Source organism: Parapedobacter indicus, assembly GCF_900113765.1.
GTDB lineage: Bacteria > Bacteroidota > Bacteroidia > Sphingobacteriales > Sphingobacteriaceae > Parapedobacter > Parapedobacter indicus.
In genome coordinates this window covers 230685-346027 of sequence record NZ_FOQO01000004.1, presented here as the reverse complement: position 1 = coordinate 346027, position 115343 = coordinate 230685, and the positions used below count along the sequence as shown (strand labels likewise).

114 protein-coding genes (2 of these 114 cut by a window edge) are annotated in these 115343 nt (G+C 45.6%); 71 read left to right on the top strand and 43 right to left on the bottom strand.

All coding sequences use genetic code 11. The annotated features are described in order from the left end of the window. On the top strand, window positions 1-318 hold the 3' portion of the coding sequence (locus BMZ56_RS10660; protein ID WP_090626564.1) for a TlpA family protein disulfide reductase. 279 nt of this gene lie to the left of the window's left edge; the window shows 318 of its 597 coding nt (coding positions 280-597); its start codon lies beyond the left edge, outside the window; it ends in the stop codon at window positions 316-318. A 5-nt stretch (window positions 319-323) separates the two neighbouring features. On the opposite strand, the gene BMZ56_RS10655 is transcribed toward BMZ56_RS10660, so the two are convergent. After that, on the bottom strand, window positions 324-1307 hold the full coding sequence (locus tag BMZ56_RS10655) for a 2-hydroxyacid dehydrogenase (protein ID WP_090626563.1): 984 nt from the start codon (window positions 1305-1307) through the stop codon (window positions 324-326). Between the two features lie 89 nt (window positions 1308-1396). On the opposite strand from BMZ56_RS10655, the gene pyrF reads away from it, so the two are divergent. Then, window positions 1397-2230, top strand: coding sequence for an orotidine-5'-phosphate decarboxylase (gene pyrF, locus BMZ56_RS10650; RefSeq protein ID WP_090626562.1), 834 nt, complete (start codon window positions 1397-1399; stop codon window positions 2228-2230). A gap of 13 nt (window positions 2231-2243) precedes the next feature. On the opposite strand, the gene BMZ56_RS10645 is transcribed toward pyrF, so the two are convergent. Beyond that, window positions 2244-3539, bottom strand: coding sequence for a hemolysin family protein (locus BMZ56_RS10645; protein ID WP_090626561.1), 1296 nt, complete (start codon window positions 3537-3539; stop codon window positions 2244-2246). Between the two features lie 16 nt (window positions 3540-3555). After that, window positions 3556-6006, bottom strand: coding sequence for an endopeptidase La (gene lon, locus BMZ56_RS10640; protein WP_090626560.1), 2451 nt, complete (start codon window positions 6004-6006; stop codon window positions 3556-3558). A 380-nt stretch (window positions 6007-6386) separates the two neighbouring features. Here lon and BMZ56_RS10635 point away from each other — a divergent pair, with 380 nt between their 5' ends. After that, window positions 6387-7061, top strand: a complete 675-nt coding sequence (locus tag BMZ56_RS10635) for a tetratricopeptide repeat protein (RefSeq protein ID WP_090626658.1) — start codon at window positions 6387-6389, stop codon at window positions 7059-7061. A gap of 18 nt (window positions 7062-7079) precedes the next feature. Here BMZ56_RS10635 and BMZ56_RS10630 read toward each other — a convergent pair whose 3' ends face one another. Both BMZ56_RS10630 and gpmI read right to left on the bottom strand, forming a co-directional pair. Then, window positions 7080-7538, bottom strand: coding sequence for a hypothetical protein (locus tag BMZ56_RS10630; RefSeq protein WP_143072907.1), 459 nt, complete (start codon window positions 7536-7538; stop codon window positions 7080-7082). A gap of 105 nt (window positions 7539-7643) precedes the next feature. Then, window positions 7644-9173, bottom strand: a complete 1530-nt coding sequence (gene gpmI, locus BMZ56_RS10625; protein ID WP_245893164.1) for a 2,3-bisphosphoglycerate-independent phosphoglycerate mutase — start codon at window positions 9171-9173, stop codon at window positions 7644-7646. 299 nt (window positions 9174-9472) lie between these two features. Between gpmI and BMZ56_RS10620 the strand changes: the two genes are divergently transcribed. The 7 genes from BMZ56_RS10620 to BMZ56_RS10590 all read left to right on the top strand — a co-directional run bounded on the left by BMZ56_RS10620 (window position 9473) and on the right by BMZ56_RS10590 (window position 14808). Next, window positions 9473-9841, top strand: a complete 369-nt coding sequence (locus BMZ56_RS10620; protein ID WP_177195120.1) for a DUF4783 domain-containing protein — start codon at window positions 9473-9475, stop codon at window positions 9839-9841. Between the two features lie 131 nt (window positions 9842-9972). Beyond that, window positions 9973-10842, top strand: coding sequence for a carboxylating nicotinate-nucleotide diphosphorylase (nadC, locus tag BMZ56_RS10615; protein ID WP_090626556.1), 870 nt, complete (start codon window positions 9973-9975; stop codon window positions 10840-10842). Further along, complete coding sequence (plsY, locus tag BMZ56_RS10610) at window positions 10839-11489, top strand: glycerol-3-phosphate 1-O-acyltransferase PlsY (RefSeq protein ID WP_090626555.1); 651 nt, start codon at window positions 10839-10841, stop codon at window positions 11487-11489. Before nadC ends, plsY begins: the two co-directional genes overlap by 4 nt. A gap of 74 nt (window positions 11490-11563) precedes the next feature. Then, window positions 11564-12376, top strand: a complete 813-nt coding sequence (locus tag BMZ56_RS10605) for a M48 family metallopeptidase (protein WP_090626554.1) — start codon at window positions 11564-11566, stop codon at window positions 12374-12376. A 54-nt stretch (window positions 12377-12430) separates the two neighbouring features. Beyond that, window positions 12431-13081 (top strand): pyridoxamine 5'-phosphate oxidase, encoded by a 651-nt coding sequence (gene pdxH, locus BMZ56_RS10600; protein WP_090626553.1) that lies wholly within the window; start codon window positions 12431-12433, stop codon window positions 13079-13081. A 19-nt stretch (window positions 13082-13100) separates the two neighbouring features. Continuing rightward, window positions 13101-13601: an NADH-quinone oxidoreductase subunit C gene (locus BMZ56_RS10595; RefSeq protein WP_090626552.1), complete on the top strand. Its 501-nt coding sequence runs from the start codon at window positions 13101-13103 to the stop codon at window positions 13599-13601. A 7-nt stretch (window positions 13602-13608) separates the two neighbouring features. Next, window positions 13609-14808, top strand: a complete 1200-nt coding sequence (locus tag BMZ56_RS10590; protein ID WP_090626551.1) for an NADH-quinone oxidoreductase subunit D — start codon at window positions 13609-13611, stop codon at window positions 14806-14808. A gap of 199 nt (window positions 14809-15007) precedes the next feature. On the opposite strand, the gene BMZ56_RS10585 is transcribed toward BMZ56_RS10590, so the two are convergent. The 6 genes from BMZ56_RS10585 to BMZ56_RS10560 form a co-directional block, all read right to left on the bottom strand. After that, a complete protein-coding gene (locus BMZ56_RS10585; RefSeq protein WP_090626550.1) occupies window positions 15008-15592 on the bottom strand; it encodes an outer membrane beta-barrel protein in 585 nt (194 codons plus the stop codon). Window positions 15593-15985: 393 nt separating this feature from the next. Then, complete coding sequence (gene dnaJ / locus BMZ56_RS10580; protein WP_090626549.1) at window positions 15986-17134, bottom strand: molecular chaperone DnaJ; 1149 nt, start codon at window positions 17132-17134, stop codon at window positions 15986-15988. A gap of 12 nt (window positions 17135-17146) precedes the next feature. Then, complete coding sequence (locus BMZ56_RS10575) at window positions 17147-17689, bottom strand: nucleotide exchange factor GrpE (protein ID WP_245893163.1); 543 nt, start codon at window positions 17687-17689, stop codon at window positions 17147-17149. 183 nt (window positions 17690-17872) lie between these two features. Then, complete coding sequence (locus tag BMZ56_RS10570; protein WP_090626547.1) at window positions 17873-18553, bottom strand: cell division ATP-binding protein FtsE; 681 nt, start codon at window positions 18551-18553, stop codon at window positions 17873-17875. After that, a complete protein-coding gene (locus tag BMZ56_RS10565; protein ID WP_090626546.1) occupies window positions 18550-18762 on the bottom strand; it encodes a fructose-6-phosphate aldolase in 213 nt (70 codons plus the stop codon). The genes BMZ56_RS10570 and BMZ56_RS10565 overlap by 4 nt, the downstream gene beginning before the upstream one ends. Before the next feature lie 42 nt (window positions 18763-18804). After that, window positions 18805-19821, bottom strand: coding sequence for an aldehyde dehydrogenase family protein (locus BMZ56_RS10560; RefSeq protein ID WP_090626545.1), 1017 nt, complete (start codon window positions 19819-19821; stop codon window positions 18805-18807). A 157-nt stretch (window positions 19822-19978) separates the two neighbouring features. Here BMZ56_RS10560 and BMZ56_RS10555 point away from each other — a divergent pair, with 157 nt between their 5' ends. Next, complete coding sequence (locus BMZ56_RS10555) at window positions 19979-20329, top strand: 4Fe-4S dicluster domain-containing protein (protein WP_090626544.1); 351 nt, start codon at window positions 19979-19981, stop codon at window positions 20327-20329. A gap of 91 nt (window positions 20330-20420) precedes the next feature. Here BMZ56_RS10555 and BMZ56_RS10550 read toward each other — a convergent pair whose 3' ends face one another. Together BMZ56_RS10550 and BMZ56_RS10545 are read right to left on the bottom strand one after the other, a co-directional pair. Continuing rightward, window positions 20421-20891 (bottom strand): universal stress protein, encoded by a 471-nt coding sequence (locus BMZ56_RS10550; RefSeq protein ID WP_090626657.1) that lies wholly within the window; start codon window positions 20889-20891, stop codon window positions 20421-20423. A gap of 92 nt (window positions 20892-20983) precedes the next feature. After that, window positions 20984-21631: a YceH family protein gene (locus BMZ56_RS10545; protein WP_090626543.1), complete on the bottom strand. Its 648-nt coding sequence runs from the start codon at window positions 21629-21631 to the stop codon at window positions 20984-20986. A gap of 37 nt (window positions 21632-21668) precedes the next feature. On the opposite strand from BMZ56_RS10545, the gene BMZ56_RS10540 reads away from it, so the two are divergent. The 4 genes from BMZ56_RS10540 to BMZ56_RS10525 all read left to right on the top strand — a co-directional run bounded on the left by BMZ56_RS10540 (window position 21669) and on the right by BMZ56_RS10525 (window position 25255). Then, a complete protein-coding gene (locus BMZ56_RS10540) occupies window positions 21669-22628 on the top strand; it encodes a histone deacetylase family protein (RefSeq protein WP_245893162.1) in 960 nt (319 codons plus the stop codon). A 25-nt stretch (window positions 22629-22653) separates the two neighbouring features. After that, entirely contained in the window at window positions 22654-23709 is a 1056-nt protein-coding gene (locus BMZ56_RS10535) for a nucleoid-associated protein (protein ID WP_090626541.1), read from the top strand. A gap of 85 nt (window positions 23710-23794) precedes the next feature. Beyond that, window positions 23795-24529: a carboxy-S-adenosyl-L-methionine synthase CmoA gene (gene cmoA / locus BMZ56_RS10530; RefSeq protein ID WP_090626540.1), complete on the top strand. Its 735-nt coding sequence runs from the start codon at window positions 23795-23797 to the stop codon at window positions 24527-24529. 3 nt (window positions 24530-24532) lie between these two features. After that, the gene (locus tag BMZ56_RS10525; RefSeq protein ID WP_090626539.1) at window positions 24533-25255 is read left to right on the top strand and encodes a methyltransferase family protein; all 723 of its coding nucleotides are present in this window, start codon (window positions 24533-24535) and stop codon (window positions 25253-25255) included. Here the strand turns inward: BMZ56_RS10525 and BMZ56_RS10520 are convergent. The 7 genes from BMZ56_RS10520 to BMZ56_RS10490 form a co-directional block, all read right to left on the bottom strand. Next, window positions 25252-26829 carry a DHA2 family efflux MFS transporter permease subunit gene (locus tag BMZ56_RS10520; protein WP_090626538.1) on the bottom strand — a complete coding sequence of 526 codons (1578 nt, stop codon included), beginning with the start codon at window positions 26827-26829 and terminating at the stop codon, window positions 25252-25254. The genes BMZ56_RS10525 and BMZ56_RS10520 overlap by 4 nt on opposite strands. A 1-nt stretch (window position 26830) precedes the next feature. After that, window positions 26831-27940 (bottom strand): HlyD family secretion protein, encoded by a 1110-nt coding sequence (locus tag BMZ56_RS10515; protein WP_090626537.1) that lies wholly within the window; start codon window positions 27938-27940, stop codon window positions 26831-26833. A 29-nt stretch (window positions 27941-27969) separates the two neighbouring features. Next, complete coding sequence (locus BMZ56_RS10510; RefSeq protein ID WP_090626536.1) at window positions 27970-29334, bottom strand: TolC family protein; 1365 nt, start codon at window positions 29332-29334, stop codon at window positions 27970-27972. 32 nt (window positions 29335-29366) lie between these two features. Next, window positions 29367-30014: a TetR/AcrR family transcriptional regulator gene (locus tag BMZ56_RS10505; protein ID WP_090626535.1), complete on the bottom strand. Its 648-nt coding sequence runs from the start codon at window positions 30012-30014 to the stop codon at window positions 29367-29369. A 145-nt stretch (window positions 30015-30159) separates the two neighbouring features. Then, the gene (locus BMZ56_RS10500; protein ID WP_245893160.1) at window positions 30160-31281 is read right to left on the bottom strand and encodes a Gfo/Idh/MocA family protein; all 1122 of its coding nucleotides are present in this window, start codon (window positions 31279-31281) and stop codon (window positions 30160-30162) included. Between the two features lie 92 nt (window positions 31282-31373). After that, window positions 31374-32921 (bottom strand): sulfatase family protein, encoded by a 1548-nt coding sequence (locus tag BMZ56_RS10495; RefSeq protein WP_090626534.1) that lies wholly within the window; start codon window positions 32919-32921, stop codon window positions 31374-31376. A 147-nt stretch (window positions 32922-33068) separates the two neighbouring features. Further along, window positions 33069-33815 carry a DNA-formamidopyrimidine glycosylase family protein gene (locus BMZ56_RS10490; protein WP_090626533.1) on the bottom strand — a complete coding sequence of 249 codons (747 nt, stop codon included), beginning with the start codon at window positions 33813-33815 and terminating at the stop codon, window positions 33069-33071. Between the two features lie 510 nt (window positions 33816-34325). On the opposite strand from BMZ56_RS10490, the gene BMZ56_RS10480 reads away from it, so the two are divergent. From BMZ56_RS10480 to BMZ56_RS10470, 3 genes are all read left to right on the top strand, one after another. Then, on the top strand, window positions 34326-35093 hold the full coding sequence (locus BMZ56_RS10480; protein WP_090626531.1) for a methyltransferase domain-containing protein: 768 nt from the start codon (window positions 34326-34328) through the stop codon (window positions 35091-35093). A 165-nt stretch (window positions 35094-35258) separates the two neighbouring features. Next, window positions 35259-35579 (top strand): ArsR/SmtB family transcription factor, encoded by a 321-nt coding sequence (locus BMZ56_RS10475; RefSeq protein WP_090626655.1) that lies wholly within the window; start codon window positions 35259-35261, stop codon window positions 35577-35579. Between the two features lies 1 nt (window position 35580). Then, on the top strand, window positions 35581-36072 hold the full coding sequence (locus BMZ56_RS10470) for an SRPBCC family protein (protein ID WP_090626654.1): 492 nt from the start codon (window positions 35581-35583) through the stop codon (window positions 36070-36072). Between the two features lie 75 nt (window positions 36073-36147). Here BMZ56_RS10470 and BMZ56_RS10465 read toward each other — a convergent pair whose 3' ends face one another. After that, window positions 36148-36612 (bottom strand): chorismate mutase family protein, encoded by a 465-nt coding sequence (locus BMZ56_RS10465; protein ID WP_090626530.1) that lies wholly within the window; start codon window positions 36610-36612, stop codon window positions 36148-36150. Between the two features lie 303 nt (window positions 36613-36915). On the opposite strand from BMZ56_RS10465, the gene BMZ56_RS10460 reads away from it, so the two are divergent. From BMZ56_RS10460 to metA, 4 genes are all read left to right on the top strand, one after another. Further along, window positions 36916-38169 carry an exonuclease SbcCD subunit D gene (locus BMZ56_RS10460; protein ID WP_090626529.1) on the top strand — a complete coding sequence of 418 codons (1254 nt, stop codon included), beginning with the start codon at window positions 36916-36918 and terminating at the stop codon, window positions 38167-38169. Then, window positions 38166-41894 (top strand): AAA family ATPase, encoded by a 3729-nt coding sequence (locus BMZ56_RS10455; protein ID WP_090626528.1) that lies wholly within the window; start codon window positions 38166-38168, stop codon window positions 41892-41894. The genes BMZ56_RS10460 and BMZ56_RS10455 overlap by 4 nt, the downstream gene beginning before the upstream one ends. Window positions 41895-41928: 34 nt before the next feature. Then, window positions 41929-42162 (top strand): hypothetical protein, encoded by a 234-nt coding sequence (locus tag BMZ56_RS10450; protein WP_090626527.1) that lies wholly within the window; start codon window positions 41929-41931, stop codon window positions 42160-42162. Window positions 42163-42240: 78 nt separating this feature from the next. Beyond that, window positions 42241-43185, top strand: a complete 945-nt coding sequence (gene metA / locus BMZ56_RS10445; protein ID WP_090626526.1) for a homoserine O-acetyltransferase MetA — start codon at window positions 42241-42243, stop codon at window positions 43183-43185. A gap of 96 nt (window positions 43186-43281) precedes the next feature. On the opposite strand, the gene BMZ56_RS10440 is transcribed toward metA, so the two are convergent. Both BMZ56_RS10440 and BMZ56_RS10435 read right to left on the bottom strand, forming a co-directional pair. After that, window positions 43282-43977 (bottom strand): pseudouridine synthase, encoded by a 696-nt coding sequence (locus BMZ56_RS10440; RefSeq protein ID WP_090626653.1) that lies wholly within the window; start codon window positions 43975-43977, stop codon window positions 43282-43284. A gap of 53 nt (window positions 43978-44030) precedes the next feature. Next, window positions 44031-44954 carry an alpha/beta fold hydrolase gene (locus BMZ56_RS10435; protein ID WP_090626525.1) on the bottom strand — a complete coding sequence of 308 codons (924 nt, stop codon included), beginning with the start codon at window positions 44952-44954 and terminating at the stop codon, window positions 44031-44033. Between the two features lie 188 nt (window positions 44955-45142). On the opposite strand from BMZ56_RS10435, the gene BMZ56_RS10430 reads away from it, so the two are divergent. Continuing rightward, window positions 45143-45535, top strand: coding sequence for a hypothetical protein (locus BMZ56_RS10430; protein ID WP_104443707.1), 393 nt, complete (start codon window positions 45143-45145; stop codon window positions 45533-45535). Between the two features lie 36 nt (window positions 45536-45571). Here BMZ56_RS10430 and BMZ56_RS10425 read toward each other — a convergent pair whose 3' ends face one another. From BMZ56_RS10425 to BMZ56_RS10405, 5 genes are all read right to left on the bottom strand, one after another. Beyond that, window positions 45572-46405 (bottom strand): NYN domain-containing protein, encoded by an 834-nt coding sequence (locus tag BMZ56_RS10425; protein WP_090626523.1) that lies wholly within the window; start codon window positions 46403-46405, stop codon window positions 45572-45574. 260 nt (window positions 46406-46665) lie between these two features. Then, window positions 46666-47778, bottom strand: a complete 1113-nt coding sequence (locus BMZ56_RS10420; protein WP_143072905.1) for a hypothetical protein — start codon at window positions 47776-47778, stop codon at window positions 46666-46668. A gap of 121 nt (window positions 47779-47899) precedes the next feature. Continuing rightward, a complete protein-coding gene (locus BMZ56_RS10415; RefSeq protein WP_090626521.1) occupies window positions 47900-49204 on the bottom strand; it encodes a DUF2231 domain-containing protein in 1305 nt (434 codons plus the stop codon). A gap of 11 nt (window positions 49205-49215) precedes the next feature. Next, a complete protein-coding gene (locus BMZ56_RS10410; RefSeq protein ID WP_090626520.1) occupies window positions 49216-50733 on the bottom strand; it encodes a DUF1501 domain-containing protein in 1518 nt (505 codons plus the stop codon). 24 nt (window positions 50734-50757) lie between these two features. Further along, window positions 50758-53958, bottom strand: coding sequence for a DUF1553 domain-containing protein (locus BMZ56_RS10405; protein WP_090626519.1), 3201 nt, complete (start codon window positions 53956-53958; stop codon window positions 50758-50760). Window positions 53959-54264: 306 nt separating this feature from the next. On the opposite strand from BMZ56_RS10405, the gene BMZ56_RS10400 reads away from it, so the two are divergent. The 9 genes from BMZ56_RS10400 to BMZ56_RS10360 all read left to right on the top strand — a co-directional run bounded on the left by BMZ56_RS10400 (window position 54265) and on the right by BMZ56_RS10360 (window position 67018). Next, window positions 54265-54858 carry an RNA polymerase sigma factor gene (locus BMZ56_RS10400; RefSeq protein WP_177195119.1) on the top strand — a complete coding sequence of 198 codons (594 nt, stop codon included), beginning with the start codon at window positions 54265-54267 and terminating at the stop codon, window positions 54856-54858. A 78-nt stretch (window positions 54859-54936) separates the two neighbouring features. Then, window positions 54937-56061 (top strand): FecR family protein, encoded by a 1125-nt coding sequence (locus BMZ56_RS10395; RefSeq protein ID WP_090626517.1) that lies wholly within the window; start codon window positions 54937-54939, stop codon window positions 56059-56061. 225 nt (window positions 56062-56286) lie between these two features. Beyond that, complete coding sequence (locus BMZ56_RS10390; protein ID WP_218146539.1) at window positions 56287-59712, top strand: SusC/RagA family TonB-linked outer membrane protein; 3426 nt, start codon at window positions 56287-56289, stop codon at window positions 59710-59712. Between the two features lie 11 nt (window positions 59713-59723). Further along, window positions 59724-61457, top strand: a complete 1734-nt coding sequence (locus BMZ56_RS10385) for a RagB/SusD family nutrient uptake outer membrane protein (protein WP_090626516.1) — start codon at window positions 59724-59726, stop codon at window positions 61455-61457. Between the two features lie 391 nt (window positions 61458-61848). Beyond that, the gene (locus BMZ56_RS10380; protein WP_090626515.1) at window positions 61849-62319 is read left to right on the top strand and encodes an alpha/beta fold hydrolase; all 471 of its coding nucleotides are present in this window, start codon (window positions 61849-61851) and stop codon (window positions 62317-62319) included. A gap of 840 nt (window positions 62320-63159) precedes the next feature. Further along, complete coding sequence (locus BMZ56_RS10375) at window positions 63160-65544, top strand: ABC transporter permease (RefSeq protein WP_090626651.1); 2385 nt, start codon at window positions 63160-63162, stop codon at window positions 65542-65544. 145 nt (window positions 65545-65689) lie between these two features. Next, on the top strand, window positions 65690-66010 hold the full coding sequence (locus BMZ56_RS10370; RefSeq protein WP_090626514.1) for an ArsR/SmtB family transcription factor: 321 nt from the start codon (window positions 65690-65692) through the stop codon (window positions 66008-66010). Beyond that, window positions 66007-66513: an SRPBCC family protein gene (locus BMZ56_RS10365; protein ID WP_090626513.1), complete on the top strand. Its 507-nt coding sequence runs from the start codon at window positions 66007-66009 to the stop codon at window positions 66511-66513. The genes BMZ56_RS10370 and BMZ56_RS10365 overlap by 4 nt, the downstream gene beginning before the upstream one ends. Before the next feature lies 1 nt (window position 66514). Then, window positions 66515-67018 (top strand): SRPBCC family protein, encoded by a 504-nt coding sequence (locus BMZ56_RS10360; protein WP_090626512.1) that lies wholly within the window; start codon window positions 66515-66517, stop codon window positions 67016-67018. Between the two features lie 109 nt (window positions 67019-67127). Here the strand turns inward: BMZ56_RS10360 and BMZ56_RS10355 are convergent, their stop codons facing one another. After that, window positions 67128-67886 carry a 3-keto-disaccharide hydrolase gene (locus tag BMZ56_RS10355; RefSeq protein WP_090626650.1) on the bottom strand — a complete coding sequence of 253 codons (759 nt, stop codon included), beginning with the start codon at window positions 67884-67886 and terminating at the stop codon, window positions 67128-67130. Window positions 67887-68071: 185 nt separating this feature from the next. Between BMZ56_RS10355 and BMZ56_RS10350 the strand changes: the two genes are divergently transcribed. The 13 genes from BMZ56_RS10350 (at window position 68072) to BMZ56_RS10290 (ending at window position 77746) form a co-directional block, all read left to right on the top strand. After that, window positions 68072-69175, top strand: coding sequence for a PorP/SprF family type IX secretion system membrane protein (locus BMZ56_RS10350; RefSeq protein WP_090626511.1), 1104 nt, complete (start codon window positions 68072-68074; stop codon window positions 69173-69175). 10 nt (window positions 69176-69185) lie between these two features. Beyond that, a complete protein-coding gene (locus BMZ56_RS10345; protein ID WP_090626510.1) occupies window positions 69186-71261 on the top strand; it encodes a hypothetical protein in 2076 nt (691 codons plus the stop codon). A gap of 11 nt (window positions 71262-71272) precedes the next feature. Beyond that, window positions 71273-71824 carry a T9SS type B sorting domain-containing protein gene (locus BMZ56_RS10340; RefSeq protein ID WP_143072904.1) on the top strand — a complete coding sequence of 184 codons (552 nt, stop codon included), beginning with the start codon at window positions 71273-71275 and terminating at the stop codon, window positions 71822-71824. Window positions 71825-71920: 96 nt separating this feature from the next. Continuing rightward, window positions 71921-72526 (top strand): GNAT family N-acetyltransferase, encoded by a 606-nt coding sequence (locus BMZ56_RS10335; protein WP_090626508.1) that lies wholly within the window; start codon window positions 71921-71923, stop codon window positions 72524-72526. Between the two features lie 22 nt (window positions 72527-72548). Next, on the top strand, window positions 72549-73730 hold the full coding sequence (locus tag BMZ56_RS10330) for an MFS transporter (RefSeq protein ID WP_090626507.1): 1182 nt from the start codon (window positions 72549-72551) through the stop codon (window positions 73728-73730). 152 nt (window positions 73731-73882) lie between these two features. Beyond that, the gene (locus tag BMZ56_RS10325) at window positions 73883-74407 is read left to right on the top strand and encodes a DinB family protein (protein WP_218146538.1); all 525 of its coding nucleotides are present in this window, start codon (window positions 73883-73885) and stop codon (window positions 74405-74407) included. A 110-nt stretch (window positions 74408-74517) separates the two neighbouring features. Next, window positions 74518-74769, top strand: a complete 252-nt coding sequence (locus BMZ56_RS10320; protein WP_143072903.1) for a hypothetical protein — start codon at window positions 74518-74520, stop codon at window positions 74767-74769. Between the two features lie 212 nt (window positions 74770-74981). Continuing rightward, window positions 74982-75314 carry an ArsR/SmtB family transcription factor gene (locus BMZ56_RS10315; RefSeq protein ID WP_090626505.1) on the top strand — a complete coding sequence of 111 codons (333 nt, stop codon included), beginning with the start codon at window positions 74982-74984 and terminating at the stop codon, window positions 75312-75314. A gap of 69 nt (window positions 75315-75383) precedes the next feature. Next, entirely contained in the window at window positions 75384-75848 is a 465-nt protein-coding gene (locus tag BMZ56_RS10310; RefSeq protein ID WP_090626504.1) for a DUF6428 family protein, read from the top strand. A gap of 19 nt (window positions 75849-75867) precedes the next feature. Next, window positions 75868-76482 carry an arsenate-mycothiol transferase ArsC gene (locus BMZ56_RS10305; RefSeq protein WP_090626503.1) on the top strand — a complete coding sequence of 205 codons (615 nt, stop codon included), beginning with the start codon at window positions 75868-75870 and terminating at the stop codon, window positions 76480-76482. A gap of 232 nt (window positions 76483-76714) precedes the next feature. Further along, the gene (locus BMZ56_RS10300; RefSeq protein WP_090626502.1) at window positions 76715-77146 is read left to right on the top strand and encodes an SRPBCC family protein; all 432 of its coding nucleotides are present in this window, start codon (window positions 76715-76717) and stop codon (window positions 77144-77146) included. 1 nt (window position 77147) lies between these two features. After that, on the top strand, window positions 77148-77474 hold the full coding sequence (locus BMZ56_RS10295) for an ArsR/SmtB family transcription factor (protein WP_090626501.1): 327 nt from the start codon (window positions 77148-77150) through the stop codon (window positions 77472-77474). Beyond that, the gene (locus BMZ56_RS10290; protein ID WP_090626500.1) at window positions 77471-77746 is read left to right on the top strand and encodes a DUF6597 domain-containing transcriptional factor; all 276 of its coding nucleotides are present in this window, start codon (window positions 77471-77473) and stop codon (window positions 77744-77746) included. The genes BMZ56_RS10295 and BMZ56_RS10290 overlap by 4 nt, the downstream gene beginning before the upstream one ends. 110 nt (window positions 77747-77856) lie before the next feature. Here the strand turns inward: BMZ56_RS10290 and BMZ56_RS10285 are convergent, their stop codons facing one another. Both BMZ56_RS10285 and BMZ56_RS10280 read right to left on the bottom strand, forming a co-directional pair. Next, window positions 77857-78654 (bottom strand): DJ-1/PfpI family protein, encoded by a 798-nt coding sequence (locus BMZ56_RS10285; RefSeq protein WP_177195117.1) that lies wholly within the window; start codon window positions 78652-78654, stop codon window positions 77857-77859. A 240-nt stretch (window positions 78655-78894) separates the two neighbouring features. After that, the gene (locus BMZ56_RS10280; RefSeq protein ID WP_090626498.1) at window positions 78895-79461 is read right to left on the bottom strand and encodes a Crp/Fnr family transcriptional regulator; all 567 of its coding nucleotides are present in this window, start codon (window positions 79459-79461) and stop codon (window positions 78895-78897) included. Window positions 79462-79770: 309 nt separating this feature from the next. Here BMZ56_RS10280 and BMZ56_RS10275 point away from each other — a divergent pair, with 309 nt between their 5' ends. From BMZ56_RS10275 to BMZ56_RS10255, 5 genes are all read left to right on the top strand, one after another. Continuing rightward, complete coding sequence (locus BMZ56_RS10275) at window positions 79771-80532, top strand: SDR family NAD(P)-dependent oxidoreductase (RefSeq protein ID WP_090626497.1); 762 nt, start codon at window positions 79771-79773, stop codon at window positions 80530-80532. A gap of 352 nt (window positions 80533-80884) precedes the next feature. Beyond that, window positions 80885-81454 (top strand): dihydrofolate reductase family protein, encoded by a 570-nt coding sequence (locus BMZ56_RS10270; RefSeq protein WP_177195116.1) that lies wholly within the window; start codon window positions 80885-80887, stop codon window positions 81452-81454. 216 nt (window positions 81455-81670) lie between these two features. Continuing rightward, window positions 81671-83035 carry a Gfo/Idh/MocA family protein gene (locus BMZ56_RS10265; protein ID WP_090626495.1) on the top strand — a complete coding sequence of 455 codons (1365 nt, stop codon included), beginning with the start codon at window positions 81671-81673 and terminating at the stop codon, window positions 83033-83035. Between the two features lie 90 nt (window positions 83036-83125). Beyond that, window positions 83126-83704 (top strand): ATPase, encoded by a 579-nt coding sequence (locus tag BMZ56_RS10260; protein WP_090626494.1) that lies wholly within the window; start codon window positions 83126-83128, stop codon window positions 83702-83704. Further along, complete coding sequence (locus BMZ56_RS10255; RefSeq protein ID WP_090626493.1) at window positions 83691-83897, top strand: DUF8506 family protein; 207 nt, start codon at window positions 83691-83693, stop codon at window positions 83895-83897. Before BMZ56_RS10260 ends, BMZ56_RS10255 begins: the two co-directional genes overlap by 14 nt. A gap of 654 nt (window positions 83898-84551) precedes the next feature. On the opposite strand, the gene BMZ56_RS10250 is transcribed toward BMZ56_RS10255, so the two are convergent. From BMZ56_RS10250 to BMZ56_RS10240, 3 genes are all read right to left on the bottom strand, one after another. Next, a complete protein-coding gene (locus BMZ56_RS10250; RefSeq protein WP_090626492.1) occupies window positions 84552-85448 on the bottom strand; it encodes a flavin reductase family protein in 897 nt (298 codons plus the stop codon). 11 nt (window positions 85449-85459) lie between these two features. Continuing rightward, window positions 85460-85741 carry a helix-turn-helix domain-containing protein gene (locus BMZ56_RS10245; protein WP_090626491.1) on the bottom strand — a complete coding sequence of 94 codons (282 nt, stop codon included), beginning with the start codon at window positions 85739-85741 and terminating at the stop codon, window positions 85460-85462. A 262-nt stretch (window positions 85742-86003) separates the two neighbouring features. Continuing rightward, on the bottom strand, window positions 86004-86462 hold the full coding sequence (locus tag BMZ56_RS10240; protein WP_090626490.1) for an SRPBCC family protein: 459 nt from the start codon (window positions 86460-86462) through the stop codon (window positions 86004-86006). A gap of 176 nt (window positions 86463-86638) precedes the next feature. On the opposite strand from BMZ56_RS10240, the gene BMZ56_RS10235 reads away from it, so the two are divergent. From BMZ56_RS10235 to BMZ56_RS10215, 5 genes are all read left to right on the top strand, one after another. After that, window positions 86639-87121 (top strand): PD-(D/E)XK nuclease family transposase, encoded by a 483-nt coding sequence (locus tag BMZ56_RS10235; protein WP_090626489.1) that lies wholly within the window; start codon window positions 86639-86641, stop codon window positions 87119-87121. 199 nt (window positions 87122-87320) lie between these two features. After that, window positions 87321-87530 (top strand): DUF2683 family protein, encoded by a 210-nt coding sequence (locus BMZ56_RS10230; protein WP_090626488.1) that lies wholly within the window; start codon window positions 87321-87323, stop codon window positions 87528-87530. Between the two features lie 39 nt (window positions 87531-87569). After that, on the top strand, window positions 87570-87863 hold the full coding sequence (locus BMZ56_RS10225; RefSeq protein WP_090626487.1) for a type II toxin-antitoxin system RelE/ParE family toxin: 294 nt from the start codon (window positions 87570-87572) through the stop codon (window positions 87861-87863). A 4-nt stretch (window positions 87864-87867) separates the two neighbouring features. After that, entirely contained in the window at window positions 87868-88062 is a 195-nt protein-coding gene (locus tag BMZ56_RS10220; RefSeq protein WP_090626486.1) for a DUF8506 family protein, read from the top strand. A 377-nt stretch (window positions 88063-88439) separates the two neighbouring features. Then, window positions 88440-88646 (top strand): hypothetical protein, encoded by a 207-nt coding sequence (locus BMZ56_RS10215; protein WP_090626485.1) that lies wholly within the window; start codon window positions 88440-88442, stop codon window positions 88644-88646. Between the two features lie 72 nt (window positions 88647-88718). Here BMZ56_RS10215 and BMZ56_RS10210 read toward each other — a convergent pair whose 3' ends face one another. From BMZ56_RS10210 to BMZ56_RS10200, 3 genes are all read right to left on the bottom strand, one after another. Beyond that, window positions 88719-89288: a dihydrofolate reductase family protein gene (locus BMZ56_RS10210; RefSeq protein ID WP_090626484.1), complete on the bottom strand. Its 570-nt coding sequence runs from the start codon at window positions 89286-89288 to the stop codon at window positions 88719-88721. A 101-nt stretch (window positions 89289-89389) separates the two neighbouring features. Then, a complete protein-coding gene (locus tag BMZ56_RS10205; protein WP_090626483.1) occupies window positions 89390-89884 on the bottom strand; it encodes a hypothetical protein in 495 nt (164 codons plus the stop codon). An 18-nt stretch (window positions 89885-89902) separates the two neighbouring features. Continuing rightward, window positions 89903-90820: an RtcB family protein gene (locus BMZ56_RS10200; protein WP_218146537.1), complete on the bottom strand. Its 918-nt coding sequence runs from the start codon at window positions 90818-90820 to the stop codon at window positions 89903-89905. Window positions 90821-91366: 546 nt separating this feature from the next. On the opposite strand from BMZ56_RS10200, the gene BMZ56_RS10195 reads away from it, so the two are divergent. The 4 genes from BMZ56_RS10195 to BMZ56_RS26165 all read left to right on the top strand — a co-directional run bounded on the left by BMZ56_RS10195 (window position 91367) and on the right by BMZ56_RS26165 (window position 93659). Further along, window positions 91367-91603 carry a UPF0175 family protein gene (locus tag BMZ56_RS10195; protein ID WP_090626482.1) on the top strand — a complete coding sequence of 79 codons (237 nt, stop codon included), beginning with the start codon at window positions 91367-91369 and terminating at the stop codon, window positions 91601-91603. Next, complete coding sequence (locus BMZ56_RS10190) at window positions 91575-92054, top strand: PIN domain-containing protein (RefSeq protein WP_090626481.1); 480 nt, start codon at window positions 91575-91577, stop codon at window positions 92052-92054. Before BMZ56_RS10195 ends, BMZ56_RS10190 begins: the two co-directional genes overlap by 29 nt. Before the next feature lie 357 nt (window positions 92055-92411). Continuing rightward, entirely contained in the window at window positions 92412-93296 is an 885-nt protein-coding gene (mph, locus tag BMZ56_RS10185; RefSeq protein ID WP_090626480.1) for an Mph(E)/Mph(G) family macrolide 2'-phosphotransferase, read from the top strand. Window positions 93297-93500: 204 nt separating this feature from the next. Next, complete coding sequence (locus BMZ56_RS26165) at window positions 93501-93659, top strand: outer membrane beta-barrel protein (protein WP_218146536.1); 159 nt, start codon at window positions 93501-93503, stop codon at window positions 93657-93659. Between the two features lie 99 nt (window positions 93660-93758). On the opposite strand, the gene BMZ56_RS10180 is transcribed toward BMZ56_RS26165, so the two are convergent. Next, on the bottom strand, window positions 93759-94214 hold the full coding sequence (locus tag BMZ56_RS10180) for a pyridoxamine 5'-phosphate oxidase family protein (protein ID WP_090626647.1): 456 nt from the start codon (window positions 94212-94214) through the stop codon (window positions 93759-93761). 23 nt (window positions 94215-94237) lie between these two features. Continuing rightward, window positions 94238-95305 (bottom strand): GNAT family N-acetyltransferase, encoded by a 1068-nt coding sequence (locus BMZ56_RS25975; protein WP_245893158.1) that lies wholly within the window; start codon window positions 95303-95305, stop codon window positions 94238-94240. Window positions 95306-95502: 197 nt separating this feature from the next. Between BMZ56_RS25975 and BMZ56_RS25970 the strand changes: the two genes are divergently transcribed. From BMZ56_RS25970 to BMZ56_RS10160, 4 genes are all read left to right on the top strand, one after another. After that, window positions 95503-96075 carry an Rpn family recombination-promoting nuclease/putative transposase gene (locus tag BMZ56_RS25970; RefSeq protein WP_256213829.1) on the top strand — a complete coding sequence of 191 codons (573 nt, stop codon included), beginning with the start codon at window positions 95503-95505 and terminating at the stop codon, window positions 96073-96075. Window positions 96076-96101: 26 nt separating this feature from the next. Then, complete coding sequence (locus BMZ56_RS25965) at window positions 96102-96443, top strand: PD-(D/E)XK nuclease family transposase (RefSeq protein ID WP_256213828.1); 342 nt, start codon at window positions 96102-96104, stop codon at window positions 96441-96443. A gap of 249 nt (window positions 96444-96692) precedes the next feature. Then, complete coding sequence (locus BMZ56_RS10165; protein WP_090626479.1) at window positions 96693-97067, top strand: hypothetical protein; 375 nt, start codon at window positions 96693-96695, stop codon at window positions 97065-97067. 119 nt (window positions 97068-97186) lie between these two features. Continuing rightward, window positions 97187-97930: an SDR family oxidoreductase gene (locus BMZ56_RS10160; protein ID WP_090626478.1), complete on the top strand. Its 744-nt coding sequence runs from the start codon at window positions 97187-97189 to the stop codon at window positions 97928-97930. A gap of 6 nt (window positions 97931-97936) precedes the next feature. Here the strand turns inward: BMZ56_RS10160 and BMZ56_RS10155 are convergent, their stop codons facing one another. The 3 genes from BMZ56_RS10155 to BMZ56_RS10145 all read right to left on the bottom strand — a co-directional run bounded on the left by BMZ56_RS10155 (window position 97937) and on the right by BMZ56_RS10145 (window position 100120). Beyond that, window positions 97937-99412 (bottom strand): aminotransferase-like domain-containing protein, encoded by a 1476-nt coding sequence (locus BMZ56_RS10155; protein ID WP_090626477.1) that lies wholly within the window; start codon window positions 99410-99412, stop codon window positions 97937-97939. A 154-nt stretch (window positions 99413-99566) separates the two neighbouring features. Then, window positions 99567-99869, bottom strand: coding sequence for a type II toxin-antitoxin system RelE/ParE family toxin (locus BMZ56_RS26160; protein WP_090626476.1), 303 nt, complete (start codon window positions 99867-99869; stop codon window positions 99567-99569). Window positions 99870-99889: 20 nt separating this feature from the next. Next, window positions 99890-100120 carry a hypothetical protein gene (locus BMZ56_RS10145; protein ID WP_090626475.1) on the bottom strand — a complete coding sequence of 77 codons (231 nt, stop codon included), beginning with the start codon at window positions 100118-100120 and terminating at the stop codon, window positions 99890-99892. Between the two features lie 399 nt (window positions 100121-100519). Here BMZ56_RS10145 and BMZ56_RS10140 point away from each other — a divergent pair, with 399 nt between their 5' ends. Beyond that, complete coding sequence (locus BMZ56_RS10140) at window positions 100520-100744, top strand: helix-turn-helix transcriptional regulator (RefSeq protein ID WP_143072902.1); 225 nt, start codon at window positions 100520-100522, stop codon at window positions 100742-100744. A gap of 50 nt (window positions 100745-100794) precedes the next feature. Here BMZ56_RS10140 and BMZ56_RS10135 read toward each other — a convergent pair whose 3' ends face one another. After that, on the bottom strand, window positions 100795-101337 hold the full coding sequence (locus tag BMZ56_RS10135) for a DUF6933 domain-containing protein (RefSeq protein WP_090626473.1): 543 nt from the start codon (window positions 101335-101337) through the stop codon (window positions 100795-100797). An 814-nt stretch (window positions 101338-102151) separates the two neighbouring features. Between BMZ56_RS10135 and BMZ56_RS10125 the strand changes: the two genes are divergently transcribed. The 7 genes from BMZ56_RS10125 to BMZ56_RS10095 all read left to right on the top strand — a co-directional run. Next, window positions 102152-102397, top strand: coding sequence for a hypothetical protein (locus tag BMZ56_RS10125; RefSeq protein ID WP_090626471.1), 246 nt, complete (start codon window positions 102152-102154; stop codon window positions 102395-102397). Between the two features lie 106 nt (window positions 102398-102503). Then, a complete protein-coding gene (locus BMZ56_RS10120; protein WP_090626470.1) occupies window positions 102504-103757 on the top strand; it encodes an exonuclease SbcCD subunit D in 1254 nt (417 codons plus the stop codon). Further along, on the top strand, window positions 103754-107488 hold the full coding sequence (locus tag BMZ56_RS10115; RefSeq protein ID WP_090626469.1) for an AAA family ATPase: 3735 nt from the start codon (window positions 103754-103756) through the stop codon (window positions 107486-107488). Before BMZ56_RS10120 ends, BMZ56_RS10115 begins: the two co-directional genes overlap by 4 nt. Before the next feature lie 28 nt (window positions 107489-107516). Beyond that, window positions 107517-109685, top strand: a complete 2169-nt coding sequence (locus BMZ56_RS10110; protein WP_090626468.1) for an AAA family ATPase — start codon at window positions 107517-107519, stop codon at window positions 109683-109685. Between the two features lie 11 nt (window positions 109686-109696). Then, window positions 109697-111688, top strand: coding sequence for an ATP-dependent nuclease (locus BMZ56_RS10105; RefSeq protein ID WP_090626467.1), 1992 nt, complete (start codon window positions 109697-109699; stop codon window positions 111686-111688). 4 nt (window positions 111689-111692) lie between these two features. Then, a complete protein-coding gene (locus BMZ56_RS10100) occupies window positions 111693-113546 on the top strand; it encodes a UvrD-helicase domain-containing protein (protein WP_090626466.1) in 1854 nt (617 codons plus the stop codon). Between the two features lie 2 nt (window positions 113547-113548). Further along, window positions 113549-115343 carry the 5' portion of a KAP family P-loop NTPase fold protein gene (locus tag BMZ56_RS10095; protein WP_090626465.1) on the top strand. It continues 362 nt past the right edge of the window, so the window shows 1795 of its 2157 coding nt (coding positions 1-1795); its start codon is at window positions 113549-113551; its stop codon lies off the right edge, out of view.

The window sequence follows — 115343 nt, the reverse complement described above, 5'->3', positions numbered from 1 at the left end:
TGTCCTCCCTGTATTGCGGAATTGCCTTCCATTGATAAACTGTACCAACAGTTTAAGGACAATGAAGCTGTTGTTTTTGCAATCGTAGATGTGGATGGCCAATATGACAAATCCAAACAGTTTATGGACAGCAAGAAACTGGGGCTTCCGGTACATGTCGTTTCGGGAGAGATTCCAGCCGGTTGGTTGGGCAACGCGATTCCCACCACCCTGATTCTAGACAAAAAGGGGCAGATTGCAGCGAAGCACGAAGGAATGGCGGATTACAGTCGGCCGGAAGTGGCCGCATTTATCAATCAATTGATCGCCGCGGAATAACCGGATCAGTGCTCCACTCCGTATACCTTTGGATTGACGCAATAGGGTAAGCGTTGACCATTTAGGCCCGCAAGTATGTTTTCTACTGTTAGCTGCATCATTTTCATCCGCGTTTCGATGGTCGCTGATCCAATGTGCGGTAATATGGCCACAGTGGGCATCGCCAGCAATGGATTACCGGGCGCCATGGGTTCGGGATGCGTTACGTCCAGACCTGCACCCCAAATCTGACCTTCTTCGAGCGCCAACTGGAGATCGGTCTCGTTATGGATGGCACCTCTGGCAGTATTGATGAAGATGGAAGAAGCTTTCATTTTTGAAAAAGCATGACGGTCGAAGATACCTTCCGTCTCTTCACTGAGATTGGCATGTACACTAAGCACATCGCTTTGCTGCAACAGCTCATCGAAAGATACCCGGCGTGCATTTAATTCATGCTCCGCACGTTCGTTATGGCTGCGGTTATAATAGATGACGGGCATGTCAAAGGCATAGCGACAACTCCGAGCCAATTCAAAGCCAATGCGTCCCAATCCATAGATCCCCAAGGTTTTGCCGTGTAATTCGATGCCCAGATTGGCCATTGGATCGAAGAATCCCCAATTGCCCCGCAGAATTTCCTTATGATTATAAATGGCTTTTCGGGCCACATTCTGTATCAATAGAAAGGCTGTATCTGCTGTTGCCTTGCTGAGGACTCCAGGTGTGTTGCCGATGGGAATACCAAATTTGGTAGCTTCATCGACATCCACATGATCATAGCCTACGCTGCACAGGGCAATGACGCGGAGGTGAGAACATGCTGTTAAAAAATGTTTGTCGATTTGATTTTTGCCTATGCTGAATAGCGCATCATTAGCTAGGCTATAATCAGTCAACTCGGCGGGTGAAAGGTCCCGTTTTTCGGTCCATTCAGAAACGATATGGCCCTCGTTCGCCAACGACTGTTTAATGATCTCGGGTAATGCTCGGGTAACAAATATTTTCATCGTAATTGCAGCGTAAATATACGGTTTTTGTTTTTTAACCGTAATTTTTGTCTTACGTTTGCAGAAATCAAAAAAGCAGCCGGCAAGATATGACACGAAATGAGCTCATCCATCAAATCAAAGTCAAACGTTCTTTTCTCTGTGTGGGGCTAGATACAGATATCCAAAAAATACCTACCCATTTACTTGATTACGAGGATCCTGTTTTTGAATTCAATCGTCAGATTATCGAGGCTACTGCGGACCTGTGCGTAGCTTACAAACCCAATATTGCATTTTACGAGAGTATGGGGGGCGCTGGCTGGGAAAGTCTTCGGAAAACGTGGGGTATTTTACCCAAAGATTGCTTCAGCATAGCGGATGCCAAACGTGGTGATATCGGCAACACTTCAGAACGATATGCGAAAGCTTTTTTCGATCAGCAACATTCCGGACTTGGCTTCGACGCCATTACCGTAGCCCCATATATGGGGCACGATTCGGTTCAACCTTTTCTCCAGTTTCAGGGAAAGTGGACAATTATTCTAGCATTGACTTCAAACACGGGCGGGATGGATTTTCAGGCCATCACTGATGCGGGGGGGGTGCCGCTTTTTGAACGGGTTATTCAAAAAGCCAATACTTGGGGTAATACAGCAAATCTGATGTACGTTGTCGGTGCCACCCGGGGGCAGGCATTTGAATCGGTTAGGAAGCATGCGCCGGATCATTTTTTATTGGTGCCGGGTGTGGGGGCACAGGGTGGGGACCTTCAGGAAGTATGCAAGTATGGCATGACGGCCGACTGTGGTTTACTGGTAAATGCAACACGTTCTATCATCTACGCGTCCAATGGGACCGATTTTGCGGAGCGGGCGCGGCAGGAAGCGCATATTTTACAGCAACAGATGGAGCGAGAGCTTGTTGCAAGAGGGGTTGTCTAGTAAGTAAGCGGGATCAGGTGCCCAAGAATTTGACCAAAATCTTGTCGATCCGATTGCCATCCATATCCACGACTTCAAACTCATGATCTTTCCATTGCATGCGTTCGCCTGCTGTGGGCATATGACCCAACTTCAACAATACCAGTCCGGCAATGGTATTGATACTCGCTAACCCGACTTCTTCCTCTTCCGAAATATCGATATTCAGCGCGGTAAAAAGATCGTCAATTTGGTATTGCCCGTCAATCAGCAAGCTGCCGTCTTCCCGTCTGATGATTTCAGGTCGCTCGGCAGTATCACTGTCAGAAATATCACCAACCAAACTGCTCAGTATATCGTTGATGGTCACAATACCTTGTAGTGCGCCGTACTCATCGAGCACGATGGCTTGATGTATCTTAGATGTCTTAAACTTATTTAGTATACTATATGCCGAACTATTTTCATGTACATAGTTGAGCGGATGCGTCAATTGCTCAAGCTGGATGGGTTGAGCAATAAGGTATTGTTTGAGCAACGATTTGATATGAACAACCCCTATAACGTTGTCCAATCCGCCCTGACATACCGGATATACGGTATGTCCATTTTTCAGTATAATTTGCTTATGGATGTCATATCCATCGTTTATGTCTAACCAAACGATATTACTGCGATGGGTCATCAGGTTAACGGCACGCTTGTCGCCCAGACTGAAAACCCGGTCGACAATTTCGTGCTCAATATGCTCGATGGCACCTGTATCCGCCCCCTCGTCAACCAATGCTTTAATTTCCTCTTCCGTTACGGCATTTTGCGACGTTTTTATATTCAGCAATCTGACAATCCCTTCGGTAGTCACGCTAAGCAGCCAGACAAACGGCGCTACGATCCTGCTAAGGATATTCATTGGAAATGCGATAATCGTCGCATATTTTTCGGGCATGGCCAATCCGATTCGTTTGGGGACCAACTCCCCCAAGACGAGGGTAAGAAACGTAATAACGATTACGACAATGAGCACAGAAACCTGGGAGCTGTATCCGTCCATCCAGGTGATTTCTGAAAGGTAGACATCCAGCCGTTGAGCTAGGGTTGCACCACCGAAAATACCCGTCAGAATCCCGATCAACGTAATGCCGATCTGCACGGTAGAAAGGAATTGGTTGGGGGAGTCCTTGAGTTTAAGTACTTGTTTGGCGGCGGCGTTTTTCCGGTCAACCAGCACCTGTAATCGAGCTTTCCGACTGGATACAATCGCGATTTCGGAAGCTGAAAAAATGCCATTCAACAGGATCAACGCCAAGATTATCAGCGACTCAGTAAGCATGAAGCTAAGATAAAAATTAATTTAACAATTTCTTAGCGTTTTTCACCCGTTGTTTGAGTAAGGCGAGATTAACGACTTCATGCATTTCTGCGACATAATGGAACGTCAGGTCTTTAATGTAATCTTCCTTGATTTCCACAATGTCCTTTTTATTGGCCTTTGATAGGATCACCTCTTTGATATTGGCCCGTTTGGCGGCCAATATTTTTTCCTTGATACCGCCTACTGGAAGCACCTTTCCCCGCAACGTAATTTCTCCCGTCATGGCCAATTTTTCTTTTACTTTCCGCTGGGTGAAACTAGATGCCAATGCAGTAAGCATGGTTATGCCCGCTGACGGACCATCTTTGGGAGTCGCCCCGGCCGGCACATGGATATGTACGTCCCATTTATCGAATACGCTATAGTCGATACCAAATTGCGTAGCATTGGCGCGGAGATAGGCTAACGCAATGCTGGCAGATTCTTTCATCACATCTCCCAGATTGCCCGTCAGCGTCAGTTTTCCTTTGCCGGGACTGAGGCTCGATTCGATATACAGAATATCGCCGCCCACCTGTGTCCATGCCAGACCGGTAACTACGCCCGCAACTTCGTTTCCTTCATAAAATTCTTTATCAAATATGGGGGCACCCAGAATTTTTTCTGCGATCTCCCCATCAACAGGCTGAGGCAGCGGATCGTTCATCACCATATGTGTTGCGACGCCGCGAATGATGGATCCGATTTTCTTCTCCAAACCGCGTACACCAGACTCGCGGGTGTATTCATCGATAATTTTTTCGATGACCTTAGCCCGAAGGGAAAAATCTTTGGCCGCCAATCCGTGTGCCTCACGTTGTTTGGGAATCAAATGTTTTTTGGCGATTTCTATTTTTTCTTCGATGGTATATCCATTGACCTCAATGATTTCCATGCGGTCGAGCAGGGCAGGCTGGATATTATTCAAAGAATTGGCAGTTGCGATGAACATGACGTTTGATAAGTCGTAATCCAATTCCACATAGTGGTCGTAGAATGCATTATTCTGCTCGGGATCTAGTACTTCAAGCAATGCTGACGACGGATCGCCACGAAAATCGCTGCCTACTTTATCGATTTCGTCTAATACGAATACCGGATTTGAGGCGCCTGCCTTTTTGAGCGACTGGATGATGCGACCCGGCATGGCACCGATATATGTCTTACGATGACCCCGTATTTCGGCTTCGTCGCGTATTCCGCCCAGCGCCATACGCGTATATTTACGCCCCAAGGCTTTGGCTATGGATTTTCCAAGTGATGTTTTTCCTACTCCCGGCGGCCCTACTAAACAGAGAATAGGGGCTTTCATATCGCGCTTGAGTGTTAAGATGGCGAGGTATTCGATGATCCGTTGTTTTACTTTATCCAGGCCATAGTGATCCCGGTCCAGCACCCGTTTGGCTCGCTTGAGATCGAAATTGTCTTTGGTAAATTCATTCCAGGGAAGCTCTAATAACAATTCGAGGTAGTTGACTTGTACCGAATAGTCAGCAGCGGCGGGATTGATTCGGGCTAGTTTATCAAGCTCCTTGTCAAAATGCCCACGCACTTCGGTGGGCCATTTCTTTGCCTTTGCGCGCTTGCGCAGGTCTTCTATTTCGAGGTCGGGCGTATTACCGCCCAGCTCTTCTTGAATGGTTTTTAACTGCTGGTTGAGAAAATAATCCCGTTGTTGCTTATCGAGATCGCCCCGGACCTTATTTTGTATCTGGGTTTTTAACTCAAGCAGCTGTAGTTCCACGTCCAGTTGTTCCAACACCTTAGCAGCACGTTTGTCGAGATCGGCAATTTCCAACAGTTGCTGTTTGAAGGACAGATCTGCATTGAGGTTGGAGGAAATGAAATTGATAAGAAACCCCGGACTTTCGATGTTTTTGATGGCAATGCCGGCTTCGCTCGGAATGTGTGGGGAAAGCTGAATAATTTGAAGCGCCATTTCCTTAATGGAAGAAATCAATGCATTGAACTCCCGGCTGCCTTTGTGTTTTTTCTCCTCAAAGCGCTCGATGTATGCCTTAATATAGGGTTCGCTCTGAATGAGTTCACGTAATCTAAAACGCTGTTTTCCCTGAATAATAACCGTAGTATTCCCATCAGGCATCTGCAAGATTTTGATGATCATAGCTACGGTGCCGACCTTGTTAAGTTGCTCAAATGTCGGATCCTCTATGGCCATGTTCTGTTGGGACACGACACCGATGATCCGGTCGCCTTTGTACGCCTCCTTGACTAATTTAATAGACTTGTCTCTGCCCACGGTAATCGGTATGACAACACCTGGAAATAATACCGTATTGCGCAGCGGCAGAATGGAAAGTGATTCCGGAAGATCAGCGTTGCGCATTTCATCTTCATCTTGCTGACTTAATAACGGGAAAAACTCCGTGTCTTCATTTATAATGGGGATTGCTTGGTTAAAATCAAACGGATCGAAATTGCTCATGAATATCTTGTTTCTTCTATACCGGCGCCATATTGGCAGCCGTTAATCATTGCGTAACTTAAAAATCTGCTTTTTTAGACAAGTGCAATGCCTATGCCAATAGCAAGTTTTTCCTGAATTTCATTATAAAGTAATACCCTCATGGTACTCCAGCTGAAAAAAAGTCAGCTATCGGAACAGGACGGCTTGGTTGCTCCCTCGCAAACTATCAGCTAAAATAGAAAAATTATTGGAAAAGCAAGATCAGAAATAATAAAGGGAGCTTTTTGGAGTTTAACACAGAAGGACAAATTGTATTTGCGTGCAATTATGGTTATGTTTGTAGCACGGAAATTGCAGGGATGGTCAGTCAGGTAGGAATTTTGTTTAATATGAAAGTGATGAAAAGAAATGAATTGAGCTTTTTTTTAGGAAAATCGAAACGAGGGATTATCGGTGGAATGTTATGCTTAGCAATATTTACAGCGCAGGCACAGACCACCGAGACGGCGCCCAGCAACCCCAATGTACGGTTAGGACAGAAAGCGTTGATCGACGGTGATTTTAAAGCTGCGGCCAACCATTTACAAAAAGCATTGCCAGCCGAGAGCGGCGATCCGGATGTCATGTATATGCTCGGATATTCGCAATACCAAATCGGTGAATATAAGAAAGCGCTAGCGTCATTTGGTAAAGTTATCCAGTTACGCCCAGACCACGAATCGGCTTATTATTATCGCGGAAAAGCGAATAATATATTAGCGGTTCAAACCGATTTAAAAATCAGTTCCAGCAGCCGTGAAAAGATGTTGAATGAAGCGTTGGCAGATTATACGAAAGCGATCGAGTTGAACGCCGGTGATGTAAAATATTATCAGAATCGTGGCATTGCTTATCGCGATTTGGGAATTTTGCGGGGGACTTCAGGAACGGCAAATTACGATAAAGCATTGGCTACTGAAGCATATGATAAAAGCATAGCCGATTTCGAGCAGGTATTGACAATGACACCTGGTAAGAAGGATATTCAGACGGAAGTCAAAAAGGCAAAAGTATACCGGGATAACCTCAAATAACGTAACGATATTCTCCTTTTATTGTAGGATACCCCTTATCGAATACTGGCTGTCACCGATGACGCGGACTTGTTGTTGTTTGTTGATCTGATAAAGTGAATCGGGATAATAATCAAGGTGTTCGGTGGTTTTGTAAAGCATATTGCCGGTGCTATTACTAATGGCAATATGCTTTATGTTTCCGTTTCTGTGCTTATCTATAATGATTTTTTGGGTACGGAGTTCAGGATCAATGCTGGTGTAAATAAGTGAGCCTTCCGTGCTGTCTGCCCGGTAACTGTTCTGCCATGCCGGTTTATTTATATCTGAAGCGATAAATAACGCCAATTCGTTTTCCCAGTCATCAATTTGCACACGCTTATTCTCGGGCGCACCATTCCTAGATACGGTCTTATCCACAGTCGGTGCCAATTTTGCCAAACGGTTGGCTTCCTTTAGGAAAAAGTCTTCCAGACTGAAATAGGAACCTGTTGTCACCAATGTCGGTTTGGTGCTATCGGAACTTGTGCAAGATGATCCTCCTATCAACCAAAAGAAAAGCAAAGTGGTATGAAAAAGTCTGTTGCGCTGTACCATATGTCGTTAGACCAATACATTGCCGTTCATTTCATGTGGGATGGGTAATTCCATGAGCTTCAAAATGGTTGGCCCGATATCGCCCAATTTTCCATCCGATAACGTAGCATGTGTACGATCGATCAAGATACAAGGGACTAAATTGGTGGTGTGAGCGGTATTGACAGAACCGTCGTCGTTGACCATAAATTCCGCATTGCCGTGGTCGGCGATAATGATAAAGGTATATCCCAGATTCAGACCGCATTCAACGACTTGGCGAAGGCATCGGTCGACTGTTTCCACGGCTTTGACAACCGCATCGAACACGCCCGTGTGACCAACCATATCTGGATTGGCAAAATTCAGGCAGATGAAATCTGGCTGACGGGTGACAATATCCTCGCATATTGCGTCCGCTACACCTTGGGCACTCATTTCGGGCTGTAGATCGTAAGTAGCTACTTTGGGTGAGGGAATAAGTATCCGGTTTTCGCCAACAAATTCTTTTTCGCGCCCCCCGGAAAAAAAGAAGGTCACGTGCGGGTATTTTTCTGTTTCGGCAATACGAGTTTGTGTCTTGCCGTTGGCTTCCAGTACTTCACCGAGCGTATTTGTCAGATTTTCTTTAAGAAATAATACGTCAACTCCGTGGAAGGTTTCATCATAGGTGGTCATGGTGAGGTAACGCAATTTCAAGGGATGCATGTCATATTCAGGGAAGTCACGTTGTGTGAGTGCCATCGTAATTTCGCGCCCCCTATCTGTCCGGAAGTTAAAGCAAACCACTACATCGCCGCTTTTTATCGTTGCTATTGGCGTTCCGAAAGCATCCGTTTTAACAATCGGTTTGACGAATTCATCCGTAACCCCATCGCGATACGATTGCTCGATGGAATTGGTGAGCTGCTGACTTGGCGTCCCAATGCCGTGTACGAGCAAATCATAAGCCTGCTTTACGCGCTCCCAGCGATTGTCGCGGTCCATGGCATAATATCTCCCTATTACTGAAGCTAGTTGGCCACCATTTGCCCGCAGGAACTGCTCCAAATCGGTCACGTAGCCAATGCCTGAATTCGGATCTGTATCGCGACCATCTAAAAAAGCATGTACAAACACTTGATCACTTTGTATTCCGGCGTTTTTTGCAGCAACGCATAAGCCCCTGAGGTGTCGTGTATGTGCGTGGACGCCACCGTCGGATAACAAGCCAATGAAATGTACGGCCTTGCCGTTAGCTTTGGCGTACTGAAAGGCTGCTTGTAACGGTTCATTACGATCAAACTCGCCGTCCTTCACAGCTTTGTGTATCCTGCCTAACTCTTGGTAAACGACTCTTCCGGCGCCCAGGTTCATGTGGCCGACTTCCGAATTGCCCATTTGGCCTTCCGGCAATCCCACAGCTTCACCTGAAGCTTCTAATTTTGAATGAGGGTATCGAGCGAGCAGCTCGTCCAGGTAGGGGGTATTTGCCGCTAAGACGGCATTTGAGCGATCTTCCTTGCCATAACCCAATCCATCCAGGATTATGAGCGCAACTTTCTTCTTGGTATTCACGGATACAAACTTAGCTAAATTGCAGTAAAGTCGCAAAAGTGCGGAAGCGCAAAGTCGATGATGCTCAATTTTGCAGCTCTCGATTTCTGCAATTTTGCAATTTCGAAACGGCCATTTTAAATATGGCATGTTTTTAGCTATAAATTTTTTCGGAGGAAAAACTTTTTCTAAAGATGAAAAATTTGCTCCCCCGAAAGGCCCATATAGAATTGATAAAACTTAATACGGTAACATTTGAATAAACTAGTACTGTGAAAGCGAATCGAATCAGATTGATTAATAGAGTAAAGTTGATGGGGATGATGTGTTTATTTGCGGTGACGAGCGTTGCCAATGTGAATGATGTCATCGATGACATTTCATCCTGTATCAAAAGTGCTAATACGAAGGAGTTATCCAAATATTTTTCTTCGACCGTAAGCATGACTTTATTGAACGACGAGGGCATTTATTCGCGCGTACAGGCTGAAATTATTCTGCGTGATTTTTTCGGAAGAAATACACCCACGAACGTGAAAATATCGCACCGGCTGGATTCCAATCCGAATTTCAGGTATGTCGTACTTAATTTGGAGACGTCTAAAGACTCATTTCGCGTCTCTTACAAACTCACCAACAACGACAATACGTTTCAGGTTACGGAGTTCCGTATAGAGCCTATCTACTAACGTTTAACCAAATTTTATTTTTATTCGCTGTTTTTTGTTTTAAATAGGCATCTTAGCAGCGTTTTAATTACTTGAGACCATCGCTACATTCAGATGTAGTGCTGGCTACCTTAGTATATAATCCATAACCAATGACTGAGAAAGAAAAAGGAGAGCTGACCCACTTCATTAAAGCGGCACTGGCGGAAGACGTAGGGGATGGCGACCATACATCGCGATCTACCATTCCCGAAGGGAAGAAAGGAGTTGCTCAATTGATCATTAAGGAATCAGGAACCGTAGCTGGTATCGAAGAGGCGTTGGCTGTTCTTAATGAGGTCGACAAGGAATTGGAAGCGGAAGTGTTCTTATCAGACGGGGAGTCAGTACACGCAGGGGATATTGTGATGTGCGTAACCGGGCGTATTCACAGCATTTTGTTGGCCGAAAGACTTTTGCTTAATATCATGCAACGCATGAGTGGCATTGCTACGGCCACTCGAAGAATTGTCAATACCTTGGCAGGCACGAGAACTCAGGTATTGGACACACGAAAAACAACCCCATTGCTCCGGTTTCTTGAAAAGAAAGCGGTACGCGTAGGCGGTGGCATAAACCATCGCTTCGGCCTATATGATATGATACTGATCAAAGATAATCATGTGGACTATGCCGGAGGGATCAGGGAAGCGATTGAGCAGGCTAACCGTTACCGTAAAAAAATGGATAAACCTATTGACATTGAAATAGAAGTACGTAATCAGGGAGAGGTCGCCGATGTGTTGAATGTGGGAGGAATAGAACGGATCATGCTCGATAATTTTAGACCCGAAGAGATACGTGAGGCAGTGGCACTTATCAATGGGCGATTTGTGACGGAAGCTTCGGGGGGAATCACTGAGGAAAATGTACGTGAATATGCCGAGGCCGGCGTGGATTACATTTCCATGGGTGCGCTCACTCATTCGGTAAAAAGCTTGGATATGAGTTTAAAGGCAAAAACCGTATCTTGCGATTCATGATATCGGGTTATTTAGTCGGCGCAGTCATACTGGCTTATTTGTTTGGTTCCATACCCACAGCTGTATGGTTGGGGCAGTCTTTTTATGGGGTTGATGTCAGGGAATATGGGAGCGGAAATGCCGGAGCAACCAACACATTTCGGGTGTTGGGAACTAGGGCTGGCGTGGCAGTGATGCTGATTGATATTCTGAAAGGGTGGACGGCAACTAACTTGGCTTATTTTATTGGCCCATCGGTTACCGGCCCCCAGGCAGCGGCACAATTTGTTAATTTTCAATTGGCCTTAGGCGTAATCGCTGTGGTTGGCCATCTATTTCCTATTTTTGCCGGTTTCAGAGGAGGGAAAGGGGTTGCTACGCTTTTCGGGATGATATTGGCGGTGCATTTTCAGGCCGCATTGGTATGCGTTTCGGTATTTATTGTGGTATTACTGCTTACCCACTATGTATCTTTGAGTTCGATCAGTGCCGGGTTTGCATTTCCTTTTAGTATTGTCTTTATGTTCCATACATCCGTAAAATCTGTGCTGCTTTATGGGATGTGTATCTGTGTGTTGATATTGATCACACATCAAAAGAATATCGAACGATTGTTGAAGGGAAAAGAATCCAAGGTATATTTGTTTAGAAAACGGGCAAAGACCTGAAGTGAAATTCGGCATGTATATTGCTTTAATTTCCACCGAATAGTTGTCAATCCATGTAATTAATTTGTACTGTAATGAAAGCAATGGTAAAACGTACCTGCTGGCTGCTGATTTTTGGAATCGTTGTGTCTTGTGCAACGGTGCCACTCACCGGTCGGCGGCAACTGAGCTTGGTAAATGAAGCGGAAATCCAGCAGCAGGCAGCGCTTGTCTACCAGGATTTGCTTAGCGACTCCAAGACGAAAGTAATCAAAGGCAATTCCAATGCCCAACTGGTGCAGCGGGTTGGTAAAAACATTGCCGGGGCCGTAACCCGATTTTTGCAGGAAAATGGGTATGGCGATCAATATGATTTTAACTGGGAGTTTAACCTGATTCAAGAAGACCAAATCAATGCTTGGTGCATGCCGGGAGGTAAGGTTGCTGTGTATACAGGTATTTTGCCGATTACAAAAAATGAAGCAGGTCTGGCAACCGTAATGGGGCATGAAGTGGCACATGCGATAGCCAAGCATTCGGCCGAACGCATGTCACAATCGATTATTGCGCAGGCGGGAGGCGTGGCGGTTGATGTAGCTACAGCAGAGAAGTCAAATACCACGAGAGCGGTACTTAACACCGCCTACGGTTTGGGCGGACAGCTTGCCTTACTGAGCTATTCGCGCAATCAGGAGAGTGAGGCAGACAGGCTGGGGTTAGTCTTTATGGCAATGGCTGGATATAACCCGAATGAAGCGGTTGGATTTTGGGAGCGCATGGCGCAGGCAAAACAATCACAGGGAGGAGGTGCGCCGCCCGAATTCCTGAGCACGCACCCAAGCGATGCACGTCGCATCAGCAATATCCAAAAGCTGATTCCCGAAGCGATGGGTTATTATAAGAAGTAGCATATACTTCCAGTTTTTCGTATGTTTGTACATCGTTAAGAAACATACGAAAAGATGTTGAACAAGACCGATATCACGGACATCCGTACGGAATATAAAATGGGGCAACTGCACGAAGAAGAGGTAGTTGAGGACCCGATTAAGCAATTCCAGGCGTGGTTCGGTGATGCGATTGAAAAGCAGGTTATGGAACCCAATGCCATGACGTTGTCTACTGTATCCGCTTCAGGATGTCCGTCTTCAAGGATTGTACTGTTAAAACATGTGGGCGAATCTGGATTTGGTTTTTTCACGAATTACCAAAGCCGGAAAGGTCTTGAGCTGGCGGGAAATCCCCATGCAGCGATCTTATTTTTCTGGCCCGAACTTCAGCGGCAAGTCCGTGTGGTGGGGCGCGTAGTGAAAATGTCGCCGGAACTGTCTGATGCATATTTTGTATCCAGACCGAAAGGTAGCCAACTCGGTGCTATCGTTTCTCCACAAAGCCAAGAGATCGCCGATCGAAATGTACTTGATGTTGCTTTGAGCACCTTAGAAGAACAATATAAGAATTTGGATTCACTACCCAGACCCGCTCATTGGGGAGGATACTGGCTTGTTCCGCACGAAGTGGAGTTCTGGCAGGGTCGGAGTGGCAGGCTGCATGATCGGTTGCGCTACAAGAAGCAGGATAACGAGTGGGGAATAACCCGGTTGGCCCCTTAATCCTTAACCCTATACAAAGATGGAAGAACTGATCATACGTGTGAAAACACTTCTGGCGGCACAATTCGGGGACGAAGCAGCCACTATTGAATCGTCGGGCTTGCAACCTGCATTGGTAGTCGAATCATTGCTATTACGACAAGTGTGTTTGTTTCTCCGCGACCATGTGGATACCTATTTTGATTTTCTTTCCTGCATCAGTGCAGTCGATGATGGTGTGCCGGCAGGTACCTTCACTGTCGTTTATCATTTGGCGTCCATTCCGTATAATTATCAACTTACACTTAAGGTGATCGTGCCGAACGACCGGCGGCTGGACAATTTGCCTTCCGTGCCCAGTGTGAGCTCGGTGTGGCGGACAGCTGACTGGCATGAGCGGGAAGCATTTGATCTGATGGGGATCTATTTTGAAGGACACCCGGATTTGCGGCGGATCTTACTGCCAGAAGACTGGGAAGGATATCCGCTGCGAAAGGACTATGAAGATGCCGAAATGTACCATGGTATTCCGATTAAGTAGATAAGTAATGGTAATAGATAAAACCTATCAACAGGCACAGCGAGCCTATGAGGAGCGGTTAACTGCCATAAGCGCCGAGGAAATGGTTATTAATATGGGGCCTCAGCACCCATCCACCCATGGAGTGCTCAGGTTGCAATTAATTACCGATGGCGAATTGGTAAAAGAGGTGATTCCACATATCGGTTATCTGCACCGTTGCTTTGAAAAACATGCTGAATCCATGAACTATGGAAAAACCATTCCGTTTACCGATCGGATGGACTATCTGGCTTCGATGAACAACAGTCACGCGTTTGTAATGGGTGTTGAGCGCATGTTGGGCATCGATCATCAGATTCCCAAGCGGGTTGAATACATCCGCGTATTGGTGTGCGAGTTAAATCGTATTGCCTCTCATTTGATAGCCATAGGTACGTATGGTATCGATATCGGTGCATTTACACCTTTTATGTGGTGTTTCCGGGATCGGGAACATATTATGAATATGCTGGAGTGGGCATCCGGTTCACGGATGCTGTATAATTACATTTGGGTTGGGGGGCTGTTTTATGACCTGCCGGTAGATTTTGAATCCCGCTGTGCTGAATTTATAAATTATTTCAAACCGAAGCTGGTCGAATTGGATGAGCTTCTTACCGGGAATCAAATCTTTATTTCGCGTACGGCAAATATTGGAATATTGCCTGCTGATGTGGCGATTAATTATGGCTGTTCCGGTCCAATGCTCCGCGCATCGGGCATTAGGTGGGATTTAAGACGGACGGATAATTATTCCGTTTATCCGGAGATTGAGTTTGATATTCCCATAGGTAAAGGCGAGCAGGGGAGTCCTGGCGATTGCTGGGACCGCTTTAAGGTTCGCGTCGATGAAATTAGGGAGTCCGTAAGGATTATTGAACAATGTCTTGCACGGTTGACCAAGGAATTAAAACGAACGGTGGATTTCGATCCCCGTGCATTGGTGCCAAAAAAGGTGAATTTAAAATCGCAGGATTACTATGTAAGGGCCGAGAACCCTAAAGGTGAACTCGGATTTTATTTTGTGACGCAAGAGAAAAGTGATATTCCGAAGCGGGTGAAAGCGAGGGGGCCAAGTTTTAATAACCTATCCGTATTACCTGAATTGGTAAAAGGGATATTAATAGCAGACTTGGTTGCGATTTTGGGATCAATTGATATCGTATTAGGTGAGGTTGATCGTTAAGAAAATAAATTTTGATTTGTAATAAATGATGCATACCTTTGCGGCATCATAATTTAGGTTTATAATTGGTTAGTAAAGGTTTCCATTCTCCCCGTTTGGAAACCTTTCGTTTTTAGGAGAATTGTAGTGTGTAGTAAGTTAGGAAATAAAAAAAACCGCTTTGGTAAACACCAAAGCGGTTTTTTCAGATTAACTCTTTTTAGAAATAAAATTGAATACCTATGCGTGGTGCTAATGAATTAGCATTCAAACCGAATGAATTTGTAGAAACTTTCTCGCCTCCTTCTAGTTTCAATGAAGTGTTTTGGTAATACAAGCCTCTAACTGAAAATTCGATACCAATTTTGCTGGTCGGAAAGTAAGCAAAACCGGGTGACAATTCAGCACCATAACGTTCCGTATTTCCTAATTTGGTATCATTTTCTTTAGAAGTTCCCCAACCCATTGGTACAGAAAGCTGGCCAAAAAACTTGAAATTGCCGTCGCCTTTATAAAGCCTAGCATACGGCGCTGCTGAAAACTCACCAACCTTAGTTTTATCAGTTCCATCATCTTCTTGGTTCCAAGTGTAACCAAACCCTAAGCCGACGGCTAAATTGTCGCTAACAAAAACACCGACGCTAGGTAAAACAGAAAAACCTTGAAGGCTTCCGTCATCATCTTTCACTTTGGTATAATCGTAAGAAACATTTCCTCCAAGGATGGTCTTTCCTTTTTCCGTTTGTGCATTGGCAGCAAACGTAACGGCAATAGCAGCAGATAAGGTTAAAAATAATTTTTTCATTTTTTGTATTTATTTAATTAAACCATTTATCAGTTCGTCCGCTACAGTTGGACTATCTGACTTTAAAAGTCAATATGCAATACCAGTGCCAAAATTCAGCCCTTAGGTCTAGCGTGTGTCATGCTTATGTCTGTTTTAGAATAAATCGCCCTTGATTTACCTTTTTGTTTGATTAATGTAAATTTTGAAGCTTTTATTCGAGAAAAATTAAACACGCGATTCAGGTAATGCACGGATTCAAGTCAATATGACGGGGTAGATATTTATAGTTGACTTTTTAACATTAATTGTCAGTTGATGAATAGTGTCAAAAATGGCTATATTTAAAATGCAGAATCCGGAGGAAATAATTTCTCCGGATTCTGCTGATTATGTTTTCAACGGATAAGGGGACTATTCGAAATATTCTTTTATCCGCTCGAAGAAGGTTTTCTCGTTTTTGCCAGGTTGGGGTTTGAAGTTTGGCGAAGTGCGGAGACGTTCTAATAATTCCTTTTCTTCGGAAGATATAGCCTTAGGTGTCCATACATTTACATACACCAATTGGTCGCCTTTATGATATGAATTTACCTCAGGCACTCCCTTTCCTTTAAGCCGCAGAATTTTACCACCCTGAGTACCCGGTTCGATTTTGATTTTGGCTTTACCATCGATGGTCGGGATTTCTGCACTGGTGCCCAACGTCGCATCTACAAAATTAATATATAAGTCGTAGATGACATTTGTACCATCTCTTTTAAGTGTTTCATGGGGGATCTCTTCGATGAGAATGATCAAGTCGCCTGGTACCCCGCCACGTGGTGCGGCGTTTCCTTTTCCACTCATAGACAGCTGCATGCCTTCGCTCACACCAGCAGGAATGTTGATGCTGATGGTTTCTTCGCCGCGCACCAACCCGTCGCCATGGCAAACCGGGCATTTGGCGGATATTTCCACGCCTTCACCGTTGCAGGTAGGGCAGGTGCTGGTTGTCTGCATCTGACCCAGGATGGTGTTCGTTACCCTTCTGACCGTTCCGGTGCCACCGCATGTCCGGCAATTGTGAAACGATGATTTGTCCTTTGCACCACTTCCGTCGCAGGTTGTACAAACCACCTGTTTGTTTACTTTGATTTTTTTCTCAGATCCCTTGGCGATTTCCTGAAGGGTAAGCTTCACCTTGATGCGAAGGTTAGAGCCTTTAGTTACCCGCCGTCCACCGCGTTGGCCGCCGCCCCCGAAAAAACTTTCAAAAGGGCTGCCGCCCCCGCCGAATATATCGCCGAATTGGCTGAATATATCCTCCATATTCATGCCGCCGCCGCCGAAACCGCCCGCACCGCCCCCAGAATGGCCGAATCGATCGTAACGCTGCCGCTTTTCGGGGTTGCTAAGTATTTCATAAGCCTCAGCGGCCTCCTTGAATTTATCCTCCGCTTCAGTGTTGTTTGGATTTTTGTCGGGGTGGTACTTGATTGCCAGTTTCCGATAGGCAGATTTTATCTCTGCTTGATCTGCATTGCGCGAAACACCCAATACATCGTAATAATCTCTTTTTGACATGCGATTTATGGATTAACTGCCAACAACAACTTTCGCATGGCGCAATACCTTACCATGTAAAAAGTACCCTTTTTCAATTTCGTCAATTACTGTGCCTTTGAGGTCGTCGCTTTGGGCGGGTATACTGGTGATCGCTTCCTGCAATTCGGCATCGAAAGGTTTGCCTACCGATTCCATTTCCTTCAAGCCTTGATTTGTTAATATGCTCTTTAGTTTTTGTCCGACCAATGATACGCCTTCTTTCACCGGCTCAAGTTCCGTCGCTGTTTCGAAGGCCTTTAGTGCTCGATCGAAGTCATCAATTACAGGCAATAGGTTTGCAATTATTTCTTTTCCAGCTGTTTGCATCAGCTCAATCCGTTCTTTTGCTACCCGGCGTTTGTAATTGTCAAATTCTGCATATAAACGAAGGTACTTGTCATTGGCTGCAGCCAACTCTGCCGCCTGTTGCTGTTCGGGCGTTGGTCCTTCCGGGGTAGCCTCGGATTTTTTTTCGACTTTAGCCGTTGTGTTCGCCGCCTGTGTTTCCGGTGCAGTAGATTGATTCTCTTCCATTATATCGTTGTTATCCTGATTTTTTCTCTTCTTGTGTTTTGTCATAAGTTGTCTTATTGCCTAATCAACCATCCTGTTGCCGTCGCAATTTCATTGCCATTACCGAAAGACCGCCAGCCTGTCAGTTTTTTTAGCAGCCAAGCATACAAATTGGCGTGTTGTGTGGCAGATTCTGTCGGAGCGCTATATTGTAACGTTGTCCTGTAAGGCGCCGTCAATTGTTTTGACGATTCTTGAAGGCATGTTGCGGATGATTTGGTAATCGTGTGTTGCCATGAGAATGGCAGTGCCAGAGCGGCTGATTTCTTTTAATAGCAATACAATTTCCTCGGATGTTTCGGGATCTAGATTTCCCGTGGGCTCATCTGCGAGGATGACTTCGGGATTGTTCAATAACGCACGGGCAATGACTACCCGTTGTTGCTCACCTCCCGATAGTTCATGCGGCATTTTTTTTAGCTTCGAGCGAAGTCCCACTTTTTCGAGGACATCCAGCATCCGATTGTTGATTAGCGCTTTGTCTTTCCATCCGGTAGCCCGGAGGGCAAATTCCAGATTTTTTTCCACGGTACGGTCGGTAAGCAGGTGGAAGTCCTGAAAGACAATACCTAATTTCCGTCTCAAATAAGGAACTTCACGTTCACTGAGCTTTTTTAGGTCGAAATCCGCCACCATTCCTTCTCCGCTGGCGATGTGGAGGTCTCCATAGATGATTTTCAACAGACTGCTCTTGCCACTTCCGGTTTGGCCAATGAGAAACACAAATTCACCTTTGTCGATTTTGAGATTTACATTTGACAACACTAAATGCTTAGGTTGGTAGATGTCAACATTTTTGAGTGTAATTACCGTATCACCGATCATAAATTTGTGATTTCTAGTTTTTTAATTTGTCCGAAAGGCATTTTCCTGACAACCTCCATAATCTGTTCCGCGTGATCGCCCAGTCCTAACTTTTCAAGGGACTTGTCGGGACGGTCAACCCGGAAATAGGCAAGTAACGTAAACGCGTCGTCACGTAATTGGACATAGTCCGGTATTTTAGCCACGCCCTTGACCTTCATGACATACATCGTGTGGCAAAGTTAGCATTAATTGGGTGAAAGCGAAAGGCTTCATTGGTGTTCCGCCAAAAAATCAAGCGTATTCACACCATCAGCATAATCGTCTAATGCGGGTTCCTGGCTTTGGCCGGGCGCAACCACGGGCGTCGTAAGGGGGAGTAGCTCACTACTTACTATGCATTGCAGTTGAGGGGCCAACGCGGTCAATCGATCTGTCAATGTCTTTGGATTGCCGTATTCTTCGACAAACACGACAGCTAACGGAGAAGCCATGCGTTGATCGGACTTGACCAACAAAAAACCATTGTCATAATGTGTATCGCCGTTGACGAGATAAATAGACTTGTTATAATCGTAATTATTGGCATACTTATGATGATTGATTATCCCGGAAAATTGAGCTATCGCTTCGAAAAATGCGGAGATGTCATAACTTTGGGGTATAAACAATTTGGAAACGCTACGACATCCAAGGCCGAAATAATCGAAGATATCGTTGCCAAGCAGTTGAAGATCCTTTTGTGTTTCCCTGCCTGTTAGCACCGCAGCGCTGTTTCGGTTTTTCCGAATGATATGTGGCTTTTGACCAAAATAATAAGAAAAATACCGGGAACTATTATCGTTTCCGGTGGCGATTACCAAATCGAAGTTTTTAAGCCGCTCACTGACTGTTATTTTTCGGGAAAACCGGGGTTCAATTTCTGTTAATCGGTCCAGCAGGTGTGTGGTCAGAACCGGGTCATTAGCCGAAGCCTTTACCTCAATATTGAATCCGGCGCAAAGTGCGCACAAAATATCATGAAATCCTACCAAGGGAATGTTACCAGCTAAAATCAATCCGACGGTTTTGTCTGTTTCATGATCGAAAGAATAGGGGGTCAACCAGTTGGTTAAACTGGGTTCGGATAATGACCGCCCGATAGTGGTAAATGCTTTTGCTATATTGGATGGCGTAAACCAAGCATTGTGATGGTGTGCCTGTTTACCGGCCTGTTGCAGCTCTATGTGGTCGGAGAGCAAGTATTCTCCCAGTGAGACGAATGCGTCGATGCGTTGTTTCTTTGTCAAAATGTCAATCTTAGCGCCTGTATTTAGACAATATTGTTGTATATTTGCAGGGAATTGCAATAATTAGCAAAAAGACTACTAACTTTGTAGTGAAATTTTGCATGAATTAGGTCGCAAAAATAGGTTTTTTATTTTATCAATACACGGTAAGAGTTAGATGGCAATAAAGATAACAGATGAATGTATCAATTGCGGGGCCTGTGAACCGGAATGCCCAAACAACGCAATTTATGATGCGGGAGTGAGCTGGCGATTTTCGGAGGGTACTGAGCTCAAGGGAGTTATAGATTTCGGTGACGGAACAACGCTTGATGCTGAGGAAGAACAGGCCGCAATTTCAGACGAGGTTTACTATATTGTTTCGGACAAATGCACAGAGTGTGTGGGATTTCATGATGAGCCCCAATGCGCCGCTGTTTGCCCGGTAGACTGTTGTGTGGACGATGAGGATGTTCGCGAGACCGAGGATGAATTATTGGCCAAAAAAGCTTGGCTGCACGGGGAGTAAGGGCGGTTACTTTCTACGAGAATCAAATAAAAGGCCTTCCGTCCAAACGACGGAAGGCCTTTTATTTGGTGCAATGCATAACATGCAACGCTTAACATTTACTGGGAATAACCAACACTGGGCACGAAGCTCTTCTTATGACACTTTCGGATACACTGCCCGATATAAAATGGTCAAAACCGGTACGTCCGTGTGTGCCCATGATGATGAGATCTGCTGCCCATTCACTGGCTACGGTGAGTATTTCCTGCTTGGGTGTGCCGATGCGGCTAAATGTAAATACCTCTTTTACGTCGAGAAATTTCCTGCTGATCTCGTCCAACAATTTTTTCGAATTTTCTTCCTGTATCTCCGTCGTTTCCGGAATGATAATGGGTTGCTGTCCCATGAGTGGATCTGCACCGTAATTGGTCGGTGAAGCGGGTTCGATCACATGGATTAATGCTACCGAAGATTCCATGTTTTTAGCAAGGCTATAGCCATGCTGCAACGCTTTTTTTGAGCATTCACTGTCATCAGTGGCAATGAGTATGCGTTGATACTTTACGGGTTTTGTTTCCATAACCATGGGGTTGAGTCTTTACCACATGTAAAGATAACAACTATTTGTCAAATTTAGTTTTTTTGGCATGCGATAAATTAGCGATTTCTCCCTTACGTCAATTCCTGCATGAGCTTGTCAAATTCAGCCCGAAGCGCTGCTAATTCAGTTTCTACCTTCGCCAGACGGTTGGCCAGGTCAGCCGATGCCCCCGCGTCTGCAAAATCTACCTCATCATCTTCCGGGAGTTCCCCACCGCCCAAAAGGTGCATATAACGGGCTTCTTTTTGTCCCGGACGCTTGGCTAATTGCCTGACATAAGGTTGTTCTGTGTTGGCCAGGTTGTCCAATACCGACTGGACCTCTTCGAGCGATTCAAATTCATACATCCTGCCTGCATTGGTGTTTAACTCACCCGGGGTCTGCGGACCACGCAGAAGCAGCAGGCAGATGATTGTTACTTCTACTGGAATAACGGGATATACAACCGCGAAATTGTGTTTATACTTGGTCACGCGGCTTGAGCCGCCTGTTACAGTCGACACCAATCCCTTTTTGCGGAGTAAATCCAGGGTGGTGATGATGGTATTATCGTCATAATTTACCACGGGTTTCCTCGATGTTTTTTGATTGCATGCGGCAACCAGCGCGTTTAATGTAAGCGGATAATATTCGGGCGTTGCCTTTGCTTTCTCCATCAGTGCCCCTAAAATACGCTGCTCTTCGGCAGATAAAATAGGAAGTGGCGGTGTCGTATCCATGATTTTGGGTTTATATATTACTTGTCAGTTGCCAAAAATGATATTTTTATCAGAAATAAGCAAGCCGGTCTTTGTTGTTTGCTATCTTCGCCCTGTGTTGAAAATCGCCTATCATCCGAGCTATTCGCATCCGTTGCCGGACGGTCATCGTTTTCCCATGGAGAAGTATGAATTGATTCCTGCTCAGTTACTTTATGAGGGCACGGTACAGGCTGATAGTTTTTTTGAACCTGCAGTGGCCGATTTTGAGACCATTATATTGGCACATGAAGTCGATTATTGCCAACGGTTAGTTGATTTGACGCTTTCGGCGGCGATGGTCAGGCGTATCGGTTTTCCGATGTCGGCCGCATTGGTGACACGTGAGCTCCGCATCGTTCAGGGTACGATAGACGGATGTGCATTTGCAAATCAATACGGAATCGCTTTTAATATAGCAGGAGGGACTCACCATGCAGGGCGCGACTGGGGCGAAGGATTTTGCTTGCTAAACGATCAGGCGATCGCCGCAGCTTATCTGGTTCACCGCAGGGGTTTTCAACAAGTACTGATCATTGATTTAGATGTACACCAAGGGAATGGAACGGCGCAGATCTTTGCCAACGATCGCCGTGTATTCACGTTTTCCATGCATAGCGAACGTAATTTTCCCTTTCGTAAGGAGCGTTCTGACGTCGATGTTGGGTTACCTGAGGGGACTGGCGATGAAGCTTATCTTGCTGTGCTAAAACGTCAGTTGCAGTCTATTTTTCAACGCATACAGCCTGACTTTGCGTTCTATCAGGCCGGAGTTGATGTGCTGGCTACAGATAAACTGGGAAAGTTGGCATTGACCCGGGCAGGCTGCAGCCGACGGGATGAGTTGGTATTCGAATATTGCCGGGCATATCAGGTGCCCCTTCAGGTGAGTATGGGCGGGGGATATTCTTCTCGCGTCCGTGATATTGTGGATGCACACTGCCAGACGTTCCGAACCGCTGTACGCATATATGATTGAAAACGTTTATTAATTATAAAATACTATGTTTTACTATACCGATGCTATCATTGAGCAATTGGCCATCCACCGGGTAGGCAATAAATTGCAGGATGAGTTTTATGTGTTAAGTGAAAAGCCTGTGGATGTATCAGATGGCGTGCTCAGCCAATTACTGATGCACTATTTTCTGAGTCCATTTGCCAAATTAGATGAAGTTTATCGGCTATCCCATCCGAGTAATACACGTTCGCTGAATGAAGTTTTTCATTTTTCAAATTCCTTTTTTTCGGGTGAACTGGAATTCCTAGAGTTAAGCCAGCAACTATCCAAACACCTGTTTGAGGTATCCAACCATCCCAATATCAAAGGTGGGGAGCTGTATATTGTGCACCTGCGTGACGTTCAATTGGAAGGAGAGGTACATGAAGCCATCGGAATATTCAAGTCTGAAAACAAGGAAGCATATTTGAAGATTTCACCGGTTCAGGGTGCGTTTGGACTGGATTATGAGCAAGAGGCCATCAATATCAATAAACTGGATAAAGGATGCCTAATTATTAATTCAGAGTCCGACGAGGGTTACAAAGTATTGGTTATAGACCAGACGAACCGACAACAGGAGGCCGTATACTGGAAGGATGATTTTCTCGGTGTACGGGTACGCAACGATGCGTTCAACCAGACGGGAAATTTTCTGAAGGTGTACAAGAAATTTGTGAACGAAGAACTGGATGAAACCTTTGAATTGGAACGCGCCGATAAAATCGATCTTTTAAATCGTTCGATGGATTATTTCAAGAATAAGGAAACTTTCCAGCAAGATGAATTTGCAGAAGAGGTGCTTGGCAATCCGCAAGCAGCAGGGCTTTTCAATAGCTATCGCCAGCAGTTTGAAGAAGAATTTGAGTCTCCGTTTGGTGATCAGTTTGCGATTTCGGGCCAAGCCGTAAAAAAAGCCCAAGCCACTTACAAGAGTGTGTTGAAATTGGATAAAAACTTTCATATCTACGTGCATGGAAAACGGGAATTGATTGAGAAAGGGTATGACGAGGAAAAGGGTATGAATTACTATATTTTATATTTTACAGAAGAGCATTAATTTTAAGAATTGTTTCCAGATTCTTTCCAGATTTTGCCGCTACTTTGGCCATCCTTCAATCAAGGCAATAGACCTGGGAAACTTTATGGGTAAGAATAAGGATAATGTATTCAGCGAAGTGATTAAAAAACCTTCGGATTTTAAATTTGGTGCCACGGTAGCCAATGCATTTGATGACATGGTGGAGCGGTCTGTTCCGTTTTATACCGAAATACAACGGATGATCATTGAACAAGCGGCAGAATTTGCGATACCGGGCACCAATGTATATGACTTGGGTTGTTCAACGGGAACCACCTTTCTTAACCTGGATCCGTATGTGGATGAACAGGTCCGTTTTGTTGGTATCGACGATTCGAAAGACATGCTCGGAAAATGTGCAGCCAAACTTCAGGAAGCAAAGCTTTCCAGGGAATACGAATTAAAAAATGTTGATTTGCACGATGATTTTGAAATTGAAAATGCGTCGGTCGTTATTTTGTGCCTAACCATGCAATTTGTGCGTCCGATATACCGGGAGAAGCTGTTAAAGAAGATCTATAACGGCCTCGTTCCAGGAGGCGTCCTCATCATTTCAGAGAAAATATTGGCGGAAGACAGCTTGTTTAATCGTAATTTCATTACGTATTACTACGACTATAAACGACGGAATCACTACAGTGATCTGGAGATTTCCCAAAAGCGGGAGGCCCTTGAAAATGTGCTGATTCCCTACAAACTGAGTGAAAATCTCAAGCTACTAATGGAAGCAGGTTTCAGCCATACCGAGGTGTTTTTCAAATGGTATAATTTTTCGGGATTCACAGCGGTCAAATACTGATATATGGTCCAGATTGGTAATTTTTTCTTTAGGTACCGCAACTACCTATTTATCTTCCTTTATTTAGCATTATTTATTCCTTCACCACCCATTTTCAGTGAAGGCAACGCAGGCCCGAAATTTTATCTTTATCCGTTGATTATTGGTCTTTGTATCACGATTGCAGGTCAACTCATCCGGGGCGCTACGATTTCGTTGGCTTATATTGTAAGGGGCGGGAAAGATAAGAAAGTATATGCGGAACAGCTGGTCACGAACGGTATTTTCGCACATTGCCGCAATCCGCTATATGTGGGTAATATTTTAATGCTGGTGGGGGTAGGTATTCTTGTTAATTCGTTGCTTTATCTGTTGGTTTTCATTCCGCTGTTTCTATTTATCTATCAGGCCATTGTGTTGGCGGAGGAAAATTTTCTGCGGAATAAATTCGGTGATCAATTTGATGCGTATGCAACCCGTGTACATCGTTGGCTGATCAATCCTTCCGGATTGGGGAAGACACTGTCGGAAATGCATTTTCTTTGGAAAAGGTGGTTGATTAAAGAGTATAATACGCAGGTAATCTGGCTAACAGGTATTGCTGTGATTTTGTTTTTCAAGTATTCGCATTGGCAATGGGACGCCGACACCCGGAATGGGTGGTTTGTTTTGGTGCTGCTGGTATTGGCTGTATACTACCTCACCGTCCGATATCTCAAAAAATCGGGCAGGTGGACGGCTGCTTAATGCGCTGCCGATACATCTATTTTCTCTTGACCGGTTTTGTTTTTCAGCATCAGGATAAAAGGTACGCAGATCAGGAACATGATGCCGATGTACAAAAACACATCCATATAAGACAATACCGCGACTTGCCCCATGATGGAACCATCCAGGGCTTTTAGCGCCGCCGCCTGTGCCTGATTAGGTGCCATGCCATGATGCATGAAATTGGCAACCATTCCTTGGTAGTTCTGTTGGAAAGCAGGGTTGTCCGGTGTGATGTTGGTAATGAGATCGTTTCGGTGCAGCGCATTGCGGCGTGTCATAAATGTGGTGATCAGCGCAATACCAAACGATCCGCCCAACTGCCGCATCATGCCGGTAAACGCGGCTCCTTGTCCGATTTGTTTTCCCTGCAGCGTAGAAAGTGACAAGGTGGAAACCGGAATGAACAGCATACTCATGCCAAACCCGCGGAGCATTAGCATCCAGAAAAATGCATCACTTCCTGTATCCGGTGTGAGAACCTTATATCCCCATATGCAGAAAATAAAAAACAGGAACATGCCCGTAGCGGCGAGGTATTTTTGTTTTACGCCCCGCTGTATAGCTTGTCCGATGATGGGCATCATAAAGGCCGTCATCAGCGAAGAAGGCACCATGAGCAATCCGGCCTGATAGGCCGTCCAACCCAATGAGTTCTGGGTATAGAGTGGAATGATAAACGTAGAACCGTATAAACCAAAACCAAGGATAAAGGAAAGGATGGTTCCTACTCGTAGGTTGGCATTTTTGAGTACGCGCAGTTCCACAATCGGGTTTTTGCACACCATCTCCCGCCAGATAAATAGGTATAAGCAAACAGCACATAAAACGACGAAAAACACAATCATTGAGCTGCTGAACCAATCTTCTTCCTGGCCGCGTTCAAGAATTAGTTGCAATGCCCCCACGGCACCGGCGAGAAAGACGATCCCCCACCAGTCAATTTGGTTGGCCGCTCGACGTTCGCCGTATTTGGGACTTTTGATAAACCGAAGGGTCAACATGGTCGCAATGACGCCCACCGGAATATTGATGTAAAAAATATACGGCCAACTGAAGTTGTCGACAATATATCCTCCCAATGGAGGGCCGAGGGTAGGGCCGACGATGACGCCCAGCCCGTAGATGGCTTGGGCCATCCCTCTTTTTTCGATGGGGTAAACTTCGGTAATGATGGTCTGTGATGTAACCAGCAACGCGCCGCCGCCTAGGCCCTGCAGAAAACGGAATAAGATGAGTTCCCACATGGTGGTGGCATTACCACATAGGAATGAACAAATGGTGAAGAGGATAATAGATCCGGCAAAGTAGTGGGTACGACCAAATTGTTGCGATAGGAAACTGGTAAGTGGGACGATAATAACGTTGCCAATGGCATACGCGGTAATCACCCATCCGATTTCGCTTAGCGTGGCGCCCATACTGCCTCGCATATCGTTAAGGGCCACGTTGATGATGGTGGTGTCTACGATTTCCAGCAACGCGCAACACACTGCTGTGATGGTCACGATTGCGCGACGAAATCCGTATTCTACCAGAGAGTCTGGTTCCATATTAGTTTAAATGGACGTCTACCAACACATTCATTCCGGTTCGCATCTTTTCGATGAATGCAGGGTGATCACCCTCCTGGAAATCGATTCGCACCGGCACCCGCTGCACCACTTTCACAAAATTGCCGGAAGCATTGTCGGGAGGTAGCAACGACTGAGCGGCTCCGGTGGCGGGGGAGAACGAACTGACTGTTCCTTCAAGTGTAGAATCGGGAAAGGCATCCACTTTAATCGAAACCTTTTGTCCCACGTGCATCTTGGTAAGTTGGGTCTCTTTGAAGTTAGCCACTACCCATTTATCGGTGGTAGGGACAATGCTAAACAGTGCCTGCCCGGCATTTAGAAACTGACCTGCTTGCAGATTTACCTTGCCAATCTGTCCATCGATGGCGGCGGTAATGACAGTGTAAGAAAGATTGAGGGTTGCAGCTTCCACTTCGGCTTCGCGTTGCTTGATCGTCGCCGCTGCCACGGATGCTTGACTGCTGCTTACGGACTTCTGTCTGCTCACGGTATTTGCCTGGCGTATAGCTGCCTGTTTTTGAGACTCCAAGACGACCAAGCGTTGTTCGGCCAGTTGTTTGGCAGCCAGCGCCTGCTCGTATTGCTGTTGGGTGATGCTGTGATCAGCGATCAGATTCTGGTAGCGTTCAAAATCTTTTTGAGCCCGCCAAAGATCGACTTTTGCCGATTCGATCTGCGCATCAGCTGTGCTAATGCTGGTTTGCGATGCGTCTATATTGGCCTGTGCAACGGCAATACCCGCACCTGCCACATCGATGCCACTTTCGGCCGACGCCAGCAGTGCTTCCGCTTGTGCCAGCTTCACCTGAAAATCGCGGTTGTCTAAGACAATCAGCGTGTCTCCTTTGTGTACCAATTGGTTGTCTTGTACGTATACTTCCTGGATATATCCGGCAACACGCGGTATCACGGGGCTGATCGTCGATACAATCTGCGCATCATCGGTTTCTTCATGTCGCTGCGCATGTAGGAATTTGATCACGCCGTAAGTTCCACCGATAAGGATAAGCAAGCCGAACACAATGGCGAAGCCCTTGTTGCCTGATTTTTTCTCCTTCGTTGTTGATTGCTGATTATTGGATTGCATGATGTATGATTGAGATAATATCGTTTGTTTTATTTATGTTGTGCAGTAAAGATTTCGGCTTCCACACCGGCACTTTCATGCAGCTTGTGATAGGCTACTGCGGCGTCTGCTTTGGCATAGGCATACTCCAATTGCGCCTGTAGCTTGGCTACATCCGCATCGAGTAGGTCAGTGGTAGTTGCCAGGCTATTATCGTGCTTGTTTTTTGTTATCCGATAGTTTTCATTTGCCTGCTCCGTGGCTTTGCGATATACTTCGATTTTTTTCAAACTTTGTACATAGTTCAGGTACGCTTGATGGATTTCACTTTTTATACCCTCATTTAACTGCTGGCGATGCCACATAAGCTCTTCTTCTTGGGCCTTGGCTTGTTTAACCTTTGCACTCGCCTTATAAAGTGAGCCAAGGTTATAACTCAACCCTAATCCAGCATTGACAGCGTTGGTAATGGTCAGCGCATGTGGAATATTAGCTCCCATATAGCTTACACTGATTGCTAAAGCCGGATAATAGGCACTTTTTGCGATTTTTACGCCAGCTTGTGCGGCTTGTTCCCGTTTTGCGAGTGCTTGGTAGTCTGCACGGTGATCCAAAGCGTTGATTTCCCACTTGTCTTCCGATTGTGTGGACGGAATCTCCGCTAATGACACGGTATCCAAAACCAGCGCGGTATGGCTATCCAATCCTAGCATGAGATTAACATTATAATTGCAGACACTGGCGTTGTTTTCCGCATTGATCAACGCGAGCTCCAGGTTACTTTGCTGCAATTGTACTTTCAAGAGGTCATTGCGGGCAACGATGCCGTTTGCCTCCAGATTTTGGAAATCCCGTACACGCTGTTGTGACGATTTTAGGTTTTCCTTTACCAATTCCACCGCAGCCTGAGCTTTGTAAAGGTTATAATAGGCGGCCACTGTGTTTTGAATAATATGTTGCCGATCCTGCAGGGCATCCAGCCGTGTGGCTGTTTCAAGGAATTTAGCCGACGCAATGCTTTGATTAATTTTGCCTCCGGTAAACAAAGGTAGCGATGCGGTAGCCATTCCAAACATAGCTTGGTTTACCGCCGGAAACGACCCTGCGGCGCTCCCTTCGTCATTGCTGTTTTCACCGGAGCTGGCAAACTTTATTTCCAGGTGAGGCTCATTGACCCGGAGGTATTGTCCCGAAACATCGATGTCGGGCAATCGGCTATTTTTTGCTTCCTGTACGGCGGCGGTTGCCCCGCTGATTTTGCTGTCGTCTATCTTCAGTTCGTTGCTATGGGCCAAGCTGGCGGCAACTGCATCTGCTAACGACAGAGGCCGGGACTGCTGTCCCAGCGCGATTCCTCCGATCAGTAAACTGCCGATTACGAATCCTGATTTTATAAAACTGATCGATTTGTTCATTTTAAAATACTATACTTTTTCCAACAGCGGTTTTATACATTGCTGGGGTCGGTCAGGTAGGCAATAAACATACGTTTAAGATGCGTGCGGAGGGTCTCCGTACGTTCATGTTTGATTGTTTCCCTTTGTTCCTCGGTAATATTGCGGTGTTCCAATTCGTACCGTGTATTGGCCATATTCTGGTGTACGCTGCCTATCAGTACCGACGACATAAAGAATACATCTACATCCGTACGGAAAACGCCCAACCGTTGGCCATTCTTCACGGCCTTTTCCACTAGCCGCCTGTTTACCGTTTTCATTTCTTTGATCATGTCAAACAGGGGACCTTGTTTCAGGATACCGGATTCACGGATCATCAGCCGGTGGAAAAGCTGGCGGTCAGCCAGCATGTCGACAAACATGTCAATGATTTTACTTACTTTTTCAGTTGCTGAATCGTTGCGTTGGTTGAGGATGGTTTTGAAGGCAGACCGGATGAATTTAAAATGATTGATAAACACAGCCTCCAATAATTTATCCTTGGAACCAAAATAGTAGGATACCATCGCTACGTTTACCTCCGCTTCCCTCGCGATATCGCGGATAGAGGTTTTATCGTATCCGTTTTCGGCAAAGAGACGGAGCGCAATAGCCATGATTTGTTGTTGTTTTTCGTTGTATTGCACCATTTCCGTCATAATGGAGGCAAAGTTAAACAAACGTTTAATTAAAACATTCGTTTAAGAACAAATAAAATGGATTTACTTTAGGTTATGTGCTGCAATAAATTGTATTACAATAAATTGTTTATTGTCATTTGTGTGTAAATACCGAGGAGAGGTATCAGAGATTTAATTCGTGACGCTTTCCAGAGGCACATGCAGCATAGATTGCGTCAATGATTTTCAGATCTTTTACCCCTTCAGCTCCATCCACAGCTACCACGGGGCTGTCGCCATCGAGGATGATTCCGGCCATGGCGTCCATTTGCAGCGTTTGGTGGGTAACGTGAGGTTGTGTAAGCGCTCCTTTATTTGTGCGTCCCTTGATTGGGCCGTATCCAGTGGAAGGCTGTAATTCGGCGAATCCCTTTTCGCCGTTTAAAAAAAAGCGATCTAGGTAGTTCATATTGTAGGTGGATAAGCAAGACGCTACGGCACCGCTCGGAAAGCCCAGCTGGAATTGAATGGTTTCATCGACACCCTCTTTAAATTTAACCGTATCCGTCTTTGTTTCCTGAGCGGTTACCCAGATAGGTTCTTCATTGACCATGTAACGTGCACCGTTGATGGAATAAATGCCAATGTCCATGAGCGAGCCACCACCTGCTAACGCCTTGTTCAGTCGCCATTGGTTTGGATCGCCGATCCGGAAACCGCTTAGGCCTTGAAAGAATAGGATCTTTCCAAACTCGTCCGCATTGCGCATCCGTATCACTTCAAGCGTTTTAGGTTCAAAATGCATTCGGTAGCCTACTAATAGTTTGACACCGGCTTCCGAACACGCGTCTACCATTTCCTGACCTTCCTTCGCATTGAGCGCCATGGGTTTTTCGCTAATTGCATGCTTTCCCGCACGGGCCACCCGGATGACCTGGTCGTGGTGCAGTGCATTTGGAGTGGTCACATAGACCACGTCGATGTCCGGATTATTCTTGATGTCGTCGAAATTTTCGTAGTTATACCTGCTTTTTTCCGGAACATTATATTTTGTACCCCATTCGGAAAGTTTGGAAGGTGTACCGCTAATAAGGCCTGTTATTTTTGCCCGCTTACAGTCCTGCATGGCTTTTGCAACTATCGACGCATATCCACCCAGTCCCATGAGTGCTACCCGCAACACGGGGCCGTCCGGATTGCGGACAAGGTTGACCGGTTGATCCCAGGCATTAGCGGATGATAGGAAAGGGATTGCGATAGCGGAAGCAGTTAATTTCTGCAAGAAGTCGCGGCGTGAGTTCATCATTCAACAGTTTAATGGTTCTTTAATTAGTAAGCTAACACCCAGGTGTCTAAATAGTTTGTTTGATGCAGCTTAGCAAATATACAAAGAACTTCTTATCGCTGCTCTTGATACCACTCGATAAATTCAGCTTCATCAAAGGCTTCGGGATGTATGTGTAATTTTTGTCTTATTTGCTGTTGCAACAACCTGTCTAATTTTGCGCTAATCTCCGCATATGCGGGGTCGTGTACCAGGTTTTGATATTCGAGTGCTCCGTTATCTCTCAGGTCATACAATTCAAATTCTTCGGGGTATCCGCCAAGTGCATCGAAGTACCGGCTGTATTTCCACTCCGCTGTGCGTATGCAACGTATCCGGTTTGCTGCTTTTACCACGCTGGGTTTATCAGCGGCGCTTGCTTTTGTGTCGTCGAATGTGAATAGAATGGCTTCTTGAACGGGCTTGTCCTCATTCAGCAAAGGCGTAAGGTTGGTACCTCGCACTCCTACCGGTGGGAGTGAACCGGTGATAGCCGCGATGGTCGGCACGATATCGATCAGTGAAGCCAGTTGACGGGTGCTTTTATAGGTAGCTGTTTCAGGAAAGAGTATCGGGTTGGAAAAGACCATCGGTATGCGGATTGCTTCTTCATAAGCTACAAATGCCTTTTGACGCATGCCGCCATGTGCCATACCCATTTCGCCGTGGTCAGCAAGACGGATCACCAGCGCTTGGTCGGCCAGTTTGCTGCCCTCCACTTCCCGGTAGAGCTCATCGATGAAGAAACCGATTTCGGTGTCGATCAGACGCAGCAAATTACCGTAGAAGTTGAGGTAATTGGTTTGCTTTTCGGGCGTATTGAGTAAGCCTAAACCTAGGGCAGCGGAGGTCTTTACCTGTGCTTGCGCAGCAGGTTTGCCGTTGGTAGTAAGGTCTTCGTTTACCGTTTTGGGAAGTGTTATTGGGCCCTTGAGGAACTCATCGTTGTAGCCATATTTGAACCCCCTTGGGTAACACAGCACATCGTGCGGATTAACCAAGGAGAGAACTAGGCAATACGGTTTGCCTTTTCCTTGCGCGCGCAATTCCCTGACATTTTTCAGGAAGTCAATGGCCTGTTTTATATAGGCTCCATCGTGGTTGGCGAAGCCGCCGCCAAAATTCTCGGGCGCGGTGTCTTCCCCCGCATCGGGAGCCTCCCAGCCCCTGAAACCATACATAGCGATATCCGATGGATCGGGGCTGCCGCCGTCTGCACCCTTGCTTACGTGCCATTTGCCACGGTAGTGCACATCGTAGCCATTGTCAATCAGCATACGCGCCACATTAGGTATCGAACTGTCTAGCGTAACCTCTCCCGGAGAATATTTCCCTCCTTCGGTAAGGGTTTGCGTCACATGATGCTGCGCAGGGTAAAGACCGGTCAACAGTGTAGACCTGCTGGGCGAACACATGCATGTATTGCAAAATGCCCGGTCAAAGCTGAATCCGTTTTGTTTCAGGAAGGTCAGTGTCTTTAGATTGTCACGTTCCCAGTTCTCGGGGAAATGTTGTGTGGCCCGTTCCTGGTCGGTAATGATCATGACGATGTCAGGCTTCCCGGAAAAGCATGCAAGGCGTTCGCTGAAATCCGTAATCGCCTCTTTGAGGTGTTTTTTCATGGTGGTAGAAGTTTGTGTAGACGAAGATAAAAAAATAAATTCAACCGTGAAGAGTTTAAGCAATAAGCACCACGACGACTAGCTGATTAGGTACTTATCGCATATCACGACATGCAAGATAATGAGACGAATGATCTAGAGGAATTGTTATTCGGGAACTTTGTAAAGCACCTGACAGTTATCACAAAAGAAGCTCCTTCGGTTGGTTTTGCCTGTGTAGGCTTTGCTAAAAGGAATGTGGCAGCGTGGACACGTTTTTTTAGTATGTGCTAACCAATGTTTTCTTAAGGTAAATTCCTTTTTCCACTGAAGAAATTCAAACGCATAGCTCCGGACCTCCCGTACCATTTCTTTTAATTTGGTGTTTGGTAAGGATCCCAAAATAGATAAAGGATGTACCCGAATCCGGAACAACACTTCATTCTTGATGATATTTCCGCTCCCAGCGAATACATTTTGATCCAATAATGCATCACAGGCAAGCATATGGGGCAGGCGTTTCAATTTTTCCAAAGTGTTTTCGGCATCCCATTCGTTGGCCATTATATCGCTGGACCAATCATAGACTTCATCCACAGGTTTGTCGATAAGCTTTACCGAGCATGCATAAAAGTTCAATTCATCGGTCATAAACTGTAAGCTTAGTCTGACGGGAGAAGGCTTTCGTTTGTTGATGCGGTAACTTCCGAATAAAAGAAAGTGAATCCGAAGGGTATTGGTTTCGAAGCAAATCAAGAAATGCTTGCCCCAGGAACGGAAGCTAAGCACGGTTTGTCCCGGAAGTACATGTTGGTCTATTTTGCTGTTGCCTTCCACTGCACAGATTTGTTGTCCTTCCAAGTGTAGGGACTCCACAGCTTCTCTCAATATTACGATTGACGGTCCTTCCGGCATAAAAAGTAAATTAGCGCATTTAAATTGTAACGTATAGCTTCTCTGACCAGTACTAACCGGTACTCGACGCCAACGAATTTTCGTTACAACAATTGGCTAACAGGAATGTTCGCTTATGCCGTTTATCAATATTTTATATGTTCATCCACATCATATTTCATACCCAGATAATTCAGTATCCTACGCATTAACCCCATTTGGCCGCAGAGGGAATCTTCTCTGCCGATGCAAATACCAATAAAGTTGAGTACAGTTTCCGGAAAAAAAAGAGACATTCATATGTAAGGGAAATTCCTCGCTCAACCAGGCATCAGTAATCGCTAGCAGTGCGCCATAAATAACCGGATATATTTTGTGAAAATTCTCTTTGAGCTCCTTCAGCATAGGATATGAGTTGTTTTCGTCCAACGCCTTCGCTTGGAAGAATAAATCGTTGTTCGGGTCCGTTTCCTTATCGCCCCGGGCTAAATAAAATAGAATTTGCTTACTATTGTAAAAATACACTTGCATATGCCTTGGAATCCAGAGCTATATAATCAGTTTAAGCAAATCCGTTACAAACCCTTCTATGATTTAGTGAATTTAATTTCAGCCGAAAATGTGAAGAACTGTGTAGACATCGGCTGTGGAACCGGTGAACAGACTTCAATCCTGTCTGAAAAATTTGAAAATGTTAATTTTCTGGGAATTGATTCCTCGGAAGAGATGCTTAATGAGTCCAATCAATTTACGAAGGATAACCTACATTTTGAATGGGTTACCATTGAAGAGTTTGCCCATTCCACATTAACATGGGATTTAATTTTTAGCAACGCGGCTCTTCAATGGTCAGACAATCATGCAGTGTTGTTTCCGAAACTTATCGCTAACTTGAATTCAGGAGGACAATTTGCCGTGCAAATGCCCTTTCAGCCGGAAAATGTTTTGAATACTATCCTGCTTGAAATAGTAACTGAAAAGCCGTTTGTTGATTTACTGAGAGGTTTTATCCGAAATTCTCCTGTGTTAACAATAGATGACTACACAAAACTGTTGTTTGATTGCGGGTTAAAAGGGTTGAATGTATCATTAAAAGTCTATCCGATCATTGCAACGAGTGAAATAGAACTGTATAACTTTATTTCAGGATCGGCGCTTATCCCCTATATGGAGCGATTGGACAGAGCAGGGCAAGAATTATTGAAGTCGGTCTTTATACAAAGAATACAAACTCATTTTATTTCCTTTCCGGCAATTTATCCGTTCAAAAGAATCCTAATGTACGGAGTCAGCGGATAGATGTGTGCCCTTGCCGGTGGCTACTGAAATACTGTAGGCCATTGTAATCAAAACGTCTTCGTCCGGAAATAGGATGCTAGTAAACAGCTGCCTAAGAAAAAAATAATAAAAAGTTTGCACAACCAAATGGTTGTATTTATATTTGACAACCATTTGGTTGTATTTATGGTAGAAAGAAGAGACGTTTTCCAGGCAATCGCAGATCCGACAAGGAGGATAATCATCCAGAAGCTATCCCGTGGGCCGCTAAATATTGCTCAGATTGGGGTTGATCTTGAAATGAGCAGGCAGGCGATAGCCAAACACATCAAGATTCTAAATGAGTGCGGTATGATCTCGATGACCCAAAAAGGTCGCGAACAGGTTTGTGAAGCACGGATTGAGCGACTAGAGGAGGTGATGGATTGGGTGGCGAAATCCCGCGAGCTATGGAGCCAACGATTTGAAAAATTGGATAGATTTCTTAATGAAACAAAAAAACGATAGTATGAATTCAAGCAACAAAGAACTCTTTATCACGCATCTAGTTGATGCTCCTAAGGAGGCCGTATTCCAAGCCTGGGCGGATGCTGAGCAATTAAAGCATTGGTATGCACCTGATGGATGCACCATCGAATTTAAAACCATTGATGTTACGCCGGGTGGCGGTTTTCACTCTTGTGTTCACGATCCGATATACGGTGATTGCTGGATTAAGGGAAGGTATATAACGGTCCTGCCACCTGAAAAGCTGGTTTTCACCATGGTGCTCTCAGACTCGGATGGAAATTCCATTACGTCGGTTAAGGCAGGGAAACCCGAAGACTGGCCCGAGGAGACGGTCACCACTGTCATTTTTGAAGCCGTTGGAGAACAGACGCGAATATCGGTACACCAGACTGTTTCAGAAGAGGAGGCGAAAAAGACCGGCGCTTACCAAAGCTGGATTAAGATGTTTAATCGACTTAATTTACTCTTAAACCCAGAAGCGGCTCATTAACAGATAATACGAAGCCTTCCTTTGAGCGGAAGGCTTCCTTTATATCCAGCTGTGAATCCCAAGTGAGTTATGGTGTTATCGGGCTACGGTCGTGATTTGGGCCAGTGCCCTTTTTGCTTTGTTAAATTCTTTCTCTTCTTTTTTAAGGGCTACTTCCAACTGCTTTTTCAGTTTTGCGATTTTCTTTGCCTCCTGGGTATCGCGCTCGGCGTGCAGTTTCGCGTAGCGGGTGTTAATCTCATTGATGGCCTTTTTGCTTTGCTCCACGCGGATACCTTTATCGATGTCTTGCTGATACAGACCCACAAAAAACTTATGTTCACGTTCCAGCTCGGCGTGGTTGCCGCGGCTTGTTTCAATCCGCGTTTCAGCGAGATCATATTGGTTGTAAAGTACTTCCATGTTGTATTGGTGGAAGGCGGCGGTTTCTTTCAGCATTGTCGCTCTGCTTTTGTTATTTGACGGGTCAGGCGGAGTTGTGGCAAAGCTATTTCCAAGGGCTGTTACACTGATCAGGGTGCTTAATACGAACGTTTTCATGATGATATCGTTTTATGTTATTTAATTATTGTTTTTATGTTCTTTGTAGAAGAGACGCTGGTAATGGAAAAAAGTTGCAGTGCAATTGGGCGTTTTTAGACGAATGACAGATATGGCTCGACCAACGGGTAGTGCTTTAGATTAAATGGCTAATTTGATAGACGAATAGCAAGTTGACGGTCGCTAAATCCATAACTATTCGTGAGCACTTAAGGAAACATGTCGCAGCGAATAACGTTGCCTATATTTAACGTGAGTTATAATTGCATAAAAAAGCAACTTTATCTAAGTTTGACGCAACGTATGAACATTCTCCACACAGCCGACTGGCATTTGGGCCAGCTCTTCTACGAGTACGACCGCACGTATGAGCACCAGCAATTTCTGGATTGGCTGGTACAGACATTGCAACGTGAGGAGGTGGATGTACTGCTCATCAGTGGCGATGTGTTCGATCTGTCAAATCCGTCGGCCGCTACCATCCGCCAATTCTACACGTTCCTCAACCGGGCCATCCGCGCATGTCCAGACATCCAGGTTGTTATCACGGCAGGTAACCACGACTCGGCATCGCGGCTTGAGTCGCCGAAGCCACTGCTCGAATCGTCCAATATCCATATTATCGGAGTTATTGAAAGAGACAACAAGGGAACCATCGATTATGATAAGCTCATCATCCCGCTCGTTAAGGATGGGAACGTAAGAGCGTGGTGTTTGGCAGTCCCATTTCTGCGTATGGGCGATTATCCGGTCCTCGCAGATTGCGATAATCCCTACGCAGAAGGCGTGGAAGCGCTGTACCGCAACCTATGCCAAACCGTTAAAAGCAGATGTCAAACCGGACAGGCGCTTATTGCCATGGGACACCTCCACGCCAAGGGAGCAGAAACGTCTGATCTGGACAAAGTCGAGCGGCTTATTATGGGAGGGGTGGAATGTATAGCTGCTTCTGCCTTTCCGGATGAGCTAGCCTATGTGGCACTCGGCCACATCCATAAGGCACAACGGCTCGGGGGCAAAGAGCATATCCGGTACGCTGGCAGCCCCTTGCCGATGTCATTTTCAGAGATCAATTACAAGCATCAGGTTATCCTCTTCACCTTGGAAGAAGGGCAAGCTACTCGACCCCGGAGCATCGAAATACCCGTTACTGTGCCGCTGCTCAGGGTGCCGACTGCTCACAGCCGAGTGGGGGAAGTGCTGCTCGCCCTGCGCCAACTTCCGGTAGCTATAGGAAAGGACCGCAGCACAGCTCCTTATTTGCAGGTATCCGTTTTGCTTGATGCTCCAGAGCCGGGTCTTCGCCATAAGATCGAGCAAGCCTTAGTCGACAAATATGTTCGACTGGCACGTATCGATACACGGTATCCGATGCAAAAGGATCTGGCAACAGCCGAACAAATCCAGCAGCCCGACCCACTTCAAACGCTGAAGCCGGTAGATATTTTCAAGCAGGTATACGAATCGCGCTATGCCAATGAAGTGCCTTCCGTGTTGATAGAGTTATTCAACGAAGTAGCTCAGCATGTCGATGAAAAAGAAAGAGGCCCGGCATGAAGATACTAACCATCCGTATTAAAAATCTGGCTTCCTTGGAAGGCACCACGGAAATCGATTTTATGCAGGAGCCGCTGTGTTCCGCCGGTATCTTTGCCATTACCGGGCCCACCGGGGCTGGCAAGTCTACCATCCTTGATGCACTCTGCCTTGCACTTTATGCAAAGACACCGCGGTATATGCAGGCGCGCGAAACCGGCATTGAGATCGCCGACGTACGGGGCAGCACTATCAACCAAAGTGACGTTCGTGCTATTTTGCGCGACGGTACTGCAGATGGCTACGCCGAAGTGGATTTTGTGGGCATCGACGGCCAGCGTTACCGCGCCAACTGGAATGTGCGCCGTGCACGGAATCAGGCAGCGGGCAGCCTCCAGCAGGCAACTACTACACTAAAAAACCTGAGCACGGGCCACGATATCGGCGGCCGGAAAACGGAGTTGCTGTCCGAAATTATCCGATTAGTGGGACTTAACTACGAACAGTTCATCCGTTCCGTACTCTTGGCGCAGGGCGATTTCACTGCTTTTCTGAAAGCCGACAAAGACCAGAAAGCATCGTTGTTGGAAAAGTTGACCGGCACACATATTTATTCTGAGCTTTCAAGGCGGATATTTGAGCGCTGTCGGGAGGAAGACCAACAGCTTAAGTTGCTTCAGCGTAGTCAAGAAAACATTGTTACCCTCACGACCGAGGAGCTAGCCGACCTAAACGAGCAAGAAATTGCGTTGGCCAAGTTACTAGAACAACTCGAAGCACGCATCAACACGACCCTTGCAGAACTAAAATGGCACGGAGATCTGGATAGCCACGAAGTTCAGGTGCAGGAAGCTGAGCGTACCTTCCAGGAGCGTCTCACCCAAAGGGAACAATCCACCGATCGCGGAACGTACTTGAAACACGTAGAGCAGGTACAGCCTACCCGCACGTGGGTAGATGCACTGCACGAAGCAACCGGGCAACTTGCCCAAAAACGGGAAGCACTCGAACAAGTCCGGGTGCGCCAGCAGCTATTGGCTCAGCAGACCGCGGAAATCGAAACAGTCGTGGCTGAAGCAGCCGGGCAGCTGGAGGCGCAAATCGTTGCACAGGAGGAAGCCAAACCCCTGCTGGACGAAGCTAGGAAGCTTGATACACAGTTGCAGACCAAAGAGGCCGAAGTCGCCGCTGCGCGTCAACAACTGGACGCCCGCAAAGTAAAATGGAAAACCAGTCATAGGCATCTTATGCAACAGCAGCGAGAAGCCGAAACATTGGCTGAGCAAATCAGTAGGCTACAGGAATGGAGGGAAAAGCGCCGCAACCGCCAGTCTGTTGCCGAAAATAGTACACTCATTGCTGCCAAGCTCAGCGACGCCCGCAAGCAGTTGGAAGCGATCGAAAGCGCCACGGAAAATACTATTCAATTCGAAGCCGAAATCAAGGTGAAGATTGTCGAACATACACAACATGCCCAGCGGTCTGAACGTCTCGCCAAGGAGATGAATGGAGTAACAGCCCGGCTGGAAATCCTACAAAAGGAGCTGTCGACGATTCCTGTTGAACAATTGCGTGAAGAAATTAAGGCGGTCAGTGCCAATGTGGAAGATATCCGCAGTGGCGCCGCCCACTGGCGACAACTCTGCCAAGTGTTGCGAGCCGAACGTATCTTAACGGAAAAAGCCGAAAATACGCAAAGAGAATTGGCCGATAAAGAAGCACAGCTTGCAGCGGCAGCCACAATCCTGCAGGCTGTCACCGAGCGGCGGAAAGCCTCGGCTACAATGCTGGAGAAAGCCAGGCTTGCCGCCTCCGAAAATGTAGAAGCGCTGCGCGCAGAATTGGCAGAAGGGCAGCCCTGCCCCGTATGTGGCAGTGAAACACATCCCTATGCCCATGAAAATCCCCGGCTAAACCATGTGTTGGATGAGTTGAAGAATGCTCATGAAGCCCATGAAGCAGCTTATAGTGAACAATTGACCCGCCATAGCCAGTTGATGCAGTCGATCATGTTATTGCACCAAACGATCACCATGCTGGAAAACGATCGGAAAACAGACGAAGCCGAACTCCGGTCACTTACGGCCGGTTGGGAAGCTTTTGCGGTTGCCCACGCCAGCATGGACATCGCGGAGGAAGAACGGGAAAGCTGGTTAGCCGAGCAGCTTGCCCAGACGAAAGCCAAGCAGGAGGCTATCGCCCAGCATCTTGAATACTATCAAACGTTGCAGTCCCAGCGCGAAGCGATCCGGCAAACGTGGCAGCACCTGCAAACCGAACATACGGATGCTGTCAATGCGGTGAAAGATTTGGAGCGAGCTAGTCAAATACTCAACGAACGTCGTGCTCACGCCCAATCGGTCCAAACTGTCGGTACAGCGAACCTCGAAGACATACTGGCTTCGTTGAAGCCCAATTTTCCGGACGACCTGTGGATTGCCAACTGGAAGAACCAGCCCGATGCTTTTCTGGAAAGCATCGATGCTTTTGCCGACGAATGGAAACAAACAGCCGAAGCGTTAGAACGTGATCGCAACATACTCGATGTGTTGCGGGCTACACTTGCCGGTCTGCAATCAGAGGAACAAGCGCTTGCCACTGATGTTGCTCAAACCGAACAAGAACTTACCAATAAACAGGCTGCTTACACAGCGCTTACGGAAAGCCGTCGGTCCATTTTTAACGGAGAAGCCGTTGAAATCCTCGAAGCGCAGTTGAAGCAGCGCGCTGTCCAGGTACAAGAGCAAGTAAATGTCCATAAACAACGGCAAGCACATCTGCAAACCGAAAAAGTACGAACGGATGCAATCGTCAAAGAAACGCAAGGGGAGATCGCCCGACTGGAAAAGCGTACGAACGAGCTATCCGGAAAAATAGAACAATGGCTGGAAGAATACCAGACCAAGCATCAGCATTCACTGGATCGGGCCACGCTGCAAGCCTTACTTTTGCATCCTTCGGAGTGGATCGCCAAAGAGCGGGAGGTGCTTTCTGCCATTGAACGGGCCGTTACTCAAGCCACATCGATATTGGAGGAGCGCCGGCGTCAGCTTGCTCACCACGAAAGGAAACGACCGTCCGATCAAACCGTCGATGCCTTGAAGCAGCAACTGGACCAACAGCAGGCCGACAGATCCGAATCCCTTTGGAAACACAATGAAATCGGGTTCCGGTTAAAGCAAGACGAAGCCAATAACCTGCAATTGGGCGACTTACTTACCACCATCCAGGCACAAATAACCGTGCTGGAAAACTGGTCTAAGTTGAACGAAATGATCGGCTCGGCCGATGGCAGGAAATTCCGGCAGATAGCGCAGGAATATACATTGGATGTGTTGCTTAGTTACGCCAATGTACATTTGGAAGTACTGTCGAAACGCTACCGCTTGCAACGGATACCAAATACCTTGGGGTTACAGGTGCTGGATCAGGATATGGGCGATGAAGTACGTACGGTATATTCCCTTTCCGGGGGTGAATCCTTCTTGGTCTCCTTGGCTTTGGCACTTGGACTCGCCTCTTTATCGACCAACCGGATGAATGTCGAATCGTTGTTTATTGATGAAGGCTTCGGCTCGTTAGATCCAAATACACTTAACGTAGCGATGGATGCACTGGAGCGCCTGCATAATCAAGGCCGCAAAGTAGGGGTGATTTCACACGTGCAGGAAATGACCGAACGGATACCGGTACAGATTAAGGTAAGTAAGGAGCAGAGTGGGAAGAGCAGCGTGAGAGTTGTTTAACAATTTGCTATCTTAGTAACGAAAATTATGACACATGATAGAACCATTTGATATCGAAATTTTTGATTATACTTATTCCGTTTTTCCGGAGGAGGAGGGGATATATACCATTTACAAGGAAGGAACAGAATACCTGCAAATACAAAAGGACACCGAAAGCCAATGGCTGAAACTTGATCCTGAAACAGGGATTCCGCTTTTCGGGTTGGATGAAGAGGTAAACGCCATTGGGCAGGCTATTGCCGCCCTCGAGAAAAATAGCCAGTAAGGGCGTCAAGGTCCAGCCCTTTCTTTTGCCCAAAATTCTGCTTATTTTTGTACGCAAATTAAGGGGTGGGAAAATAGCATGCCAGTAAAGATACCAGACAATCTTCCAGCGATAGCACAACTCAAAAAAGAGAATATATTTGTGATGAATGACTTGCGGGCAAACACGCAGGATATTCGTCCGATGCGTGTCATTATTCTGAATCTGATGCCTTTGAAAATTTCAACGGAGACCGATTTCATCCGGTTATTGTCTAATAATCCTTTGCAGGTTGAAGTCGAATTTCTACGTTTGGATACACATACGCCCAAAAACACGCCACTTGAACATCTGGAATTGTTCTATAAAGGCTTTAAGGAGGTTGCGGAAAACTATTACGACGGAATGATTATTACCGGCGCCCCGGTAGAAATGTTGGAATTTGAGGAGGTTACCTACTGGGATGAAATCAAAATGATTTTTGATTGGGCCAAAAAGCATGTTACATCCACATTGTATATCTGTTGGGCTTCTCAGGCGGCGTTGTACCATTTTTATGGCGTCAGAAAAGTTCCATTGGATAAAAAACTGTTTGGTGTTTTCAAACACACTGCTCCTGACAAACAACATCCGTTATTCCGTGGTTTTGATGACGAGTTTTATATCCCACATAGCCGTCATACTACCCTTATGGATGTCGATTTGGTGGGCTTAGATGAAGTCACCGTGTTATCCGAATCGAAAGATGCCGGTGTGGCAATTATAGCGTCAAGGGGAGGCAGGGAGTTCTATTTGACAGGGCATTCAGAATACGCTCCGAAGACACTCCATGAGGAGTATATCAGGGATCTGGAAAAAGGAGCTTCCATCGATATGCCTCAGCATTACTATGCCGGAGACGATCCGAAAAACCCACCTGTTGTCCGTTGGACCAGCCATGCAAACCTGCTGTTCAACAACTGGCTGAATTATTACGTTTACCAAGAAACCCCATTTGATTTAACCGAAATAGCGCATTTGGAACAAATCAAACCGCACGGTTAGGGGAGGCCAGGGCTCATTTTATAGGCAACGAGCAGAACGAGCCGAAAAAAACGGTATTCAAAAGCTTTTCATTTCGGAAGCGATGATTTCCGCTGCTTACGGTTGTCCGTGGTACAAATTTAAAATCGATAATGCTCGCTTAAACTCGGATTGGAGGGGCGCATCAATAACCACATCTTGTCCCGTAATGGGATGTTTGAAGTGCAGGTTACTTGCATGCAGCAACATTGTATCCATGTTAAACGTTTGCTTCCAAAGTTTATTCTGTTTGTTGCAGCCGTGGGGGCGGTCTCCGATGATAGGGTGCAGGATATGTGCGAAATGCCGCCTCAACTGGTGCATCCGGCCGGTCACTGGTTTGGCTTTCACAAGGGAGTAACGCGAAGTCGGATGCTCGCCGGAGGGGAGTGCTATTTCGGCTGTTGCTAGCGTCTGAAACCGGGTCAAAGCGTCCTGTATGCCACCATTTTCCATTTTTAGCGGATAGTTGATTTCACCTTCTTGCGGCGCATAACCCCGCAGTACCGCTACGTATACCTTATGTATCAGCCGGGTGGCAAACAGCTGTTGTATCTTGCTGTCGATAGCCTTATCGAGCGAAAAAAGGAGTATTCCACTGGTTTTCCGGTCCAGCCTGTGTGCTGGATAAACCCGTTTTCCGATCTGGTCGCGCAACACCTGAAGCGCAAACAGCGACGCATCGTGCGCAATCGGCGACCGGTGTACCAGCAATCCTGCGGGTTTATTAATCGCGATTAGGTGCTCATCTTTATATAGGATATCGAGTGTCATTTTACGGTTGCGAATATAGCATTCCCAGGCAGAATTTTTTAATGTGTAGCACTTCAATGGATTGTATTTTCGGATATGGTTTTCTCCAGCCAGCCGCATATGTCATCAAAAACCAGTTGTCGATCGCCCTCGTTAAGTATCTCATGACGCATACCTTGGTATAGCTTCAAATCGACCCGATAAAACTCACTGTTTCGTAGTGCTTTTACAGTCTTTTTCACGCCTTTCCCGAAATCACCTATGGGATCATCTGTGCCACTTACAAACAGAAACGGCATTTTTCTGGGGACGCTTTCTGCCCAGTTTGATCGGGTTGCCTCAACATTGAGAGAAATGAGACCAAAGAACGCATTGTTGCTGAAATCCACACCGCATAGCTCATCTTCCAGGAATGCTTGTCTATTTGCTAAGTCAGCACTCAGCCAATTTACGCCATCATTGGGCTTTTCATGCTTGAATTTTCGGTTGTTTACCGTTGAAAAGAGTTCGTTGAGCCGCCTGCTGCGTTTTTCTGGTGCGATTAGATTGACCATGTAAAGTACCGGACGAAACAAGGCAGCTAATGAATTCGGTCCGCCTGTCCCGATCAGGATTGCACCGTCAAAGAGCTGCGAGGCTTTCTTTAACAGTACACGGGCAACAAACGATCCCATGGAATGCCCCATCAAGATCAGCTGTACGCCCGGGAAATGCTCCGCTAAGAAGCGCGACATGTGTTCGGCCTCGTCAACCAAGCGGTTGCCGGGTCTGTTCTTGCGAAAAAAACCCAGTTGTTCTTTCGTTTTTGCAGTGCGTCCATGCCCTATATGATCGTATGTGAGCACGGCATATCCCACCTGTTTTAAATAATTTGCAAAGCCTTCGTACCTTCCACTATGTTCCTGCATGCCATGCAGCAGTAGGATAGCGGCCTTGACGGCAGTCCCTTGCGGCTCGTATAGCGTATAGTGAATATGATCGGGCGCAGTATTTTTCATAATTTACAGATAAAGGTCGTCAAGCTAGCATAGTTATACAGGTTTACGACCTAAGGGCAGTGCAGGGTCTCATGTCACGTTTAATTTTTGGTAAGATAGTGTTTTTAATCCTTAATTCTACCTTTTGCACCCACGACGGTATTTGCTGGATTGGAGGTATTCGTTGGATTTCGTAATTTAGCATAATCATGGTTAGACGGTATCGTAAGTTACTTATTGGATTAGTTATTGTTATTTTCATTACGTTGTTAATTCAGGATCTCTTACGTCATCGTGGCCCTGCTGATTTAACGGGTGGATTCGAAGAAATTGCATTTGTACGCAATGACCAAAATAAAGGCGGTATTATACGCATATACGCTTTCCGCGTAGCGGACACCGTTGGTGCGAATTATATGGAATGCGGTGAGCTGCTTCCCCATAATGATTATGGTAGCATCACCGAGGCCTATTTCTTTGAGTCAGGCGCATCCGCGCCCATGTCCATTCAGCTTGAACCACCTCATTTCGATACCTTACGATTTCGTCCGGTGGCAGTATATACCAAAGGCGAAGATGGTGTGGGAAGAGTGACACGGTAACCATCGATTCCGTTTGCCTGCTCAGGATTTGTGCAATTATTGTTTGGTTGACTTTTTTCTCGTCGTTTTTAGCGGTTCTCTGATCTTAATGTAGACGTGCTTGATTTTTGTTTTTTCCGTTGATTTTTCTTCTACCATAAAGTATTTATCCAGCGATTTGAATAACGGTGTAAGTTTCAAAAATCCGTAGATCCGAGGATCAAAATCAGGTTTCCGCTTGCTAATTAGCCCGCCTATTGCAGATAGCGGCGCCCATCCACCCTCATCGGCCACGTCATTAACGGTTGTCCTCAGCAGATCAATCGTTTCAGCGTTGATGGGTTCATATGTTTTCACGTTGCGAATTGCCTCTTTTAATGTCAGATCGGTGGTTGCGTTTGTTGTTCCGCTAGGTGTCTTTTCTTTGGCTGCCGGCAAAACAGCAGTTTCTTTGCTCAGTATTTCAATGTATATAAATTTGTCGCAGGCTGCGATGAATGGTTTGGGCGTTTTTTTTTCTCCGACGCCAATCACCATTTTCCCAGACTCCCGTAGTCGAATGGCCAATCGGGTAAAATCACTGTCGCTTGATACAATGGTAAATCCATCTACTTGGTGGCTGTGTAGGATATCCATGGCGTCAATGATGAGCGCTGAATCCGATGAATTCTTGCCACTGGTATAGCTATACTGCTGTATGGGAGTGATGGCATGTGTGAGCAGGGGTTCTTTCCAACCCGTCACGTGTGGCTTCGTCCAATCCGCATAGATTCGCTTGATGGAAGGGATACCATACCGTTTCACTTCATCCAGAATGTTCTCAATTGTCGAGCTCGACACATTATCGGCATCGATCAATACTGCTATTTTTAAATCGGCAGTTTGAGCCATATAAGAGACAGACTAATCTTTTCTGTTTTTTTCCGCCTGCTTTTGTTTTTTATCGGCTCTTTTTTCCTTCAGGTTCTTTACAGCAGTTTTTTTTCCGCTATCCTTTTTTGCTCCTTTATCCTTAGCCATGGCCTTATGTTTAATTTTTGGTAAGGTACTGTTTTTAATCCGTAAATACTAATGCTTATTCAATAAAAAAGCTGATATTCAATAATTTATTTCTCGCTTCGTAACAATATGTTAAGCGATTGTAAGGGTTATTATTTTTTGTAAAATGAAATCGTTTTGTAATTCCCCACTCGCTCTCCATTGACTGGGCCAGTGGTATACAACCTGAAATGTTGTCCTGTTTTGAATGGGTCTTTGCTGGCCGGGTCAAATGGCCAGAAATACCAAATCCGTATCTCGTCGGCCATGGCGAAGTCTTTGGATGTCCAATTTTGCTTTTCCATGTCATCACAAAAGGCGATATAAGACTCATGTGTTACCGAACCACCGAACAGCACAAATTTATCGATATACGTATTGTAGGTGATGCATACCAGATCCGTTTCCTTGAAAATGTAGTCTTCTTTTCCATTGATGCCTGGCTCTTGGAAGGCACCCGCGTAAAACTTAGTCCATGAGCCCGGCTTAAGCTTGGCGGTAAGCGGTGAGCGCGCGACAGAAATATTTTGGATGTCTCTGATCAGCGTAGAGTTGTCGTAAAAGCCGGTCTTGTAGTAGATATATGCATACCCGTCGTCCGCGATGAAGAACGAAATATCTCCCGCTCCATTATAGGTTTTGTTGGCGGGTGGTGCATCCTGTTTATTTTGGGTAATGATATCGCCAAAGTAGCTCCACGTCTTCCCTTTATCAAACGATTTGGCTAGTCCTAAGCGCCTTTCTTTTGCCTCAGACCGCCATTCATTTTTGAAATTATACTCTGTGTAAGCAATGGTATAAAAGACGCCTTCTTCATCGATGTATAAGCCCATGGGCCAGTAAAACTGCCAGTCACACCAATAGTTGCCTGCCGACCCACACGATTGGGTAATGTAATTGGGGAAATTTTTCTGGAAGGTAGGTGTGGGTAGTTTGGTCATGTTATCCACGTCGGTGCCTGCCCATAGTTCCCATTGATAAGAAGATCGATCCCACGTAGAACCATTGCCGCCGATCAGGAAAATCGTATCGTGATAACGGGCCGTACCACCATTTACATCAAAATGTATGAACGGGTGAGATCGGGGTTCGCTGATTTCCCAGCAATAGCCGGCGCCGCCGCAGACCCGATCTTCTCGTCCATCTAGGGTTTCCGAAGGTTTTTTACATTGCGCAAGCAGCAGCAATGTGATTATATTGAAAACTAATATATTAAGTGATTTCATCAGTCTGATTTTAATCGTGTCCGCTTCATAGCCATCATCTGCTGATTCTGCTTTTTAAGAAAAGCGGTACTAAGGACGGGAAAAAAAAGACACAAATCAAGGAATCCCGAAAACTGGTAATCTAGTCACGGCCCTTCAGATTCCAGCTATAAATGCGTTCCAGCTTTGGGTTTTTTCGCAGTTTGCTGATCCCCGCTGCTGTTACCGCTGTGGCATTGAGGTTGAGCGCTTCCAGGTATTGCATGTTTTGAAGATAGTCTGCAATACCATCCGTTAAGGGATTGTTTTCCAGCCGAAGCTTTTCAAGGTTTGGTAAGTCTTTGAGGAAGGAGAGGTCTTCGTCTTTAAAATCGTTGTCAGAAAGGTTCAGCCAAACAACATGATGCCCTACGTGCAGCAATTCTTCGCGGAAGTCCTCCGCTTTCAATCCGGAGTGGTCGGGTAGGGTAACATCCAGCACAACGGGTTGTTGCAGGTTGAGGCGGACATTCAGCCCTTTGTTACGCAACGATTCTACCAGCGTAATGTCCAACGTTTCAGGAATATGCCCATATTCATTTGCGTTATCCGAAGCAGACACCTTGGCCGGTCTGTTATCCAGGCCTAATACGCGAGCCACCTGCATGAGCAACGTGTCGTTTGCCTGAAGTGCTTCCATCGATTGGGTGGGTTCCGCATGCGCCTGTTCTATCCAATAGGCGATGAGGCCGATTTCATCTGCTGTAAGAGGTGTTTTGCCATCTGTGGGCATGAATTCTTTATGCCCCGGATCGAGCGTTATCCGGCGGAACAGCTCACTTTCCGCTAGCTTACCAGGTACCACTGCAGGGCCGTTCTTACTGCCGTCCATGAGTTTTGCATGGTTGGCGACCGAGAATTTGCCTTTCATCTTGCCGGGGCCATGGCATTGTCCGCATTTTTGCCGAAGTACCGGATGCACCACATCCTCAAACAGCAGGGCCGCGGATACGGACACCGGTTTCTCTCGTTTTTCCTCAAATAGTGCCTGCATGCTGAGGTAATCGCTGCCGTGTGTAAGATTGCCGCCCTGATGGCCACTGTAGGTGATCAGTGCCATCATCGCAATGAGCATGCCCGAAAATATTTGCGGGGAAAAGGTGCTCATCCGTATTCTGATCCATAGGAGGGCACCTGCGCCTACAGCCAATGCAATGCCCGATACTTTGTGGCGGTTTAGCAGGACCGTATCATAGTCGCCCGTCAGAGACAGGAGATAACCAAACAGGCAAGCGGCCACAGCGGATAGGAAACCGAGGAACAGTACGAAAGGTACCGCTTGCCGCAAATAGTGGAAACGTGGATTCCAAGCTGTCAGGTCTAGCGAAACAGCCAATAGCAAAAATCCGATTGGAAGGTGGACGACAACCGGATGCAGTCTACCGAAGAAAGTAAGGATATCTAGCATGAAACGGAAAATCAGGTGAGAATATCCTTTACCACATTCCCATGTGTATCCGTGAGCCTGAACCTTCGTCCCTGGAACTTATACGTGAGCCGTTCGTGGTCAACGCCCATCAAATGCAGCAGCGTTGCCTGAAAGTCATGTACGTGTACGGGATCTTTCACGATGTTGTAACTAAACTCATCGGTTTCTCCATAGGAGAAGCCCGCTTTGACACCCGCTCCGGCCATCCACATGGTAAAGCACCGCGGATGGTGGTCCCGGCCATAGTTGGTCGGGGTAAGCTGTCCCTGTGAATACACCGTACGGCCAAATTCCCCGCCCCAGATGACGAGCGTGTCTTCGAGCAATCCCCGCCGTTTGAGGTCGGTGATCAGCGCCGCCGTGGACTGGTCTGTCTGGCGGCATTGATTTTCCATACCGGCGGGCAGCCCGCCGTGATGATCCCACCCTTGGTGATACAGTTGTACAAACTTCACATCTTTTTCCAATAGCTTCCTCGCAAGAAGGCAATTCGCGGCATAGGTGCCGGGGTCGCGGCTATCTGGACCGTAGAGGTCAAACACCTCGTCCGGCTCATCAACCACGCTCATCACATCGGGCACGGATGTCTGCATTCGGTAGGCCATTTCGTATTGGGCAATCCGTGCATCTACTTCAGGATCGCCGTAGGCGCTGTTTTGCAGCTTGTTGAGGCGGGTAAGATAGTCCAGCATTTCGTCCCTGTCTGTGCCATCGTATCCATCCGGATTATTCAAGTAAAGGACCGGGTCTTTGCCTGCCCGGAATTCCACCCCTTGATACTCAGACGGAAGAAAGCCATTCCCCCACAGCCGGGTGTATAGCGGTTGATCTTTGGGTGCATTTTTCGATACCAGCACAATGAACGAGGGTAAATTTTGATTATCCGTACCAAGGCCATAACTAAGCCATGAACCAATCGACGGTCTTCCCGGAAGCTGATTTCCAGTTTGGAAAAAAGTAATGGCAGGGTCGTGATTGATGTGCTCCGTATGCAAGGATTTGATGATGCAGAGTTCATCTATCACCTTAGCGGTATGCGGTAGCAGCTCACTTACCCAGGTGCCATTCTTACCGTGCTGGTTGAATTTGTAGCGCGATGGCACCATCGGAAATTTGCTCTGGTTGGCACTCATGGCGGTAAGACGTTGTCCCTGGCGGACAGAACCGGGTAGATCCTGGCCATAGCGTTCAACAAGCGCCGGCTTGTAATCGAACGTTTCGATTTGGGAGGGTCCCCCGCTCATGAACAGGTAGATCACCCGCTTTGCCTTGGGTGCAAAATGCGGCAACGCGCTGATCACGTCATCAATCGCAGCATTGGAAGCCGTCGCCGATGACGCTATCTTGCCTGAGGCCCCGTTTTTACCCAATAAGGAACCCAGCGCCAGCGCACCAATGCCGAGGGAGGTTTTCGTTAAGAAATTACGGCGGTCCAGCCGCTTGTTCAGGCTGTCAAATGCCGGCGTGTGCAAGCGGAAATTATTTTCATTGTCATGGTGGTGTGACATAATCTCAACTGTTTTGTGTCGTATTTATCTTTTCGTCAATGCTGCATCGGAGTTTAAAATCGTGCTGGCTACTACCGTATTTGCCGCTAGGAGGGAGGCGTCCAGCTTCTTGGAAGACCGGTGCTGACCCAGGGTTAGCCATCCCTGTGATTTATTCGGATCGGTGGCAAATTTCCTACGTTCGGCCGCCTGTAGGTTCATCAACAAGTCTAGTTCTTCACGCGCGGGGTGCCTGCTGGTGAGGCGCCTGTAGGCTTGTGTGATGGCTTGCCTGGCGTCGGCAATTTTTGTCATTTCTTCGCCCATTGCGCGGGAAGCCTCCACAAATGTGGGGTCATTCAGCATTACCAAGGCCTGTAACGGGGTGTTCGTTTTCTGCCGCCGGACAATGCAATAGCTACGGGAAGTGGCATCAAAGGTGCTCAACGTCGGATGCGGCACGGAACGCTTAATCATTACGTACAAGCTGCGGCGATACAGGACATCTCCCGTATCCGGCACATAGGTGGTATTGTTTATTTCCCAAAGACCCGGTGGCTGATAGGGTTTCACACTTTTACCGCCAATGCTGTGATTGAGTAGTCCGCTGGCCAGCAACGCATTATCGCGGATCATTTCGGCCGGTAACCGGTAGGATGGGCCGCGCGCGAGCAGCCGGTTTTCCGGATCCCGGTCCCTGAGTTCGGGCGACGTATACGAATGCTGCCGGTAGGTGGCAGACATGACCATCGTTTTCATTAATTTCTTGACGTCCCAGCCCGACTCCCGAAACATCACCGCCAGCCAGTCCAATAACTCCTTATGGCTGGGCATTTCGCCCTGATTGCCGAAATCTTCTGCCGTTTTAACCAGGCCGGTGCCAAAAAGGTTTTGCCACATCCGGTTTACCGCTACACGGGCGGTGAGTGGGTTATCTTCGTGGGTCAGCCATTGGGCCAAACCATAGCGGTTTTTGGGGAGGTCTTTGGGAAAAGGAAGTATGGAAGCAGGCGTATTGGGGTATACCTTTTCGGTGGGCGCATCATAAACGCCACGGTCCAGTACATAAGCCTGTTGCGGTGTGTCCATTTCCTGCATCACCATTAGTTCTTTCAATGCTTCGACAGAGTCCGCCTGTCGGGTTCTCCAGTGCTCCAGCTGTTTATTGGCTGCCAACACGTTGGGGTCTGCCGTGGAGAGGTAATACGTTTTCAATACATTTATTTCTGCATCTGTAAGGCGGCTCCGATCTTTATCTGCGATGGGCTTCCACGTAGTTTTTCCGGCAAGCACGGTCACTTCGTAAGGGGTCAACGCGCGGTCATATACGGAAATGTTGTCGGCCAGCCCGTCCTTGAGGCCGAGGCCTCTTGCCCACCCGCCGATCTGCAATCCATATTGGGGCATGCCTCCAGTGAAGATAATGTCCTTATATAGGTTGTCCCTTTGGGTATCCATCGCGACCGCTTTGCCGTCGAGGAAAAACCGAAGCCCCGCGGCGCGCGAGGAACCATCGTAGGTCAGTGTCATTTGTACCCACCTATCGCGGGGAATGGTATCGCGGCTGATTTTTATGATTGCATTCCCGGGAGCGGCGTGGGCCATGCCCATTTCGATCTTTCCGTTTTTGAGGTAAAGATGGTATCCCTTGAAATTAAAGTGCCGCTCTCCATAGCTCTTATGTAGGATGACGCCTTCCTTCATTCCTGAAGGGATAAACACGTCTATCCCGACACTGAATGGCTGCGACCTACGGAAGATGCCTACCTGGTTAAAATCCAGCCAGGTATCCCCATCAAACGCTAACGCAAGTCCCGCTCCGCGTTTCACGAATGTCGGTAGCGTTTTTGCGTTACCGGCTTCTATTTTCAGCACACCGCCATTAAGGCTTTTCTGGTCGAAGGTATACCGGGCTTGAAGACCTTCCTTTGGCACGGTCATCTCTTTCAGTTTTTTGTAGGTGCCAGAAGCCAACCAGTGCTCGAAGTCTGTGTTGGCATGCGCGATGGCCTGCTTCACCTGTCTTTCAGATTCAGCGACATGTGCATCGATGAAGCGCAATATGGCCTCCTGCTCTTCCGTAGGCAGCAAGAGCGTCGGCGCGGGAGGCGTATTGTCCCAGGATATCTGTCCGGCCTCGGGGATGTTATTAAAGAAGCTGTAAAGCTCGAAATAATTTTTTTGGGTAACGGGATCAAACTTATGGTCATGGCAGCGGGCACAACTGACAGTAATGCCCAGGAAGGCATCCCCAAGTGTATTTGTGCGGTCCATGACGTACTCCGTTTTGAACTCTTCCTCAATAATCCCGCCTTCCATGTTTTGCTGGTGATTACGGTTAAAGGCCGTTGCAATGATCATGTCTTTGGTCGCATTGGGCATCATATCACCCGCCAGTTGCCAGTGGACGAACTGATCATAGGGCAGGTTCTGGTTAAAGGCCTTGATTACCCAATCGCGGTAGGGCGACATGTCACGAATGCGGTCGACCGTATAGCCGTATGAGTCGGCAAAGCGGGCGACATCCAGCCAGTCCATTGCCATCCGTTCGCCGTAATGCGGCGATCGTAACAGCCGGTCTACCTGTTTTTCGTATGCATCCGGCGACTGATCCTGCAGAAACGTTTCGATCTCTTCCAATACCGGCGGCAGCCCGGTGAGATCGAGGCTGAGCCGACGCAATAAAACTTCTTTATCGGCTTCTGCGGAGGGCTGTAACCCTTCCCGGTGCAGGCGGTCGAGGATAAAATTGTCAATTTCGTTATGGGCGCTCCAGTCCTTGTTGCGCACTTTAGGCGGGGTAGGCTTTTCTGGTTTTACAAATGCCCAGTGCGGCTGATATTCGGCGCCATCCTTAATCCACTTTACCAAGATTGCTTTCTCTTCCGGGCTGAGTGTAAGGTGAGACTGTCGGGGTGGCATCCGGTAATCGGGATCGGCCGCCATGATTCGGTGAAACAGCTCACTTGCGTTGAGGTTCCCCGGTTTTATTGCTACTTTTCCGGGTGTTTCGGGTAGCTCCGCATAGGCTATTTCCGCAATATCTAACCGAAGTCCTGCCTCCTGATTGGCTTTGTCGGGGCCGTGGCAAGAAAAGCACTTATCGGATAATATGGGTTTGACGTGTATGTTATAATCCACTTTATCCGGTAGGGTGTCGTATGCCTCCGCTACGTCGTCTGGAAGTGGGGCGGAACAACCTGTGCAGACAACCATCAATAAAAATATGAAAGAAGAATGATTCATCGTGTCCTGTCGAGCGGATGTATTAATAATTGCCCTGTTTATACAGTTAGCCCCGTGCTTTATAATGATTAGCTGTTATAAAAGTACTATTATTTTGGGAAATTAATGCAAAATATCGGATTTGGAAGAATATTCGTTGACACATGCTGCCGAAAGCGGATTTTTATTGACGCATAACATTAGGCGCTCTTATTTGAATGTAGCACATAAGATGACCAAAGAATGAAAATCGTCAATTTTCCACTATGCGCATTCTTTCAAAAAAGGAAAGAATTCCTAAGTTTGCGTTTATTCGAGTCATATACAATGGAAGATTTCAGCCACTATACTGACCCAGAGCTCCTGCGATTGCTAGAAGGTGGAGATACCCGGGCAATGACAGAAATCTACGATCGGTATTGGCTGCTTTTGTACCGTCATGCATTGCGGATGCTTCATTCCGAAGAAGAAGCCGAAGACATACTTCAGGATACTTTTTCTACCTTATGGGGAAGGGTAGGTGACCTGAATCTCGTGGGTACCTTATCCGCATTCCTTTATGGCATGCTGCGGAATAAAGTACTCAACCGCTTGGCTTATCACAAAGTACGTGAAGATCATCTCCGTTCATTGGGCGCGTTTGAAGAGTCGGGAGAAGTGATGCCGGACCAACTATTGCGAGACAAGGAGTTAGCCCGCATCATCGAAGAAGAAATCAGCCGGTTGCCAGGTAAGATGCGTGCGATCTTTGAACTCCGCCATCGCGAAGAACTATCGTACAAGGAAATTGCCGAGCAACTAAAAGTAACGGAACACACTGTCAGAAAACAGGTAAGCAACGCACTTCATATTCTACGCAATCGTCTCAGACGCCTGGGGTTATCCTTTTCTACACTTCGATTTCTTGTTGCAATGATCTAAGAAAGTCCATTCAAGGCTATTTTTCAGCAAAGAAAAAAAAATCTTACACATTTTCTTCTTTCAGCTTACTTATAGTTAATGATGGAAGAAAAGGATCCTAATTTAGTACGAGGTATAAAGCTATTGCATAAATACCGAAAAGGTACAGCTACACCTGAAGAGCGTGCAGTGATCGAATCGTGGTATACAAAATATGCTAGTGAGTTGCCTAAAGTGATAGGTGAAGACGAATCCGGGGTACAAAAGCGGGTATGGGCACGGCTAAATAACCGGTCGAAAGTAAATTATCTCCGTAGATGGATTCCCTACGCGGCCGCCGCTGTTTTGACCGCAATCGTCGTGTATTTCCTTGTAGACGATAGGCAACAAACGTTGGATGCTACCGTTGCCATCGAAGAGATCCAACCCGGCGGCAACCGAGCCACTTTGACGTTTGCCGATGGGCGCAGCATAAAACTTGATGAAGGGATGAACGGTATCGTGGTAGGAGACGCTGTCACCTATCTGGATGGTCGTGAAGTCCTATCAGAAAGAAACACCGCCTCCGGTGATGCCAGCAATACAATGACAATTTCCACCCCTCGTGGTGGGCAGTATCGGGTCGTCCTTGATGATGGAACAGAAGTATGGCTTAATGCGGAGTCGACATTGCGCTACCCCGGCAAATTCACCGGCAAGTATCGTCAGGTTGAAGTTGAAGGAGAAGCATATTTTGCAGTAGCCAAAGATTCGGAGAAGCCATTCAGGCTCGTTACCCGGGGTCAATTAATCGAGGTAGTTGGTACTGAGTTTAACGTCTCGGCTTATGCAAACGACGCCGCTATCCAGACAACCCTGATAACGGGAAAAGTACGCGTCCAACCCGATGGTTATGATGCCGTAATCCTCCATCCGGGACAACAGTCAATTGTCGATTCGGCATCGGTTAGCATCGAAAAGGTAAACGTTGGACAATATTCTGCGTGGAAAGAAGGAAATTTCTATTTTAACGGAGATTCCCCAGAAGTTGCATTTGCGCAACTAAGTCGATGGTACGATATTGAGGTGGTTTATCGCAGTCAAGTTCCTAAGATCGCGTTTTATGGCGAAATTGAACGAGACAAGACCTTGGGCTCGTTATTGAAAATCCTGGATAAAGCAGGGCTTGAATTCCAGGTTGTCCATAAGGGAGGCAGAAATCAACTTATTATTGGACACGATTAACACATAACTCTTTATTAGCCTTTGTTACCAATTAAACGCAATAAAATAACCAATTAAACTAAAGAAAGAATGAAAACAGCACCCGGATAACCTATAAATATTTTTATGGATGCGAAGAATCCGGATGGCGCTACAACACCATCCGGGAAGTGTTTGGATAGCAAACACCTAATATCGCTAGAAGGATTTAACCAATTTATTTAACCATCCAAACAGGACAAATATATGACTTTTTCACAATGCGTGAAGGGGGATCTTCATCCCTTATTTTACCGATTCATTCTCATGATGAAATTGACGGTTTTTCTCAGTACCGTATTCGTATTGCAAGTTGTTGCCGAATCCAAGGCACAAAAAATTACCTTAAGCGCCCGCAATGTTGCGCTGCAAGAGGTAATGCATAAGCTGAAACGGCAGCAAGGTTTTTCGTTTTTCTTTTTAGGAGAGCACATTGCTGAAACGCGCGTCAATATTGACATTCGGAACGCGACGCTGGACGATGCGATGGAGGCCATTTTGGCCCGGAAAAATCTTGAATGGTACATCGAAGACAAGACAATTATCATCACGCGATCCGGCAGCACTTCCGGACCTAACCAACCGTCAGACCCTATTCCCGAAGAAATCCAACGACGTACCATTACCGGTCGGATTACCGATGAACAGGCCAACCCTTTGGAAGGGGTAACGGTTCGAGTAAAGGGAACAAACGTAGTCTCCACGACTGATGTCAATGGTATTTACGAAATTGACATCCCTGAAAATGGAATGGCATTAACTTATAGTGCCATTGGATTTGAAGCAGCCGAATCAGCTATTGGAAGCAGGACCGTCATCAACGTGTCATTGAAAGCGACGGTGAGTGATTTAGACGAGGTTGTCGTCGTCGGCTACGGTACGCAACGTCGGTCGGACATGACCGGCGCGGTTGTTTCCGTAAAATCAAAAGATATACAGAATCTCCCGGTCCGCAGCATTAATGAGGCGTTACAGGGGCGTGCAGCAGGCGTGCAGGTGACACGCAATGACGGCGCTCCGGGCTCGAATTCAGACATCGTAATAAGGGGCGTCGGATCCATCGGCGGAATGGCACCTCTATACATAGTAGACGGCGTACGAATGTCGGCAGGAAGCAATTTTAATTTACAGGACATCGCGTCCATTGAAATTTTAAAAGACGCCAGCGCAGCTTCTATATATGGAGCGCAGGCTGCGGGAGGTGTAGTGTTGATTACTACAAAGCGAGGGGATGTACACGACCGGATGGACATAAACTTTAGCGCAAACTACGGCGTACGCGAATCTTTAAATCTGTTCGAAATGCTCCGGACACCAGACTACTATATTGCAAAAACCAATTTCGGTGTGGCTACAAGCAATTGGGGAGACCCCGCATCGTTGCCAGATCATGACTGGGTCAACTCGCTGTACAAGAAAGGTGCAGAGCAAAGTTACTCGCTGTCACTTTCCGGCGCCACCACCAAGACAAATTACTACCTGTCCGCGAATTATCTCCAAGAGGACGGAACAATCATCGATAACTCATTTAAACGGTTCGGCCTCCGTTCCAATGCGGATTTCAATATAACGGATAATTTCAAGGTGGGCGAGACGTTATACGCTTGGGCAACCACTACTAATCCCACGGTTAGCACGACGTATCCGTTCCGATCGGCGCCAGTAGTTCCGTTGCGTGATGCTTCCAACCCCTATGGTGGATGGGGTAAGACCGGTGGCTTTTTCGGAGGTCCCAACCCGGTAGGTCAAGAATATTTGAATCACATACTGAATAAAACCTATGCCTTGGAGGGCAATGTGTATGCCGACTGGAACATTCTTCCCGGATTGAACTTCCGCTCCACGTTCGGTTTATCGATTTTCAGCATAAGCAACAGGCGGTTTAATGAGGCATATGACTACGGAATCTTAGTTAACCATGTAGCAGCGCTGATTCGCGACAACGATAATCAACGCAATTTGACCGCCAATTTCGTGCTAACCTATGATAAAGCGATCGGGCAGCACAGCTTCAAAGCGATGGCAGGTTATGAAGCCTACCGTTCCGATCTCACCTCGCTGCACGCTGAGGCGCAAGGGTTTCCCTATGTGACTTATAATTTTGCGTTATCAAACAATCCCAGTAGCTATGTAGCCAGTGGAGGGGAGTTTCCTCAAACCCGCTTGCTTTCCCAATTCGGACGTGTCAATTACGTATTTGCCGACAAGTATCTGGCATCGTTCAACATCCGTCGTGACGGATCTGATCGCTTTGGGCCCGCCAACCGGTTCGGTGTGTTTCCATCAGGGTCAATAGGATGGCGGGCGAGTGAAGAACAATTCATTAAAGACAATATCCCACACATCAGTAATCTGAAGTTCCGGGCCAGTTATGGAAAATTAGGCAGCACCAGTAATATCCCGCAATACACGTATCAAGTATCTTATGGGGGCGCGGGCGGCACGAATAGTATGGGGTTGGCAGATGGCTCGCGATTTAAAGGCTATGCGTTAACCGCACAACTTGCCAATCAACACATCCGATGGGAGACCGTGCTCCAAACCGATATCGGGCTGGACATAGGGCTACTCAAAAACTCCTTAAATTTTACGGTAGATTGGTACAGCCGGCAGACACAGGGAATGATATACCGTGTGCCTGTAGCCCAATCCGCAGGTTTCGGGAATACCTCCGTGTTTACCAATATCGGGCAGATGAGCAACAAAGGTGTAGAACTCGCTGTGGATTATCAAGGTAAAGCGGGAGAGGTCAGCTACGCCGTTGCCGCAAATGCATCGTTCAACCGGAATCTGGTGAAGCAGCTTGACGGCACAAACAATAACCCTATCAGTGACGGCTCCGCTAGCGCAGACCTTGATGGAAACGCCGGACGTACCGAAGTGGGCTATCCCATGAGCCAATTTTACGGCTATCAGGTCGAAGGTGTTTTTCAGAACAACGAAGAAGTCACTTCGCTTAATGAGCAAGCCCGGCAGGCCACCGGAAACCAAAGTCTTTTCTACCAAAATGCTGGCACGGCGGCTGGCGACCTCAGGTACAAGGATATCAACGGAGATGGGCGAATCACGACGGCTGATAAGACATTTATCGGCAATCCATGGCCGAAGATGATCTACGGAGTTACGCTAAATCTAGGCTGGCGCGGCTTGGAACTGGTTGCACTATTACAGGGTGTGGCAGGCGTAGACGTTTATAACGGAAATAAGCACGTTACGGAATACATGTATGGAGATTATAATACGACCAAGGATATCTTCAATGCCTCGTTTTTCAATGGAAATGGTCTTACGGATCAGCCAAGGGTGGGAGTGACGAATGAAAACGGTTCGTTTTCGCGCGATCCCAACTCGAATTACGGTCGGGTCTCCAGTTATTTTGTGGAAGATGGATCGTTTCTAAAACTTCGGAATCTGGAGGTTGGCTATACATTCAATGACGCACTCACGAAGGCGTTGCGGATTTCCAATCTGAAAATATACGTGCAGGCACAGAACCTTTTTACGCTGACAAACTATAGCGGGCTTGACCCTGAGGTGCTTGGAAGGAATGGGACAACTGCCCGGGGAATTGATGCAATTAATTCGTATCCGCGCACCCGTCTGTTCTCGGCCGGCGTGAATTTGAACTTCTAAAAAGATAAAACATGAAATTACCAAAATACATATTGATTTTTTTGTCCGCATTCGTTTGTTCTTGTAGTCCTGATTTCGTCGAAATAGACAATGCGACAGCCATTTCAACCGCAAATTATCCGAACACGGTAGACGACCTGGAGCAGCTGTTAGCCGGCGTATATGCCACGCAGCACGCGGGAGGGATTTTTGGACGAGCAATCGGGCCCTACAGTACCTATGTGCTGGATCATACCTGCGATTTAAGTTGGCAAGGGTCGCCGAACTGGATTCAGATGGGACAGAACAATACGCTGCCTAACGATGCATTTCTGAGGCAGATATGGCCTGATTTGTGGCGTGGAGTGCAACGTGCCAACACCCTACTTGCCGGAGTAACTCGTGTCCGAGAGAATGCCAGTGAGGTCGCGTTAGCCGAAATCGACCTCATCCGTGGGCAGGCGTTTTTTTTACGTGCTTGGTATTATTTTTACCTCACTGCTTTCTGGGCGGAGACATTTATTGTAGATGGAGTAGGCGGAGAAAAGATGGGTATGCCAATAGTCACGGAAGCAGCAAATAGTCTCAGTGAAACTCAAATATCGCGGGCAACGGTAAAGGAAACGTGGGATTTCATTATCAGTGATCTGGTGACTGCAGCGGAACTGCTTGACGGTAAATCATGGACATCGCTGCCCGATAAACACAAGGCGGATGAGTGGTCGGCGAAAGGTTTCTTAGCTAAGGTATACGTTTTTGTACAGGATTGGGAGTCTGCAAAAGTACTGTTGAACGAGGTAATTTCCCAAAGTAACAAGGCGTTGGTGCCGTTCGACGTATATAGCACGATGTTTAATGGCGAGCATGAATTCAATTCTGAATCGTTGTATGAATTGAACCTCAATGTGGATATAACTTATCCTGGTGCCGATGACCGTTCGATGGGATCCCATATCGGGACGATGATTTCACCGTCCTATGTGAGCCCGACAACTGGGACGGCAAGTGCATCTGCTTGGTGCAACGTCTTCCCGCACGCAAAAAATATCACCCGCTTTGGTTTTGATCTCGGACACTATTTCCCTCCGGGGACGACAGTCGCTAATGTTTCAAATGTAGATCCTCACTATGTTGCCGCCTCAAAGAAAGCGAAGTCGGACAAGACAGTGGACCCACGGCTTTGGGTGGCTTGTTTACAGCCTTATGTTGATTCCATGGTGGTTAACGGCACAAAATATCCCATCTCTCACTATCTTGATATTAATGAAATTAATATGGAGGCATGGAGTTTCCGGAAATACATCAATCTAAATGGTACTGAGCTGGAAATAAATAGGGCAAATGGCAGCAACATCCTGTGGCTGAGACTCGCCGATATTTACTTGCTTTATGCGGAAACACTCATTCGTACAGGAAATAACGCCGATGCTTTGGAATATATCAATAAGGTAAAACGACGTGCATATGGCTTTGCGGTTGATGAGCCTTCGCCGTTCGATTACAAAAGCCTGACTGACCGCACGATGGCATCGGATCCTGTCTTACGGAATGATCCGTTGAAGTACGAAAGATGGGCGGAGTTTTTCGGTGAGTTTAACTGGTGGTTCGATGTATGTCGCTGGAAGATAGGGGCGAGCGAGGCGGCTTACTATGAAAAGATTCGCGGGGGTGCTATCGAATGGGCCGATGATTCGGATTATGCACAACCGATTCCTATCGATGAGCTGAATGCCAATCCGAGTATGGTACAAAATCCAGGGTATTGAAACTGGGATTAGCGTATCGGGTCCTGGAGGTGTTTGGCCTCCGGGATCCTCATGTATCCATTAATTTACTAGGCTCAAAAAGATAAACCCTTGGTACCTATAATGCAGGAAATTGGAAAATTAGGCTAGCGGCAGATATTTTTTATCTGCGTTGGTATTTGCTCAATTTTATTGGTACTTCCCATTAGAGGGGCACGGTACTCCCAATCCTGAAGAGCCAATCTTTGTGGCTATTGGAAATTGCATACGAAACCGTCGAATGACATGACATCTTCATCATTAGGCTATAAAAATTGTCTCTCAATGGAAAAGGGCAGTCATCATGTAATAAATACCCTATTGGGCGAACTAATAGACAGACTAACGACGAACTCAAGAGGATGAAGAAAAAATGGACATTGCCGACAGCGGTGTACAGGTGTACTTGATCCAGATGCCGGGGCGAATGGCAATGTATGGCTATAATAAGCTGATAAAATTAAACCTATTGACCGATACAACTAAGAAATATATTCTTGCAGGGCATTCGCAGGGAGCAAAGATGGCCGCTCGGTTCGTTTACGAACATCCCGATCTGATCGATAAGTTGGTGCTGATCGGCACCACCCATCCGCGCGACATTTCACTGGCTGGCCGTACTTTACCTGTCCTGAAGATCTACGGATCTCATGACGGAGTGGCCAATGAGGCGAATATCTTAGCGAATAGGGGTAAGCTGCCTACCACTACTGAATTCGTTCGGATAGAAGGAGGTAATCACGCCCAATTTGGCTATTACGGCTTTCAGTTAGGCGATAACAGCGCTACCATCAGTCGGGAGCGACAACAGGGTGAAACGTTAAAGTACCTACTTGGATTTTAACAATTGAGCGGTTATCGCATGCGATCTATCGGCTCGATGTGGACGTTAAGGCTCTTATAGCCTGCGGCTTCAACTGTGCCATCCTATCAGTAATTTTCCGATAGCCTCATTTTCAAAGCAAAATTAACTGACGGGTTCCTTCGGTCAGGGTAAACCACATGCTTTCATTTCAGGTTAATATATCAGGTTTCTTGGATTTCAAAATCGGATTATTAAAATGCTGTAATACAAATATATATCAATAGTTATTTAAGTGTGTAATTTTTACACTAAGCATACAAATGATGTAGTAATAAAGCGTATATTTGCATCAGTTATTAGATACTATATATTAACTTCATTTTAACTTTAACATGATCGACGAGATTTTAGAACAAAGCGCACAAAAAAAACAACCTACCATTTCAAACACAATTTTATCAGTTAGAAGCAAATCTACTTTTATCCCATCTCGTTTCTCAGTCAGAAGACTTAGAAAACATCCCGGAATACAAGCTAACCGAAATCCCATTGTCATTGGCTGACGTTAAATCCATTTTTGATTAGAGGGGCTGGCACAGCGGTAATCCATTGTGGCAGCCCTTATTAAATCTGCTATCCCAATCTAAGACCTTTTATTCTTGTTTTAATTTGTCCTTATACAAATCCCGGAACTTTTCCAGTTTTGGGTTAATAATGGTAAGCCTTAACGCCATGTCCTGTCCGTATTCGGACACCTATTGTCCGGTTACGAACACTAATAAAAATCTAAATCGTTGATTTCTTATTTCTAACATGCTTTTTTACGATGGCAGATTTGTTGATGCTTACAAAGGGCATTCAGCCACTAAGCACGAAGGGATGTTAAAGAACTATTTCAAAATCGCCTGGCGCAACCTGGCTAAGAGCAAGGGTTACAGCGCCATCAATATCGGGGGCCTTGCCGTGGGCATGGCTGTGGCCATGCTGATCGGCCTATGGGTATACGATGAGCTCACATTTGATAGATACCATAAAAACTACGACCACATCGCTCAGGTAATGCAGCATGTCAACTTTAACGGCCGACTCCAAAGCCAAACTTCCAATCCGGGATTGATGGGACCCGAGCTGCGGACGAAGTACGGGAGCGATTTCAAATACGTAGTGCAAGCATCTTGGCCGGGTGGCCATATGCTGTCAGTCGGTGATAAGCATTTCTTCAAAGAGGGGATATTTTTCGAAGCAGATGCCCCCGAAATGCTTACGCTCGATATGCTGAAAGGAACACGCGATGGATTGAAAGATCCGTATTCCATCCTGTTGTCGGCCTCCACTGCGGAAGCCCTGTTTGGCGATGAAGATCCCATGCATAAGACCATCACATTCGACAGGAATTATCAGGTAAAGGTGACGGGCGTCTATGAAGACCTGCCAAACAATGCCTCATTCAGGAATTTGAAACTCATCGCACCCTGGGAGCTTTGGCTCATCCAGAATCCCTGGGCCAAAGAAATGCAAAACCCCTGGGGAAGTAATTTTTCCCAAACCTTCGTGCAAATCGCCGATCGTGCGGATTTCGAAACTGTTTCCGCTAAAATCAAAGACACGAAACTAAACAACGTTAGCGAAGGTGAGAAAAGATACCAATGGCAGGTTTTCCTGCACCCCATGAGTAAGTGGAATCTCTACAGCGAATTTAAGAATGGGCAAAACACGGGTGGGAATATCCGCTATGTCTGGTTGTTTGGTATTATAGGCCTATTCGTGTTGCTACTGGCCTGCATCAATTTCATGAACCTGGCCACCGCCCGGAGTGAAAAGCGGGCCAAGGAAGTGGGCATTCACAAAACGGTAGGCTCCCATCGTTGGCAATTGATCAGCAGGTTCTTTGCCGAATCTTATTTAATTGTATTGCTAGCCTTTATATTTTCGCTGCTATTGGTCATCGGGCTATTACCCTTATTTAATGAAGTGGCAGGTAAAAAAATAGGTATTCCGTGGCAAAATCCCTTATTCTGGACGCTCAATCTCGTCTTTATTTTCATTACAGGGTTGCTGGCCGGAAGCTATCCGGCTCTTTATCTGTCCGCTTTCAAACCGTTGAAAGTATTGAAAGGAACCTTTCGTGTAGGCCGGTTTGCGAGTGTTCCGCGTCAAGTCTTGGTGGTTCTGCAATTCACCGTTTCCGTCATGCTGATTATCGGAACGATCATTGTCTACCAGCAGATCCAGCACGCAAAAAACCGGCCGGTAGGCTATACTAAACAAGGGTTGGTAAACCTCAATCTCCAGGATGAAATCAAAGATCATTTTGAGGTGATCAGAACCGAACTGAAAAACGCAGGTGCTGTTGAGGAATTGGCAGCATGCGTGAGTCCGTTGACCAGCGTATGGAATACCAACGGGGGATTCGAATGGGAAGGCAAAGACCCCAGCCTGGGCGTAGATTTTCCGACTAACGCCGTGTCCTATGATTTCGGTAAGACTGTACAATGGGAGATCAAAGCGGGCCGGGATTTTTCAAAGGAGTTTGCTACAGATTCCGCCGCGTTTATCATCAATGAATCGGCTGCTAAGTTTATCGGCTTTGAAGAGCCTGTGGGCAAAACGTTGATATGGGAAGGCGAGCCTTTCACCATTATCGCTGTGGTGAAAGACATCTTACAAGAGTCGCCTTTCTTCCCTGTGCGCCCCACACTGTACCGCATAGCGCCCATGAGTGATATGGCAAACCTGGTTTTAAAATTGAATCCAAAGCAAAGCACAGCCCAATCCATCGGCATAATCGAAAAAACTTGGAAAAAGTACATTTCCGATGTGCCGTTTGATTACACTTTTATCGACGAGGCTTTTGGCGATAAATTCATGGCCGAAGAACGTATCGGTAAACTGGCTTCTTATTTCGCTGTACTCGCTGTCTTTATTTCCTGTCTGGGGCTATTCGGTATGGCGAGTTTCGTGGCTGAGCAACGTACCAAGGAAATTGGTATCCGTAAAGTGCTTGGGGCCAGTGTGGCCAACCTGTGGCGGCTGTTATCAAAAGAATTTATGCTATTGGTGACGATTTCCTGCATCATCGCTATACCGATCGCCTGGTATTATCTTACCCTATGGCTTGCAAATTACGATTACCGAATTGCCATCAGCTGGGTGGTTTTTGTACTGGCAGCTGTACTGGCACTTTTGATCACCATCGTGACGGTCAGCTTCCAAGCCATCAAAGCGGCGTTGGCCAATCCGGTAGACAGTCTGCGGGACGAATAGAAGCAAGTTCGTATCCGGATGAAGGTATCGCACGTCTCAAGGTGTGATACGTTTGATGCCAAAAAAAAAGCGATAAAAATTTGTGAAACCGAAAGGTTGCACGTATATTTGCAACTGATTGGTTTCGTAAATAAAGGCAACAAACATGAGACGAGATGTTTTTCAGGCAATTGCAGACCCAACAAGGCGAGGAATTATCGCCTTAATTGCATTACAGGCAATGACACCAAACGCCATTGCCGAACACTTTGATACAACCCGACAAGCGGTATCTAAACATCTACGTATTTTGACCGAATGTGAACTGATAAGACAGGAACACAAAGGCAGAGAAATCTATTACCAACTTGAAATTGACAAAATGAAAGAAATAGATAGCTGGTTAGATCAATTCCGCAAAATCTGGGAAACGAGATTTAATCAATTAGACGACTTATTATCAACGATTAAAAAACAGAAGTCATGAATAATAATCTCTTGTTTGATTTTTCCGTAGATAAGGAAAATAAAGCCATTCACATAAAACGTGAATTTGATGCCAGCCTTGGAATGGTTTGGCAAGCTTGGACAACGGCCGAACTGCTTGACCAATGGTGTGCTCCAAACCCGTACAGGACAGAAACAAAAACGATGGATTTTCACGAAGGTGGCTTTTGGCATTATGCAATCGTAAGCCCTGAAGGGGGAAAGCATTGGAGCCGGTATGACTACAAAAAAATTGAACCTCAAAAAAGCATTATAGAATTGAGGGCATTCAGTGATGAAAACGGAAGCGTTAGTCCGGATTTTGCGTGTACCGAATGTACTTTAATTTTCAGCGAAGCAGATGGCAAAACACTCGTAACGATTACAGAGAAATACAGGAGCCCTGAAATGTTCGGAAAAATGGCTACAGATAGTCACAAAAAGGGCTTTTCATCACATCTCAGAAATTTAGACAAATTTTTATTAACCCTAAAAAATAAATAAAATGAACCCGACATTGTTATTTGACTTCACCGTCAACAAAGAAAACAAAACCATTCACATCACACGTGAATTCGACGCAAACCTTGAATTGGTTTGGGACGCCTGGACAAACCCCGAACTGTTGGACCAATGGTGGGGGCCGCAGCCTTGGAGAGCCGAAACGAAAGCAATGGACTTTCGGGAAGGTGGCTTTTGGCTCTACGCAATGGTCAGTCCCGAAGGGGAAAAACATTGGAGCAAATCCAACTTTCTTTCTATTGTAAAAGAAAAATCATTTGCCTCAAAAGGCGGATTCAGTGACGAAAACGGAACGATAAATCCGGCGTTTCCGCAAAACGTATGGGAGAATACCTTTACCCTCAAAGAAAATAAAGTACGGGTAGATATGCTGCTGACCTACGATACGCTTGCTGACCTCGAAAAAGAGATAGCGATGGGCTTTAAGGAAGGCATGATCATTGATTTTAAGCAGCTGGACGAATTGCTGTCGACGCTAAAAAAGTAAAAACCTTGTCTTATGGCGAGTTGAAAGAACGGCATATTTTACCTGAAAATTATATAGCAAGCAAACATATTACAGTCCAAACAAATAGAAAAATTCCTTGGTTACGCAATTATAATTTTTTAATCTTAATGTTACGGAACCAGATCGGGCTCGCATGATCCTGCAGGGCAATGTATCCACTTTTGAATTTACCATAATCTGGACTACTTTTCCACTTGTCCGAGTTCTTCTTTTCGTACCACGCTTCATCCCAGGGAACAAAAGATAAAATCAGCTTTCCATTCAGCCAGTGCTCCACGCGTTCCGGAGTAAAAACAATTTTGGAGCTGTTCCATTCGCCTGCCGGATGTAACGTCTTGTTGGGATCGGGAGGATGCATGGCGTAATCGGCACCGGTTTGCTGCAAGGGTTTCAGCTCTTCCGGTTTTTCCGTATAACCCAAACTGGTATTGTAAGCGGTAAGGTCATGTATACGGGCATAGTTTTCATCATCAATGAGCTGGTATTCAGGTGCCACGCCAGATGGAGCCCGATATCCTTCCTTTACATGGTAAAAAATGCCGCTGTTTCCTCCTTCGGGAAGTTTCCATTCCAGGTATAGTTCAAAATTATCGAACTCTTGAGCACCATAAAGGATGTCTTTTCCTCCTTTGTAATCCTGTTCCAAGCCAAGTTCGGTATCAAACGTCAGTGTGCTGTCTTTGATAGTCCACCCCGGTGGTAGCACCTCTGCATTATACCCGCGCCAGCCCTCGGTGCTGGTGCCATCAAAAAGATCAATCCATCCGGAATCCGAATCGGGTTTCTGCGCGTGGGTAGTAAAGGAAAAAGCGAGGGTAATAATCATCAACAAAGCACGCTGTTTCATCAAGGATATTGGTTTATTCTTCATTTTATACCTAGTTCTGTTCTGTATAGCGTAAAGATGGGTATTACAACTAATTAAAACAATTAGATTATAAAAAAACTTTCCCATTTGAATGAGGCTGACGAAATCCCTACTATTCCATCTATCTGCTTTTGCGATGTAAACAGCTTGCAAATCTCAAATCGATGTTTTATCTTGCACCTCATAACGACTTTTATAAACTAAAAGACCTAATAGAAAAGGAGCATAAAGATTCTTACAGATTAACCGCTCGGGGAAACGATATGTACGCGAGATCAACCGGTATGTTCTTCCTTTTTCTTAGTATGGCATCCATACTTTGTGCACAGCAACGCCCACAATATACACAGTACATCTTCAATGGATTTTTGATGAATCCTGCCGTGGCAGGCATCGAACGCTATGTTGATGTAAAGCTAGGAGGACGGAGTCAATGGCACGGTCTGGAGGGAGCTCCGCAGACGGCATACCTGTCCGCACATCTGCCTATCGGCGCCCGGCATATTCAGGATGGTGTCACCTCCTTTGGGGAAGGAGGATACAATCCGTACAGCCGCGGGTACAGCCACAGGTACCGTGCTTCAGAACCACACCATGGTGCAGGTATTATTCTGCAGCATGACCGTGCGGCACAGTTTGTCCGTACCGATGCACTGGTAGCTTATGCCTACCACTTGCGTATAACCGAGACGATGAATCTTTCGGCCGGTGTAAATGCGGGCTTCTCGCAAGTACGGTTGGATATGGCCGGTATCAGTACACCGAACGACCCCGTGCTAGCCGGTTATGCTGACAGTCGCATAGCTCCGGAGCTGGGGTTAGGGCTCTGGCTGTATGGTGCACGCTTTTTTGCAGGCGTTTCCGCACAGCAGTTGCTCGGTAACCCATTGGCATTTTCGGACAACGCCCAGCGCCTTGGTGGGTATCAGCAATTTTTTCTTACGGCCGGGTACAAACTACACCTGGGTAGTGATATGGCAGTTGTGCCCTCGGTGTTGTTCAAACAACTAGCACGGATGCCGTTTGTGGGCGACTATAATGTAAAGTTGGCTTTTCGCGATCGCCTTTGGGTGGGCGGCGGCTACCGCAACCACGAGTCCTTTTCAGTGATGGCCGGTGTCAATATCAGTGCGTTGTTGAACCTCAGTTATTCCTACGATTTCAGTACCGGACCGGTGCGCACATTGGCCTACGGCAGCCACGAAGTGGTGCTGGGTTTCCTGCTCAACAATCGGTATAAGGTATATTGCCCGCAGGTGATGTTTTAGGCAAAAAAGGATGAAGCAGCTTTCTATCATATGGCTTATACTTCCCCTCGTATTCGGGTGTCATCCCGTGGTCGCGCAACTTAGCCTGCACATTGACGAGCATTTCTTTGCGGGTAAGGAAATCCGGAAAGTAGAGACTACCAACGATGGCTGGGTCTGGGTGCTTGGTGAAGGTAATTTCCTTGCACGGATATCGCCAAATAATGTGGTGGAGGATTTCACCGCGCAATTTGCCACCTATTCAACAAAATCGTTTACCGATATCAGCTCACATATGGCCGATACATTGTTGCTGGGCACAAAAGGCGATTACGCCTACCTGTTTGCCAATGGAGATATTAGGCAGATAGGACCTAATCAAGGATTATCGGAATCCATAATCACCTCAGTAGTTATCAAAAAACAATATTATCATCAATATAATTATATTTCCGATTACAATGATGTAGGAAAAATTTCATTGGTTACCAATCTATACGTCTATCGATCAATGGACTTCGAATATTTTAACAAGCATCCGTCCGAGTCATTTCTATATAATAAGAAAGTGTCATTTCATCAGAATGACAGGAAGGGATTTGCTCTTTCCATTTTCTACGGAGATGGTGTAGGTGGCGGGGCTTGTTATGGCGCCGATGTGAGTAACATTGATTTGGTAGCCGGTCATCAAGGGGGATCCTTGCTATGGAATACACCCATTGATGTCTTTGCGCACACGCCCGATTCCATACGCGCGGTTTACACTTCTTCACGCGTGAAGGATATGTTTGATTATAATTTCGTTAAATATTGGGCAGGAAGAACAGGATTGAATTACCTAGCTAATGCACCAAATTGTCACCAACCGTCGGAGCCAATTCATTTTTTCGATGACAAAGAAGTCTCAAGCATCGGCGAATTACATTTGCTTGGCGCGGCAACTGAAGATTATTTGACCTATATACTCGTGGGTACTTCAACAGGATTATTTGTATCCAACGAAAGCCAAAAGCAGTATTTCAGCACAGCGTATAGCCGAGCAACTGTGTTAGGCGAGGTCGCCATCAATGATATGGAATCGATGAGCGATGGTGTGCCGGTTGAAATAAATGGCTGGTCTGTCTATTATCCATTTTCATTTTGCGAACAGCGCATGTACGTTGCAACAGCCGATGGCCTATTCAAATTGGATTATTCGATTGCCCCCGCATCGTACGAACAGTTGGGTAACACCCTATATTATAACGACAATTACTTAGATAGTGACACTTTGATAACCTGCGGCGGCGATGATCATCTGCTCAGGCTTCCCTTTTCGATAGGTGTAAATAATTCCATCCAATGGCAGCGTAACGGACAAGATATTATCGGCGCTGATAGCAATGCTGTTTACTTTTCCGAATCCGGCACATATCGCGCCGTCATGTGGTTTGGCTGCGAAAACATCGAAATCTATTCTAAAGAAGTCACGGTTGAAATGACAGACGCACCGAAGTTTACGTTCGACTATCCGGATACGGTGCATATTTGCGAAGGTGATACGTTTCCGATGGAAGTAAAAAACGCTCAGTCAAACTACTCCTATCAATGGTTTCAAAACGGAGAGGCATTGACAGGCGAAACCAGCCCCGCTTTTTCTGCAACGGAGGCCGGAACGTATGCCGTAGGAGTCAGCGCATGCGGCGACAACTTTGTTTTCTCAGACTCGGTAACGGTCCGTTTGCACCATTTGGAAAAGCCGATTTCGTCCGATAGAGACATTCTCATGTGCGAAGGGGAGCCGGGGACGATTACGGTAACCGGCTATGCCCCGGAGACGATCAAGCGCTGGTATCGGGATGGGGTACTTTTACCCCGTGAGTCTGATCCGATATTAGTAGTGAGCCAGCCCGGAGCATACACCGTTGAAATCGCGATCGGCTCCTGCTCGGTCATGTCCGACGAATTGACCGTCCGCTTCGTGGCCTTGCCGATGCGCAAATCCAGGCGGCCAACGACGAGCCATTATGCTATGGAACATCAACAACCCTCACGGCTGATCATGAGGCCAACGAAACCTACACCTACCAGTGGTCAACAGGGGAGACCACCCGAAGCATCCTGGTAAGCAATCCCGGTGTGTACACGCTTGTGTTGACGAACGCAGCAGGTTGTTCTGATACCGCGGCCTTCGAACTGCATGTTTACGATCCCATATCGGTACCACAGATAAGAGATACCGTTCTCTGTGGTGCCGCGAACGAAGTAATCCGTCTGGAAGCGCCAGCCGGTTATTTGGCTTATCGTTGGAATGGAGGAGCCAGTAGCGGTCGTTATTTTGACGTTTCTGCCCCAGGTATGTATTCACTGGAAGTGCAGGACGAGAAGGGCTGCATAGCCACGACGACATTTGAGGTAAAGCCTTACTGCAAGGATATCCTCATTCCAAATACTTTTTCCCCCAACGGGGATGGTTTCAACGACACGTGGATAATCGGTGGTTTGGAAGACATGGCCGCCGTGGTAACGGTTTTTGATCGTAATGGACAGCTTATATTCCAGTCTCACGGCTATAGCGTCCCTTGGGACGGTCTATACAAAGGCAGGTTAGTACCGGTTGGGGCCTATTATTATCACATCACCACTTCAGTGGGCAAAGATTTTAAAGGCGCGCTAAACGTGCTGTATTAACACCGGCGCCAGGTACGCGGGTCATGTCCAGAATACCCCGCCAGAAAGTCCAGTAGACACCCCTTCAAAGTACGGAATAGCCTCTATTTTTGTTAAATGAATGGACGACGGGACACAATTATAAAAATCGCTCAAACCTCGGATGAACGTGGAGCCATCGATGCATTAACATTGGCATTCAGTACTGATCCAATGGTCCGCTGGTCTCTACCGGACCCAGTAGTCTATTTGGCAACCTTTCCTTCGATCGCGAAGGCTTTCGGCGGAAGCGCATTCCAGGGCGGGACAGCCTATATTGCCTCTGGTTTCGCAGGCGCTGCTCTGTGGTTGCCGCCCGGTGCCGGATCTGATGAGGAATCGCTGAAGAGGCTGTTTGATGAAAACGTCGGTGACGATGTAAAGGAAAATTTGCCGGCAATTTTTGAGCAAATGGAAAAATTTCACCCTACCGAACCGCATTGGTATTTGCCAATGATAGGTGTCGACCCAGCATATCAAGGTACGGGTGTAGGCTCAGCATTGATGGCTGAGGCGCTCAAAGCCGTTGACCAGGACGGATTAATTGCGTATCTTGAATCTTCAAACCCCAGGAATATTTCATTATACGAGCGTCACGGATTCGAGGTAATTGGCGAGATTCAATCCGGCTGTTCGCCTGTTGTACATCCGATGCTACGGAAGGCTCGACGAATTATCAGATGATCTGTTCAAACTCGGGATTCTTATGAAAATGAAACAAGGTGAGTTTATAGCGTTGTCGGCTTCATCCATGACGCTGACGGCGTTGGGAATTGACATCATGCTTCCAGCATTTGCTGAACTGCGAATGGATTTTAATCTCGATCCGCATTCAACAGAAACCGCAAAAATCATCTCATTCTTTTTTCTTGGCCAGGTAGCACAGATTATTTTCGGAACGCTTTCCGATCGGTTTGGACGATTACCCATTCTACGCATCGGTTTCCCGCTCTATATCATAGGTGGAATCGTCGCCGCTTTCGCTCCCAGTCTTTCGCTGATGTTAGTTGCGCGCTTTATAGCCGGTGTAGGTGCATCCGCAGTTTTTATGACCACGGTTGCAGGTGTACGGGATCGTTTTGTTGGTAACAAAATGGCCAGAATCATGTCTCTTATTTTCACCATTTTTCTATTTACACCCGTAGTTGCTCCTTTTTTAGGGGCAGCTATTTTGCGTCTTTTCTCATGGAAGATGGTGTTCTTAACACCACCTTTGTTTGCATTAATTGTATTTGTGTGGTCATCACGCCTTGAGGAATCATTGCCAAAGCATAAAAGAATATCCCTAAATTTCTCCAGTATTCGTAAATCGCTAAGACATGTTCTGCGCAACCGGACCTTTCTTAGGTATACAGCCATCACCACGCTTCTTTTTACAGCACTCAGTTCTTATGTGGCCAGCTCGGAACATATTATTGGCGGACTTTATGGTAAGCCCGCGTTGTTTCCATGGGTCTTTGGAGGCATGGGTCTGCTCATGGCCTTATCAACCTTTGCCAATTCATATGTATCTGCAAAGTATGGAGCAAGGCGAGCCCTGAAATCCTTACTTTTTATCTATACGCTTGTCGCTGCCGCTTTAGCGATACTTACCGTAAGTTTTGGGAATCCACCTCCTATGCTTCTGTTCTTCACTGCTGTCACGCTGATGATGTCAATTAACCTCGCCGTTGAACCCAACAGCAGTGCTCTTGCACTGGAGCCGTTGGGTAACGTGGCTGGGATAGCGTCTTCAGTCTATGGTACAATTTTCTTTTCGATTGGTGCAACGCTGGGTTCAATACTAAGCAACCTGATGCATAATAGCGTTTCGCCATTAGTGATAAGTTACCTTGTCATCGGGATTAGCGGGCTATTTCTGGCACTAACTGATCGTCGTCCCAAATGATGTAAGTTTTGCGTAAGCTAGGTGTAAGGCATTAAATTTCGGTATAATGAGGAGTTTGCTATCTTTACGACCCTTGGACTGAAACAAATTACTCACATCACATGTCGATTGAACCAGCAATCGTATGAACAAAATAATAACACTATACGGTTATGGAAAATCATCCGTCACAAATGAAAAATGGTGCAACGAACGATAAGCTCATTCAAAATATCATTTCACAGCTACTGGATATACAAGAAAAGGAAAACTGGCTCGATGAAAATTTTAAACGGAAATTAGGAGGTGTCGGAGCGGATAAAGCTTTTGAAAGGCCTTTACCCGAATTACACAGTGTAGCAGAGCTTATTTCCCACGTATTGGTATGGCGAATTGAATCTATCCGCAAGTTGAAGGGCTTGGATGCCAATTTAACAGTTGATAGTCCAGAAAACTGGCGTACAAACGACCAATTAGAGGCGATCGGTTGGCTAAATCTCCAAAAGGAATTTTATCAAAGCATCTATACGCTCATTGAGATGTTATCGGATAAAGACGATACTTTCCTGGAAAATAAGTACCGTGATGGATACAGCTTTAAATATTTGATTGAGGGGCTTATCCATCACGACCTTTATCATTTAGGACAGCTAGGTATTACAATTAAGTTTTTAAACTTGCAACATGTAAAGATTTGATGTTCTTTTCAAAAATCAATATTCCTGCATGTTTATCAACCAGCTTATGACAAAAGTGTATGTTTGGGAAAAATACCGCTATTTTGTATTTTAGTCCGAAATATCTGGCGATGAAAGTTTCCTATTTGGTAGCTATTGGTGTGGTTGTGTTATTTGCGCTGCTTTTCGTACTGGACTACGTACATACTTCTGCACCAGAAGGCAAAAAGACCGATTCCAAGCAAACTTCAGTTTCAACCCAGTCCGACTCATTGGCGCCTATTCATAAAGGCGATATTATCAAGAACGGAAATTCTACGCGCGATGTCTTCAAAGCACTGGCGGACGACGATAAGACTAACCCCGATGAGATGAAACCCTGATTGATAAATTTGTCAATATCCCTTACAACCACCAATCACTCAGATTTTGTACACATCGTGTGCAAATTTGAATCGGTTGTCTAGTTATAGGTGCGGCAAAAAATATCCGTATACGTCATCGGAAAGTCTAAATTATAATTTCTTAAAAAAGAATAGTATTTCTGCTAAAGTTTAAAATTATTATCGTAATATTGCGATATTAAAGAAAGGTTATGGGGCTTACGAGATCAGAAATATTTACGGACGAACAAAATAAATTGGCTTCTTTATTTAAAGTTTTGGGGCATCCGGCAAGGGTTGCCATTCTTCAATATCTCATCAATCAAAAAGCCTGTATCTGTAATGATTTAGTCGATGAGTTGGGATTGGCACAAGCCACCATTTCACAGCACCTTAAAGAGTTGAAGAGTACAGGCATCATTCAGGGAACAATTGAGGGTAAATCTGTCTGCTATTGTATTGATGAGAAACTGTGGAAACAAATTCAAGCGGAATTTAATGCGTTCTTCAACCAAGAGGTAAAAGTAACCAGTTGCTGTCCATAATATTTTTTTAGCCTCTGTTATCGTAATATTGCAATATATAGTTTAGTGTGATTTTCAAATCTTATTTTTATGAAACTGTCAACAATCAAAAAAATCCTCCCAACGTTGAATGATGTCGAATTTCAATTGGAGAACGGAACACTTGTTCCCGAACATTTCCACGTGACGGAAATAGGACAGATTACCAAACATTTTATTGATTGCGGGGGTGTAATCCGTACAGAGAGGGCGGTAAACTTCCAGCTGTGGAATGCCAACGACTACGCGCACAGGTTGAAGCCGACCAAGCTATTGAACATCATTAAGCTATCAGAAGAAAAATTAGGCATTGAGGATGCCGAAATAGAGGTAGAATACCAAAACGAAACGATTGGCAAATTTGACTTGGACTTTGACGGCGAGCATTTCATTCTAAAGAACAAACAGACCGCTTGTTTGGCAAGCGATGCCTGCGGTATTCCCGCAGAGAAGCAAAACGTGAAATTGACGCAACTGAACAGCAGTTGCTGTACACCCAATTCAGGATGTTGCTAACTCGTAAAAACCAGTCGTCATGTATAAGCAGTTAGCTGACGCCCTAAAGAAGATTATTGGCGCCCAGCCTCTAAACGAGGAGCGCAAAACCGTACTGCATCCATTGGTAGATTACGTACAGCAAAAAGCAAGTAGCGGAGCGGATATAAACCTCAATTTCATCTGTACCCATAATTCGCGTAGAAGCCATTTGGCACAGGTATGGGCACAGGCAGCAAGTGCATACTTTAGGGTCCCTAACGTATACTGCTATTCGGGCGGTACGGAAGAAACGGCACTATTCCCAGAAGTGGCGGAAACATTAACTGGTCAAGGTTTTAACATTTTCAAGATTGCGGAAACCCATAATTCAGTATATGCCATCAAATACAGCGCTAACGCGTTGCCAATCATCGGATTCTCCAAAAAATACGATAGCCCTTTTAATCCTGTATCGGCATTTGCCGCCATTATGACCTGCTCACAGGCAGACGGCAGCTGCCCGTTCATTGCCGGAGCGGAAAGAAGAATACCCATTACATTTGAAGACCCTAAAATTTCAGATGGTACACCAGAGCAGTCCCAGGTATATGCGGCGAGGAGTTTTCAGATCGCGCAGGAGATGTGCTATGTTTTTTCAATGATCAAAAGTTAAGGTAGATTATTCTTTATTGCCCAAGGCAAAGACACCAAGGTAGGTACCTGAGTAAGGCTCGGATGCCGGTGCCTTGAGAACATCATCAAGCAATCGTAGTCCGACAGGGTGTCGTCAGATGACGAAACCTGGAAGTACATGTTATCTATACACGTTACTGAAGATTTTAGAAAAAAAAGTTGTATAACCCCCAAGTTACCTATATATTTGCGTAACCTACAGGTTACATAATATGCAGCGGGACATCCATCACCAATTTTCGTTCGGGCAGCCACCCGAAGTAGTCTGGGAATACCTCACCGATAGCGAACTCCTGGCTCAATGGCTGATGCCGAACGATTTCAAACCGGTCGTCGGTCATCGGTTCCAGTTCGGCACCAAGCCTAAGTTGAAACTTGGCTTTGATGGGCGGATCTATTGCGAGGTATTGGAAGTCATCCCCTGTGAAAAGCTCGTCTATTCATGGAAGGGCGGACTGTCCAAGGAAAACCCCTCGCTTGATTCCATTGTGGTCTGGACACTGATCCCCACGGTTGGGGGAACGGTCCTGAAGCTGGAACATAAAGGGTTCAAGGGGTTGCGGAACTACCTGCCCTATATCATCATGGAGAGGGGCTGGGCTAAAATAGGAAAACGGCTATACAAACAACTAATCACTGCATGACATGTCGGTACCGACGTTAGACACATTCCAGGTTATAGCCGACCCGAGCAGGCGGCAGATACTGCAACTGCTTTCGCAGGATAGCCTTACGATAAACGCGCTGGCGGAGAATTTCGATATGAGCAGGCCTGCAGTTTCCAAGCACATCAAGATTTTGGATTCTGCCGGCTTCATCTCTATTCAGAACATCGGAAGGGAGCGCTATTGCATATTGAAGCAGGATGGTTTCATCGAACTGCGGGAATGGATCGATTACTTCGACACGTTCTGGGATTCAAAACTAAAAAAGCTGGAAACGCTTCTTAGCCAAAAAGCAACCGAAAGATGATCTATACAGAATATAAACCGCATACGTTGCTGGCACCCTACATCGAATGCTACTGGCAGGCTGACGCAGACCGGCCGCCATTCCGTGAAGTGGAATCACTGATCCCGGATGGGACGGTGGAGTTGATGTTCAATTTCGGTGATGATTACCACGAAGTGACCGGCCGTAGACAGGCGCGTGTCAAAGGGTCTCATATCATCGGCATCCGCAAGCGGGCTTTGCAGATCTCGCAAAGCAACAACCTACGTCACAGCATTTCTGTCGTCATATAGTGATCAAGTATTGACCAATACGCTGAAATTGCGTGACGTCCTTTCCGAGAGCCAGCCAACTATGTTGCAGTGCTTTCCGTTCCGACGTAAAGAACACCCTGTTTTGGAGTTTAATCTTTTGAGCTATTCCGTTGGTATTCGGCCAATGAAGCTAAATAGCGTTTATTAAAGGCCTCTCCAGAAAAAGGATTTTGGCTGGTAATCAAATTTCTGTCGCTAACCGCAAAGTTCGCTTTAGGGAGCCCATGTCTGTATTTCAATCCGAGCTTCTTTAATTTTTTAGCTATTTTTCTGGTTTGAGGCTTTCCTTTCATGATGAATCGTTCGATGACAAATTCCTCAAAAGGCGATACGCAATTCACGTTGAATCCAATGTATGGGTTTTCATCTTTTGGTATGGTTAAGATAAGGCTGGGCGCATGGCATATCAGTCCTGTTGGCTTTTTTTCTTTTGCAAAGTATTTAAGTAAAATAGGAATATTGGCATCAGCTTTTAAATCTACCATTAAGCCTTGCCCACCGGGAATAATCAAGCCAATGTAATCGGATTTATGTTCGATTGCCTTTTCAAGTGTTTTGGGGTTGTTGAATACGCTATCCGTCTTAATAAATTCGAGGGCTTCGTTTTTTATAGTTAGGTTATCTTTCCAATATTTATCGTCAACACTTTCCTCGTCTATTGTTGAAACAACTCCGCCTGGCGTTGCAAAATCAACGGAATACCCGGTTTCTGTTACCGACTTGTACGCTAAATAAAACTCATTTAAAAACACTCCTGTTTGTCGAAGTTTTCCTCCGTTGTTCAATTCTAAGGTATCTGCCGCACTCATTACAAATAAAACTTTGTTGCGTTGCGCTTGAACCATGTTCGCAGCAACTACCAGTGTTAATAGTATTTTCATTTTCATTCGATTAAATTTGTTCTTTATCGGTGATGAAGCTTGCATAAATTAATCGTGTCCTTTTGTTTGTGGCATTTTACGCAGGTTTCATTATTGATTTTTTCAATTGCTGATGTGAGCTCGATGTAACTAATTATTGCCTTGCGTGTCAATAACCTTACATCTTGGTTTCATTTCATTTTATATGAATTTCATCGGCAAAGTTGACGAGAAAAAAAACGGAAAACATTTACATAGGTAAAGATTTTACCTTTTTGCCCTGATCCGGCTTAACTGCGTGGGCGAGATGCCTAAATAAGAAGCGATGTGGTACTGGCTGATTAGGTTTTCTAAATCCGGATATTCCTTTTTAAAGATTTCGTAGCGTTCTTTTGCTTCAAGGGTCACTAGCTCAATTTCTCTTTTTTCTTTTATGGCGAACTTGTATTCTGCCAGTATTCTCGCAAGGCTCTCAATTTTTGGAAAGTCTTTGTAAAGTGCGGTAATTTTGTCGAAGTCCGCTACGAATATCGAACAAGGCGTTAGGCATTGGATATTTATCAGATTTTTCCGTTTTGTCGTAATAGAAGAATACGCAGCCACAAAGGCAGGTGGCGTAAAGAAGGTCTTATTGTATTCATTCCCAGAGGTATTTCGGAAAAATGCCCGCATTACACCTTCAGAAAGAAACGCCAATTTTGAGGAGTATTCACCTTCTTTTGCAAAATAATCGTGTTTTTTAAGTTCGATTTCAGCAAATAAGGAGACAAATACCTCCGTTTCACGCTCCGTGAAGTAAATTAGCTTTCTCAAGTATGTTTTCAGTTCATTCACTTTTAAATGTGGATATGCGATTTTTTTTCGCCATTACCGGCAACGGTTCGGAGCTTGGCCTTCATTGCGGATCGAAATCTCAAACTTCCAATTTTTCGCCACTTTTAGTATAAGCAAAAGCCACTTGTTATTACGAAATTATGAAAAAAAAGAAGCAACGTAACTTTTTATTTATCACGGCATTTGTTCACTCGTCAATACCACCTGGAAAAACAGTTTCTTAACCTAGGTTAAGCGAATGTTGCGCCAAAATCACGATTTTCGTTAAAAACAAAATAATAGGATCAAACGTTTAAAAATAAAGTGATTATGGCAAAATTAGAAGGCAAAGTAGCAGTGATTACAGGAGGCTCGGGAGCCATTGGTTCCACCACTGCTAAGCTATTTTTAGAAGAAGGAGCCAAGGTCGTATTGGTAGACATCAATGAACAAGCGCTTAGCGAAGTTGCTTCCGAATTGAACAGCGACCGGATCAGTTATGTGACGGCCGACGTGACGAAGGCTGACGATGTGCAAAAATATGTACAGCATACGGTAAACACGTTTGGTAAGATCGACGTATTTTTTAACAATGCCGGCGTTGAGGGCGCAGTGAAACCGATTGAGGAGTACCCCGAAGACGTGTTTGACAAGCTGATTGCGGTCAACGTTAAAGGCGTATGGTTAGGACTGAAATACGTGCTGTCGGAGATGAACGAGGGGGGAAGTGTGATCAATACATCTTCTGTGGCTGGGCTGAGTGGCTCACCACTGGTTAGCGCGTACGTTACCAGCAAACATGCCGTTGTCGGTCTTACACGTGCCGTGGCCCTCGAGGCTGCACCGCGGAAGATCAGGGTTAACAGCATTCACCCGTCGCCAGTTGATAACCGGATGATGCGTTCGCTGGAAGGCGGTTACGCCCCCGGTGCGGCGGAAGAAGCCAAGAAGAATTTTGAAAATGCCATTCCGCTCAACAGGTATGCTACCAATGACGATATCGCCAAAGGGGTGTTATTCCTCGCGTCAGACGATAGTAAGTTCATAACGGGCACTAAACTGGTTATGGATGGGGGCATGACCATGGCATAGATGCACAGATTGATCAAGTCCTACAGCCGCCAATCAGACCAGTGGAAAGATCCATCATTGGATGTCGACGCGGTAAGCAAAACCTTCCAACCACTTGTTCATCATCCACCAAGCTAGAGGCGATGCTACCACCACGGCAATCAATACCAATTTACGAAATCTTTGGACAGCAAGCTGACAATAACAGCTACCGAAGCGCTCAGCACCTTGGTTTTTAACTTGCAACACGACGTCAAACTCGGAAAATAAATATCAATCAACACCCCTTTGTCGTAATTCCCCTGTTACAATGTCGTTTGCGCACCTCACGGTCACAGCAAACAAGCGGTACCTTTACCTTAAAATAAAGATCATGAGAAAGCTAATTGTATCAGTGGAAATGTCACTGGATGGCTACATCGCCGGACCAAATGGCGAAGGAGACTGGATATCGTCGGGTGAGGAAATCTGGAACCACATGTTCAACGATCTCGCAGATGTGGATACCGTGCTGTTAGGAAGCAACACGTATTCAGAGTATGCCAGTTATTGGCGATCAATACTGACCGACCCGGATGCCGACCCAAACGAAAGGAAATATGCCCAATGGGCTGAACGCACCCCGCACATCTTGTTCTCGAAGACCGTGCAGTCGATCGACTGGGCGAATTCGCGTATCGCGCGCGATCCCCATGCGGAAGTGACTTCGTTGAAGCAGCAGTCCGGCAAAAACATCGTTGCCTGGGGCGCCGGGGAGTTTGCATCGGCATTATTTCGGATGGGGCTCGTGGATGAGCTTCGTATTACCATAGCCCCGGTGCTGCTGGGCGGCGGATTACCGTTGTTCCAAGGGATAGACCGTACCAAGCTGAAAGCCATTGAGGTACGCCGGCTGGAAAACAGCGCGGTCATTCTTCGTTATGAAATGAATACGGGTAAATAGCGAACCCAATTACCAACAGACCGATTCAGTAAAAGAAACATCAGTTTCCAGTAAATGTAGGCGGTATTGACGCTTGGGCCAATGTATAGCCTCGATGCTATGATTGCTAGGTCGGAGAAAAAAATCAACGCGATTAACGTAAAATTTGATCAAAGGTGTAACTTTACGGTTTAAGCGAAGTGCAACTAACTCATTTCATCAAACCTGATTACATCTATGGAAAGAAGGGAATTTATTCGCAAAGGTATGATTGGCGCCACCGGTGCGGCATTGACAACGACTGGCATGAGTGCCAAATCCTACGCCTCAATTCTTGGGTCCAACGAACGTGTCAACGTGGCTGTCATTGGCATACGCGGAATGGGCCAAAACCACATCGAAGGTTATTCAAAGCTCAAAAACGCGCGGGTGACCGCGCTATGCGACATCGATCGGAATTTTTTTGAACCCCGAATAAAAAAACACTTTGTGGACAAGGGACTGGAAAAGCCAAAGACATATACCGATTTGCGCATCTTGTATGAAAATAAGGACGTGGATGCGGTTTCCATTGTGACACCGAATCATTGGCATGCGTTGGCCGCGATATGGGCGATACAAGCGGGCAAACATGTTTCTGTCGAAAAACCATGTTGTCATAACATTTACGAAGGCCGTAAGTTAGTGGAAGCCGCAGAAAAGTACCCGGTCATTGTACAGGATGGGGCCGAGCAACGGAGCAACCCTTGTGCGGAAAGCATGGCTGATTTTTTGCATGGCGGGAAACTGGGCGAAGTGTATATGGCCAAAGGCATTTGCTATAAACGACGCCATACCATCGGGCGCACGCCAGACGAACCGATCCCTCCAGGTGTAGATTATGACCTGTGGTTGGGCCCGGCGCCCGAGCGCCCATTTTCGAAAAACCGCTTCCATTATAACTGGCATTGGAATTGGGATTACGGAAATGGCGATATCGGCAACCAGGGGGTTCATGAGATCGATATTGCCCGGTGGGGGCTTAATGTTACGTTGCCTACTAGGATCAGCTCAATTGGCGGCCATTTCATGTTTGACGATGATCAGCAAACCCCCAATACGCAACTCACTGTCTTTGAATTCCCAAACGCCCAGGGTGGGGGCGACGCGAAAAAGCTCTTGCAATTTGAAGTTCGCCATTGGCTTTCAAATTCCGAAGGCATCGGCGGGGAAAACCCGAATGACAACACGTATATGGTGAGTTCGGATAATGAGGTGGGCAACTTGTTTTTTGGATCAAAAGGCTACATGACCAAAAACCTCAATCAATGGCAAACATTTATGGGCGATAAGAGGGAGCCAGGGGAAAGTGGAAAAGGTTTCGGTAACCACTATGCAAATTTTATCGATGCAATCCGGTATAACGACCAAAAATTGGCAAAAGGAGACATTAGGGAAGGGTTTTATTCTTGTGCGCTCATCCATCTGGGCAATATTGCGTATCGCGTGGGGCGAACTCTGGATTTCGATCCGGTAACCATGAAATTTATCAACGATCCGGAAGCCGACGCATTGCTAACCCGCGAATACCGGTCACCTTTTATCGTTCCGGATGTGGTGTGAAAACAGTCGTTTTTAGCAAGCGCGACTAATAATAATCTTGGTTTTGCCAAACTTGCAAAGTTGCTTTATATAGGGTAACTTGGGACCTTTATGCCGAATCTTTACATTATAGCCGGTTGCAATGGTGCTGGAAAAACCACAGCCAGTTATACCGTATTGCCAGAGATTTGGGATTGCAAAGAGTTTGTAAATGCAGATAATATCGCTGTCGGACTTTCTCCATTCAATCCTGAAAGTGTGGCTCTTGAGGCAGGTCGGATCATGCTCACCCGTATCCATGAACTGTTGGAAGAAGGGACCGACTTTGCATTTGAAACTACCTTGGCAACCAGAAGCTACGTTCCATTTATTAAAGATGCCAAGGAAAGGGGGTATCATGTAGCACTCGTATATTTTTGGCTTGATTCGCCCGAACAGGCCATACAGCGGGTTGCCAACCGCGTATCAAACGGAGGGCATCATATTCCAGATAATATAGTGATTCGAAGGTATTATCGTGGATTACACAATTTGATGCACTTATATATTCCCCATTGTGATAAATGGTTTGTGTTGGATAATATGGATTTGACGCCAGAAATCATTGCCAAATACGATGAATTTGGAAAAACAATCGCTAATGACGAAATTTGGTCAATAATAAAAGGACAAAGCAATGGCATTAAATAGCCCAACATCTTTTCCATCTGGGGCATCTTTTTCGGAGAAATTGCTTTACGGCGTTCAAAAGGCGTTGCGCAAGCTTGCCGAAGAGACAGCAGCTAAAGACGGTAATCTCGTTGTGAAAATTGATGGCGAAATAAAAGATGTACCAGCCAAGGAGTTACTAAAAACGCTCCCTAAGCAAGATAAGATGCTGTAAAAACATTACTCATAAACTCCAACTAACCATTTGAGAAATTTAGATCGCATTTCTGAGGCCAAGGGATAGTCCACCCGAACGATTTCCGCGACTCGTCCATTTTCCAGTTCCTTTTCTTCAAAGCCATGGGTGGAGATTCGCTATCATTTCTCGCGGTGCGCCATAACCGCTGTCTGCTATTACCTCGTCTCGTTCCTTCTTGCTTTTTGACGACCTTGTCTTTTTCAGCGTTAATACTCGTTGCTTAGCCTTGTCCAATGAAATCGGCGATTGCTTGGATAGCAGTTCCATTTGTAACACTACGAGTTCCTGAAATGATACCTTGCAGTTAATTTTTGGTAGTCATTTTTCAAAAGGGCAAGTCGTAAAGATAACGACCTACACCCGAAATTGCTTTTTATCGACTAACCCCTTAGGGAAGCCATGTTTTTCTAGAAAGGCTTTAGATTTATTCGCTTTTTTAAAAAATAGGGATCATTGCCATGATCGCGCACATGATCTGCTTTCGAGTCAATAGCATTATTTTTTATCCGTCGGGTTTTTCATATCAAACCTCCTATTCTTACAAAGATATTTCATTATTTATGTATCACAAAAAAACGCATCGTAATTTACTTGGCGCTCAAAATTAATCCTAACTTGTAGCCCTACAAGTTACATCAATAACACTTTCCAGGCATCCATTACACGGCCGTTATCTAACAAATGCTTGGCTTTTAAATGCTGGCGCATGGTACGGGTGTGGCTGTCGGTGGTACCATCAAGCAGTTCTTTCATTTCATCGGTTTTGCTAAAGGATTCTACCTCCTCATCGGATGGTAGTCTTTTAACAAGCCCCAATAACCCCAAATTATTCCCGGTTAATATATTGGAGTTTTTAATCTCTTTAGGAAAAGCATCTATGCCGATACCCATTCCAGCATAATCTATTGGTTTGGCAATTTTAAATAAATTATCGCTGGTTACCCTACAATACCAATCACCGCCTAAACGAGCCACCAGATCCATTTTATGAGGGTCTATTTTACCATTAGCATCCAAAATATCTTCATTGATGTGAATCCGTTTCACTTCTGCAATAACCAAATTACCTGCTCCTCCGTTTTTCCCTAACGATATCACATCATTCACTACACATTCCAATTGAACGGTGGATTCCGCTACCCTGGGTGGCTTTACTGTCTCCGAAGCCAATTCAGTAAACCCTGCTTTCGAAAACTCATTTACTTCTCTTGGATAATCTTTACTCGTTAAATAGGTCTGTTGAACCATCTCATAGTTCACAATATTAATCACACATTCAGGTATTTCCAAAACGTTTTCAAGCGTATGCTTAGCGGTGTTATCCCGCGCCCTGCTTGTCGGCGAAAAAACACATATCGGTGGATTGATACTAAACACATTAAAAAAACTAAACGGACTTAAATTAACCTCGCCGTTTTTATTAATCGTGGATGCAAAACATATCGGCCGGGGTGCAATGGCATGGTGCAAATAGCCTTGCATTTCCGTCGGTGTTAATGATGACGCATCTATAGTTTTTAACCTCATTCAAATTTTTATTAAGGTGAGTTCGGCATAATAATATCCTCGCCCAGCGCGCATTCAATATCCGTAATCGTTTTTGTAGAAAAGCTATGGGTTCCGCTCAGCCATTTGCTGATTTCAGACCGCTGTTTGCCCATTGTTTTTACTAGATTAGTAGGTGTTATATTTTTTCGGGAAAGTATATCCGCGATCCTATTGGCAATGGCCAAATTATGCTTCACCAATTTATCAATGGCGGGATCACCATGTTCCTCAAGCCAGTCGGAGATCAGGTTATTTTTCATCAGTACGGGCATCAGAATGATTTTTTTACGATTTAATGTGGCTATGCAAAAGTATTATATAAAGTTTGTATGTCAATTTTTTGTTTTCATTTACATCGATGCCCATTATAAGCCTGATTACCACAAGTAATATGAGCTAAGGAAAGCTTTATGTAAATTGGCAGAAGAATCGGAAGGGAAAAAGGGAGAGTCTCGTCATCAAACGCGATGGTAAAATCAAAGAAGTGCCCGCGACGGACTTGCTTAAAACATTTCAGCAGATATTATGATATAGCTAAGCAGGGTTGCTTTCTGCTTCCCGTTTTAAAGCCATGTTCCGTTCTTTTATAAACCGCTTTAAGTAGTTCGTTAATACCAACCAATTTGCCAATCGCCCTAGTATCCCCAAAGACGATCCGAATTCAAAGCGATCCCTCATCACCGTTAGCCCCTCCTTTTCTTCAAACCGGTGGTCGTGCCGGATGAATGAAAATGCACCCTTTACCATCTCATCGCGGAAATAATTGGGCCGATCATACGCCGGAATTATAGACGTGAGCCGTTGTCGTACGCCAAAATGGGTCGCTTCAAACGTAACAGTCTCACCAAGGCTAATCAGCCCTGAGGTAACACCACCTACCGCACGTTCTCTCGTTTTGCCTGCAGATACCTGATGGAAGTCGATGTTTCTAGCCAAGTCGAAACAAACCGCTATTGGCGCTGCAATCGTTGTTTCTAGTTCTATAATGGGCATATCATTTAGCTGGATTCAGTGATAACATTCGGTATGAAGGCAAAGATAGTGACTTACGGTTGGTCATACCTTATTTCCAAGCTACACAGGCTACCTTATTCCCTTTTGTTTAGCTAAAATATTAGTTAAAATCGATTGATTTCCTATCTTTGCCGATAACCAATCAAAACTGGATTATGGAAAACCAACAACCCAAACAACCCCGGGTCGGGAAATTCATTGATCCGCTCACCGACTGGGGCTTCCGCCGTCTTTTCGGGCAGGAGCCCAACAAAGAGATCTTGGTGGAATTCCTGAACGACCTGTTCCAGGGCGAGAAACACATCATTGATCTAACGTATGCACCCAACGAATACGATGGGGGCGATGTTACGGATAAGCGTGTCATTTTCGACCTGCATTGCCGGGGCGACAACGGCGAATATTTCATCGTGGAGATGCAGCGCATCCGGCAGGATCACTTCAAGGACAAGGCCCTGTTTTACGTATCGCGGCTCATCCAGCGGCTGCTGCGGAAGGGGAGAGAAACAAATAGTTACAAACTTCCGGAAGTGTATCTCATCGGCATTCTTGCGTTCAGTATGGATGTCGGCGTGCAGGATCGTTACTTCCACAATATCGCCCTAATCCGCTGCATGTCGGATGGCTTTGGTTTTTAAGCGTAACCGTATTTGAATCAAGAAACTTTCATTTTGGGCAAAATGGCGGTCTCGAGCATATATAGCGGACAGAAGCAAAGGAATTGATTGCAAAGCTACCCAGATGAAAGAAATTGTCAAGCGGCTTTGTACGGAGAAAATTAGATCGATTGGAAAATAAGATTTTAATTTTCGTAACTTTGTCATAAAGCAAACGAATATGGAAGCGATTATGATTCATCCGGAAAATGCTGAACAACTCAAGACCGTTAAATCAGTTTTGAAGGCATTGAAGGTTCCTTTCGAACCGCAGTCCAGTACGTTGCCAGATCATGTGAAGTCTAGCATCGATAGAGGAATGAAGCAAGCCGCCCAAGGCAAGACCATAGGACTGGAGGAGTTCAAAGAGAAACATTTTTTGAAACGATAAAGTCAGCAAGCAAGCTTAAACCAAAACTAAACCAACCTAATGCAATATACGCTCAGCTTTACTCCCGAGGCGGAAGACACCTACGATTCATTATCATCACAACTGGTGGAACGTTGGGGCGAGCGCTTTGTGTTGAAGTTTGAAGGACGCGTTTCCAAAGCGTTGGATACATTAAGCAGGACTCCTTTCCTTTATCCGGTAGCTATTGAGGAAACCCAAATCAGGAAATGCATTGTACATAATAACTGTTCCATCCTTTATAAAGTTGATGGCCGTATTGTAACGGTGATCTGTTTTTGGGATAACCGCCAGGAGCCGCTTTTTAATATTTAACGTTATGCCAATAAATACACCTTCTTCAACATCGTTTTCGGATAAAGTGTTGTACGGACTGCGGAAAGCGTTGCGGAAGTTGGTAGAAGAATCGGCTGCCAATGGGGAAAGTCTCGTAATCAAACGTGATGGTGAAATTAAAGAAGTGCCCGCCAAAGACCTGCTTAAGACATTACCTAAAGAAGGAACCCGTCAATAGGTGAAAGAAGTAATGCAATTAAAAGAGTAGATTGCTGCTACACTCTTAAACCTAACGTAGGGGTAGAAATATACGATGCAGATTGAGCACTACCCGCCGAACCTTCAGAAAAAAGACAAATAACTTTCCTTATAACCGAACAAAGCCACCGCTTGCGGTGGCTTTTTTGCTTACAACCAACCCCACCAACAATTTACCCTCACCCATACCACCCAAAAAATACCCAATACTGAGTATTCCACAGCCAACTTGAACCACCTGCTTTATACCAAGATCAATTAATCACGTATTCACCTAAAAGAACTAATCCTATCAAATTCAATTGCCTGGGTTTACTCGGATGCCGTAAAGAAAAATCAGAAAGCATTGTATGGCGTATGGGAGCCCGGATCCTCCGTGAAGTTGGGCGACCACTAACTATTTCCGAGCTAGCCGAACTGAAAGATTTTAAGATCAACTACCGGACAGACAATACGAAAGACGAAAGAAATCTTCGCCTCGCAGGAAGGAGTGGAGTTCGAGCTGAAACCACCGGTGGCTGGCATCGAGATTACCAGTCTCGGCAAGTCGTTGCCGTCGATTGATTTCGATGAGTTGGAGGCGCGTCAATCATGAGTGCCAAAGGTACGTATTATGGGGTGTCCAGGCGTACGGTTTTATGCCTTGGGCTGCGTATAATGCAGCAAGACCACTCCATGGGGGAATGCCCTACATTGCTGGAGATCAAGCTTCAGGTAGCGTTGCAGGTCTTGCTGTATCCGTTGCCCCCTGCCCATCATCAGGGGATGCACGAGCAGGTAGTAGGTGTCGATAAGCCGGTTGCGGATCAGGGCGGAGACAAACGAATAGCCGCCATAGACGATCATGTCCCCTCCAGACTCATTTTTCAGCTGCTCTATTTCCGTTACGATGTCTCCAGCCACCACGGTCGTGTTGCTCCAGCTCTTGTCCGGTGGCCTGGTGGAAAAGACGGTCTTGGGGATATCCGTCAGCGGCCGTCCAAGCGGGTATTCCTTGTGCCCCGGGTCTTCGGCCACCTTCATCCAGTAGGGGATGAAATCATCCGCCGTTTTGCGGCCCAGCACAATGCGATCCACGTTTTTGAGGTTTTCCACACAAAATATCTCCACTTCATCATCCCAGACAATGGCTTGTCCGTCTCCGTCGGGAGGTTCGATGCCAAATCCATCGAGCGTGATCAACATTTGCAGTTTCAACGTTCTCATGTCTTTTAATTTTGATGTACAACAAAATTAGGGGCATGAGAGCTCCGGCAAGCTGTGCAATAATGACATTGTTGCAGGGTATTTGCGACAGGATGCTCCAATCATTTCGTTTTTTTCTTTTTCCGCTCAATAAGCTTCTCCCGCTCATCGAGCACATCCATTTCCTGTGCGCAAAATGCATAGTGTGTCGCCTGTCGTATGTTATCCAGCGCTTTGTTCCATTTTCGAAGCCGTTCGTAGTATGTTGCTTTTTTCTGGAGCATCACGCCCTTGTCCATACCTTTCAGTGTCAACGCAAAATCGATCAATTTCTTTGCGTGTTCCATTTCCTCCAGTGCCAGCAAACAATCCGCGAAATAGGGATACACCGACAGTGTGTAAACGTCTGCCGCTAGGGCCTCCTCGAAATATCTCCTTGCAGCACGATAATCCCGCAATACTTCATGATGGAGCCTACCCATGAGGCACAAGCTATCTGCATCATTCGCATCGTAAGCCAATGCATAATTCAACGCCGTGACCGCTTCCTCCAGGTTGTAAGGATAATTATCCAGCGCCTGGAAATAATATCGGTTTTGTATTGTTTTATTTTCCATCGTTCTAAGTGCTTTATATCAACCATCCATCCGTACAATACGTGGCTGGAACGTGCCGATAATATCTACCAGTTCCTTTTGCGCCGCCATCACTTCTGCAATGCGCTTGTACGCCATAGGAGCCTCTTCCAAGCTGCCGCCGATCAACGTAACCCGGTGCTGGGTGAGTACTTTTTTCATTTCGGAAGGAGACCACATACGCCGTGCCGCATTACGCGGGTGCATTCTTCCCGCCCCGTGCGAGGCCGAGTGCAGTGATTCCGCGTGGCCCCGGCCAACCACCAGGTAACCTTTGTCAACCATCGACCCAGGGATGTAACCGACCACACCATTTCCGGCAGGTGTCGCGCCCTTTCGATGCACCACTATTTCGCGGCCTTCATGTATCTCTTTCCAGGCAAAATTATGGTGGTGTTCCACCCTCGCCATGATCCGTCCACCCACAGCCCGGATCAACCGCCTGTGGATATCACTGTGGCAGGCAGCAGCATATTCACCAGCCAGCTGCATAGCTATCCAATACTCCATGCCCAGGTGCGTATCCAAATCCAGCCATGCCAACTGTTGGGCCTCCTTCGGTAATGGGCACTGTGCCATTGCCGCTTTTGTATAGTATTGTGCAATTGACGCCCCAATGCCCCGCGAACCGCTATGTGACAAAAGCCCTACGTAGCTGCCCGGTTTCAAATCCAACTCGGGATGCGGTGCCGTCAGCGTCACTTCGCCAAATTCTACGAAGTGATTTCCACCGCCCGATGTGCCAAACTGCTTGATGGCCTTTCCGTGCAGCTTTCGCAGCAGGGGAATGCTTCGGAAGGCATCCGACTCAAATACCCCATGATCATTAGGAGAAGCATGTACCTCCCGCATTCCGAAGCGGGTATGGTCAACCAGGGCTTTTGCGTACCGGTCTTTGGCACCCTCCAGGTACGTCACCGGCGTATTAACCCAGCTTCAGCAAGTCTTTTCCTTTTAATTTTAACTGGCCCATGGCCTAATCAATTAAATGCTAAACCTTAAAGGAATCACACGGCCACGTAGCACACCGTGGAGTAGCGAGCTCCTATTTACTTAAAAAAAATGTCTTGAAATGGCGCACCGGCGACCGCCGTTGCATAGGGCAACGAATGCTATTGGATAGCACGGAGCGCTTCCTTCACCATGGAAGGAATCCTGTTAGCAGTATGGTATGCGATGAACATTGCTCCGTCAGTTAAAATGTGATACAATAGCTTCTATCAAAAAATTAAGGCGCAAAAGTATCGATAATTCTTTAATCCGCAAAAAATATGAAGCCCCTTTTGTCTGCTGTCGATTTCTTGATTTTTCGTTGTTACCCACTATTGAGTATTTCACCACCCGTCCGATTATAGATTTTCAGTTGCGTCATTTTAGTACGGTTAGCCGCCGGTAAACAGCGACATACGATAATCGCGTAGAAATTGCTATCTTTACGGCACGTAGCATAAATAGATCAGCGTCATGACAACGATAACATTAGAAGTCCCTGACAGTCTAGCGGAATACCAAAAGGATACGATACGGTTTATCGCAGCTAAATTATATGAGTCCGGTAAACTTTCGCTGGGCCAAGCCGCGGCTATGGCTAAACTTACCAAAGGTACGTTTGCAGAGTTGCTGGCCGACTACGGCGTTTCTTTCATCAACTATTCCGATAGCGATTTAACGGATGAGCTTGACAGGATCTCGGGAATATAGCATCGTAATCACCGATACCAGTTGCTTTATCACCCTGGACAAAATCGGGGCATTCGACGTCTTGCGCAAGGCGTTTAGCCACATCGCCACCACCCCTGAAATTCAGGAAGAATTTGGTTCGGAATTGCCCGAATGGATTGAAATCAGGCCGGTTCAGGATCACACACTGAAAGAAGTTTTCAAGGAAACGGTTGACGCGGGAGAGGCAAGTGCCATCGCGCTCGCAATGGAGACTTCCAATGCGGTCTTAATTATAGACGACCTCAAAGGACGTAAGCTGGCCTCAAAAATGGCCCTTAGTTTCATGGGCACCCTCAGCCTATTGGTGAAAGCCAAGGAATACGGTGTCATTCCATCCATCAAGCCTTATATCGAAAAGATCCAGGCAACAAACTTCCGGATTGCGCCCTCCCTAGTGGATTTGGTCCTTGAAAGAACCGGGGAAAAGTAGCCGCTAATTTAATCATGGGTGACAATGCTGTTTTAGTTTTTTTGTATGTTTGCAGCAATGGAGTATTCAAAATATACAACACACATGGCCAAACCCTGGAGGGCCTAGTCTGGGCGTTACTTTAGCGCACTTTTTTTGTAAAGTCAATTTCCTAATTGCTCTTCTTCTTTTTTATGTTATCCAATACGATTAACTATTAAAATTTCATGGAAAATCAAAAATGACTGCAGACCATTTGCAGTATGGGGAATGCTTCTCAACCGTCATCGGATTTTTTGCAGACGTATTCATTGATTCCTGGAGCTGGAAGAGCTTCAAAGCGATTAGCGTATTTATTCACAATTAAGAAGTTAGAAAATGACAATTAAAGATATTCAAATACTTGCCGAAGAGCATGGTTTGCTGCTTACGGACGAAATGAGCTTCAACGAGATGGGCATTGATTTCAAAGTCGGTTTTGCCAAGGATCACGATGGCCAGCAATGGTTGCTCCGGATTCCCAGGCGGAACGATTTGGGCGATCAGATCGAAAAGGAAAAGCGTATCCTAAGTCTGGTGAAAAGGCACCTGTCCGTGCAGGTGCCGGATTGGAAAATAGCCACTTCAAAACTGGTTGCTTATCCACTCCTAAAAGATAAGCCGGCGTTATCGTTTCATGAAAAAACTTACGAAGTTACCTGGAATATGGACGAGCATAGTCCGAATTACGCCCCATCGCTGGCTAAAGCGTTAGTTGAGCTGCACGGCATTCCAGAGGATGATGTGCTTGAAAAGGAGTTGAAAATTATGAAACCAGCTGATCTACGACCGGAGATCGCAAAGCGACTGCAATTGGTCAAATCTGAGTTGGGTATCAGCGAGGAATTGGAAAATCGCTATCAGAAGTGGTTGGACAATGATGTGCTCTGGCCGGATTTCACCGTGTTCATCCACGGCGATTTGTACGCAGGCCACGTGATGGCCAATCCGGAAGGCGTCGTTTCAGGAATAATCGATTGGTCTACTGGACACGTTAGCGACCTTTCTCAGGACTTTTCGGGGCATATGACTGTGTTTGGAGAAAAAGGGCTTAAGGAACTTATAAGCGAATACGAAAAGCAAGGAGGTAGGGTTTGGAACCGGTTGTATGAACAAGCGGTAGAACGTGCTGCAGCTGCACCGTTGGCCTATGGTTTTTTTGCCGTAGAAACACAGGACGAAAACCATATTACTGCTGCTAAGACCCAATTAGGGGTCGGATAGCGACGGATAAGAGGTTGCTTCAAAGAGGCCGTCTCCTATTTTGTTGGAAGCAAATGTAGGAGACGGCCTCTTTTTAGTTTACATGTCAAATTCAATTGCCCGGGTTTACTCGGATGCCGTAAAGAAAAATCAGAAGGTATTGTATGGCGTAGGGGAGCCCGGATTCCCCGTGAAGCTGGGTGACTACTAACCATCGATATTAACTTGACCAAGGAGAATGCGATATTTTTCAATGCAATCCTAACGCATAAGGTAAATGAAAAATTCCAAATAGCCTACAGTTATAATAGACGGATCACAAGACCAAATTACCGATTGCTCAATCCATACTCATTTTATGTTGACCCTTGCACCTTCAAATAAGTAGCCCCGGCCTTATCCCAATGTATTCAGACAACTATGAGATAAACCCAGATCTACCGTAACAAATACCAGTTTGGATTTGACTATAACGGGTTCATCTCACCTCGGCCGCACCCCATACGCCCCCATCGCATTTTCAATCTGTTTGCTTTCTGTGGTGTCAGGAAAGAACAAGTAGCTCGGCGCCAGAATTGGAGCCGCTTTAACAACCGTTATCTCGATGACTTCATTGATTGGAAATGCGTCGGTGAAGAGCTCGGTTAGAAATTTCACTTTGTCTGGAAATGAAGCGTCTGAGTTATTGATAATCTTGGCCGTTCCTTTGAGCTTATAGCCTTTTTGTACGAATATATCTACTAAACTGACACAGACGTTCGGATTATTTCGGATATTCCTTACACTCCCAGGTGAAGCTATATTTGCTATCAGCAGTGTTTTTTCGTTATAGAACGCAAATACCTCTTTCGGAGATACATTTGGTGCGTGGTCACCGTCCACTGTAGCCAACCAACATAAGACACTTTTGTCGATACAATCTTTTATACGATTATCCATTTTTTCCAATCCAATTTCCATACCTATATTTCCCTTACCACCTTATACAGCACCCAATTCTTTCCATCTTCAGTATACGGCTTAACGAAACGCATACCCAGTTTATTAAACACATTGATGGATGCCAGGTTTTCAACCCTTGCCCGACCGATAATCCGGTCCAGTTTTAGTGTTCCAAATCCATAATCCATGGCCGCCTTTGCACTTTCCGTGGCATATCCTTTACCCCAATGCTGCTTAAAGAATCGGTAGCCGATGTCGTATTCGTCGGCCGAAGGGTGATACTTAAGCCCGCACCAACCAAGGATCTCTCCGGTTCCTTTCAAGACGACCACCAGTCGGCCGACACCGTATTTTTCATATTGACCGTAGTTGTGCAAAAAGGTGCTTGCGGCTGCGACATCTTCAAACTGCACATCGCCTGTGTATTGCAGCACCTCAGGGTCTTCATTGAGCGCATACATCATAGGGCCGTCCTCGGCGCGGAAGGGACGCATCATTAACCTATCTGTCGTCAGCTCACACTGCTTCATAGCGATTTCCTTGATACATTCCTCCCGGATTTGCCAAATTTCGTCCAGCGAATAGGGTAGACCTTCATCAACCAACCACTTGGCGAGGTAATCCCGATGATACCCCACCTTATAATCAGTTACTTGATCCGGAGTAATTTCGATCTCGGTGAGCAGATTGTTAGAAAGATCGGCCTCTCTCATGCCCACGCCGGTAAAATCTAGAACAGTATCGTTTACCTTTAGGTAGTTATGTGCTTCGGGCAGGTAGTTTAGCCCATGCCTCTCAAGCACCGACTCAATACCAACGGTGTTATGACCATGTATTTTATATATGCCAAGCATCAATTTTACCCGCGAGTGTCCGTTTTCGTCGGCCAGCCGTTTCAACAGCGCGTGTTTAGTGCTGCATGTACCGCACCGATCGTCCAGAACGCAGGTGATACTGTTCTTATCTTGGTTACGGCGGTAGGGGAGCTGCTTTACGTGTTCTGATGCTCTAATAAAATTACCGAATCCCAGCTTTTTGAAAAAAATAGAAATTGTGGCGTCAGCTATAATATCAAATGTATATTTCATTCGAGAGAGAATAAGATAAGTTCATGTTTACCCATTATGGGTCCGTCGCCGTAAAAGGCAAAGATAGCGATTTACGGTGGTCACACCTTATTTCCAAGCTACACAGACTACCTTATTTCCTTTTGTTTTGGCTAAAAATATTAGTTAAAATCAACTGATTTCCCTATCTTTGATTTTTACTCAATCAAAACTGGATTATGGAAAACCAACAACCCAAACAACCCCGAATCGGGAAATTCATTGATCCGCTCACCGACTGGGGCTTCCGCCGTCTTTTCGGGCAGGAGCCCAACAAAGAGATTCTGGTGGAATTCCTGAACGACCTGTTCCAGGGAGAGAAACACATCATTGATCTAACGTATGCACCCAATGAATATGATGGAGACGACGTTACGGATAAACGTGTCATTTTCGACCTGCATTGTCGGGGCGACAACGGCGAATATTTCATTGTGGAGATGCAGCGCATCCGGCAGGATCACTTCAAGGACCGGGCCCTGTTTTACGTATCACGGCTCATCCAGCGGCTGCTTCGGAAGGGGAGAGAAACCAACAGTTACAAACTTCCGGAAGTGTATCTGATCGGCATTCTGGAATTCAGCATGGATGCCGGTGAACAGGACCGGTACTTCCACAATATTGCTTTAATGGATAAGCACACCTGCAAACCTTTTTACAACAAGTTGGGTTTTAAGTTTTTGGAACCCCGTCAGGGCTCTATCAGGCCAATGAAAGCTGACAAGAATCTGATAAATTACCTAACTTTGTAAAAGAGGCGGATGGTCTGCTCACGGATATGGACAAGTGGATGTATCTGTTGAAGCACATGAACACACTGGATAAAGTGCCGACATTTTTGGATAAACGGGTTTTCCAGCTGATTTTTAAGATATCGGAAGTGGCAAAATTAAGAAAGGAGGAACGTATGGCATACGAAGCAAGTTTAAAAGCCAAGTGGGATACACAGAATGCGTTTGATACCGCAAGACGAGAAGGGAAAGAAGAGGCGGGTTATCTATTTGTAAAGAACTTACTGTTCAATACCAATTTTCACGACGAAAAAATAGCGGAATTGGCATCCGTATCTGTTAATTTCGTCGAGAAAGTTCGCGCCGACCTCCAGAAAAAAGACAAATAACTTTCCTTATAACCGAACAGAGCCACCGCTTGCGGTGGCTTTTTTGTTTACAACCAACCCCACCAACAATTTATCCTCCACCCATACACCCCAAAAAATACCCAATACTGAGTATTCGACAACCAACTTCAACCACGAACTTTTATACCAAGATCAATTAATCACGTATTCACCTAAAAGAACTAATCCTATCAAATTCAATTGCCTGGGTTTACTCGGATGCCGCAAAGAAAAATCAGAAAGTAATGTATGGCGTATGGAGTCTGGATTCCCCGTGAAGCTGGGCGACTCATAACCATTTCCGAACTAGCCGAACTGAAAGATTTTAAGATCAAATACCGGACAGACAATACGAAAGACGAAAAATTTTTCACCTCCACTTACTCCATTTCGTTCCAGGCCGATGCGAAAGTACCGGTAATAGATCTGGCCAATGGATCACTTGACCTTACCCTTAAATCGCAGAAATCGAGCGGCTACAAGGTAGTCACCGAGGAAGGGATCATTTCTTTGATCGGGCTTTCCAAAATCCAATCTTCGTTTTTATGGACGGGAGAAGACCTTAAACCGTTGGCCACCAAGTTCAAAACACTAATGTTAGGACCTGGACTGCCGCAAATCTGAATAGTGGATGGTCATCGTCGTCTATTTTATCTCTTTTTTTGTAAATCAATAAGACGGTAGCTCGCATTGATAAATGAAATCTGTTTTTATTTCAACAAGTTTTATTAAATAGTTTAATCATGAAAATTTTAGTAATCGGAGGAAGCGGCCAGGTCGGCAAGGGAGTGTGTGAAAAATTGGAAATTATGGGTAATGAGGTAATCGTAGGAGCACCCTCAGCCGGCATTGATATCTTGACGGGAGAAGGTCTTAAAGAAGCTTTGGATGGAACCGAAATTGTAATTGATCTTTCCAATTCAAAATCACCAGATGATCAAATCGCTTTAGATTTTTTTCGTACGGCCGCTAAACACCTCATTGGGGCAGAGAAGCTTGCGCATATCAAGCATCATCTGGTACTTTCTATTGTCGGAACAGATCGGGCACAACATATAGGATACCTGCAAGCAAAAAAGTATCAGGAAGATGCCTTAGTTGAATCCGGCATACCTTATACTATCATCCGCTCGACCCAATTCCATGAGCATATAGGAACCATTATCGCTGTTCAGGGTGAAGGCCGGAACGTCCACGTCTCGACAATTGACTATCAGCCGATAGCGTTGCAGGACGTGGTAAATTATGTGGTAAGGTTCGCTTTGGAGCAACCAAAAAACAAGATAGTGGAGATAGCCGGACCTGACCGCGGCTTGATGAGCGATTTCGTGGAAAGCTATTTGAAGGCGAAAGGCGAAGATAAAGTTGTAGTATCTAATCAGGATGACAAATACATGTTCCATAGCATTTCAAAATCAGGCCTAGTTCCCTCTGGCGAGTTCTATTCGGGTAAGATAAGGTTCGATGACTGGAAAAGAACACAATAGGGAAGCTTATATAGATTCTTTAAGGGCTTGGCCGAAAGTTTCCATTTCGTTTGAATTCAAGGAAGCAAAGCCAAACCTTATTCCGTTGACATCAATTCTGTATTTGTGAAGGCTTCCATCGTTCATATAAATACCCCGGTGGGCTAGCCTTTCTGAGAGGTGGGATATGGAATATTCGGGATCAAACAAGGTCCAAACCGCCATTCCTCCATTTGGATGATTGAAATTGGCAACAGTTCCAATAGAAGCCCTTAAAATCTCGCAGAAGTCATCGCGCCTCTTCTTGTACAGCTTTACCGATCGTCGCAGATGTCTTTGCATTTCACCCATATCGAAAAGGTGGGCAACAGATTCTTCAAATAGTACGTCGCCCCGGATATCCAGCACCTGTTTGAGTTTAGCTGCCTGCCATATGAAATTCTCTCCCCCAATCAAATACCCCAGCCTGATCGTTGGAGCCAACGTTTTAGAAATTGATCCAACGTAAAGAACATAGCCATCGTGTTCTGCACTGGCTAAGGGTAATATCGGTGCATTTTCATAATGAAAATCATAGTCGTAATCATCTTCGATTACAGGAAGACGGTAACGGCGAATGATATCTAAAAGTTTGACTCGCCTTTCAGCACTGAGTGTGACAGTCGTCGGGTGATGGTGGTGGGGAATAATGTACAAGAGGCTAGGCTTTGATTGTTTACAGATGCGCGCAATTGCATCGACATCAATGCCATCTTGATCAACTTTAACCTTTATAAGCTGAGCACCCAACTGCTCAAAAAGTCTATCAGCTAAAACATAGTTTACGTCGCCGACAATAACAGTACTGCCAGGCCGTAGAATCATACTTGCAGCAACAGAAATAGCTAATTGTGCCCCGTGGGTCACCAGAACTTGCTCAGGAGTGATATTCAAAGCCCTGGTTTTCGACAAAAACAACGCAAGTTCCGTTCTCAACGAATTGCTTCCGTGCGATCCGTCGGCTAATAATTTACTGTGGATATTCGTTCTTTTTGACAAAAATTTGTACCGATCGATTATCAAATCTAAAGGCGCAATCCTCGCATCAGGATAACCATCATTAATCATCAACTGGTAAGGCTTTAGCTGCCTTGTTACCGGTTGGCGAGCAGCAACCTGTCGGTAAAAGATCTCTTGCTGCTGCGATAAGAATTTATCTGAAGAGCTCACCCCGAACGATTTCGGATTCATTACAGGCAATTGTCGCGCAACGAAGTTGCCCCTCCGTTCTATCACTTCAAACCAACCCTGAGCTTGCAATTCCTCATAAGCAGCAACTACCGTTGTACGGTTTAGTTTTAGCATTGACGCCATATCCCGACTTGCTGGCAATTGATAACCAGGTTTTATTTTTCCACTTTTGATCAATTCTATCAAGCTGTTTGCGACCTGCCTGAATATAGGAGTTGTGGACCGTCTGTCAACTGCAATGAGTGTACTAAAAGGTAATGTTTGAAGTGTCATGTTTATAAGGTTCGTACTCGACGACAAAATAACGGGATATAATTTACGAAAATATTGAAGTATAGCAATTATTTTAAGAGATTAGCTTGTTGCTCGGGAGCTGGATCGGAAAAAGCATATCGAAACCACCTATGCCTGTGATTAAGCTTGGAGATTATCTCCTTCTTAATTTTTTAACAGGACTCTGGCTTGCATGGAATATATGTAGAATATATACAAGTTCCCCTTCGGCGATGTATTCGTAAACAATTACAAAAGGAAATGTCGATACCACATACTGACGGTAAGGGCCGACTTTTACCGGATATGACTTCGGATTATTAGCTACAGCAGCTATTGAGGCCTCAATTTGGTTTAGGAATCGCTTACCCAACCCGATCCGTTGCTCTTCATACCAATCGAAGGAATCCTGCAATTCCTTTTCAGCGAGTGAAGATATAATAACGGTATTGGGCACGGTTCAGGCTGCTGCGCTTTTTATTTGGAGAGTAGACGCTGCTTTACTTCGGCAAAAGAAACACCTTTATCCCTGCCGGATTTTAAATCTTCCGAGCGCCTATCCAGTTCCTCCACCAACAGCTCATCCTCCCACCAATTGTAGAGTGTATTATCCATATTGATAGAATAATTCAATCCCAATTTATCCAAGAGCGCACGTACTTTTAGCTCAGCTCCTTGGTCCTCAATATTTACCGTGAGTGTTGCCATCGCTTATTCTGTTGTTTAACAAAGATAGGACTTAAGTTTTTAGGATGCAAATGGATCAATATGCGTGTGTGTATTCTAAAGAATGGGTATGGCAGCCGCTTATACCATCGCCGAGCAAAAGGATGCCACGGTATATATCACAAATCGGGGGAGAAGTACCACAAGGCTGGATGTCGGTATCTGAGTAAAAGCCAGATTAAGACCACGAAGAAAGAAGCGGTTAAGAATGGGTATGGGGCGTGTAAGGTGTGTAAGCCGTAAGCAAGCATAAAGCGGTGAGAGTTCGAGTCTCTCTCCGGGCATTACTATGTATATGGTGGCCCTCGGAATTGGAAGGGGATTTAAATCTGTTGTAGATGAAGACTACTAAAAAAGCAAGGAAAATCAGTAGTTCAATAATTGGCGAGATCATTGGGCGAATTGACCCTCGCAGAAAAAACACAAACAGCAGTCAAAATGAAGCTGGCTGCTGAATTGGATGATTTAATCAGACAGCGTGGTTTGAGCAAATCGGATTTTACCGACTGTGTAGGCAAGCATCCGTCGGAAATTACCAATTGGTTAAGTGGTATGCACAATTTTACAAGCGAAACATTGTCGGAGATTGCCGTGTCTCAATTGTAATATCGCCGACATGACAATTTGCATGTTCGAAAAAAACCGAGGCAACCGCATCATTCGCCCATAGCATGGGTGTCCAACAGTCGTCTCATCTCAGTCAATGCATCGGTATAACCGCTAAACCTCTTTTTAGAGGTCAGGTTAATCGGGGTTTTGTTGATCCGGTTAGTCAAATCACGGATTGGCATATATTCCAGACCTTGATATTCGTGTTTCCAGTAATCCAAATCGAGTAATCGCTGGTTTTGATACGCGGTTGAGCTTCTGTCGTTATCGGTAGGATAGAGGTGAACATCATTCAACAGGCGATTAACATTGTCCAGGGAAATAGAAATGCCATCATATTGCAGTTGTGCATAAAAAGCCCGCTTAAATATCCGATCAATATCAGCTATGTCGGCAGCTTTGACGTCAGGCAGAATGACGTGGTACTGTGTTTTAGCATTCGTTATGAGCCAGCATTTTTTTCGATCTACAAAGAAGACGGTAGCGTTCCATTTTCCCAGGGGTGCATTTTCGATATTGTGCGTTTGTGGAACCACCCACTTTTTTATGAGTTTTTCAAGTTTCCGTGATGTGTGAATCGCTGTAAGCATGCAATAAATATATACCTATTGAAGGTGTCCAGAAAATAGTTGTTTCTAATGATAAAATGCAGGCATGAGAAAGAATACCGTGTCAATGAAAAAAAACCAACTGGGGGTTTATGTAATCATTGCTATCTGCGTATGTTAGGATTGCCGTTGCTTCTTGGTCTTTGACGAGCTTGTCTTTTTTAGCGTTAATACCTGCTGCGTTGCTTTTTTTAATGAAATCGGTGATTGCTTGGATAGCATTTCCATTTGCAACGCAGCGAGTTCCTGAAATGATACCTTTAAATTCATGCTGTAAAAAAACAACAAGATAACCGAAAATAAATCGTTTATCTTATGTCAAAATTGCAATTAAGTTATTTTTAGTCCCCTTAAAGCTAATTTTATAGCGCCTCTGAAAGCAATCGCCTTGTTCGAATACTAGACCTTGCGGTCGAATACGAGTATGCCAGCCTTTTCCCAATAGTGTATGTGATCCGCTTTTCACGAACAGTTCTACGTAGCGTTCTAACTTGATTGATAGCAAAGAGCGGTAAAAAATCCATTTTTTTGCTGCAATGGTAGCGTTCCGGATGGCGAGGTCAGAATTATTGCTTTTTACATTTCCGGTTTCCCGTAATGTCCTCACCATTCCTACGGTTACCTTTGGGTAATCAAAATTTGTAATTCTCAATCCGATGTTTTACCTTGCATGTTATAATTACCTTTATAAGCCAATGGGCCTAAGAAAAACAAGTAATAAATCAATAATACCATATAATCAATAACCGAATTCACTAACCGCTAACCGTTAATCAAGAAACCGACACAAACCATCATGCGTAAGCGTATCCTTTACCTTTTTCTCGTCTTCGGGCTTTTGCTGCCTGCGGCTTCGGATGTGCAGGGTAGGGTAGTTGCTTATACCACCGCTGAACAGAAGGACGCCACGGTATACATCACCAAAACCGGGGAGAAGTACCACAAGACAGGGTGCCGGTATCTGAGCAAAAGCCAGATCAAGACCACGAAGAAAGAAGCGGTTAAGAATGGGTATGGGGCGTGTAAGGTTTGTAAGCCGTAAGCAAGTATAAAGCGGTGAGAGTTCGAGTCTCTCTCCGGGCATCACTAATAAATCGAAGTAAGTAAGCCGAACAGAAGAAATTAAGAAAACACGACAAAAAATACGAATGAACATCCTCCACACCGCCGACTGGCACTTGGGCCAGCTTTTCCACGAGTACGACCGCACCTACGAGCACCAGCAATTTCTGGATTGGCTGGTGCAGACGTTGCAGCGGGAAGCGGTGGATGTGCTGCTCATCAGTGGCGATGTGTTCGACCTGTCCAATCCATCTGCTGCCACCATCCGGCAATTCTACACGTTTCTCAATAGGGCTAGCAAAGCCTGCCCGGATATCCAGATTATCGTTACTGCTGGCAACCACGACTCCGCGTCACGGCTGGAAGCGCCGAAGCCGCTGCTCGAATCGTCCAATATCCACATCATCGGCGCGGTGCCGAAAGATGAGCAGGGTAATATCGACGTCGACAAGCTCATCATCCCACTCACAAAAGAAGGGGATGTCAAAGCCTGGTGCATGGCCGTTCCGTTCCTGCGCATGGGCGACTATCCCTCGCTGACCGATTGCGACAATCCCTATGCGGAAGGCGTCGCCGCGCTGTACCGCAATCTGTACGAAGCGACTAAAAGCAAACGGCAACCGGGACAGGCCATCATCGCCATGGGGCACCTCCATGCACGGGGCGCTGAGACGTCTGATATGGACAAGGCCGAACGGCTTATTATGGGCGGCGTGGAGTGCATAGCAGCATCCGCATTCCCCGAAGATATCACCTATATCGCTTTAGGCCACATCCACAAGGCACAGCGGCTCGGCGGCAAGGAGCATATCCGGTATTGTGGCAGTCCATTACCGATGTCATTTTCGGAGGTTAATTATAAGCACCAGGTCATTCTGTTTACGCTTGAAGACGGACAGGCAACGCCACCCCGGGGCATTGAGGTACCCGTTACCGTGCCGTTGCTCAAAGTGCCAAGTGTACACAGCCGCGTAGAGGAAGCATTACTCGCCCTGCAGCAACTGCCTTTATCAACCAGCCAAGACCGCACGGCAGCCCCATATCTACAGGTATCCGTCTTGCTGGATGCCCCCGAGCCTGGCCTCCGTCACAAAGTCGAGCAGGCGATAGCAGATAAGCACGTACGCCTCGCCCGTATCGATACACGGTATCCAGTGCAGAAAAACCCAGCCGAGCAAAAGCAGACCATCTCGCCCGACGAGCTCCAATCAATGAAACCGATAGATGTATTCACCAAGGTATATGAAGCAAAATATGCCAATAACGTGCCGGAGGAGCTGATGGTGCTGTTCAACGAAGTCGCTCAGCAGGTCTACGAAAAAGAAGGAGACGAGGCATGAAGATACTGGCCATACGTATCAAGAATCTCGCTTCGCTGGAAGGCACTACGGAAATCGACTTCACGCAGGAGCCCCTGTGTTCCGCCGGTATCTTCGCCATTACGGGGCCCACCGGTGCAGGCAAATCCACGATCCTCGATGCGCTGTGCCTTGCACTCTATGCCAAAACCCCGCGTTATGCACAGGCCCGCGAAATCGGTATCGAGATTACCGACGTACAGGGCAGCACCATCAACCAGAGCGACGTGCGCGCCATTCTGCGCGATGGCACGGCCGAAGGCTACGCCGAGGTTGATTTCGTAGGTATCGACGGCCGGCACTACCGAGCCACATGGAGCGTACGCCGTGCGCGGAATAGGGTAGATGGCAGCCTCCAACAGGCCAGTACCACCTTGCGGAATCTCACAACCGGCAGCGACATCGGCGGCAAGAAAACCGAGCTCCTGCCCGAGATCACTAGGCTGGTCGGTCTCAACTACGAGCAGTTCATCCGTTCGGTACTCTTGGCGCAGGGCGATTTCACTGCATTCCTGAAAGCAGACAAAGACCAAAAGGCATCGCTGCTCGAAAAGCTCACCGGCACGCACATCTATTCCGAGCTATCCAAGAAAGTATATGAGCGTTGTCGCGAAGAAGAGGAACAGCTCAAACTACTCCAGCAAAGGCAGGAAGGCATCGCCATCCTCACGACTGAAGAACTGGCCGACCTCAAAGCACGGGAAGCCGATTTAGCAAAAACCCTCGACCAGCTCCAAACGCAGATTGATGCGACCGCCAAAGAAATCAAATGGCATGACGATTTAAGCCATTATCAAGCTCAGGTAAACGAAGCCCAACACACCTTAACGGAACGCCTTGCCGAAAAGGCTCAATCGGCCGAGCGCGAAACGTACCTTAGGCAGGTCGAACAGGTACAGCCTGTCCGTACTTCGGTGGATTTGTATCAAGAAGCGACCGAACGCCTCATCCAAAGAAAGCAAACAAGCGGAGAAATCAGCAGTCAGCAACAGCTTCTGGCGCAACAGGTCAACGATGCCACAGCCGCAGTAACCGAAGCCACCCAGCACCTCGAAGCACAAACGAGCACGCTGGAAACGGCAAAGCCCCAATTGGCTGAAGCTGCCAAACTGGATATCCAGCTACATGCTCAGCAGGCCGACCTCTCCAAGGCACAAGAGCAGTTACAAGCCCGGCAAGCAAAATGGGCGGGGAGCAAGCAACGGCTCGCTGACAAGCAGCAGGAAGCCGATACGCTGGAGCGACAGATCGAAACCCATCGCCAATGGATTGACAAGCGTGCAGACCGCCAGCCTGTCGCCGAGCACCACACGCTCATTGTCGCCAAGTTAGCGGAGGCTCGCAAACAATTGGACACCATTGACCGTGCGGCCAACGATATCGCCCGATACGAGGCACAGATCCAAGCTAAAACCACTGAACATGCGGAGGCCATCCAACGTTCAGAAAACCTCGCCAAGCAGCTCAATGATGCCCAAGCAGAAGTTATCATGCTACGTAAAGACTTGACTGCCCTTCCCGTCAGCCAACTCCGCGAAGAAAGCAAGGCCTTGGCTGCCCAATTGGAGGCACTCTTCGCAGCCACTGCCCTTTGGCGGCAACTTTACCGAGCGCAACAAGATGCCCAGCAGCAACAGCAAAAGATCGAAGACCATAAACTTGACTTAAAGGCAAAAGAAATCCAACTTCAAGACACCGACATCGCACTGCAAGCCATTACGGAGCAGCGCAAAGCGTCGGCTGCTATGCTCGAAAAAGCGATGGTTGCTGCTTCGGCCGATGTCGAAACCCTGCGCAGCCAATTAACGGATGGCCAGCCATGCCCCGTATGCGGTAGCGAAACCCATCCCTACGCTCACGAAAATCCGAAGCTCAACCACGTGCTGGATGAACTGCGGAAAGCGCACGATGCCATCGAGCATACCTACAGCGAGCACGTTGCCGGTCACGGCCAGTTGTCGCAAGCCGTACCCCTGTTGCGGCAAACCATCGAACAGCTCGACGGGGAGTTTGCCGCAAAGCGAAGTGAACTAGACGAACATACCCGTCAATGGGAACAATACGCTATCAGTCAGGCATGCGCGGATATAGAACCGGCACATAAAGACACGTGGCTGGTCGATCATGCGCAAAAACTAACGGCGGCTCAAGGACAAGTTAGCAAGCAATTGGACCAACATCAACATTCGCAAGATACATTGGATCAGCTCCAGCAGACCTTACAGCGATTACAAGCCGAACATACCGCATCGGCCGATGCCGTAAAAGACTTAGCCCACCATCTGCAGACGCTGAAGGAGCGCCTTACCAACGCCAAGGAAGAGCACACATCCGGCAATGCCAATCTGGAAGCAATATTGGCGGCTATACAGCCACACTTTCCGGACGACCAGTGGATTGCCAGTTGGAAGAGCCAGCATGAAGCTTTTCTACAAAGCGTCAACAAGTTTGCTGCTGAGTGGAAGAAAACGACAGAAGCGTTGGATGCTGACCGCAATAACCTCAAAGTATCACAGGCCACCCTCACCGGTATCCAAAAGGAAGAACAAGACCTTGCCGCGGAGGTTACGCTTGCCGAGCGTGATTATGCCGATAAGCAGGCTATCCTCGAAACCTTCAGGGCAAGCCGCCTATCCCTGTTCAATGGTGAAGCCGTCGAAACCATCGAAGCCCGGTTGAAGCAGCGAATCACCGAAGCGCAGGAGCAGCTAAATGCCAAGAAGCAATCGCAAGAGCGCTTGCAAATCGAAAAAGCCCAACTGGACGCAACGGCCAAGGAAACGCAGCACGAAATCACTCGGCTGGAAAAGCGTGCCGCCGAGCTATCCGGCAAAATCGAACAATGGCTCACCGATTACAGTGCCAAACAGCAAAGCAGACTGGATCAGGCAACGCTGCAAAAATTGCTTACCCATCCGGCGGAATGGATCGCCGAAGAGCGGGAGGCGCTTTCAGCCATCGAGCGCGCCGTTACCCAAGCCACATCTGTATTGGATGAGCGTACCCGGCAACTTACCCAACATGAGCAACAGCGACCCTCTGACGAACCCTTGGATACGCTGCAACAACGGCTACAAGAGCAGCAAGCCAGCAAGTTAGAATCCCAGCGGGATCACAACGAAATCGGCTTCCGGTTGAAGCAAGATGAAAGCAACAAACGGCAATTGGGTGATCTGCTTGCCACCATACAAGCCAAGCAACTCGGGGTGGATAACTGGTCCAAGCTCAACGATATCATTGGCTCCGCCGATGGCAAGAAATTCCGGCAGGTGGCGCAGGAGTACACGCTGGATGTATTGCTCAACTACGCCAACGTGCATTTGGAAGTGCTGTCCAAGCGCTACCGCCTTCAACGGATACCGAATACGCTGGGCTTGCAGGTGCTGGATCAGGACATGGGCGATGAAGTTCGCACCGTGTATTCGCTTTCCGGCGGGGAATCCTTCCTCGTATCGTTGGCCTTGGCTTTAGGATTGGCCTCCTTGTCTGCTAGTCGGATGAATGTCGAGTCCCTTTTTATCGACGAAGGTTTCGGATCGTTAGATCCGAATACGCTCAACATCGCAATGGATGCGCTGGAGCGGTTGCATAATCAAGGACGTAAGGTGGGTGTGATTTCTCATGTGCAGGAAATGACCGAGCGGATACCGGTGCAGATTAAGGTGGATAAGGGGCAGAGTGGGAGGAGTAGGGCGGAGGTTGTAGGTTTATAAATTACATTAGGAAAAACTTATAGATATCATGTATATATCAAGTATAAAAATAAAGAACTATAGGGGTGTTAAATCTGATCAACTTGAAACTTCTCCATTTACATGTATTATAGGAGAAAATAATGCTGGCAAGTCGACAATATTATTGGCTACGAGCTTATTCTTTTCTGGGACAAGTTTAAGCAAGTCCGATTTTTATGATGAAGAGGAGTCTATTGAAATAGAACTAACTTTCTCAGGTATCGATGAGAAAGACATAAATAGGCTATCACCGGACCATCGAGCAAGGATCAAGGAAATACTTGAAGGGGATAAACTTATATTAACACGTCTTTACAGCACCAGTACAGATGGCAAATCCGAACTTCGTTGCAGCCGTTGGGCTCCAAAAGACCCTAGGTTTGAGAAAGATGTTGTGGGAGGAATATTAAAAGGTAAAAAGGGTAAGGAAATATCAGAAAGTATTATTTCACTATTCCCGGAATTTGGGGATAAACTATCCAATGTTAAAACGCAGAAAGACGTTTATGAAAAGCTGGAAGAAATAATTTCTAACATGCAGTCTGAGAATTTAGAATTAAAACTTTCTCCTCTTCCTACCGGTATTGACAATAGTATAAAAAGTTTACTTCCAGAACCAATTTATATTGCTGCGGTGAAAGATTTAAAGGATGATGTCAAATCTAAAGAATCTGCAACATTTGGAAAGCTTCTAAGCATCCTAATGAGGTTTCTGGAAAACTCAGAGCATTTTGACAAAATCACAGATTCATTTAATGAATTGCATAAACTGCTTAATGTCGTTAGGGAAGCGGAGCTGATCACCGACAACAGGATTGAAAAGTTACAGGATATAGAAAGGCAGATTGGTTCGTTCCTGTCAGAAAATTTCCCCAAATCAAAGATTGAAATAGAAATACCGAAACCTGAATTAAAACAAGTATTTACCAATGCCCGAATCCTAATTGATGACGGCGTAAGGGATATTATTGAGACTAAAGGCGATGGTATTAAGCGGGCTGTAACTTTTGCTTTGCTGAGAACCTATGTCGAGCAGTACAAAGAGCAAAAAAGAGAAGCAGCAGAAACTAAGCTGGCTGGTGCGGTGGAAGGGTCGATGGCAGAAGTAGCACCTGTAGAAGCGAGCGAGCAACCTTATATTTTCTTGTTTGAAGAACCCGAATTATACCTACATCCAAGTGCACAGAAGATATTGTTTGAAGCGCTGGAGAAATTGACTGAAGCCAATAATCAGGTTTTTGTTACCACGCATTCGCCGATGTTCTTTTCCCCCCATTCTACGGGGACCTTTGTTAAGGTTATTAAGGAGTATCCAGTCCAGGGAAAACCATATGGCAAATTTCTGACAGTAAATCTTTTAAAAGAGATTGGTGCAAAAGATGCTTTTCAAATAATTTGTTATGAAAACAATACTGCCGCTTTTTTCGCCAATAAGGTGCTATTAGTAGAAGGTGATTCGGATGTGATCTATATGAAGGAAGTAGCAAAACTCTTAAACTCAGAATGGAACTTTGACGCGAAAAACATCCCTATCATATCAATAAATGGAAAATCAAATATTAAAAGGTTTATTGACTTCTACAGCTTTTTTCAGATAAAGTGCTTTTGTATAGTTGATTCGGATGCCTTGATTGATGGTTTTGAAAAATTTGTTGTCTCGGATGAAATTAAAAAGCAAAGAGAACAACTGTTAGGCACTCTTGATAAGATAGCTCATGAGCAGGGAGGTCAGGTAGATCTACCAGCTACCAAAATAAAAGAGTTAGTAAGAAGATATACGTGGAAGGAACGATACAATAAGCTGAAAGAACTTGGGCTTAAAGTAAAAGCTGGAAACGCATTAACTGAAGAAGAAACATTGGAAATCGATTTCCTATTTATAGAAGAGGAAAATAATCTGAGACGAAGGGTATTTACAGATAAGGCTATAGAAATTCCAGAGAAATCGTCTTTATTAGCAGAACTAAGAAATCAAGATATTTTTATACTATCTCATGGAGCCATAGAGAGCTACTATCCTGATGGTGTTACAGGCGACGATAAGCCAACAAAAGCACTTAATGCTATTAAAATCCTAAAAGGTTACGAAGATTGTAGACCGCATTTGCCCAATATCACACTTGAAGATCAGGAACACTGTGAGTTAGAAGTGATATTTAAAAGAATATTTGAATAAATTCCGAAGGTATGAGGATATCTACATTAAAAATAAAAGGCTATAAATCCTTTGGGCCTAAGGAAGTAATCATCCCTTTGCAGGACAAACTTGCAGCATTTATAGGTTTGAATAGTGCCGGTAAGACTTCAGCACTCGAAGCCCTAAAAAAGTTATTTGGTTCATCCCTGTCGGAGCGGGAAATCTATCGGCAAGATTTTCATATAGGGAAAGATGAAAATTCCGACGAAATAACAGAAAGAGCGCTTTCTATCGAAGTAAGAATCGATTTTTCAGAAGATGAACAAGAAGCGGTACCACACTTCTTCTCGAACATGGTAGTAGATGAATTGCTTGGGGATCTTTACATTCGTATAAGATTAGAAGCAACATGGAAAAAATCAGATTTAATTCCTCAAGGGGAAATAGAGGTCAAAACCTATTTTATTAAGACTCCTGAATATGAACCTGATCAGGAGGATAATAAGCAACCTTTTCCTAACCATTTCAGAACCCTTATCCAGGTATTGTATGTTCCCGCTATAAGAAGACCTGCGGAACAATTAAGATATGCTTCTGGCAGCATTCTGTACAGGGTATTAAGAAAGATAAAGTGGGGTGATGACCTTAAAGAAACGTTCGTTAAAAAAATTGGCGAAATCAACGATGCATTTAAGGATTTATCTGAATTTGGTACTGTCCAAACTTCCATCACTGAATTCTGGCAGAAATTCCATAAGGATGAACGCTATAGAGATACAAATTTTAGCTTTGGAGGAAGTGATTTTGATGCTATTCTCAAAAAGCTGGAAATATCGTTCAGTCCCACCGGAACCCATAAGCCGTTTGGTATCGACGAATTAGGCGAAGGGTACCGTTCCTTATTTTATATGACTTTGGTATGTTCCCTTTTGGATATAGAGGAAAAGATGGCAGAGGAAGAAGATGAAACTATAGGAGTTACCAGGCCGCTGCTTACGATATTAGCAATTGAAGAACCAGAAAATCATATTGCGCCGCAGTTGTTAGGCAGGGTTATCAAAATTCTTAAAACAATTGCAGAAAAGGAAAACTCACAGGTCTTATTATCTTCCCATACACCAGCTATAATAAAACGATTAGATCCTGAATATATCCTTCATTTCAGAATCACAGAAGATTATGAAACGGAAGTGAATCCAATATTTCTTCCTGACAAAGCAGATGAAGCGTATAAATATGTAAAGGAAGCTGTACGCAATTATCCCGAAATCTACTTTGCCAGATTGGTAGTTATTGGAGAAGGTGACAGTGAGGAAGTCATATTCAATAGATTGATGGATGTAATGAAAGTTGACTTTGATGATAATATAATCACTTTCGCTCCATTGGGGCATCGGTTTGTAAATCACATTTGGAAGCTACTGGAAGCACTACATATACCGTATATCACCCTGCTTGATTTGGATATAGAAAGAGAAGGTGGTGGATGGGGACGAGTGAAGTATGCGCTGCAAAAGCTTATTCAGATTGGATTAGAGAAAAATGAGGTGTTGATGACGTCGGGCGATTCTGTGCTAAGTGATGAAGAATTTGAAAAAATGCATACTTGGGGAGTAAATAAAGATGATGATACGTTAGGAGGATGGATTGACTACCTGAAAGAACATAACATATTTTACTCTTTTCCTCTTGATTTGGATTTTTTGATGCTTATTCATTACCCTGAATTTTATAAAAAAGCCATTCCTAAAGGAGGTGGACCAAGAATACCAGATAAAGATGCAGAACCGGAAGAATTTGAAGAAAAGGTAAACAGTGCTGTACAAGCCACACTTAAATCAGAGAAAGCAATAGGTGAAACATATTCTGATGAAGAAAAGGAATTGATGATTTGGTACAACTACCACTTTTTAGGGAGGGGAAAACCTACCACGCATATTCAGGTGCTGTCCTTAATGAGTGATGAAGAGATAAAGAGTAACTTACCCTCCGTGTTTAAAGAAATCTTTGACCGGATATCTTCCATCTTAGAAACCAATTAGGAAGATGAGGAGAATTGAACCCGGAATATGGCAACCGGCAGACGATATGCAACTTGAACCAAGCGCACTTGAAATTGCGAAAGGTTCAGAAAACAATTTAGTGGTGGCGGGCCCTGGAGCCGGCAAAACGGAACTGTTAGCTCAAAAGGCTTGTTATCTCTTACAAACCAATACTTGCCCTTTTCCTTATAAGATTTTAGCGATTAGCTTCAAACGGGATGCGGCGTATAATTTGAAAGAACGAGTTCGTCTGCGTTGTGGTGATGAGCTTTCCAGAAGATTTGATTCTTTGACTTTTGATTCATTTGCCAAGCAGATACTAGACAGGTTCAAGCAAGCTTTACTCAATGAATATAAAATTAGCAGTGAATATGATGTAGTGTTACGCGATCAAACTATACTCGATTATTATCGCTTAGAAGATACAGACTATATAAATACGACTAATAGGGATATAATACTGACATTGCATTGTACCCAATTACCGCATAACAACACTAGTCCCGGCGAAAGTATCCGAAATGAGGTGTGGACAAAAATGTTGAGTGCTGATCCCTCAAAGTTGTCCTTTAAAATGATTATGAGATTGGCTGAATTGATTATTAATACCAACCCCAAAATCAAACAATATCTGCAACAGACATATCAATATGTTTTCTTGGATGAATTTCAGGACACAACAGGAATTCAATATGATCTTTTTAAAAGCTGCTTTCTGGGTAGTGATAGTTTCTATACTGCTGTTGGAGATGATAAACAGCGAATCATGTTATGGGCCGGAGCACAAAACACCATATTTGAAGATTTTATATCGGATACCGGGGCAACAAGGGTTCCACTTACAATGAACTTCCGTTGTGCACCGCGATTAGTAGCCTTATTGAATCATCTCACAGAACATTTACTTGCCAAAACGGACTTTGCAACCCCCTCGCATAAATGGCATCCTGACCAGGGCGAATGTTCAGTATGGATATTTGAAAATCCTAAAGACGAAATGCAGACACTATTTCAAGACGTGCATAATTGGGTAACGGTCGATGGCTTAAATCCGAAAGACATTTGCATTCTTGTAAAGCAGCAACTGTCAACGTATGCCGGAAGTTTGATTGATTATTTCAATCAGAATGGAATAAAAGCCCGTGATGAAAGCAAATTCCAGGACATGCTCACCCAGGAGGTTTGTGTTTTTATTATCAACACCATGTATGCAATCTTCGACCTAAAAAATAGTGCTGCAAGACAAATCGCTTTTGGTTTTCTGAGTAATCTTCACACAGAATTAGAAGACCATCAATTACTGAAACTGGAAAGCGTTTTATCACGGTTCATCAAAAAAATCAGAAAAGACTATTCAGCATCGCCATTGACCAAAGATGGAATTAAAGCAGTCATCACTGAAATAATTGCTTTCGCTGGTAAAGACCGTATAAAAGCTAGTTTTTCAGGCTATAAAAATTCGGCAGTACTGGATTTATATATAAAGGAAGTTGAGAATGAATTAATCAATAACTATACTACTTCAAAAGATATAATTTCTGCTTTGGATATGCTTATCGGTAAAGACACAATCCCGGTAATGACCATTCATAAAAGCAAAGGACTCGAATATCATACAGTTATATTCATTGGATTGGAAGATGGCGCTTTCTGGACTTTTCAACAGCAGGAAGACGAAGATAAATGTGCATTTTTTGTAGCACTATCAAGAGCCAAGGAAAGAGTAGTTTTTACATTTAGTAAGCAAAGAGAAGATAAATATGGAAGAATGAGAAATCAAAGCATAAATAATATTGAAATTCTCTTTCAAGAGCTTGAAAAATCAGGGGTTGTCAACATAATAGAAAGAAGGCCCTGACTATGAGCATTCATACAGACAAACCAGCCTCTCTTCAATCCGAAGATAGTTTCCAACGCTACGAATTCGCTAAGCGCGTGGCATCCATTGCCATTAATGAGGATCAGGAAAAGTCCCTAATAATTGGTCTTTATGGTAAATGGGGCGAGGGAAAGACAACAACGCTAAATTTTATCCAAAAGGAGCTTGCTGAAGATGTAGTCATTGTCAACTTCAACCCTTGGTTATATACCGATGAACAACAACTTCTACGTTCATTTTTCTCAACCATGGCTCAAGCAATCGATGCGGATATTAAAAGTGGCAAGGAAAAAATTGCAGCGATGTTGGCAACCTATGGCGACGCAATAGGGGATTTCGCAGAATACATACCCAAAGTTGGAAGCAAATTTAAGTGGCTAGGTAAGGTTGGTTCTAAGTTGAGCACTGTGTCTATTGACAAGTTAAAAGGCAGGGTAGATACAGCCATTCGTAATTCCGGCAAACGCATTGTAGTGTTTGTGGATGATATTGATCGTTTGGATATTCATGAAATCCAGTATGTTTTTAAATTGGTAAAATTGGTGGGAGACTTTCCGCATACATCATACATACTTTCGTTTGACGATGAAATGGTTGCAGCAGCCCTTTCTCCTAAATATGGAGGAGACGCAGAAGCTGCAGGATATAATTTTTTGGAGAAGATTATTCAGGTCCCATTACGGTTGCCAAATGCCACTAAGAAGCAATTGTCAGAATACTCTTTTATGTTGATTAGTGATGCGTTGAAAGCAGCTCACGTTTCAGATTGGGAGCAAAGTCTCCAAGATTTTAGTGAAATTTTTAATACAGCCTTCCTCCCTTTTATGGATAATCCGCGGATAGCAATCCGATACGCAAACACACTTTCATTTTCAATACCCTTATTGATGGGTGAAGTGAATCTGAGAGACTTAATTGTTGTTGAAGGACTGAAAGTATTCTATCCACAATTACACTCTTTTGTTAGGGCTAACCCACAGGTTTTTTTGAATAGTAAGAATAGTCTTAACTGGCCCAAACAAAATAGTGATTCTGCTAAAGAAGATATCAATGAGCATTTGGAGTCCTATCCACGTCAGAAAAAGCGTGTAATCTTTGAGTTATTGAAATCGCTATTTCCGCAGCTTAGTGATATTTATGACGGTAGAAATTACTTTGAAGAAACACGAGAGGAATTGATGAAACAGAGGCGGATCTGTTCTCCGCGATACTTTGATCGATACTTCTCATATACCGTTCAAAAAGGGGAGATCGCTGATGGATATTTCAGCAGGTTCCTAGAGACAATTGAGACGACATCTGTCAATAACATAGTAGAAGAGCTTCAAAATATGGTTGAACAGTATGAACCATTTAATGTCCTACTAAAAATGCGGATGTACGTGGATGGCCTTAGCGAAGATCAGGCCAGGAAGCTTGCTCTAGCTTTATCGGAAATTGGCCACAACTTTCCAATTGAGCAAGACTTAAATTTTGCTACAACTTACAGTCAATCAGCTAATCTTATAATAAAATTGGTTGGTAATGTTGTTGAGAATCAGTGCAAGCTGATAAGGAATTTAATACTTAATGCCAATTCTTTAGACTATGCATTGGAGATTTATCGTAATGCATTAAATACAAATGAAAAACGTAATTTCGAGAAGCCGATAAAATTAGATAAGGAACACAAAAGCGGGCTTGAGGAAATGATGGTTCGGATGTTCCGAAAGCAGGTGACGGATGAAAACTTCTTTGCCTTGGTTCAGAATCATCATTTGTGGTGGATTTTGGATT

Coding starts and splice junctions, on each gene's coding strand:
- BMZ56_RS10635 (WP_090626658.1), top strand. CDS start 6,387: ATGAAAAGAAATGAATTGAGCTTTTTTTTAGGAAAATCGAAACGAGGG.
- BMZ56_RS10300 (WP_090626502.1), top strand. CDS start 76,715: ATGCAGCGGGACATCCATCACCAATTTTCGTTCGGGCAGCCACCCGAA.
- BMZ56_RS10160 (WP_090626478.1), top strand. CDS start 97,187: ATGAAAATTTTAGTAATCGGAGGAAGCGGCCAGGTCGGCAAGGGAGTG.
- BMZ56_RS10305 (WP_090626503.1), top strand. CDS start 75,868: ATGTATAAGCAGTTAGCTGACGCCCTAAAGAAGATTATTGGCGCCCAG.
- pdxH (WP_090626553.1), top strand. CDS start 12,431: ATGTTGAACAAGACCGATATCACGGACATCCGTACGGAATATAAAATG.
- BMZ56_RS10540 (WP_245893162.1), top strand. CDS start 21,669: ATGATATTTTTATCAGAAATAAGCAAGCCGGTCTTTGTTGTTTGCTAT.
- BMZ56_RS10620 (WP_177195120.1), top strand. CDS start 9,473: ATGATGTGTTTATTTGCGGTGACGAGCGTTGCCAATGTGAATGATGTC.
- BMZ56_RS10510 (WP_090626536.1), bottom strand. CDS start 29,334: ATGAACAAATCGATCAGTTTTATAAAATCAGGATTCGTAATCGGCAGT.
- BMZ56_RS10360 (WP_090626512.1), top strand. CDS start 66,515: ATGAACCCGACATTGTTATTTGACTTCACCGTCAACAAAGAAAACAAA.
- BMZ56_RS10120 (WP_090626470.1), top strand. CDS start 102,504: ATGAACATCCTCCACACCGCCGACTGGCACTTGGGCCAGCTTTTCCAC.
- BMZ56_RS10365 (WP_090626513.1), top strand. CDS start 66,007: ATGAATAATAATCTCTTGTTTGATTTTTCCGTAGATAAGGAAAATAAA.
- BMZ56_RS10180 (WP_090626647.1), bottom strand. CDS start 94,214: ATGGATAATCGTATAAAAGATTGTATCGACAAAAGTGTCTTATGTTGG.
- BMZ56_RS10205 (WP_090626483.1), bottom strand. CDS start 89,884: ATGGAAAATAAAACAATACAAAACCGATATTATTTCCAGGCGCTGGAT.
- BMZ56_RS10220 (WP_090626486.1), top strand. CDS start 87,868: ATGCCAATAAATACACCTTCTTCAACATCGTTTTCGGATAAAGTGTTG.
- BMZ56_RS10135 (WP_090626473.1), bottom strand. CDS start 101,337: ATGCTTACAGCGATTCACACATCACGGAAACTTGAAAAACTCATAAAA.
- BMZ56_RS10400 (WP_177195119.1), top strand. CDS start 54,265: ATGGAAGATTTCAGCCACTATACTGACCCAGAGCTCCTGCGATTGCTA.
- BMZ56_RS10230 (WP_090626488.1), top strand. CDS start 87,321: ATGGAAGCGATTATGATTCATCCGGAAAATGCTGAACAACTCAAGACC.
- BMZ56_RS10495 (WP_090626534.1), bottom strand. CDS start 32,921: ATGAAAAAACACCTCAAAGAGGCGATTACGGATTTCAGCGAACGCCTT.
- BMZ56_RS10215 (WP_090626485.1), top strand. CDS start 88,440: ATGGGAGCCCGGATCCTCCGTGAAGTTGGGCGACCACTAACTATTTCC.
- BMZ56_RS10235 (WP_090626489.1), top strand. CDS start 86,639: ATGGAAAACCAACAACCCAAACAACCCCGGGTCGGGAAATTCATTGAT.
- BMZ56_RS10290 (WP_090626500.1), top strand. CDS start 77,471: ATGATCTATACAGAATATAAACCGCATACGTTGCTGGCACCCTACATC.
- BMZ56_RS10430 (WP_104443707.1), top strand. CDS start 45,143: ATGGTTAGACGGTATCGTAAGTTACTTATTGGATTAGTTATTGTTATT.
- BMZ56_RS10585 (WP_090626550.1), bottom strand. CDS start 15,592: ATGAAAAAATTATTTTTAACCTTATCTGCTGCTATTGCCGTTACGTTT.
- BMZ56_RS25970 (WP_256213829.1), top strand. CDS start 95,503: ATGGAAAACCAACAACCCAAACAACCCCGAATCGGGAAATTCATTGAT.
- BMZ56_RS10595 (WP_090626552.1), top strand. CDS start 13,101: ATGGAAGAACTGATCATACGTGTGAAAACACTTCTGGCGGCACAATTC.
- BMZ56_RS10425 (WP_090626523.1), bottom strand. CDS start 46,405: ATGGCTCAAACTGCCGATTTAAAAATAGCAGTATTGATCGATGCCGAT.
- BMZ56_RS25975 (WP_245893158.1), bottom strand. CDS start 95,305: ATGAAATATACATTTGATATTATAGCTGACGCCACAATTTCTATTTTT.
- BMZ56_RS10295 (WP_090626501.1), top strand. CDS start 77,148: ATGTCGGTACCGACGTTAGACACATTCCAGGTTATAGCCGACCCGAGC.
- BMZ56_RS10380 (WP_090626515.1), top strand. CDS start 61,849: ATGGACATTGCCGACAGCGGTGTACAGGTGTACTTGATCCAGATGCCG.
- BMZ56_RS10555 (WP_090626544.1), top strand. CDS start 19,979: ATGGCAATAAAGATAACAGATGAATGTATCAATTGCGGGGCCTGTGAA.
- BMZ56_RS10435 (WP_090626525.1), bottom strand. CDS start 44,954: ATGAAAAATACTGCGCCCGATCATATTCACTATACGCTATACGAGCCG.
- BMZ56_RS10575 (WP_245893163.1), bottom strand. CDS start 17,689: ATGGAAGAGAATCAATCTACTGCACCGGAAACACAGGCGGCGAACACA.
- BMZ56_RS10285 (WP_177195117.1), bottom strand. CDS start 78,654: ATGAAAATGAAAATACTATTAACACTGGTAGTTGCTGCGAACATGGTT.
- BMZ56_RS10390 (WP_218146539.1), top strand. CDS start 56,287: ATGACTTTTTCACAATGCGTGAAGGGGGATCTTCATCCCTTATTTTAC.
- BMZ56_RS10335 (WP_090626508.1), top strand. CDS start 71,921: ATGAATGGACGACGGGACACAATTATAAAAATCGCTCAAACCTCGGAT.
- BMZ56_RS10320 (WP_143072903.1), top strand. CDS start 74,518: ATGAAAGTTTCCTATTTGGTAGCTATTGGTGTGGTTGTGTTATTTGCG.
- BMZ56_RS10525 (WP_090626539.1), top strand. CDS start 24,533: ATGGTCCAGATTGGTAATTTTTTCTTTAGGTACCGCAACTACCTATTT.
- cmoA (WP_090626540.1), top strand. CDS start 23,795: ATGGGTAAGAATAAGGATAATGTATTCAGCGAAGTGATTAAAAAACCT.
- BMZ56_RS10370 (WP_090626514.1), top strand. CDS start 65,690: ATGAGACGAGATGTTTTTCAGGCAATTGCAGACCCAACAAGGCGAGGA.
- BMZ56_RS10125 (WP_090626471.1), top strand. CDS start 102,152: ATGCGTAAGCGTATCCTTTACCTTTTTCTCGTCTTCGGGCTTTTGCTG.
- nadC (WP_090626556.1), top strand. CDS start 9,973: ATGACTGAGAAAGAAAAAGGAGAGCTGACCCACTTCATTAAAGCGGCA.
- BMZ56_RS10515 (WP_090626537.1), bottom strand. CDS start 27,940: ATGCAATCCAATAATCAGCAATCAACAACGAAGGAGAAAAAATCAGGC.
- BMZ56_RS10145 (WP_090626475.1), bottom strand. CDS start 100,120: ATGGCAACACTCACGGTAAATATTGAGGACCAAGGAGCTGAGCTAAAA.
- BMZ56_RS10195 (WP_090626482.1), top strand. CDS start 91,367: ATGACAACGATAACATTAGAAGTCCCTGACAGTCTAGCGGAATACCAA.
- BMZ56_RS10105 (WP_090626467.1), top strand. CDS start 109,697: ATGAGGATATCTACATTAAAAATAAAAGGCTATAAATCCTTTGGGCCT.
- BMZ56_RS10255 (WP_090626493.1), top strand. CDS start 83,691: ATGGCATTAAATAGCCCAACATCTTTTCCATCTGGGGCATCTTTTTCG.
- dnaJ (WP_090626549.1), bottom strand. CDS start 17,134: ATGTCAAAAAGAGATTATTACGATGTATTGGGTGTTTCGCGCAATGCA.
- BMZ56_RS10410 (WP_090626520.1), bottom strand. CDS start 50,733: ATGTCACACCACCATGACAATGAAAATAATTTCCGCTTGCACACGCCG.
- BMZ56_RS10415 (WP_090626521.1), bottom strand. CDS start 49,204: ATGCTAGATATCCTTACTTTCTTCGGTAGACTGCATCCGGTTGTCGTC.
- BMZ56_RS10450 (WP_090626527.1), top strand. CDS start 41,929: ATGATAGAACCATTTGATATCGAAATTTTTGATTATACTTATTCCGTT.
- BMZ56_RS10250 (WP_090626492.1), bottom strand. CDS start 85,448: ATGAGGTTAAAAACTATAGATGCGTCATCATTAACACCGACGGAAATG.
- BMZ56_RS10490 (WP_090626533.1), bottom strand. CDS start 33,815: ATGCCGGAAGGACCGTCAATCGTAATATTGAGAGAAGCTGTGGAGTCC.
- BMZ56_RS10570 (WP_090626547.1), bottom strand. CDS start 18,553: ATGATCGGTGATACGGTAATTACACTCAAAAATGTTGACATCTACCAA.
- BMZ56_RS10330 (WP_090626507.1), top strand. CDS start 72,549: ATGAAAATGAAACAAGGTGAGTTTATAGCGTTGTCGGCTTCATCCATG.
- BMZ56_RS10355 (WP_090626650.1), bottom strand. CDS start 67,886: ATGAAACAGCGTGCTTTGTTGATGATTATTACCCTCGCTTTTTCCTTT.
- plsY (WP_090626555.1), top strand. CDS start 10,839: ATGATATCGGGTTATTTAGTCGGCGCAGTCATACTGGCTTATTTGTTT.
- BMZ56_RS10375 (WP_090626651.1), top strand. CDS start 63,160: ATGTTAAAGAACTATTTCAAAATCGCCTGGCGCAACCTGGCTAAGAGC.
- BMZ56_RS10520 (WP_090626538.1), bottom strand. CDS start 26,829: ATGGAACCAGACTCTCTGGTAGAATACGGATTTCGTCGCGCAATCGTG.
- BMZ56_RS10100 (WP_090626466.1), top strand. CDS start 111,693: ATGAGGAGAATTGAACCCGGAATATGGCAACCGGCAGACGATATGCAA.
- BMZ56_RS10405 (WP_090626519.1), bottom strand. CDS start 53,958: ATGAATCATTCTTCTTTCATATTTTTATTGATGGTTGTCTGCACAGGT.
- BMZ56_RS10460 (WP_090626529.1), top strand. CDS start 36,916: ATGAACATTCTCCACACAGCCGACTGGCATTTGGGCCAGCTCTTCTAC.
- BMZ56_RS10465 (WP_090626530.1), bottom strand. CDS start 36,612: ATGAAAACGTTCGTATTAAGCACCCTGATCAGTGTAACAGCCCTTGGA.
- BMZ56_RS10455 (WP_090626528.1), top strand. CDS start 38,166: ATGAAGATACTAACCATCCGTATTAAAAATCTGGCTTCCTTGGAAGGC.
- BMZ56_RS10645 (WP_090626561.1), bottom strand. CDS start 3,539: ATGCTTACTGAGTCGCTGATAATCTTGGCGTTGATCCTGTTGAATGGC.
- BMZ56_RS10190 (WP_090626481.1), top strand. CDS start 91,575: ATGAGCTTGACAGGATCTCGGGAATATAGCATCGTAATCACCGATACC.
- BMZ56_RS10535 (WP_090626541.1), top strand. CDS start 22,654: ATGTTTTACTATACCGATGCTATCATTGAGCAATTGGCCATCCACCGG.
- BMZ56_RS10260 (WP_090626494.1), top strand. CDS start 83,126: ATGCCGAATCTTTACATTATAGCCGGTTGCAATGGTGCTGGAAAAACC.
- BMZ56_RS10500 (WP_245893160.1), bottom strand. CDS start 31,281: ATGATGAACTCACGCCGCGACTTCTTGCAGAAATTAACTGCTTCCGCT.
- BMZ56_RS10325 (WP_218146538.1), top strand. CDS start 73,883: ATGGAAAATCATCCGTCACAAATGAAAAATGGTGCAACGAACGATAAG.
- BMZ56_RS10505 (WP_090626535.1), bottom strand. CDS start 30,014: ATGACGGAAATGGTGCAATACAACGAAAAACAACAACAAATCATGGCT.
- BMZ56_RS10115 (WP_090626469.1), top strand. CDS start 103,754: ATGAAGATACTGGCCATACGTATCAAGAATCTCGCTTCGCTGGAAGGC.
- BMZ56_RS10310 (WP_090626504.1), top strand. CDS start 75,384: ATGAAACTGTCAACAATCAAAAAAATCCTCCCAACGTTGAATGATGTC.
- BMZ56_RS10550 (WP_090626657.1), bottom strand. CDS start 20,891: ATGGAAACAAAACCCGTAAAGTATCAACGCATACTCATTGCCACTGAT.
- BMZ56_RS10165 (WP_090626479.1), top strand. CDS start 96,693: ATGGCGTATGGAGTCTGGATTCCCCGTGAAGCTGGGCGACTCATAACC.
- BMZ56_RS10225 (WP_090626487.1), top strand. CDS start 87,570: ATGCAATATACGCTCAGCTTTACTCCCGAGGCGGAAGACACCTACGAT.
- BMZ56_RS10210 (WP_090626484.1), bottom strand. CDS start 89,288: ATGAGAACGTTGAAACTGCAAATGTTGATCACGCTCGATGGATTTGGC.
- BMZ56_RS10395 (WP_090626517.1), top strand. CDS start 54,937: ATGATGGAAGAAAAGGATCCTAATTTAGTACGAGGTATAAAGCTATTG.
- BMZ56_RS10590 (WP_090626551.1), top strand. CDS start 13,609: ATGGTAATAGATAAAACCTATCAACAGGCACAGCGAGCCTATGAGGAG.
- BMZ56_RS10470 (WP_090626654.1), top strand. CDS start 35,581: ATGAATTCAAGCAACAAAGAACTCTTTATCACGCATCTAGTTGATGCT.
- BMZ56_RS10315 (WP_090626505.1), top strand. CDS start 74,982: ATGGGGCTTACGAGATCAGAAATATTTACGGACGAACAAAATAAATTG.
- BMZ56_RS10385 (WP_090626516.1), top strand. CDS start 59,724: ATGAAATTACCAAAATACATATTGATTTTTTTGTCCGCATTCGTTTGT.
- mph (WP_090626480.1), top strand. CDS start 92,412: ATGACAATTAAAGATATTCAAATACTTGCCGAAGAGCATGGTTTGCTG.
- BMZ56_RS25965 (WP_256213828.1), top strand. CDS start 96,102: ATGGACAAGTGGATGTATCTGTTGAAGCACATGAACACACTGGATAAA.
- BMZ56_RS10480 (WP_090626531.1), top strand. CDS start 34,326: ATGCCTTGGAATCCAGAGCTATATAATCAGTTTAAGCAAATCCGTTAC.
- BMZ56_RS10275 (WP_090626497.1), top strand. CDS start 79,771: ATGGCAAAATTAGAAGGCAAAGTAGCAGTGATTACAGGAGGCTCGGGA.
- BMZ56_RS10110 (WP_090626468.1), top strand. CDS start 107,517: ATGTATATATCAAGTATAAAAATAAAGAACTATAGGGGTGTTAAATCT.
- BMZ56_RS10265 (WP_090626495.1), top strand. CDS start 81,671: ATGGAAAGAAGGGAATTTATTCGCAAAGGTATGATTGGCGCCACCGGT.
- pyrF (WP_090626562.1), top strand. CDS start 1,397: ATGACACGAAATGAGCTCATCCATCAAATCAAAGTCAAACGTTCTTTT.
- BMZ56_RS10655 (WP_090626563.1), bottom strand. CDS start 1,307: ATGAAAATATTTGTTACCCGAGCATTACCCGAGATCATTAAACAGTCG.
- BMZ56_RS10270 (WP_177195116.1), top strand. CDS start 80,885: ATGAGAAAGCTAATTGTATCAGTGGAAATGTCACTGGATGGCTACATC.
- BMZ56_RS10345 (WP_090626510.1), top strand. CDS start 69,186: ATGAAGCAGCTTTCTATCATATGGCTTATACTTCCCCTCGTATTCGGG.
- BMZ56_RS10440 (WP_090626653.1), bottom strand. CDS start 43,977: ATGACACTCGATATCCTATATAAAGATGAGCACCTAATCGCGATTAAT.
- BMZ56_RS10240 (WP_090626490.1), bottom strand. CDS start 86,462: ATGCCCATTATAGAACTAGAAACAACGATTGCAGCGCCAATAGCGGTT.
- BMZ56_RS10605 (WP_090626554.1), top strand. CDS start 11,564: ATGAAAGCAATGGTAAAACGTACCTGCTGGCTGCTGATTTTTGGAATC.
- BMZ56_RS10565 (WP_090626546.1), bottom strand. CDS start 18,762: ATGTATGTCATGAAGGTCAAGGGCGTGGCTAAAATACCGGACTATGTC.
- BMZ56_RS10155 (WP_090626477.1), bottom strand. CDS start 99,412: ATGACACTTCAAACATTACCTTTTAGTACACTCATTGCAGTTGACAGA.
- BMZ56_RS10350 (WP_090626511.1), top strand. CDS start 68,072: ATGTTTTATCTTGCACCTCATAACGACTTTTATAAACTAAAAGACCTA.
- BMZ56_RS10420 (WP_143072905.1), bottom strand. CDS start 47,778: ATGAAATCACTTAATATATTAGTTTTCAATATAATCACATTGCTGCTG.
- BMZ56_RS10245 (WP_090626491.1), bottom strand. CDS start 85,741: ATGCCCGTACTGATGAAAAATAACCTGATCTCCGACTGGCTTGAGGAA.
- BMZ56_RS10475 (WP_090626655.1), top strand. CDS start 35,259: ATGGTAGAAAGAAGAGACGTTTTCCAGGCAATCGCAGATCCGACAAGG.
- lon (WP_090626560.1), bottom strand. CDS start 6,006: ATGAGCAATTTCGATCCGTTTGATTTTAACCAAGCAATCCCCATTATA.
- BMZ56_RS10545 (WP_090626543.1), bottom strand. CDS start 21,631: ATGGATACGACACCGCCACTTCCTATTTTATCTGCCGAAGAGCAGCGT.
- metA (WP_090626526.1), top strand. CDS start 42,241: ATGCCAGTAAAGATACCAGACAATCTTCCAGCGATAGCACAACTCAAA.